Genomic DNA, 112,248 nt, shown 5'->3' with positions numbered 1-112,248 from the left:
CGCGACGCTTTACGAGGTTGGCGCCGGCAAGGTGCTGTCGGGCTTGGCGCGACGCATCAACCGCGATATCGCGACCGGCGCCATCGGCGCGGCCGCGGAAGTCGAGGCGGCGCTGGCAACTTTAGGATAAACGGGAAACTCTTGCTGGCAGGTGCGGCATTCCTACTTCCATCCGTCTTTCTCCCGAAGTCGAGCATCGCCTCGACGATCTCGTGGCGATGACTGATCGAAGCAAAGCCGAATACCTGCGTGACTTCGTTGAACGTGGACTCGAAGATCTCGAGGACTATTACTGGGCTGCGGAAGTGCTGGAGCGGATCCAGGCTTGGTGAAGAATCGGTCGTGAGCGCCGAGAACTTCTGATATGGCCTGGACAACATGACAAAATGCGGAACGAGGGTCGCTCGCGGGGCGTCCGGAAGAATGAGGTTGAAGCAATGTTCGAACTGACCGGCCGTAAGGCGCTCGTCACCGGTGCATCGGGAGGCATCGGCGAGGCGATCGCCAGGGTGCTGCACAGCCAGGGCGCGATCGTCGGCCTGCACGGCACCCGCGTCGAGAAGCTGGAAACGCTGGCTGGCGAGCTCGGCGACCGCGTAAAGCTCTTCCCGGCGGATCTGACCAACCGCGACGCGGTCAAGGCGCTCGGCCAGAAGGCGGAGGCCGATCTCGAAGGCGTCGACATCCTGGTCAACAATGCCGGCATCACCAAGGACGGCCTGTTCGTGCGCATGTCGGACGCCGACTGGGATTCCGTGCTCGAGGTGAACCTGACCGCCGTGTTCCGGCTCACTCGTGAACTCACCCATCCGATGATGCGCCGCCGCCATGGCCGCATCATCAACATCACCTCGGTGGTCGGCGTCACCGGCAATCCCGGCCAGACCAATTACTGCGCCTCCAAGGCCGGCATGATCGGCTTTTCCAAGTCGCTGGCGCAGGAGATCGCCACCCGCAACATCACCGTCAACTGCGTCGCCCCGGGCTTCATCGAATCGGCCATGACCGACAAGCTCAACGACAAGCAGAAAGAGACCATCATGGCGGCGATTCCGACGCGGCGGATGGGCACCAGCGCCGAAGTTGCCTCGGCCGTCGCCTATCTCGCTTCCAATGAGGCGGCTTATGTCACCGGCCAGACCATCCACGTGAATGGCGGCATGGCGATGATCTAGGGTATTTGAGATTCAGGTGATGCCGGCCTGCAAACGGCGGCTTCCTGCGCTTCCGCTCCGGCCCTCGAAAGCCGCCATTTTCGGCTCGGCTTGAGCTGAATCTCACACACCCGGGCGACCGAGCCCCGGGCGCCTGTGAAAACAGCCATTTCGGCTTGGACGCCCGCTGTTTTTCGTGTAATGCGGCCGGCAACCCGGCGGTTCGGGCAAAAACCGGTCCTGTGGCGTTGCGTTTCCCACAAGACCATCTTTCAGCTTGATTAGCGGCATTCCGCCCGCTAACGAAGACAACACAACGTAAGACGAGGCCCCAAATGAGTGACACCGCAGAGCGCGTCAAGAAGATCGTCATCGAGCATCTCGGCGTCGATGCCGACAAAGTGACGGAGCAGGCGAGCTTCATCGACGATCTGGGCGCGGACAGCCTCGATACGGTCGAACTCGTGATGGCGTTCGAAGAAGAGTTCGGCGTCGAGATTCCAGACGACGCCGCCGAGACCATCCTGACTGTCGGCGATGCCGTGAAGTATATCGATAAGGCCTCGGCCTGAGGCTTTCCGCGGGTATCGCCGGGGAGGACCTGCGATGAGGCGAGTCGTCGTCACGGGCCTTGGCCTGCTTTCGCCGTTCGGCATGGGTGTCGAGCACAGCTGGAAGGAACTGCTTTCCGGCCGCAGCGCCGCCTGCCGCATCACCGAATTCGAGGTGGACGACCTTGCCTGCAAGATCGCCCACGTCATTCCGCGCGGCGACGGCTCGAACGGCACCTTCAATCCCGAGGCCGTGCTCGAGCCGAAGGAACTGCGCAAGATCGGCGACTTCATCCTCTACGGCATCGCGGCGGCCGACGAGGCGCTGGCCGATTCCGGCTGGAAGCCCGAGACGCATGAGGACCAGTGCGCCACCGGCGTGCTGATCGGTTCGGGCATCGGCGGCATCGACGGCATCGCCGAGAACGCGATGATCCTGAAGGAGCGCGGCCCGCGCCGCATCAGCCCGTTCTTCATCCCCGGACAGATCATCAACCTGGTCTCCGGCCAGGTTTCCATCCGGCACGGGCTGAAAGGCCCGAACCATGCTGTCGTAACCGCCTGCTCGACGGGCGCGCACGCCATCGGCGATGCCGCGCGGCTGATTATCTGGGGCGATGCCGACGTCATGGTGGCCGGCGGCGCCGAAGCGCCGATCACCCGGCTTTCGATGGCAGGTTTCGCCGCGTGCCGCGCGCTCTCCACCGAGCGCAACGATGCGCCCGAGATCGCTTCGCGCCCCTATGACCGCGACCGCGATGGCTTCGTCATGGGCGAGGGCGCCGGCGTCGTCGTCCTGGAGGAGCTCGAGCACGCCAAGGCGCGCGGCGCCAAGATCTATGCCGAGGTCACCGGCTACGGCCTGACCGGCGATGCCTATCACATCACCGCCCCGGCCGAGGACGGCGACGGCGCCTTCCGCTGCATGGCGGCGGCGCTGAATCGGGCGAAGCTCTCGCCCGCCGACATCGACTACATCAATGCGCACGGCACCTCGACCATGGCCGACACGATCGAGCTCGGCGCCGTGGAGCGGCTGGTCGGCAATGCCGCTTCCAAGATCTCGATGTCGTCCACCAAGTCGTCGATCGGTCATCTGCTGGGCGCTGCGGGCGCCGCGGAAGCGATCTTCTCGATCCTCGCAATCCGCGACAACATTGCCCCCGCCACCATCAACCTCGACAATCCGGAACGCGAGACGGCGATCGATCTCGTGCCGAACAAGCCGCGCCAGCGCCAGATCGATGTGGCGCTGTCGAACTCCTTCGGCTTCGGCGGCACCAACGCCTCGCTCGTCTTCCAACGTTACGATGGCTGAACATTCAGCCTACCGGCAGGTCCGCCGCCTGCCGTCATTTTTGCCAAATTTGCCCCTACACTTCGGCTAGGGGATTCGTTGCAAGATCAGACGGTAGGGCGCCATGAATACAAATCCGGGCGGCGGTGGAGAATTCGGACAGCGTCAGGCGCAAGGACCGATCGTGCCCAAGACAGCCGCCGAGGCGCTGCGCCCCGAGGCTGGCACGCCGCCGCCGTCGAAACGCTCGCGCGCGTCGCGCAGCCAGGTCGTCGTATTCCTGAATTTCTTCCTTTCGTTGGTCATCCTGGTCGTGCTTGCCTCGGGTGCCGCACTCTATTTCGGCATGCAGGCCTTCATTGAGCCGGGTCCGTCGGCCAATGGCGACACCTTCATGGTCAAGCCGAACACCGGCGTTCAGGAGATCGCCGACCAGCTGGAGCGGCGCGGCCTGGTCAGCGATGCGCGCATCTTCAGGCTGGGGGTGCGTGCCACAGGCAACGATTCCGCGCTGAAGGCCGGCGAATACGCCATCAAGCCGCGCGCCTCGATGCGCGACATCATGGAGCTGTTCAAGAGCGGCAAGTCGGTAATGTATTCGCTGACCATCCCAGAGGGGCTCACGGTTGAGCAGGCGCTGCAGCGCGTGGCCGAGCAGGAGGCGCTGACCGGCGACATGCCGGCGGCCATGCCGCCCGAGGGCAGCATCGCGACCGACACGCTGCGCTTCACGCGGGGCGCCACTCGGCAGCAGATGGTCGACAAGCTGGTCGCGGACCAAAAGAAGCTGGTCGAGGACGTCTGGACGCATCGCGCGCCCGACCTGCCGATCGCCAATATGGAGGACTTCGTCATCCTGGCCTCGATCGTCGAGAAGGAGACGGGCAGGGGCGACGAGCGCTCGCGCGTGGCCGCGGTCTTCCTCAACCGGCTCGCCAAGGGCATGCGGCTGCAGTCGGATCCGACCATCATCTACGGCCTTTTCGGCGGCAAGGGCAAACCGGCCGACAGGCCGATCTATCAGTCCGACATCGAGAAGCAGACGCCGTATAACACCTATCTGATCAAGGGCCTGCCGCCGACGCCGATCGCCAATCCGGGCCGCGCCGCACTCGAGGCGGTGGCCAATCCGTCGAAGACCGACGACCTTTATTTCGTCGCCGACGGCAATGGCGGCCATGTCTTTGCCGCGACGTTGGAAGAGCACAACCAGAACGTCGCCCGCTATCGGGCGGTGCAGAAGAAGCAGGCCGATGCGGCGGCCAAGGCCTCCGGCCAGACGACGGCGCCGGCCACTCCCGACGACGGTGCCAGTGCAGGCGCCAGCGGCGAAAATGGCGACGCGGCCCAGTAGGCCGCGCTGATTGCCGGATCTGGCCCGCCTCCTTTGACGCCGGGCCGTATTCATGTTTTGAGGGGACATCCGACGCTGGCCAGAGGTCCGGCGTCTTGCTAGGGGCGCATGCTCGGGCAATCGCGCCGGGCCTGCGTCAAGGGGTGACACGCATCATGAACGTGCAGAGCATGACCGGTTTCGCGCGAGCCGTCGCTGAGCTCGACGGCACGTCGATCGCCTGGGAAGTCAAATCGGTCAACGGCAAGAGCGTCGAGGTCAGGCTGAGGCTGCCGCAGGGTTTTGACCGGCTGGAGCCCGCTGTAAGGCAGACCGTGCAGAAGCGCTTCGCGCGCGGCAATTTCCAGGCAACGCTGACTGTCGCGCGCGCCGCCGCCCAGCAGGCGCAGCCGGTGGTCAACGAGGCGTTCCTGAAGGACCTGGCGGGACTGGCCAAGCGCCTCCAGGAGCAGTTCGGCACCGCGCCGGCGACGGCTGACGGTCTGCTGGCGCTGCGCGGCGTGCTCGACATCCTGGAGACGGTCGAGACCGAGGAGGAGCGCGCCGCCCTCGACGCGACGATCCTGTCGGCGCTGGACATGGCGCTGGCCGGATTGGAGCAGGCAAGGCAGAGCGAAGGTGCCGCGCTGCGCAAGTTGTTGTCCGGCCATATCGACGCCATCGAGGCGCTGACGCTGAAGGCCGAGGCCGACCCGTCGCGCGAGCCGGCGGCGATCCGCGAGCGCATCACCGAACAGGTCCGCCTGCTGATGGATGCGTCGGCCAATCTCGACGCGGTCCGTCTGCATCAGGAAGCGGCCTTCCTCGCCACCAAGGCCGATATCCGCGAGGAGATCGACCGGCTGAAGACGCATGTCGCATCGGGCCGCGCGCTGCTTTCCAGCGGCGGCGCCGTCGGCCGCAAGCTCGATTTTCTGGCGCAGGAATTCAATCGCGAATCGAATACCTTGTGTTCCAAGTCGAATGCCGCCGCGGTCACCGCGATCGGGCTGGAGCTCAAGGCGGTGGTCGACCAGTTTCGCGAGCAGGTTCAGAATCTGGAGTGACGGGGATGGTTGCCAAGGAGCCTACGGCCGCCAGGGATCTGGGGTCCCGCATCCGCCGCCGCGGGCTGATGCTGGTGCTGTCGTCGCCGTCGGGCGCCGGCAAGTCGACGATTGCGCGCAATCTTCTGGAAAGCGATTCGAGCCTGGAGCTGTCGGTCTCCGTCACCACCAGGCCGCGTCGCGGCTCGGAGATCGAGGGCGTCCATTATCTTTTCCGCACCATGCGCGAGTTCGAACGGCTGCGCGATTCCGACGCGCTGCTCGAATGGGCCGAGGTGCACGGCAATTTCTATGCGACGCCGCGCGAGCCGGCCGAGGCAGCACTTGCCGAAGGCCGCGACATGCTGTTCGACATCGACTGGCAGGGCGCCCAGCAGCTCAAGGAGAAGATGCGCGCCGACATTGTCTCGATCTTCATCCTGCCGCCTTCGATGAAGGAGTTGAAGGCGCGCCTGAAGCGCCGCGCCGAGGACCAGGAGCAGGTCATCGAGACCAGGCTGAAGAATGCCCGCGTCGAGATCGAGCACTGGAAGGAATATGACTTCGTCATCGTCAATGACGATCTCGACCGCGCCTTTGCCGAGGTGCGTGCAATCGTTACAGCCGAGCGCCTGCGCCGCGACCGTCGGCCGGGCCTGTTCGATTTCATCTCGGGCTTGCTGGACGAGAAGACGGAGTGAGAGGCAGTGCCTCCCCTTCTCCCACAAGGGGAGCAGGAGGCCGGCAGGCTACACCGCGTTCGTCAACCTTACGAACTCTTCCACACTCAGCGTCTCGGCCCGGCGCGTCGGGTCGATGCCGGCGCGAGTGAGCAGGGCTTCTCCGCCCAAGCTCTTCACGCTTTGCCGCAGCATCTTGCGGCGCTGGCCGAAGGCGGCTTCGGTGATGCGGCCCAGCCTCTTGCCGTCGGTGGGCAGGGGAGATGCACGCGGCACCAGATGCACCACCGAGGACGTGACCTTCGGCGGCGGAGTGAAAGCCTGCGGCGGCACGTCGAAGACGATCTTTGCCTCGGTGCGCCAGCCGGCAAGCACGCCGAGCCGGCCATAGGCGCCGCTGCCCGGGCTTGCGGTGATGCGCTCGGCCACCTCGCGCTGGAACATCAGCGTCATCGATTGATAGAAGGGCGGCCAGTCTGCCGTCGTCAGCCAGCGGATCAGAAGCTCCGTGCCGATGTTGTAGGGCAGGTTGGCGGCGATCTTCACCGGGCTGCCGTCCGTCGTGCCGGCAAGCGCGGCAAAATCCGTCTTCAGCGCATCGCCGGGAATGACCTCGAGCCGGCCTGGATAATGGCCGGACACCTGCGCCAACGCTTCTAGACAGCGCTCGTCGCGCTCGATGGCGATCACCCGTTTGGCGCCGTTGAAGAGCAGCGCCCGGGTCAGCCCGCCTGGGCCGGGCCCGACCTCGATCACGGTCGTCTCGCTGAGGTCGCCGGCCGCGCGCGCGATCTTGCTCGTCAGATTGAGGTCGAGCAGGAAGTTCTGGCCGAGCGCTTTCTTCGCCTGCAAACCGTGGCGCTCGATCACCTCGCGCAGTGGCGGCAATCCGTCGATGGTCGTGCGCCCCCCGCTCAAATCGAGCCTCATGCCGCCGCAGTCCGGCGGCCGCTGTCGGCGAGGCGGCGCGCCAGCCTCAGCGCCGCGATCAGGCTGTCGGCGCGTGCAATGCCCCTGCCGGCGATGTCGAACGCCGTGCCGTGGTCCGGCGAGGTGCGGATGAAGGGCAGGCCGAGCGTCACATTGACGGCCTCGTCGAAGCCCAGCGTCTTGGCTGGGATCAGCGCCTGGTCGTGATACATGCAAAGGGCTGCGTCATAGCCGGCGCGTGCCTGCGGATGGAACATCGTGTCGGCCGGCAGCGGCCCGACGGCGTCGATGCCCTCGGCCTGAAGCGCCTCAACGGCAGGCAGGACGATCGACAGATCCTCCGCGCCCATCGCGCCGCCTTCGCCGGCATGCGGATTGAGCCCGGCGATGGCGAGCCTGGGCCGCGCGATGCCGAAGCGGCTCTCGAGGTCGGCCGCGGTGATGCGTCCTGTGGCCACGATCAGCTCGCTCGTCAGAACCTTCGGCACCTCGGCAAGCGCGATGTGGATGGTGACCGGAACGGTGCGCAATTCGGGCCCGGCAAGCAGCATCACCGGCGTCACCTCGGCGCCGGTGTGGCGCGAGGCCAGATGCGCCAGGTATTCGGTGTGGCCGGGAAAGCGAAAGCCGGCGTCGTAGAGCGGCTTCTTGGCGATGGGACAGGTGACCACCGCGGCGGCGCGGCCGGCGAGGCAGTCGGCGACGGCGCGGTCGATCGCTTCGATGGTGCCCGCGGCATTGGCCGAATTCGGCTTTCCGGGACTGTCCAGATGCCGGGCGTAGAGTGGCACGACAGGCAGTGCGCGGGGAAAGTGATGCGCCGCTTGCCCCGGCAGGGTCTCCATGATCGCCACGTTGGCCCCGATCTCGCGCGCCCGCGCCTTGATCATGGCAGGATCGGCGAGCAGGTAGAAGGGCGGCACGCCGGCGCTGTCGCCCGCCTGCCAGGCGGTGATGGCGATCTCGGGCCCGATGCCGGATGGATCGCCGACGCTGAGCGCCAGCGGCGCGTCGGTCCCACTGGCGCTCATGGCGTCACGTGGGGCGCCATATCTGCTTCGAAGCAGGGCGGGTGGCTCGAGCCTTGTTCTGTCATGCGCCGAAAACGGCCTATCGCTCGACGATGGTGGCCTTGTTGCGCAGTTCCTCGACATATTTCTTGCTGAGCTCGTCGGCGTCCTTGTCGTTGCTGCCGCCTTCGGCCTGGAACACCATCTGGGCGGCCTTGTCATCGGAAACCTCGCGCGAGGAACAGATACCGATGAACTCGACGCCGCGTTCGGTCTCGCGCGTCGGCGTCGCCCCTCCGACCTTGGTCGCCTTGATCTGTTCGGCCCAGTCCGACGGCAATTGCGGCGCCAGCACGCGGCCGAGATCGCGCACCGTGACGTCGATCAGCCCTTTGGCGAATTCGCGCGTGGTGTTGCAGCCGTTGAAGCGGGCACGCATGGCGTCGGCCTCGCGCTTGCGCTTGGCAAGCGTGGCCGAGCGCTCGGAAGCGGGCACCACGAAGATGACCTGCTGCAGCATATATTCCGTGGCGCTCGGCTTGGAGCCGCCCTTGTCGAGCATGCGGCGGACCGCATCCTGCTCAGTCACCGAGCCACCCTCGCCGGAGCGGTAGCGCGCGCCAAGCGCCTGGTTCCAGGCCATCTGCGCGCGGATGAACTCCTTGAAATGCTCCTTCGTGACGCCCGACTGCGCCATGACGGCGTCGAGCTTCGCGAGCGGCATCTTGTTGTTGGAGGCAAAACGCTGATAGGCGGCGTCGACCTGCTGGTCGGTGATGCGGATGCCGAGCCGCTTGGCCTCGGCAAGCCGCAGCGTCTGGTCGATCATTTCCTTGGCCGCGTCGCCTTTCTTGCGCTGCAGCTTGAAGAATGCGGCGCGATGGGCGATGTCGCCGGTGGTGATCGGTATGTTGTTGACGACATATTTGATCTGGCTGGCGAATGCCGGCGGCGTCATTGCCGCGATCGAAACCGAGGTCGCCGCCACCAGCAGCGCGAATCCTGCCGAAAACAGGTATTTCCTCATCTCACCTTCCCAATTCCTATCCGCCACGACGGCGCCGCACGTCCTCCGAACGCATGCGCTATGTGGTCGACCCCATGCCCGTCCTATGCGGCGAAACAATGTCGCCGGCGCATGACCCCGAGAATGGGCCCCACTTTCGAAGGATCACGCGCCAAACCAAGCTTCACGCCAGCGACGGCGCACGCCGTGACCGGCGCTGCCTCCGCTTACTGGATCGTGTCGACGCCGCTGGTCGACGAGCCGAAATCGCCGAGCGTGCGGAACGACAGGTTGAAGCCGATATTCTGCGACACCTCCTTGGTGACCGTATCGCGCGTCTGCGAGAACGTCATCACATAGGTGAAGCAGGAATCGTTATAGGCGAAGCCGACGCCGTCCTTAACCAGGACGCTTGTCTCCAGGTCGTAGGTGCCGGTGCCGAAGACCCGCCAGCTCTCGGCCAGGTGCGTAGAGGCTCCGAGCGTGACCTCGTGGCGGTCCGTGGCGAAGCCGTAGAGCGGCTGCGCCTGGATGAAGGCATATTTGGCGCTGAGCGAAACCGGCAGGCCGGAATAGGCCGCCTTGATCTCCGCGCGCCTGACCTCGAATGTCTGCTCGTCGAACCGGCCGCTGAGCGAGCCGGAGAAGCCGCTCGGGCTGTTGAAGCCGATGAGGCCGACATAGTCGGACTTGGCGGTCTGCAGGCCTGAATAGGCGCCGACATTGACGAGGTCCGGCGCGTCGAAGGAGTTCTCGCCGCCCAGTTGGTAGGATTGGCCGAAGATGGCGTTGGTGCCCCAGCCGTTTCCATAGGCGCCGGAGTAGCGGAAGCCGACATTGGCGCGCGTGCCGCCTTCGATGCGATCGTAGCCGGAGAACTTGTCGCGCTCGAACAGGGTCGTGGCGTCGAAGACGAAGCTCTGCGCGTCCTCGTTCGGAATGGCCAGCCCGCCGACATATTGCTCGTTCGGCCGCACGAAGATCTGCGCTGTCGGTTCCAGGACATGGCTGGAGTTCGACATCGAGAACAGGAGTGGCCAGCGCATCTCCAGGCCGAGCGTGGCCATGTAGCGGGCGAGCGAGGAGCGCATGTCGACATCCTCGCCGAGATTCGCCGCCATCTGGTTGACCGCCGCCAGCGATTCGGATGTGGTCGACACATAGCCGGCGTCGCCACGGAAGGCGAGCAGCGGCGTCAGCTGCAGTCCGTCATCGGTGGTGAAGGTGCGCTTCCATTCGGCCTCCGCCGTCAACCGGCTGGACTGGCCCTCGAGGCCGCGCACGTTGTTAATGGAAGTGTCGTCGAGCGGATTGGCCAGCACCGCGTCCAGCCGGTCCCGGCTGATGACGCGCGCATTGACATTGAGCGACAACTGCCCGCCCGCCACCGACATGTCGGGAATATAGGCGTAGTCGAACGACGGCAGCACCCAGGGCTGCTTGGCGGAGCGCGCCGTCGGGTCGCTGGACAGCGTGTCTTCCTGCACCTCGAATCGCATTGCCCTGACGTCGAAATAATTACGGTCGCTCAGGCCCGTCAGATAGATCGACGACTGGTGGACGAGGTCGTTGTAGCCGTCGATGTTATAGGTGCGCGAAAAATTCTTATCGGTCTGCAGCAGCACGTCCCAGCCGAAGTTCCAGCGCTCGTTGATGGCGAACTGGCCTTTGGTGCCCATCATGCCGCGGAACTTGTTGGGATCGTTTGGCTCTCCCGAATCGACGGTAAAGCGATTGCCCGTGCCGATGAAGGCGTCCGGATCCTGCTGATTGATGCCGGCGATTTTCAGGCTGTATTCGCCATTGTTGAAGCGCTGCCGCCATTCGGCCTCGCCGAGGAAGCCCTGCTTGGTGTAGCCGCTGCCGGTGACGGTCAGGTCATAGGTCGGCGAGAGCGCGAAATAGTAGGGTACTTTGAGGCCGACGCCGAGGTTGTTGTTGTAGACGATGCCGGGAATCAGGAAGCCGCTCTTGCGCTTGACCGTCGGGTCGGCGATCTCGAAGGCTGGCAAATAGGCAAGCGGATAGCCGAAGAACTCGAAATTCGCATTTTCGAAGCGAACCGTCTTCTTCTCGCCGTTCCAGATGATCTTCCTCGCCTTGACGCGCCATGTCGGTGCCGAGTCGGGCTTGTCCTCGCAGGGCTCGCAAGCGGTGTAGATGCCGTTGTGGAATGTGGTCAGCACGCCGCCCATGCGCTCGGCGCTTTCGGCGGCGAAATAGGCCTTCTCGACGGTCTCGACGCGCAGCGCGTTGACGAAGCCGTCGGCGAAATCGTCGGTGATGTCGATATGCTCGGAATTGATCTTGGTGCCGTCGCTGTTGATGAGCTCGACGGCGCCGCTGGCGACGAGGCGCTTGGTATCGCGGTTGTACACCACGCGCTGGGCGACGAGCTTGTTGCCGCCATAGTCGATCTGCACGCCGCCGACGGCCGTCACGGTGTGCTTGTCGTTGTCATAGACGAGCGTATCGGCGGCCAGCAGCATCTGTGTGCCGGAGGGAACAGGCTTCGCCGTGATGGTCTGCGCCAGCGCCGGCACCGTCGGTACCACGCAAGCGAACAAACATGCCAAGGCTGTCGCCCCATAAAGGCGTGCCAGGCCGGCCTGCCTATGGCTGCGCAAACCAGCCTCCCTCACTAGCCGTCTTCCTTGTATAGCAGAAAAGTCACCCCGAAGAACATAGCCACGACAACCGGAACCCATGCAGCCACCATTGTAGGCACGAATCCGGCGACCCCGAATGCCTTGACCAGTACCGAAACGACATAAAGCAGAAAGCCGGCCAGGACGCCACCCAGAATCATCGTCGCCGACTGCCCCATCCGCGCAAATCGCATTGAAACTGTTGCCGCAATCAGCGTCATGGCGACGAGGAGAAACGGCAACGCCACCAGCGAATCAAACTGCATGGCGAAGGCATTTGCCTTGAGGCCGAAGGAGCGGGCAACCTCGATCTTTGCCGGCAGCTCGTAGAACGGAATGGTTTCCGGGCGCGCCAGGCGTTCCTGCACGAATTCCGGCTTGAGGTTGGTGGCCACGCGGTCGGAAGCCTCGGCACGGATGTTGCCGTCCTTGAACAGCTTGACGTCCTGCAATTCCCAGTAGCCGTCGCGCAGGAAGGCGCGCGCGGCGTCCTTGCGCTCGACGATGTTGCCCTGCTGGTCGAGCACGAAGAATACCGCGTCCGCCATCTCCAGCCCCTGGTTGAGGATGGCGCGGGCGCCGATGATGGTGTCGCCGTAGTTGGTCTTTTGCCTCAGCCAGGGCGTCGTGTCCTCCGCGACGGCGTTCGACTTGCCGGCGCGCAGCTGGTTTTCCATCTGCTCCGACCAGGAAAATCCGTGCGCGGCGATCGGGTTGAGCACGCCGACCGACAGCAGCCCGAACATCAGCGCGCCGACGCAGCACGGGAACAGGAACTGCCAGGCCGAAACCCCCGCCGAGCGCGCGATGACAAGCTCGTAGCGGCGGTTGAGCGAGACCAGCGTCGCCATCGCCGAAAACAGCCCGACGAAAGGCACCGTCTGCAGCATGATCATCGGCATCCTCAGCGCCGAAATGGCGAAGGCGGTGCCGTAGGTGAAGCCCGGCAGTCCGGTCGTGCGCCCCGAAAGTTCGGTGAAATCGATCAGGAATACCAGCGCCAAAAGGCCGAGGAAGAACCAGATAGTGATCGACACGTAGCGGAAGAAGAAATAGCGGCCCAGCGTCCAGCCCATCGTCAGGCTCCCTGGCCGGAGGTGCCGCGCCGGGCGAGCCACAGCTTGAGCGCCGTCCAGCCCTCGCTCACGCGACCGGCGACATTCGTCATCCAGTCGGCCCAGGCGGCGGGCAGTTCCATGCTCCGCGACGAGACGATGAACCAGGCGGAGACCGCCGACGCCACGATCGGAACGGCGTAGACCATATAAGCGTAGTACCAGACCTTGTCGGCCTTGCCGGCGGCGAAGAAGCCAAGCCAGCGGACGAAAAGGGCGATTGCGATTGCGGTGATCAGCGGATGGATGCGCGCCTCGCGATGCGAGCGCGCGTCGCCTGCGACCGCAAGCGCGATCAACGCGAAGACCAGCGAATAGGACCATTCGGAGAAGCGCTGGTTGACCTCGGCCGTATAGCTGCCCGGATTGCGCTGGTACATCTTGTCGTTGGGATCCGGGTCGAGCAGGTATGGCGTCGTCCGGTCCTTGGGCAGCAGCGTGATCTCGTTCGCCGCCGACATGAAGGCCGACAGGTCGAAGGCGTAGGAGGTGAAACGGATGACGGAAAGGTCGCCGGTCACCGATTTGCGGTTGATGACGCCGTCATTCATCATCAGCACCTTCTCGTCGCCTTTTTCGACGATGCTGCCGGTTTTTGCGTAATAGGTGAGGTTGGCGCCTTCCTCGCGCGAATCGGCGACGAAGATGCCGCCGAGCTTGTTGTCGGGGAGCCGTTCTCCGATCTGGAGGAACAGGCCGTCGTCGATCTTACGGAAGGTGCCTTCCTGGATGATCAGTGACAGAAGGTCGGCGCGCGAGGCCGCCACCAACTGCCGGTTCTTCTGCCTGGCATAGGGATCGACGCCGTTATCGACGGCAACGGAAAAGACGCTGGCCGCCAGCGCCAGCAGAAGGATCGGCCGCGCGATCGCCCAACGCGAGGCGCCCGCGGCGTTGATCACCGCCAGCTCCGAATCCGTGTTCATGGCGCTCAGCGTCTGCGCCACCGCGACCACAAGCGCGAACGGCACCACGATCGGGACGATCGAGGGGATGATCAGGGCCGCGACTTCGAAGAAGGTCAACGCCGACTGGCCACTGTCGGTGACCAAGTCGATCTTGGCGAGCACCTGCGTCGTCCACACGATCGCCAGTGTCCACGCCAGCGCCGCCAGGAACATCGCCGTAGCGCGACGCATGATGTAGCGTTCAACGACCTTCATGAAGGCTTTTCTCGATTGTGCCGAACGGCATCATGCCCGCCGACAAGGTAGTCATCCGCCGACGCCTGCACAACCGGGTCCATAGGCGGCTCATCTGGTTTGTCCTCTCCACGCCACGCGCCCGGCGCGGCGGAGTCTCCGCGTCAATGAATAAGAAATGCGAAACATTGATGGTTAACAACAGGTTGCGGCATAAAGCTTGCGTTCCGCCGCGACGAATCCTTGGTTGGTTTCGGCGCCGATATAGACAGCGATTTCGGCCAAAGTCTTGCCAAATGGCCGAAAACGACCAAATGTCGCGCACGCTTGAAAGCCGGTTCGCGGCGCCTCACCCCGGAAGCAGGATCTGATGACTTCGAGACCTTCGATTGCCTTTGCCAAATTCGCCGCGCCCAAAAATGGCAGCGTCTTCGTGCTTGCGGCCGACGGCGGCGGCCTTAGCGATGCCGCGAAGGCCTGCGACCCGGCTGGCGCATTGGCGCGCGCGTTTCCGGTCGCCGATTTCTCCGGCAAGTTCGCGAGCTCGGTGGAAGTGCTGGCACCGGAGGGAACCTCTGTCGACCGGCTGGTGGCCGTCGGCGCCGGCAAGGTCGCAAGCCTCGACGACTACGCCTGGCTGAAGCTCGGCGGCGCGGTTGCCGCCGCGCTGCGCAAGGCTGTGGAAGTCGCTGTCATCCTCGATCTTCCGGACCTCCAGCCGGACGGCAGGCAGGCGGCGCACCTTGCCGCCGGCATCCTCCTGCGCAGCTACGGCTTCGACAAATACAAGACCAGGAAGGACAAGGAAGACGGCCAATCCGACGCCAAGGGGGCGGAGAGCAAAAAGGCCGAAACCGCAAAGCCGGCCAAGATAACCATCCACTGCGCCGACCCTTCCGCCGCCAAGAAGGCCTTCGCCGCGGAAGAGGCCGTTATCGAAGGCGTGCTGCTTGCGCGCGATCTCGTCAACGAGCCGGCCAATACGCTCGGTCCGGTCGAGTTCGCCGCTCGCGCGAAGGAACTGGAAGGGCTCGGCGTCGAGGTCGAGATCCTCACCGAGAAGGAGATGAAGAAGCTCGGCATGGGCTCGCTGCTTGGCGTCGCGCAGGGCTCGCCGCGCGGCGCCCGCATGGCCGTCATGCAATGGAAGGGCGGCAAGGCCAAGGACGCGCCGATCGCCTTCATCGGCAAGGGCGTCACCTTCGACACCGGCGGCAATTCAATGAAGCCGGCCTCCGGCATGGAGGACATGAAGGGCGACATGGGCGGTGCCGCCGCGGTCACCGGGCTGATCCGTGCGTTGGCCGCCCGCAAGGCCAAGGCCAATATCGTCGGCGTCATCGGCCTGGTCGAGAACGCTGTCGACGGCCATGCGCAACGCCCGGGCGACATCGTCACCTCGATGTCGGGCCAGACCATCGAGGTCTTGAACACCGACGCAGAAGGCCGCTTGGTGCTCGCCGATGCGCTCTGGTACACCAACGATCGCTTCAAGCCGAAATTCATGGTCAATCTGGCGACGCTGACCGGCGCCATCATGGTCGCGCTTGGCCAGCACTATGCCGGCCTGTTTTCCAACGATGACGAGCTGGCCGGCAGGCTTTTCGGCGCCGGCCAAGCGACGCAGGAGCGGCTGTGGCGCATGCCGCTTGGTGCCGAATACGACAAGCTGATCGAGTCCAAGAACGCCGACATGAAGAACATCGGCGGCCGCTATGGCGGCGCCATCATCGCCGCGCAGTTCCTGCAGCGTTTCGTCAAGGACACGCCCTGGGCGCATCTCGACATCGCCGGCACCGCGATGGGCGCGCCGGCGAGCGAGATCAACCAATCCTGGGGCTCCGGCTTTGGCGTGCGGCTGCTCGATAGGCTGGTACGCGACCATTACGAAGGGTAAGGCTGTCGTGGCCGACATCCTGTTCTACCACCTGACCGAATCGACGCTTGAGGAAGCCCTGCCGGGCCTGCTCGAGCGCAGTGTCGAGCGCGGCTGGCGCGCGGTCGTGCAGACCGGCACGGAGGAACGGCGGGACGCGCTCGACCAGCATTTGTGGACGTTTCGCGACGACTCCTTCCTCGCGCACGCCACCGACCGCGAAGCCTATCCGGCCGAGCAGCCGATCCTGCTCACCACGGGGGAGGGCAACCCCAACGCTGCCCAGATCCGCTTCCTAGTCGATGGTGCGCACCCGCCCGAGCTTTCGGGCTACGAGCGCGCCGTCTTCCTGTTCGACGGCCACGACGCAGCGCAGCTCGAAGGCGCGCGCAGCCACTGGAAGACGATGAAGGAAGCCGGCCACGCGGTGACCTACTGGCAGCAGACGCCCGACCGTCGCTGGGAGCGCAAGGCGTGAGAGTGATCAGCGGTCGCTGATCGTCGTCTTGTTGATTTTCGTGCTGGGCGGAAGGTCCTTCACCTGTCGGTGGATTTGGCCGGCGATATGCACTTTGACCCTGAAGAAGTCTTCTTGATTTGCTCGACGGACATTTCCCCACCGAGCACGGGTGGCGTTTCAAAGTCGTAACATTCGCCGGCGGCAGGCGCGCTACATCAGCGATGCGGTGGCCATGCGATTTTTGGCGGTATTCGGCTTCTTGTCGCCGACATACTCAACATTCGTATCGATGAGGCGGTCGCTGTCGATGCCAATCGCGGTCATGATGTCCATGATCGCCTTGATCCGTTGCTTGGCCAGGTCCTTGTTCGTCTTTGCCGCATTGGCGCCCGTGATCTCCTTGGCGGCCAATGCCGTCAGTTCCACGTTGCAACGCGTATCCTTGATGCTGTTGGCGAACTTCTCCAGTTCGCTTTTGACCTGCGGTGAAATCACGGACGACTTGCTGTCGAAGACGAGCTGTACCTGTACTGGACTGCGCTTCTCATACTGCCGGCACGAGATCCCTTGCTTGGGCAGAGTGTAAACGATGGCGCTCCGCGCCTGTTTCGTGTCGGCGGCGCCGTCGTCGACCCAGTGCTGGACCGGAAGCACCATTTCCGGTTTGACGCCCTGGGTCGTAAGGAAATCGCTGACTGCGTCGAGCCTGCGGCCGGCTATTTCGTACGCTTTCCGGCCTTCCTTGCTGGCGGTCGCATAAACCCTGTAGCCGCAGTCACGCCCTGCGTCCTTGACGAAGGCTGCCAAACTCTTCCCTGCTTCGTCGGTGACCCTGCCGTCGCCCTTCTTGAACAGGACGCGGTACGAATGCCACTGGATACATTTCGGCCCAATGTCGCGCTCCTGGGCAGTCGCTCCGAAAAAAATCGCGCTTACCGCAAGTGTGACAACGGCCAGAACAAGGCTGAGTGTATTTCTCATCTTCTTGGTGCCTCTCGAATTAGCCTATTCTATTAGCGAACTCGTCCCCGTGGCAAAGTAACGTTCGCGAGATCTGGCTGGTGTCGCCTTCATTCCCACAACAGCAGCAGCTTGCGAAAGAAAGCATTGGAGGGCATGGGCTTCGAGCCGCGGGGCAACCGGACGGCCAGATAGACTGTCAGCCATTTGCGATCGATCTCGCGGATCGAAACCTTCAGCTCATGCAGCTCGAAAGGATTCGAAACCCGCGTCCACCCGGAGAATGCGAGCACGCCCGTTGGGGTGTCGTGGTTCCACACCAGCTTTTCTTCCGGCCTGCCCAAAGCGATGGCGAACTCGAATGGCGACGCGTCCTCGTGTGCGATCTCCACTGTCGCCATGACGCTTCTGGCAAAGGCCGGGAAGGCGGAGTTGAGGGCGGCGGCGACAATGCCATGCGTGCTCGGTCGCAGGAATATGCCGCCATTATCCCCAGCAACGAGCAGCGTCGGCAATTCGGAAGGATAATCGGTCACGAGCGTTGCACGCTTGAGCTCATCGTCGCTCATGCGGCGGATGCGCTGGCGCTGTTGCGGCGCGCTGAGGCGAGGCCGCTTCGCGCCGGCCAGAACGGCATTGCGGATCTGGATTCCTGAAAATCCTCCAAGCACCCGCGCCGCCCGGCCGCTGCCGCTGCACCTTACCGCCAGCAGCAGATCGAGCCTGCCCGACGCAGGCAGCATGGCTGTCGTCCTTATCTCGCGTGCCTCGCGGGCTCGGCGCACATCGGCCCAGCCACTCCCGCTCCCACTCTCAAGTATTTTGGCGAGATCTCTGACGGTCCGGTTTTCGGCGTTTACGATCGCAATCTGGAACTGCGCAGGATCGGCGATTTCCTCATCGAGATAGACCCAGCAACCCGCACTGACCACGCCCGCCGGACAGACCCCCTTCAACACCGCCATCGCCGTATTGCCGCCCTTCGCTTCGACAAACAGTTGATCCGGCGACTGTTCGACGTAGGTCAGTTGATCCGGATCGGCATTCGGGTAAGAGCTGACAAGAGCAAGACGATACGCCTCAGCGGGCAAATACTGGTCGCGATAAAGCGATGAATTCAGTTCGGACATCGCATCGTTGGCCGCCGCATCGAGCATGTCCACGACGCCCAAGGTGAAATCAGAACGCCCCGCATAGGCGAGGAGTGATATCGCGGTGTCCGCCCTTCCTTCGCGCGCGGCAATTGCTGCCAGCAGCTGCAATGCGTCGGCGCCGCTTGCCGAACCCGTGCTCAGCTTGACGTAGCGCTCGTCGTTAACCAGCAACTCCAAATTTCGAAGGTTGAGATCCTTTTCATAGTATGCGGTGTTCGTGCTAATGCCCAACTGCACGAACAAGTCCGTCCGGGCGAATTTGTGCTTTCGAAACGCATCGATGATTGGCCTGCGATTCCTCACCCACTCGGCATTCAGGTTCATGCCTGTCGGATCCGATTTGTACCAGTAGATCGGCTCGGGAATGGGGACGATCTCCAGACCTGCCAGGTCCGCGCGCAGGAAAAATTCCCAATCGCTTGCGGAAAATCCTCGTTCTTCGTTCACATAGCCTATCTTGTCGAAGACCTCCCGCCGGAACATGGCATTGGCATCGCCGTAGGGATTGGTGATCAAGGCGATGTCGGCCGGTCCGCCTACGGGAAAGTAGCGCATGTAGCCGCTTTTCGTATCGAGCGGCGCAAAGGACTCGTTGAACCACTTGGCAAAAGTCGTGCAGATATCGGCGCCGGATTTTTGTATGCCGGAGACGAACGTGCTGACGGCATTCGGGAACAGCGCGTTGTCGTCGTCGAGGAATAGAATCAACGAGCCCTTGGCGGCACGGATCCCGGCGTTTCGCGCCTTGCCGAGGAAACCGTTCTTCTGCCGGATGATCCGCCAGCCACGCTGCTTGAACTCCGGCTCGAGCTCTGCCAGCAGCCGGATCGCGTCCGGATCGGTGCTGCCGTCATCGACGACGATCAATTCGATTTTTGGATAGTCTTGGCGTCGAACGGACGCGACCGCCTGCGGCAGCAGCCGCGCCCGATTGTAGAAGGCAGTGATGATCGACACGAGCGGTTGCTGGGTGCGGCCGCGGGTGGCTGTCTCGGCGGGACGCTTGCAGAATTTTGCATGCAGCGCGGCCCAGGCTTTCTCGCGCGCTTTCCTGTTTCGCAACGGCTTCGCCGGGCCAAATGATCGGCTTTCCAGGGCCGATGAGATTTTCGCCGCTATCGCAGGGGCAGACGCATTCATCAGCACAGTATCAGCCGAATTGGGATCAAGCGTTTCCCGTATGCTGCCGACATCAGTCGCGACGAATGGGATTTCCTCATCGAGGCAAGCCGCCACATCGAGTGGAAGCTGGGCGGCCGTGTGTGTGAGTGCGACCAGAGCGTGGCTCTGACGGAGATACTTGAAGATCTGCGGCCTGTCCTCGATAGGCAGTAGCTTCAGCTTGAACGGCCAGTGCCGCGCGCGCCGGACGACCATGCCCCCCGAGTGCTCACCCAGCACAGGACCAAATGCGCCGATAACCGTCACGGTCAGGTCGGCTGTGCCCTTATCGGCAAGGCGATCGAGCGCGTCACAAAACAGCATCAATCCGCTGCGTTCCTCGGTGCCGGAGAAATGGACCACTTCGGCAGCGGGACGCGTTCGCGGCCTGTAGTGATCCACGGCAAAGTTCGTGCGCCATTCCTCTGGTACCAGCGGTGAGGCGACATGATGGCTGGCGGGCAATCGCCATCCGGCCTCAACCATCCAGTCCAGCACGGACTGGCCGGTAGCGACGAGATGGTCGCAGTTTTCGGCAGACTTCTTTTCCATATGGCAGACGGTAATCTGCTCTTTTTTGTCGACCATTCTGGCGTTGGCATCCAGTTTCCATCTAAGGGGTTCATGCGCGAGCACGACTATCGTGGGAGGATTGGGAAACACGCCGGTGCGTTTGGCGACCGTGGGAAAATGCGCCAGTCCGCCCTCGAGCGAAAAGTAGACGACGTCAAAATCGTTCTGCTTCAGGTAGTGATAAACGGCCACCGAATTCTTGTCGCTCGATTCCAGGCCGCGCAGCAGCTCGGGCGACGGCGGCAACAATTCCAGCCGCACCAGGAAATTGTCCAAACACCATTTGCCTACCGTGACGATCTCGTGTTCATCGGGCTGGGTCCCGAGTGGCGCCGGCACCCAAAGCAGCGTAACGGTGTCACCGGTTCGCGCCAGATACTGGGCCAGTGCGTAGGTCGCCGAACCGGGATCTGTTGTCACGGTTGAGCCGAACTCAACTTCCGAAACGACACACACATTGCGGGGCTTGTGGCTTGCCTGTCGCCTGCGGGTCGACGTCGCCCGCGCCTTAGAACCAACGCTCAATGAGTTACCCCTCGATCATCAGCCGCCGCCGGTAGTCTTGCCAATAGTAAGATAACACTTTGATAATCGTCTCGCGGGGATAATCGATTTGCGGAGCCGCGATGCCGGATCCGTATTCGCGCAACCTGGATCGATGACGTTCAGATGCTTGGCCATCGGCTTCTAAGACACCTCGAAAGGCTGGACGACCTGCCGACCGAAGTGGGGAAACGCGAAGTCCTATGCTTTGTCGGGTTGCGCAACGAGGCAACGTTGCTGCCTTATTTTCTCGACCACTACCGCAAGCTCGGCGTCGACCGTTTCTTCTTCCTGGACAATGGCTCCACGGACGGGACGCGTGAGCTGATTCTGGAACAGCCCGACAGCCACTGCTTCCACACGGAAGGGTCGCATTTCGCCGAAAACGTCGATCCGCCCCGGTGGGTCAATACGCTGATGAATGTTTTCGGAACCGGCCACTGGTGCGTATCGGTCGATTCAGACGAGCTGCTTGTTTATCCCGACTGCGAGCAGGCAGGTCTGCGCCAACTTTGCGACTATCTCGACTCCACCGGCGCGGAAGCAGTAATAGGCAACTTGGTCGATATGTACGCAGACGGCCCGTTGGCTGAATGCAGCTATGACGGCTCAGTCCCGCCTGTCGAGGCTTCACCTTACTTCGATCCGAAGCCGGGATGGATGCGAGCCCGTGACGGCAGGCATCCGCCGGAGCAGATGTTCGGCGGTGTTAGGGAACGCGCCTTCTGGCACGGTAGGTTCAAGCAGACGCTTCCCCCATGTTTGACGAAGGTGCCGATCGTACGATGGGAGCGAGGCAGATCCTATCAGGTCGCGCAGCACGCGATCACTGAGGTCAATTTCAGCGAGTTGCGCAGCGCGCTCCTGCATTTCAAATTCGTGTCAGGTTTTCGCCAAAAATCGGCGTCCTCTTTGAGCGAAAATGCACAAGTCAAGGAAAAAGGGCTCGAGGAACGTGCAGCCTACATGGAAGCACTGGAGCGAAACCCGAAGCTAGCGCTCCGCGACCATCGTTCCGTGCGCTATCGCGATACCGCGCAGCTCGTGGAGCTCGGCTGGATGAAAACCTCGGATCGCTACGCTGAGTTCGTGTCAAAGCAAGCGACGCGCCGCCTTCGCGACGGCGCGTCCGCCTGACATTTTCGAGAAAATCGGCGCTTTATCCGCCGTAGCGGCCGCCACCATCTCCACCGTTGCCGTTTCCACCACCGGTTCCAAACTGCGACAGGCTGTTCAAAGCAAGCGCTTTGCAGGCCGTTGGCGCATTCGGATAACGATGCAGGTAGTCCTCTAGCGCCTCGATGGTGCCGATCTTGAGGGCCTGCTCGCAGGCGAGCTCGGCTTCCTTGATTGGAGCAACTTCGATTTGCGCTTGCGCCGCATTCGAAAACGCGACGCTCAACCCGAGCAGACTGAGTCCGCCCAGAAGTAGCGACTGTATCTTACGCATTACGCCCACCCTTGCCACTACATACCCCATAGGCTGTTGATACTATTGATTTGTTAGCAATTTGTCAACCATATCGGAAGAAATCGGCTTGAGAGATGGTTAACTTTGAGCGGCTGCTTGGGCCTGTGAAGGCTATTTCTCGCCGACGGGGCTGAATCGCGTCGTGGCCGCAGAAATGCGGCGCCGAAAAACAGGCGAACCGGCAGCATGTCGAGTTCAGATTTCGAACGTCCTGCTTTAGTCGCTGAACACCGTCAGCGTCCGAAAGAAGGCGTTGCTCGGAGCACCGTTCGGTCCTTCCACGAAGCGCACCGCGAGCACGATCGAAAGCGGCATCTTGCGCCTGACATTGACCGTCGCCGCCAAGGCGTGGCGCACGAATCTGTCGCGGACCGTCATCCAGCCGGAAAAGCCGATTGTCTGCGCGCCGACATCCTGCTGCCAGTCTATAGGCCGGTCCGGGCGGGCGAGCGCCAGGCCGAACGCGATTGCCGGAGCCTCGGCATGGGCGAGTTCGATGGCGGCCTCTATTCTGCGGAAGAAGGGCGGGAATTGATGATCGATCGATGCTGCGACCGCACCCTCCGCATGCGGGCGCAGGAACACGCCGCCGCCGTCGGGCGCCACCAGCAACAACGGCAGCGCGGCAGTGCGCGGCGTAAGCAGCCTTGCGCTCCTCAGCACGTCGTAAGCGAGCGCGCCTGAACCGCTGGCCGCCTCGGCTCTGCCTGATGCGTCTGGCTGCGGCCTAGCGAGACCGCCTCCAAGCAAGGCGACGGCAGTATCGTGGCGGCCGGCCGAAGCGGCGATGCCGGCCAGCGTCTCGATCGCTGCCTCGCCGTTCGGCTCGAGGTCGCTGAGAGCCAGATATTTGCGATCGGCAGGCGTATATTTCAGGTTCTCGCGCGCGCTGTCGACTTCGGAACGCGCCGTGTTCTGCGCGATGGCCATTTGGTGGAGCAGCCGGGTGTCATCGGATCGCAGCGTCCGGAACGCCTCCAGGACAGGCAAGCGGTTGTCGTACCAATTCGACGTGCGGAACATGCCGTCCGGCTTCGACCGGTACCAGTAGAGCGGCTTTGGAATGGGCCTGAGCTTGAGCCCGGCGAGTGAGGCCCGCGCGAAGAACTCCCAGTCGTGCATGGCATAGCCGGGATCCTCAAGCCAAAATCCGATCTGCGAGAAAACCGACCGGCGCACCATCGCATTGGCGTCGCCATAGACGTTGTGGATCAGGCCCAGCGCGTCGGGGCCGCCAAGCGGCAGATACTGGATCAGGCCGTCGGCCCGGTCCTCGGGCACGAAATCCTCATAGAAGATCAGTTGGAAGGCGGTGCAGATATCGGCGCCCGATGCCGCCATGCCACGGACGAAATGCTCGACGGCTTCCGGAAAAAGCGCATTGTCGTCGTCGACAAACAGGACCAACTCGCCGCGCGCGGCGCGCACTCCGGCATTGCGGGCGGCGCCAAGATGCTTGTGCGGCCGGCGCAGGATCCTCCATCCGCGCTTACGGAAGCTTGGTTCCAACGTATCCAGCAATTGCCTGGCTTCTTCCAGATCGCTTCCGTCGTCGACCAGCACCAGTTCAAGATTGCCGTAGGTTTGCGCCTCGACCGCTTCGATGGCCTGTTTGAGATAGAGCGGCCGGTTGCGATGCGCCATCACCACCGAAACCAGGGGCGCCGGTTGGGGCCGCTTGCGAATGCGCTTCCGGGCAGCGGGCAGAGGGCGCGTATCCAGCCATGCCTTGCGGCCGGGCCCCGTCATATCGATCCGCCGTGGCCGGGGCGGCTTCTCGAGCGCCGCCAGCATGGCGGCCGCCAATTGCGCCGCGTCGGGCTCGACCAGCGGCGGCTGGCCGGCTTCAGCCTTCCAGGCTTCGGCATTCGCGCCGGCATTGGTTGCGACGAAGGGCAGCCCTGCCGCGGTGCATGCGCCAACGGCCTCGCCGGTCGATGCGGCAAGGCTTGGGACAACGGCCAAGGCGCCGCTGCGTGCGAGGTAGTCGAGCCTCTCCTCGAAGGTCGCGCGCGGCAACAGCTTGAGCCGGAACGGCCAACGTTCGGCGCGCCGCAGAAGCAGTCCGCCGCTGTGCTCGCCCATGATCTTGCCGAATGGACCGAACGCGGTGAGGGTCAGCCCTTCGGGCGCCGATTGCGCGAGGATGTCGAGCGCGTCGCAGAGCAGCGTCAGCCCGTCACGAAAGCGCGATCCGGCCAGGGCGGCAAGCTCACGCGCCTTGCTCGCGATGGGTGGCTGCGGCGCTTCGGTCCGGACGGCCCGAAGCGGTGGCGGCAGCACCGTCGCCTTTCTCACCTTCCAGCCTCTCGACAGCATCCATTGGCGCAGGGCGGCGGATGCACAGACCGTCCTGTCGGCCATCTCGGCGCAGTACTTTTCCATGTAGGCCGTGGCGATCGCCTCGGTGCTGCCCATGAATGTTTTGTCGGCTTCATGCGCCCATTCTTGCGGAGCGCGGGCAAGGAGGACGATCGGCGGCGTGGCGAAGGCATCGGTCTCAGCCGCGAGCAGGGTGAAGTAGGGCAGGCCACCCTCCAGCGGCGCGTAGACCAGATCGTAACTGCACCGCTCGAGATAATGCAGCAGCGCAGCGGAGCGGCTTTCGGGCGTCGCCAGCGAGGGAAGCAGCTGGTCGGACCGGTCGAGAACCTCCAGTTTGACCGAGGCGGCCTCGAACTCCGCCCGGCGGGCCGCGACCTCGTCCGTGGATGGCACGTCCCGGCCGGCAACCCACAGCAGCGTGACGTCGTCTCCGTTTTCGGCGAAGAGCCTTGCAAGTTCGCCGGGCGCCGAGGCATCGTCTTTATCGGCGTCGCGCCGGATCGCAGGCATGACCACGCAGATGCGGCGACGACCGCCTTCCGGCTTCGGCTTGCTTCCAGCGGTCATTGAACGTTCCTCTGACCCAAATCGACCGGCAAGGCTTCCAGGCTTCTCTGGTCTTTGACCATGTCGGATTTACTTTTCAGTGATCATCCTTCTGCGCCGTTGATAAACCAATGCAATCAAGCGGCTCCTAAAAAGACTGTGCAATCAAGCGATTGTTACAAGTTTATCGACACGGCATAACCAATCTTTACGCGTCCGGGCTAACCGTTCACGGCATAGCAGGAGGCGCGAATGAAAACGATATTGAAGTTTCTCGCTGCGCTCGCCTTGACGGGCGCGATGATCTCGACGAGCTCGGCAGACCAATTGCTGCGTCCGCGCATGAATCTCGGGAAGGGCTACGTCAAGACGATCAGCGGCGACCGCGGCGGCTATGTAATCGACTATGCCATCCGCATGCTGAAGATGCGCCGCAGTGGCGGCTTCGTGCGCTTCAACGGTGCGTGCGATTCGGCCTGCACGCTTTACCTGGCGATGCCCAAGAGCAAGGTCTGCGTCACGCGCAACGCATCGTTCGGCTTCCACCTGCCGTATGGCGCCGGGGTGCGCGGCAACCAGGTCGCGGCCGACTTCATGATGAAGAACTACCCTGGCTGGGTTCGCGGCTGGATCGCCAAGCGCGGCGGCCTGAAGAACTCCGTCACCACCATGACTTATGCGGATGCGAGCCGGTTCCTGCCGACTTGTCCCGCCGAACAGCGTTCGACCATTGCGAGCCTCAGCCCAACGCGCCTGCGCGGCGGTTGAACCCCGCAGCAAGTGCTGGGACACCGACGACGGCGGGTGCTTCAGGGCGCCCGCCGTTGCCGTTTCAAGCGGCCGCGCACATTTGAACGGAGAGGTCGTTTGTGTATGTTCGGGCAAACTCCAGCGGGTGTGGGGTGAATGCAGTCTTGTCAGAAGTTCGTGCTGATCGCTTCGCCGCGAACCGGTTCTCAAGCGCTCAATCGCCATCTCAACCAATATGACGGGATGGTGCTGCACGGCGAAATCTTCAATCCGAGCTTCGTCGGCTTGCGCCATGACTATCACGAGAAAATCGATCTGCCGCGCGATCGGGTCGATTTGCGAGATGTCGAGCCGGAGCAGTTCATCGCGCGCATCTTCGACGATCCGTCGGCTCGCTTCGTCGGTTTTCACGTATTTCCCGACCAGACACGCGCGGCCATACTCCCCGTGTTGGAAGATGAAAGCGTCAAGAAGCTCTGGCTTGTCAGGAATCCGATCGCGTCCTTCGTCTCGTTGCTCGAAGCGGAAGCATCCGGAGTATGGACAGTCCATGCCACCGACCGGTTCGCAGCCGACAGCCCCAGAAAGAAGGTGCATTTCGACATAGAACGTTTCAACGCGTTTCTGCGCGAGCTGAATCTGTTTCGCGCAAAGATCAGATCGGTGCTGTTCGAGACCCGACAGCCGTATTTCCCGATCCACTATAGCGACATCGGCGATCCACTGGTTGGCAATGCAATCATTGCCTATCTCGGCGGTTCCCAGCGACTGGACCACTTCGAGACCGAGATCCTGAAGCCGCCGCAGCGGCCTTTCGTCGACCGCATCGAGAATTACTGGGAATTCGTGACCTATTTCAGGGCAGTCTCGACCGACGGTCTGTACGCGTTCGGCTGACGTCGGAATGAAGCCGGGCCGGCCCGCAACACGGTCTCAGCCTTCTTCGCTGCCGCAAGTTGGCCGCTTCCATGCTGATCGGCGCTTTGGCAAACCCATCGTCTTTCAATCTTTGCGGTTAACCAGTTCTGAAGAGACCTCGTTAACGCACACTTGATTTTGTTGACTCTTTCCTGCCCCGAACCGATTTTGCGCACGGGGTTTGAAAGCTGCCGGCCGTGGTTTCTGGCCGGAGCACAAACTGGCGGTGGGCAATCTCATGAGTATCGGCGGCGGTATGGGCTCGGCGAGCCGGTCCGAGGGCGGCCAGACGGGATCGAGGACGAAACCTGCATTGACGCAGGAACTTCGCTTCACGCGGACGTCCTTGCGCGTCATTTGCACCAGCCTGTGGTTATGGCTTCTGCTGGGCATCTACCGGGCCGCAATCGTCGATCCGCAAACGACATTCCAGGGAGGCCTGGCGTCCATTCCCATGGGATTGGCGGCAAGCTATTACGACCTGATACTCATCACATCGGTGACGGCGGCAACGCTGATCCTGCTCTTCCTTACAAAGTCAAGCCGGCTCGCATCCGCGGCCGTCGCCTCCCTTTTCTATCTCGTGGTCCTGGTGTCGCTCGGCTGGGGATTTGCCAACATCAATCTCGTCAAGATGCTGGGTGAGCCTTTCACCTTCCAGTGGCTGGTCTATGGCGACTTCCTGCAGAATGCCGACGCCAAGAGCGCGATGGGCGATGCCCTCAACGTGAGGGATGCCGCGATCCTTTTCGGGTCCATCGTTCTGGTGCTGGCCCTCGGCTACGCCGCGGGCAGTTTGTGCCAGCGGCTGAGTTCCGCAGGCCGCAAGAGGTTTCTCATCGCTTTGGTTCTGTGCGTTGGCGCGGCCCTGGTCGGCAGCGGCTATCATGTGCGCGCTCAGTCGCTGCCAGCATCCAAGGTCGACAATCCTATCGTGTATTTCGTTCAGTCGGCGTGGTTCAGTTCGACGCCGGTGACTTTTGCGATGAGCGCCGGCGGCGATGATCCCGATGTCGCCAGCGTCGGGGAGCGTCCGGCGGAAACCTCAAGCTTCAAGGCGCCGACGCCAAATCCGATCAAGAACGTGCTGATTTTCATGATGGAGTCGGTGCCGTCGAAATACATCGAGACGTTTGGCGGCCAGTATCCGATCACGCCGAACATAAAGAGCTATGCCGGAGATTCCATTCGGTTCGACAAGATCTATGCGCATGCTCCTTCCACGCACTATTCGATCTTCTCGCTGCTGACCTCGATGTACAACGACATCTCATTCTACGGGATGACTGCCAAATATCCGTACCTGCCGCTGGAGACGATCTCCAACACCCTGTCCAAGCACAATTTTCGCACCGGGTTCTTCTGGAGCGCCGATTCCCGTTTCCAGCGTGTGGACGAGTTCCTGCTCAACAAGGGACTGGACGCCATCCAGGACTATCGGGGGCAGAAATGCGCCACCCCGACCTTCAAGCTCAGTACCGAGCAGTGGAAGAACATGGACTACAACAGTGACCTCTGCACGGCCCAAACGATCATCGACTGGATGAAGAAGGATCCGCAGAAGCCCTTCTTCGGCATCATGTTCACGGCGATGACGCATTATCCGTACATCACCGGCAGCCCGATGTTCTCGAAGATTGGTGCCTTCCGCCAAAGACATCGGGCCGGTGCACTACGTCGATGACGAAAAATTCAATGCCTATCTCAACGCCCTGAAGGTCGGCGACGCAGCGTTCGGTGAAATCCTCGATTCACTGAAGCAGTCCGGCAAGCTCGATTCGACGCTAGTTGTCGTCCTTGGCGATCATGGCGAGGCGTTCGGAGAACATGGCGACTACGTCCATGCCACCGCAATCTACGACGAGAACGTCCACATTCCGCTGATAATGATCAACAAGCACCTTTTCCATGACGAAGTCGCGCATCCGGTCGGCGGCATCGTCGACATTGCTCCGACGATCATGGACATACTGGGACTGCCATTGCCCGAGCAGTGGCAGGGCCGCAGCCTGTTCAGCGAGCAACGGCCAAACAGGACCTTCTTCTTCAATCCGTGGGCCGGCTCCTTGCTCGGTTATCGCGATAATGATCGAAAGGTGATTTTCAACGCTACCACCGGCAAGGTCGAGGAATACGACCTTAAGGCCGATCCCGGCGAAAAGACGAACCTATTCGAAGAAGGCTTGAGCGATCGAACGGCGCTGCTGCAGCCGATTGCCGGCTGGGTGCAATCGCAAAAGCGGCGCATAGCCACACTTGTCGCCAACGCGGCCGGAGACGCGGGGCACTGCACAGCCACAAGCTTGGAGATCGACGCGGCCGGCACCGACTACCAGGGTCAGCCTCGCTTCGACGTCTTCGCCGACGGCAAGCGCCTTGGCGAGATCGCCGTCCAGGGCAAGGAGAGCAAGGCCTCGACAGGCGAGCAGCGCGTGGCGGAACTGACGGAGGCGGCCGTCGAGGCGCAACCGTTCCACATCGACCTTAGCGGCGTGCCCAATCCAAAGACGATCGAAATTCGTTATGTCAACGACGAGTGGGCCGGAGACGGCCGGCCCGGCGATCGCAACCTTTTCATCAAGAGCATAAAAGTGAACGGGCAGCTTGTGCCCAACAGCAAGCTGCACGTGGACGAGCAATCCCATGGCTACACCGACGACAGCGGAACCGCCATGTATACCAACGGCTCGCTATGGGTCAGCGGTCCGTTTATCGAAGGATGCATGTAGGGCAGGGCATCGGCGGCAGCGCTTCGCTTTACAGCTTGCCCTCCGGCCGCCATTCCCGCCGGTACCAGTCGACGAATTTCGCCAGTCCTTCCTCGATCGGCACTTTCGGCTTGAAGCCCATGTCGCGCTCTAGCGCGCTGGTGTCGGCAAAGGTCTTCTCGACATCGCCGGGCTGCATGGGCAGATCCTCACGGATGGCCTTCACGCCGAGCAGCCCTTCCAGCGTCTCGATGAAGCGGCCGAGATGCACCGGCTGGCTGTTGCCGATGTTGTAGATGCGGTGGCGCTCGCGGCCGGCCGCCGGCGGCTTGTCGAGAACCGCAATCACGCCCTCGACAACGTCGTCGACATAGGTGAAATCGCGCCACATCTCGCCATGGTTGAAGACGCGGATCGGCTTGCCGGAGAGCATCGCCTCGGTGAAGATCCAGGCCGCCATGTCCGGTCGACCCCAGGGGCCATAGACGGTGAAGAAGCGCAGGCCCGTCTGCGGCAGCCCAAAGAGATGCGAATAGGTCGAGCTGATCAGCTCGTCCGCCTTCTTGGTCGCCGCGTAGATCGACACCGGATTGTCGACGCGGTCGCTTTCCACGAACGGCACCTTGGTGTTGCCGCCATAGACCGAGCTCGACGAGGCATAGACCAGATGCTTGATCTCGGGCGATGCACGGCAGAGCTCCAGCACCTCCAGGTGGCCGGCGATGTTGGCGTGGATATAGGCGCGCGGATTTTCGAGCGAATAGCGCACGCCCGCCTGGGCGCCGAGATGCACGATGCCGCTCAGCAGCGTTCCCTCGAGGTTCGCCGCCAGCGCGCCCGGCTCGGCTATGTCGAGTTGGCGGAACGAAAATCCGTGCCGGCCGGAAAGCCTGGCGAGCCGTGCCGCCTTCAATGCCGGGTCGTAGTAGGCGTTCATGCTGTCGACGCCGACAACGGCGTCGCCGCGGGCGAGCAGGCGCTCGCAGACATGGCTGCCGATGAAGCCGGCGGCTCCGGTCACAAGGATGGTCATGCGCGGACCTCGGATGAGGGTAGGGGCGGGATCATTTCCGTCTCGGGGCTTTCTTGGCTTGCGCCGGCGGGCTCGGCCAACGCCAGCCATCACCTTCGCCAGGCGCGGGCTGCGGGCGCGCCACATAGGCGAGCGAAACATTGGCCTCGAGATAGACGCGCGACAGCATCTCGGCGAGTACGCCCGACGTTACCATCTGCAGGCCGGCGATGACCAGGAAGAAGCCGGTGAACAGCATCGGGCGCGTTCCAATGTCCTGTCCGAAAAACACCTTCAAGCTGAACAGGTAGGCAAGGATCAGCGAGCCGAGCACGCCGAACACGATGCCGATGCCGCCGAAGAAATGGCCGGGCCTGGTGCGGTAGCGCATGAAGAAGAACATGAAGACCAGGTCGAGCACCACGCGGAAGGTGCGCGAGATGCCGTATTTCGACTGGCCGTGGATGCGGGCGTGATGCGTCACCACCTCCTGGGCGATGCGGCGCGGCGTCGTCACCGTCGCCAGCCAGGCCGGGATGAAGCGGTGCATTTCGCCATAGAGCCTGACGCTGCGGATGACGCTGCCGCGGAACACTTTGAGGCTGCAGCCATAGTCCTTCAGCCGCACCCCGGTGACGCGCGCGATCAGCGAGTTGGCGATGCGTGACGGCAGCCGGCGCATCCAGAAACCCTCCTGACGGTTCTTGCGCCAGCCGGCGACGAGGTCGAGGTCCTCGGTCAGCAGTCGATAGACCATGCGCGGTATGTCGAACGGATCGTTCTGCAGGTCGCCGTCGAGCGTCGCTATGACATCGCCGCGGGCAGCGTCGAGGCCGGCCTGCATGGCCGCCGTCTGCTTGAAGTTGCGCACCAGCTCCACAGCGTGCACATGCGCACCGTATTCGGCCGCCAGGCGGCGAATTTCATTCGGCGTGGCGTCGGTGCTGCCGTCGTCCACCAGCACCACTTCCCAGGGCTGGCTGTAGTTCTCCATCGCCTGGTGGATACGCACGATCAGCGGCTCGACGTTGTCGGCCTCGTTATACATCGGGATGACGATGGAAAGCTGGTGCTCGGGCATGACGGCACCGGCAGGCAGCCCCGACTGAGGAATGGGAAGCATGTCCATGGCGGTCATTTCCTTGCGGGTCCCGTAGCCGGCGTCTCCGGCAGCGTCGATTTCGAGGGAAACAGCCAGGCGATCGCACCGGTGGCAACGGCCGAGCAGAGGATGAACAGATGCAGCGCCAGCGCCGCCTGCAGCCCGTCCTTCATGGCGATGCCGGAATAAAGCAGCGCCGCTGCCGCGCCCGCCTCATAGGTACCGAAACCGGCGACACCCTGCACCGGCAGGATGGCGGCGGCCTCGGCGCCGACGGCGCCGGGAAAGGCAGTCTGGAAGGAGGTGCCGAGCAGCATGGCGAGCAGCCATCCCTGCACGGCAAGCTTCAGCGTCCAGTTGGCGACCGTCCACCACCAGCCGTAGCGGGAGCGGCCCGTGGCCTCGGTGAAGATATCGCGCAGCTTGCCGAGCTTCGACACGATGCTGCCGCGCCCGGCCCAGTCATGCGGCGCGCGCGCCCAGCGCGGCAGATACCAGGCGGCGGCAATCAGCGCCGCGATGCCCGCGGCCCTGAGGGCCGGGTGAAGACCGGGCCACACCAGGCAGGCGAGCACACCGACGACGAAGGCGTCCTGCAGCCTGAACCACAGGAGCGAAGCGCCGGCGCGCACGATCGAGATGCCGAACACCTGCCGCAACAGCAGCGGGAAGGCGGTCTCGCCGCCGCGGAACGGCACCACGTTGATCATGGCGTTGTGAATCAGGATGACGCGCAGGCAGGCGCCGAAGCGGCCGTTCACCTCGTCGCGGAACTCGTCGCAGACCCGCAGCGCGCGCAGCACATAAGTGACGAACAGCGCCAGCGTCACCGCAGCGAAGGCGCCGGGCGTGATGCTGGCGAAGGCGTCGCCCACCATCTTCCAGCGCGAGTCTGCCGCAAGCCAGGCCAGCAGCGCCAGTGTGACGATTATCGAGAATGCTCTTTTCAACCAGTTCTCCGAATGGCGCCGACCGCCGCATTCCGGGTAATTGCTTCGATTTCGAAATCGGGCGCACGGAAGGGGACCGCTCCAGGCCGCCGGCTCCCTTGCCGGCTTCCAATGGCCTGGCGAGGCGCCAAGATTCCGAGCCCTTCCGTGGTCGCCGGCCCGTTCAACGTTTCTGCTCCATCATAAGCGGCCGATCCTATAAACCAGCGGCTTGCCCATCCACAAGCTTTGGCGCGGCCGCAATCACCGTCCGCGGGCGATCTTGGCTCGCTGCGACGGGAAGGTTGACACCATTCCTCGAGCGGCAGTTAATATCACGTGGGGGCGGTAGCTGCGCATTGGGATCGAATACCCAATCTGGGTAGTGACGCCAGATCGAAAGGCGTCGTCGAAATGTTATCGCTCATCATTCCTGCAGTTCGAAAAATATTGCCGTCCAGACCAGCGCGGAGCGTGAGGTGCCGTCGTTCTGCGCGGCGCGCGGACCTGATGCTTCTGCTCTTCTGCGGTGGAGTGGCGCTGTCCGGCGTTGCTCACGCAAGCGGCGCTGGGTCTCCGGCAGCGGCACAAGCAGGCACCACGCCGACGGCATTTGAGTTGCAGTTGTTCTATGCCGACCGCACCTGGAACTGGGAGGACGGAGCCGCCTATTTCGCCCAGGACAGGCGCATGCGTGCCTGGACGTCCAAGCCTGGTTCAACGTCCTTCGCCGAAGGCACATGGCATCTCAGCAATGATGGCAAGATGTGCATGGAGCTCGTCTGGCGGTCCACGGCCTATACGGCACAGCCGATCCGCACCTGTTTCAGCCATCGCGTCCTGAACGGGACCGTCCAGCAACGGAGGGATCCGGATGGCCGGTGGTACAGCTTCAGGCACGCTTCGGACAATTCGGCCGACGAGTTCAAGAAAATTCAGGCGGGCGATACCAGGAGCGTCGATTTCGAAAAGGCCCGCAAGTTGGTCGATCCCAAGAGTTAGTCGCTGCTGGCGCACGTCCAGGAAAATGCCTAGAGCGGCTGGCCGTTTCACGGAAACGCCGACCCGCTCTATCTCTTTGCTCACGCAATTTCCGGACGGAAAACCGCTGCACACGTCCTGGAATTGCTCTAGCAGTTTCCGCTCGGAATTGTCCCGGCGTATCAAATCTAAGAGGCTCGCTGAGACAAGCCGTCAACCCAGCTCAGCGAGCCCACGCCCCGACACAGTACTCACAGGGACGACTGCCAGCCGCGCAGGCTGGCGTTTTTCCGCGGCGTTCATGCCGCGCGGCGCGCGCTTCGCGCGCGAGACGCCGGCGGACGCTTTGAAAACCTTCGGCTTCAGGGCCGGTCGGAGCCCGAAGAAGGGCGCTGCCGTCCTGACGATGGTGTCTAGATCGGAAAGTTCCGCCACAAAGCCCAATTGCTCTTGTGCTAGGCTGGGATCGGCGAACAGCCCGGCCGGGTCGCCGGGCCGGCGCGGTTTATAGGCGACCGGGACCGTCCGGCCGGTGACGCGGCCGACGGCCTCGAGGATCTCCTTTATCGAGATGCCTCGGCCGGTGCCGAGATTGACGGACAGGCTGTCGCCGCCGGCCTCGAGATGCATCAATGCCATGAGATGCGCGCGCGCGAGGTCGCTGACGTGGATGTAGTCGCGCACGCATGTGCCGTCCGCCGTCTCGTAATCGGCGCCGAAGACCTCGATCGCCTCGATCATGCCGGACGCCGCCATCAGCACCCTTGGAATGAGGTGGGTTTCGGGTGTATGCCACTCGCCAAGCTCGCCTTCGGGATCGGCGCCGCAGGCGTTGAAGTAGCGAAGGATCGCGTATCTCGTTCCATAGGCAGCGGCATAGTCCCTGATGACTTCTTCGCCCATCAGCTTGCTGCGGCCATAGGGGCTGATCGGCTTCTGCGGCGAGGCCTCGCTCACCGGCAATGCTTCCGGCACGCCATAGGTCGCGCAACTCGAGGAAAAGATCACCTTGTCGATGCCGCTTGCCCGCGCGGCGTCCAGTACGGCGATGGTGCCGCCGACATTGGTCGCATAATAATCCGCCGGCGCGCTGACCGACTCGCCGACATAGGCAAGGGCGGCGAAATGGATGATCGCCTGTGGTCTGTGAGTCTCGATCGCCCGCCGCAACGCTTCGGGGTCGCGGATGTCGCCGACGACCAGCGGCCCCCAGGCGACGGCTTTCTCGTTGCCGCGGCTCAAATTGTCGTAGACCACCGGCAAGTAGCCCGCCGCCGACAGCAGCTTGCAGGCATGGCTACCGATGAAGCCGGCGCCACCCGTCACCAGAACGGCGCGGCGGGTCATCATGCCGTTGCCTCCCTGGCGGTTGATGCCTGGACCCTGCGCGGGGCGATGAACCGGCGTCCGCCCAGGACGGCGTCGAAATAGGCAGTGGTGTGGGCGAGGCCTTCGCTCAGCGCAACCTTCGGCTCCCAGCCGAGATGCTGCCTGGCAAACGAGATATCGGGCTTGCGCTGCCTGGGGTCGTCGACCGGCAGCGGCCGGTGCACGATGCGCGAGCGTGAATTCGTATAGTCGATGACCAGCTCGGCCAATTCCATGACGGTGAACTCGACGGGGTTGCCGAGATTGACCGGGTGCTGGGGGGCCACGGCGGCGTTCATCAGGCGCACGAAGCCTTCGATCAGGTCGTCGACGAAGCAGAAGGAGCGCGTCTGCGCGCCGCTGCCGTAGACGGTGATGTCGTCGCCGCGCAGCGCCTGGACGATGAAGTTCGACACCACGCGGCCGTCGTCGGGCCGCATGCGAGGGCCATAGGTGTTGAAGATGCGCGCGACGCGGACATCGATGCCGTATGTCCGTGAGTAATCGAAGAACAGCGTCTCGGCCGAGCGCTTGCCCTCGTCGTAGCAGGAGCGCGGACCGTGCGTGTTGACATTGCCGAAGTAACCTTCGGGCTGCGGATGCACCAGCGGATCGCCATAGACCTCCGAAGTCGACGCCTGGAAGATCTTGGCGTTGTGTCGCCGCGCGAGCTCCAGAAGGTTGATCGAGCCGAGCACGCTGGTCTTGAAGGTGTGGATCGGATCGGCCTGATAATGCGGCGGAGAAGCCGGGCAGGCGAGATTGTAGATCTCGTCGACAGCAAGGTCCGTCGGCAGTTCCTCGACGATGTCGTGCCTGATGCAGGTGAAAGTCGCGTCACGCGCTATCGCTGACAGGTTGTAGCGCTTGCCCGTGTGGAAATTGTCCAGCGCGATGACTTCATATCCATCGGCAAGCAGCCTTTGGCACAGATGAGAACCCAGAAATCCTGCTCCGCCGGCGACCAGCGCGCGTCCTTGATCGGCACGCCTCCGTCCCGGCTTGGTGTCCAGCTTCAGAACCTTGATGACCCTACCCATGGCGACCTCATACTCGCACACACCCACGCATCATCGTTCCGGGCCGGGGCAACAGCGTTGCCCGACCAGGTGAAATCATGGCGATCCCCCCGCATGCGCGGAGTCGCCAGAAACATGATGTGTTTTGTCTGAGTAAGCGGGGTCGTTGCCGTACGGCTTTATGTGCTGCCGCTCAGCGTCCCTTTGCCCCTAAGTCGCGATCCACGAACATGGTTGCCACCACCGCGGACTGCTCGCCCAAATTGCACACCCAACGTATAGAAAGATATACCTGTGCGCCGCATAGTCAACTAATTTAGGGATTCGTTAACGTTACTCTTTTGCTGTTGGTTAACTGTAGGCGTAGGCAGGCGCGCCTTTTGCGTCATAAAAGGGGCGGTTCCGTCCGGTTTTCCCGCGGTAACACCGCGTGCCGCGGTCTTCGCAAAACTCGTCGAGCGTTAGGGCGGAAGGCTTCAAGGTGAAGAATAAGGAACGCGTCTGGCGCCGTCTCTCGGGCTCTGGCATTTCTTGCGGCCGGTCTTTCGGGCTAGAAAATTGCGCAAGTATATCTTAGCTCGCCAACAGGTAGATCTGGCGAGCCCGCAGGCCCTGTCTGCGAAACGCGCTTTCCGAATTGATCGGCGCTAGGCGACCGCGGTGACGACGGCTCCGCAGCCGTGCTGTCCGGCACGCCGAGATGGCCTCCCGGCATCGCCACCACTCTGAGATGCATCAAAAAGGGGAGCACAAGGAGCAGCGCAGTTTGGACGGCTGGACGCCGTGCATTCCTGTTTCTACTCCTCATAGCCCCTCCCTATTCTCCGCCCATCTCCTTCTTGAACTGGGCGAAGTCGACCTGCATGCCGTTGAAGATGGTGCTCCAGTGGCGGGTCAAGGCGGCCAAGGCGACTGCCTCCTGGATCTCCTCGTCGGTGGCGCCGGCGCGTTTGGCGTTCTCGGTGTCCGACCAGACACAATAATTGCAGGGGATTTGCGCCGCGACCGCCAGCGAGATCAGCGACTTCACCTTCGGCGGCAGCGCTGTCTTGTCGCTGAGCTCGATGGCCTTGACCTCGGCCCACGCGCCGGGCAGACCGGCTTTCGGGAACTGCTTCATGAAGCCGGGTACGCCCCCGATGGTCGACTGGATGTCCTTGATGGCGGCGTCATAGTCGTCGGCGCCGGCAGGCATGGTCAAGGCCGCGGTGAACGCGATAGCGGCGAGCAGCGAGGCGGAGCGAAGGCAGGAGTGCGCGCTTGAGATGATGCGAATGACAGGCATGGTGTTCTCCTCTGGTTTTTGTTAGCCTTACGGTGTAAGGTGATTTGGAACATGAACCTTACAGTGTAAGTTGTCAAGCGGCGCCATGGACTCACCGAGCAAGAAAATCCGAACCCGCGGAAAATTGTCCCGCGAGATGATCGAGGACGCGGCCTTTGAGGTAATCGAGCGGGAAGGGCTCTCCGGCTTCTCGATGCGCAAGCTCGCCGCCAGGCTCGGCTGCGAGGCGATGAGCATCTACCATCACTTTCCCTCGCAGGCGCATCTCTACGAGGCGCTGGTCGATCGCCAGATGAGCGGGCTCGTGATCCCCGATGACAGCCTTCCTTGGCGTGAGCGGGCGCGCATCGGTATGCAGGAATTCCGGCGTGTGGCGACGGAGCATCCGGCCTTCGCGCCGTTCATCGTCGTCTATCGCATGAACTCGCCGCCCTGCCTCGCCAAGTTGAACGCCATCATCGGCCTGTTCGAGGATGGCGGCTTCGGACCTGAGCTCAGCGCCCGTCTGTTCCGCGCCGCCGGTTATTATCTGATGGGCGCGATCCTCGACGAGACCGCCGGCTACGCCAAGGGGCCGTCGGCGGTCACCACGGTCAGCGACGAAGAATTGGCGCGCGACTATCCCAGTGTCGTGACGGCCGCGGCTTATTTTGGCACAAGCGGTTTCGACAAGACTTTCGAGCTTGGCCTGGAGATGTTTCTGGACGAGATGGAGCGGATTCGCGACGCTGCCCGGGACGAGGCCGCCAAAAGTGGCGATCGCGCCCGCAAGAAACTCTAACCAGGGCTCTCAATGCGCTTCCTCTCGGTTCTTGTCCTCATCGCCGGCGCTGCCATCGGGATCTTCTATCCCTGGGCGATGAGCAATTTCTCCGGCCATGCGATCGGCACCTGGCGGGTCTACGAGGGCGGCCGCTTCCGGCCGGCGACCGTACGGCTCGCTGCGCGCGACGCGCCTGTCCGCGTGCTGGTCGACCTCACCGCGCGTGCCGAGCGCGTCGCCTCGCAGCAGCACACGGTGCTGACGCTGACCGCGGCAAGCGGCGGCCGCACGGCGCTCGCCTCGACGCTCTCCTTCAACCACACCGACAATCCACGCCAGGTGAGCCCGCAGCTGCCCGACAAGATCTTTCGCGACGAGGCCGGTGTGATAGAGACGGTCACGCCGGGCGCTTACGTCTTCACTGTCGGTCCGGGCGATGCGGACGGGATCGACATGCGCGCCGTCGACCTGATCTTGCGTGCGGGCACCGGCTCGGTCGACGAACGCGCGCAGCCGGCCGGTTACACGCTGATGGGAGTCGGCTTGGCTGGACTGGTGCTTTCGCTGGTCTTTGGGCGCGGCAACAAGCCGCCGCAGAATCCCAACTCGCAGCCCCCGCCGCCGCGCTGGGGCCGCGGCGGTTCGCAAAGGTGAAGGCGGCATGAATTATCGCCACGCCTACCACGCCGGCAATTTCGCCGATGTCGTCAAGCACGCGGTGCTCAGCCGGCTGGTCGAGTATCTGAAGCAGAAGGACAAGGCCTTTCGCGTTATCGACACTCACGCCGGCATCGGCCGCTACGATCTCGCGTCGGTGGAGGCCGGCAAGACGGGTGAATGGCAGGGCGGCATCGGCCGGGTGTCCGAGGCCGCGCTCGAGCCTCGGACGGCCGCGCTGCTTCAGCCCTATCTGGAAGCGGTGCGCTTGGAAAATCCCGACTGCGGTCTCCGCCGCTATCCCGGCTCACCGCTGATCGTGCGCCATCTCCTGCGCAAGCAGGATCGGCTTACGGCGATCGAGTTGCATTCCGAGGACGCTGCGCGGCTCAAAGCCGTCTTCGCCGGCGACTTCCAGACCAGGGTGATCGAGCTCGATGGCTGGATGGCGCTCGGCTCGCATCTGCCGCCGAAGGAAAAGCGCGGGCTCGTGCTTGTCGATCCGCCCTTCGAGGAGGAGGGCGAGTTCCAGCGTCTCGTCGAGAACCTGCGCCGAGCGCACCGGCGCTGGCCGGGCGGCATCTACGCGCTCTGGTATCCGATCAAGGATCGCAAGGCGGTCGCCGCCTTCCGCGCCGCGCTGAAGGAGACAGGCATTCCAAAACTGCTCGACATCGGCTTCGAGATCCGGCCTGCCTCGAGCGAACCGAGCCTCGACGGCAGCGGCCTTGTGGTGGTGAACCCGCCCTTCACGCTGGAGGCCGAATTGCGGGTGATGCTGCCGGCCTTGCATGGAGCGCTTGCCGTCGAACAGCCGTCGCGCTGGACGATCGAATGGCTGGCCGGTGAGTGAGACCGGGACCAGCCGAAGATTGAGCTACGCCAGCGCCGAGGGTGTCACGCCGGTCAGCCGCCGAGTTTCGCGGATCAGATGCGCCTGGTCGGCATAGCCGGCCTCGATGGCGAGCAGCGCGGTCGAGCCATCGCTATGCCGTCGCTGCAGGCGCCGGAAGCGGTGGAAGCGCAGGATGCGGTCGAGCGTCTTCGGACCATAGCCGAAAGCGTCCTCGAAACGCCGGCGCAGCGTCCGCTCGCTCATGTTGAGGCGGTTGAGCAGACAGGGAACCAGCGGCATCTCCGGCGACAGGCCTTCATCAATGAGGTCGAAGGCCCTGCCCATCAGCGCATCGAGCGCATCGCGCCCCTCTGTATGCGCGCCGACTTCATTTTCCAACTGCCGCACCATGCCGGCGAGGTCGGGCGCGCGCTTGACGCGATCCGACAGTTCGCGGGCACGCGTACCCCATAAGTCCTGGAGGCTCAGCCGCCCGCCGACGATTTCGCCGGCCGGCACGCCGAGCCACCCGGCGGCCGCGCCCGGCCGGAAGCGGAAGCCGATGATCACCGACCCGGGGGAAAGGCGCTCGATCTGCGGCTCCTTGTCCGGTCCGGCCACGCGGAAGCGACCTTCGATCCATTGCAGATCGATCGTCGCGTCCGGCGTGACGACGATTGGGGGGACGTCCTGCTTCGCCATGCGATGCACCCAGACGGCGGAGAAGGCGCCGGCCAGGCCTCCCGGGGCGGGCCGTTCCCGAAAGAAGCCGGTGGTCTGCGCCAGGACCGCTTCCATATCTTCTCCGATCTGCTTCGGCGTGCTCTGGCGGGTCCGCTTCGGCCATTTTGGCCGAAATCTTCAATGCGGGTCGCTTCCGCCGTGGCAAAACGGATGCAGCCTCTTGGCGCGTCCAGCGCCTTCACCGCGCCGCATCCGGTCGCGGATGTGGTGACGAATATAGAAGGGAGTGAGAGAAATGAAAGCTCGCATCACCGTCTTCACCCTTGGCGTCGACGATCTGGAGGCGTCGCTCAAATTCTACCGCGACGGCCTGGGCCTGCCGACCGAAGGCATCATCGGCCGCGAGTTCGAGCACGGCGCCGTCGCCTTCTTCGAGCTTGCCGGCGGCTTGAAATTCGCGATCTTCGAGCGCGCGAGCATCGCCCTCGACGCCACCGTGCCGCAGAGCAGCCGCAGTCCGACCGAGTTCACCATCGGCCACAACGTGTCGAGCGCGGCCGAGGTCGACGCCGCGATGGCCGAGGCCGTCAAGGCCGGCGCGCGCGTGGCCAAGCCGGCGCAAAAGGCCTTCTGGGGCGGCTATGCCGGCTATTTCCAGGATCCCGACGATCATCTCTGGGAAGTCGTCTACAACCCCGCTTTCATCCCGAAGGATTGACCCGGAAGCCTGGCAGGAGGTCGACATGTCGATCGATACCGTTCAGGCGATAGGCGCGCTTCTCATCGGCGGCGTGTTCGTCTTCGCCGGCATCGAGCACTTCCTGAAATTCAAGGCTATGTGCGACTATCTGGCGAGCCGGAAGTTTCCGGCTCCCGCTGTCATGCTGGCAGCCGGCTCAGCCCTCGAAGTCGTCGCCGGCCTGATGCTTGCGCTCGGCCGTGCCGTGCCTTTCGCCGCCGGCGCGCTTGTCCTGTTCACGCTGTCGACGAACGTCGCGCTGCTGCGCTTCTGGGAGTCCGAAGAGCCGGAGCGGCAGGTGCTGCGCAACGCCTTGCTGATCAACCTGGCCGTCGTCGGCGGACTGCTGGTGGCGGGAACCGTCTGACAGCCGGACCGCATCTGGAACGATGATTTGGGAAACCATTGTCTTCACAACCGCTTGACCGCCGCCAAGCGAATCCGCACAGTGCGCGCAACCGACCTTGAGAGGCTGTCATGACTCGCTTCGCCCGTTCCGCCCTTGCCGCGCTGATTTCGCTTCTGACGCCGCTTGGCACGTCGCTTGGTTTCACCCAGGCAGCGCAGGCTGCCGACCTTGCCGTTTTAACCGAGGATGACGGCAGCGTCTGCGCCGAGGCCTGGGTGCTGAGCAAGATCACCGATCGCTTCAGCTATCAGGTTCATCATGTGCCGCACCTGCCGGATGTCGCGATCACCGATTTCCATAACATCCGCCTGCATCGTTATCTGCCGTCGAGCGAGAGATGGCCGATCGGCCGGCACTATTGCCGCGCCACCGTCAGCCTGTCGGACGGCCGCGACCGCTCGATCTTCTACCTGATCGAGGAAGGCCAGGGCTTCGCCTCGATCGGCGACAATGTCGAGTTCTGCGTCTCCGGCTTCGACCGCTGGATGGTTTATAACGGCCGCTGCCGCGTGCTTCGATAAGAAGCCGCCGATCCATTCCCCGGTCTGCGGGCTTCAGGTCGCAGGCCACTCCGTTCGGCCCGTCGACGGAATCAGTCCCATCGCGAATATTGTGAGCTTGCCGGCCATCGCCGGAAAGCAAATCGGCTAATCGGCTGCCGATTGACAACTGTCGAACTGCCGCCTAAAAGAGACAGACCTGTCTCATCACCAGGCAGCAGAATGCCCTCATCGCCCTCCGCCAAACGCCAGCATGTCGTCGACACCGCGTATTCGCTGTTCAAGCGCGACGGCTTCCACGCCACCGGCATCGATCGCATTATCGCCGAGGCCGACATCGCCAAGATGACGATGTACCGCCACTTCCCGGCGAAGGACGACCTGATCGTCGCGGTGCTAGAGCACCGCGCGGCGCGTTTCGAACGCCAGCTCGACCGGCTGGCCGCGTCGTTGGACACGGCGGAAGCGAAGATCTTCACGATACTGGACTGGCACGAACGCTGGTTTCGCGATCCGGCTTTCCACGGCTGCCTGTTCGCGCACGCGCTCGCCGAGTTCGGCGATCCCGATCATCCGGTGTTCAAGGCAGCCAGCCGCCAGAAGAAGGGTTTGCGGGCGCGCCTGCGCGCTATCCTGGAAGAAGAGATGCCGCCGGAGCGGGCCGAGGGCGTCGCCACGGCGCTGCTGATGCTGATCGAGGGCGCGACGCTGATGGCCCAGTTGGGGGAGGCTGATGCCGCCATCGCCAATGCGCGCAAGGCGGCTTCCGCCATCCTCGCCGGCGCGCGGGGCCCCCAATGAACGCGACGGTCGTCGGGCTCGCGCTGTCCGCGGCCATTTTGCATGCCAGCTGGAACGCCTTCCTACGGACCGGGGCCGACAGGCTGTGGACGGTCACGGTCATGAGCTTCTCGAGCACTGCCGCTGCTATTGTCCTGGCGCTCTTCCATCCGCTGCCGGCTGCGGCTGCCTGGCCCTATGTCGTGCTGTCGGCCGTCCTTCAGGTCGGCTACAGCGTGTTCCTGGTTGCCGCCTACCGCTATGGCGAGCTCGGGCAGGTTTATCCGATCGTGCGCGGCAGCGTGCCGCTGCTGGTGGCGCTCGGCGGCTTCCTGCTGGCCGGCCAGCGGCTCGCCGCGCCGGAACTCATCGGCGTCGCGCTGGTCGCCTGCGGCATTATGGGTCTGTCAGTCGGGCGGGGCAGGGCCTCAGTGACATCGATCCTCTACGCGTTGGCCACCGGCGTCATCATCGCGGCCTATGCGACGGTCGACGCGATCGGCGTGCGCGTCGCCGGCGACAGCGCCGCCTACACCGCCTGGGTGCTGCTGATCTACGGTGCCCTGCTGCCGGCGGCTTTCGTCGGCCTGCGCGGCAGGCTCATTGTCGACCTGCGTGCGCCGGAAACACGCAAGGCCTTGAGCGGCGGCCTATTCGCGCTGCTGGCCTATGGCGCGGTGGTCGCCGCCTTCGCGCAGGGGCCAGCCGGGCCGATCACCGCCATCCGCGAGACCAGCGTCGTCTTCGCGGCCTTCATTGGCCGCTTCTTCCTCGGCGAGCAGTTGACGCCGCTCCGTATCGGAGCCTGTGTCGTCGTCGCGCTGGGCGCGATCTGCCTCGGCTATCGACCCTGACGGCGTCGGTATCGCGCTGGTCACGCTCGCGCGCCCTGGCCGGACAGATAGGCGCAGATCAGCTCGCCGAGCTGCTTCTGCAGCTCCGGCGCATCGAGCATGTTGCGGCGCGCCGCATTGTGGATCACGCCCTCGACGGCGGAGGAGAGCACGCGCGCCACGGTCTCGGTATTCTTCAGGCGCCGGCGGTATTGCGCGACGGCCGCCGCATAGTGCTCGAGATAGCGGGCTTGGAACGAGGCATGCGCGGCGCGCGAGCCGCGGTCGCCCGGCGTCTCGTCGAGTAGCACCTGATGCAGCGTCGGGTGAATGCTGTGCGCGGCGATCATGCCGCGCACCAGCTCGCGCGCGAATTGCCTGAGCGGCTTCTCCTCGGCCGCGGCTTCGCGAATGACGGACAGCACATGGTCGAAGTGGCGGCGTCGGATGGCGTCGACCAGCGCAAGCTTGTCGGGGAAATATTGATAGAGCGACCCGATGCTCACGCCCGCGGTCTCGGCCACCTTGTTGGTGCTGAAGCCCGCCCAGCCGATCTCGCTTAGAACGCGGGCACCTGCTTCGATTATCGCCTCGACGGTGGCGACCGAGCGCGCCTGGCGCGGCTCCTTGCGCATGCGCGGGGCTGGCTTTGCAATGCGAGTAGACATCCCCAACCTGCCTCCCGAGAATATAACCAGAATACTCACATTTGGCCTGAGAGCAATTCCAGGAAAAGTGCGAAGCGGTTTTCCGTCCGGAATTGCAACCAAGGAAGAACAGCAATTCCAGGAAAAGTGCGAAGCGGTTTCCGTCCGGAATTGCGACCAGGAAGAACAGCAATTCCAGGACTGTGCGCAACGGTTTTCTCCCCTCGGAACTTGCGAGGAGCATGGAACGGCGGAGTCCTCACGCCGTCTGCAGTGGAGCCTGAGCGGATCAAGCTCTCCAGCGGCAGTTTTTTGAATGTGAGCTGTAAGCTCGCTTTTTGCCGCGCAAGCTTTGCCCCTTCGCCGGTTCGGTTCTGCTCCGCCTTGACTTGTAAATCTTTCCGCTGGACAAGATGAGGTGCTTTGTTTGGTGTGCGTTGTCCATTATGAGCAACACGCTCACATTCTACGCTCTGCGCGGCATCAAGATGTCTGGATGATCCGGCGATAGAGAGCATCGGGAATTCTCGACGGCGCAATTTCACTTCGACGGGCAAAGATTCTCTGTCGTTTTTTTCGCCGATGCCCTTGTCAACGCGTCTTGCGTAACCAAAATTCAATAACTGAAATTCATTGTGTTGCTTCGCTGGCTAGATAGCCGCGAGTCAGATATGCATGAGCACGCCGGGTCACTCACGACCTTGGGCAAAACGCAAGGGGCATCGCATGGCAAAGACGACAACCAAGGCGCCGGCGGCGAAAGCGCCGGCAAAGAAAGCGGCACCGAAGGCTGCCGCGAAACCTGCAGCAGCGAAGAAGGCAGCGGCACCGAAGGCAGCAGCCAAGGCTCCGGCCAAGGCAGCGGCAAAGCCTGCGGCGAAGGCTGCGGCTAAGCCGGCCGCGAAGGCGGCAGCCAAGCCCGCCGCGAAGGCGGCAGCGAAGCCCGCCGCCAAGAAGCCGGCAGCGAAGGCAGCGGCCAAGCCCGCCGCCAAGGCGCCGATGAAAGCAGCAGCCGCCAAGTCGACGGCAGCCGTGAAGAAGGCAGCGCCTGCCAAGAAGGCGCCGGCCAAGAAGTAATCGCGTAACTTCGCTCGCGAGCCTGAACAGGCGAGGGTGGGTGCCGTCGAGGCGCCCCTCTCGCCAGTTCGGCGTGACAGCGGGCGAAGTGGATCGGCAATGGCCTGTCCTGAAAGCTCCTGGAAATTTGCCGCTGGGCAAACTTCCGGGAGCTTTTTTATTGCGCGGCCGGCTCGCATCGTCACGATCCGTTCTGGTCCGGGCGATGTCGGCTGCTGCCGCACGTCAATCAGGTAGAAAGGGCTGATCATGGCTTTGTGGCTTGGAATTCGACGGGCAGGCGAGGGCGATGCCGAAGCGGTAAGCCGGGTCATTGTTGCCGCTCTGCGGAAAAACAACGCCAGGGATTACGGGCCGGAAATCATCGCCCGCGTTGAGCAGAGCTTCAGCCCCTCTGCCGTGCTGCAACTTTTCAAGAAGCGCCAAGTCTTTGTCGCCGTTTGCGGCGACAAAATTGTCGGTACCGCGGGCCTGGACGGAACAACGGTTCGATCTGTGTTCGTCGATCCTGAATTTCAGGGACGCGGCGTCGGCAGCCGGCTGATGCTGGAGATCGAGGAAGCAGCGCGGGCAAACGGCGCGACGGTGCTGACGGTGCCGTCCTCGGTCACCGCGGAGCGATTTTATTTCAGACTTGGCTTCCGCGCGCTCCGGGACTGCTTCCACGACGACGAACGAACCATCATCATGGAGCGGTCCCTGAAGTAGCGGCGGCACGCGCCGCTCGAACAAGGTGCGGCCAACTGGCGGTAGGTTTTGGCGACGCTGGCCGTTGCTCTGGCAAGAGCATTCGGTCAACAGTGCGCGCGGACAATCAGGAACCGATCCATGCCGAAGCTGCTCTACGCCTCCACCTCTCCCTATAGTTCGAAGGTCCGCATGGCCGCCGCCTATGCCGGCATCGCCATCGACCTCGTGCCGGTCAAGACGGAGGACAAGCCGGCGGAGCTGATCTCGGCCAATCCGCTGGGCAAGATCCCGGTGCTGGTGCTGGAGGACGGCCGCACGATCCACGACAGCCGGGCGATCACCCAGCATCTCAACCGGCTGTCGAAGAACGTGCTGTTCCCGCGCAACCCCGACAAGCGGCTCGAGGCCGAGGTGCTGGAGGCGTTGGCCGACGGCATCTGCGACTGCGCGCTGTCGATGGTCTATGAGCGGCGCACGCGCCCCGACGCCATGGTCTATCAGCCCTGGCTCGACCGTCAGTGGGCGAAGATCACCGCCGCGCTCGACCTGCTCAACGCCAACCCGCCGAAACTGCCCAAGAAGATCACCGCCGGCCAGCTGGCGCTGCGTGCCACCCTCGGCTATCTCGCGCTGCGTTTCGGCGGCCAGTGGGAAAAGGGCCGCGGCCGGCTTACACGTTGGGCCGCGCGCTTCGACGAAAAGTTTCCGGAACTGAAGGGCTGCGTGCCGGGGTGAGGACTGCTGATCTCCCCAATGAGCGAGGAGACTGGCGGTTCGCGCGCCCATCTTGAACCTCGACCCACTTCCATGCTTGCCTGATGCCGCGCAAATCGCGGAGGGCTGAGCATGGCGAAGGCAGTCACCAAGAGCAGCACCACTCCCGATCCGATGGTCGAGCGCCTGCGCGCGGCCCTTGGCCGGCGCGCTTTCACGGAACAGAAAATGTTCGGCGGCACCTGCTTCATGATCAACGGCAATATGCTGATCGGCACATCGAAGCGCGGTTTGCTTGTGCGTGTCGGCAAGGACGGGCACGCGGCCGCAGCCGCACGGCCCCATGCGCGGCCGATGGAAATGGGCGGGCGTTCCATGGAAGGCTATGTCCATGTCGCGCCGGAAGGCACTGCAACCGAGGCAGATCTCGCCGAGTGGATCGATCGTGCGCTGGCTTTCGTCGAGACACTGCCGCCGAAGGGCAAACCGGCCAAGGTCGCAAAGCGGCCAGCCTGAACAGATCGCGCGGCCTATCCTTCACATCGGCGGTGTAGGCGAGGTCGGCCCGGGCACGCAGTCGGCGGAGGAAGCGATGGCATCTCTGGCGGGACGTTGCATGTGCGGCGCGGTCATCTGGATCTATTCCGGGGAGCTCACGCGAAACCTTGTCTGTCACTGCGCCGATTGCCAGCGCGCCACGTCCGCTCCCTTCACTGCTTTCCTGGGCATGAGGCCGGAGCAGCTGAACTGGGCCGGCGTCATCAGGCACTATGAAAGCAGCCCGAACACCTTTCGCGGGTTCTGCCCGTCCTGCGGCACCAGGCTCTACTTCCGCTCCGACAGATGGCCCGACGAGATCCACGTTCACGCCGCGACCATGACCGACCCGGCCGACTACCGTCCGGACGCCCAGGTCTTCACGCGCTCGCGCGCGAATTGGCTCGACCAACTGCAGTCGATTTCAGCCCATGAGGATTTCCAGCAGGCGCCATCCACCGGATTGCGCTGAAGGCGCGGCCAAACGTGTCGGCCTGCGGCAACGCGAGCCACAAAAAAAGCCGGGCGCGCGGCCCGGCTTTTTCCGTGTCGTGGCTTGGACGACTTAGAACTTCATACCGACGCCGAAAGTGACTCGGTTGTCCTTCGACTTGACGTTGCCGAGGGCGCCGAAGTCCTTGTCGCCGTAGTCGGTGTAGCGGTATTCAACGCGACCGAACACGTTGTCGGTGATCTTGATGTCGGTGCCGACACCGGCCGTCCAGCCCAGCATCGCCTTGCTCTCGTCGGTGGCGGTGACGCTATCAGTGATCTTCTGGTTCTTGGCGGCAAGACCGCCGGTGCCATAGAGCAGGATTTCCGGGGTCACGGAATAGCCGAGGCGAGCGCGCAGCGAGCCTTCGAGGCCGCCCTTCGCATTGATGCCCGCGCTGTCGCCCTTGACGCCATTGTAACCGAGATCGGCTTCAGCGCCGTAGACGAAGTTGTCCTGCTGCCACTGGTAGCCGCCGAAGACGCCGCCGATGAAGCCCTTGGTCTTCACATTGACGCCGGCGTCGCGGGCGTCGGCATGGCCGCTGAAGCCGTAGCCGAGGCTGATACCGGCATAGGGGCCGGCCCAGGAAGCGACGGGGAGTTCGGCGACCGGGGCCGGTGCCGGCGGCTCTTCGGTGACGGCGTCTGCGGCATAAGCGGTACCACCGAGGGCGAAGAGCCCGAGCGCAACCGCCAGCGGCCGCGCAAACTTGAGATTAGCTTGCATTGTTGTTTACTCCTTAAGCCACAAGACACGAGGCTTTTTATGTTCATGAATGCCCCCGGCCCGTCCGGGGGGATAAACGGGCCTGGCGTTCAACGGTTCCAAATGTCGTGCTGAAATACGGCTGAAGCGAACCTGAACTTGGGTAATTCCCTGGCGCGAATGAGGCCAAAAGGTGACGTTGCATCTTCGCAACAGCGAATGTCAGCACGCTAGTCATGTTGCGCTGCACACCGCTTGGTTCAAGGGGTTCGGGGACCTATATTGCATTATGAAACTTCCGCAATCCGGGTCGGCAGCGTGCGTACGGGCCGCTTCGCCACATTCCTGCCCCAGGTAGAAATGGCATTTAACGCTTGGCCCGTCATATTGTGCCGGCTTCCCGGAATCGTGAAGCCGATAGAGGATTGACGACATGAAAGAAGCCTTTGGCGTGGTGCTGGTGACGGGTGGAGCGAAAAGGATCGGCAAGGCGATCGTCGAGGACCTTGCCGCGCATGGCTTTGACGTGGCCATCCATGCCAATCGTTCCGGAGCCGAGGCCGAGGCGCTGGCCAGCCGCATCAGGAACCAGGGCGGCCGTGCCGCCGTGCTCGCCGCCGACCTCACCGATATGAAAGCCGTCGGCGATCTGGTCGGCCGCTCCGAAGCTGCCCTTGGCCCGGTCACGCTCCTCGTCAACAACGCCTCCTTGTTCGTCGACGACCGTGTCGAGGATTTCGACTGGCAGGCCTGGGACCGCCACTTCGCCATTCATCTGAAGACGCCGGCGCTGCTGGCGCAGAACTTTGCTCGGGCCTTGCCGGAAGGCGCGGAGGGACTGATCGTCAACGTCATCGACCAGCGTGTCTGGCGGCCGACGCCGCGCTATTTCTCTTACGCGCTGTCGAAATCGGCCCTGTGGACGCAGACCCAGATGCTGGCGCAGGCGCTGGGGCCGCGCATTCGCGTCAATGCCATCGGCCCCGGCCCGACACTGAAGAACAAGCGCCAGGACGACGAAGATTTCGGCAGGCAGGTCGAAGGGCTGATTCTGAAGCGCGGCCCACAATTACCGGAATTCGGCGCCACCATCCGCTATCTCTGGGAGGCGCGCTCCGTCACCGGCCAGATGATCGCGCTCGACGGCGGCCAGCATCTTGCATGGCAGACGCCCGATGTGACAGGCATGGTGGAATGAGTCCTGCCCATAAACACAGCCCCCTCGGCGCCGCCGATGATTTGCCGCCCGATCTCGACATCGAGGACGAGGCGTCGGAGGAAATCGTCGAGCCGGAGGCGGTTGCCGCCGGTCCCGACGTCGCTTTCACCGCGATCGACTGGACGCCGCATGCCGGCGACGCCGACGGCATGGTCGGCGCCGAGGTGATCCAGACTTTGGTCAAGCGGCTGCCCAACCAGCCGGGCGTCTACCGAATGATGAACGCCGCCGGCGACGTGCTCTATGTCGGCAAGGCGCGCAGCCTGAAGAAGCGCGTCACCAACTATGCGCAGGGGCGCTTCCACACCGCCCGCATCGGCCGCATGGTGCGCGAGACGGCGACGATGGAATTCGTCGTCACCCGCACCGAGATCGAGGCGCTGCTGCTCGAGGCCAACCTCATCAAGCGGCTGAGGCCCCGCTTCAACGTGCTGATGCGGGACGACAAGTCGTTCCCTTACATCCTGCTTACCGGCGACCATGTCTCGCCCGGTATCTATAAGCATCGCGGCGCGCGCTCGCGCAGGGGCGACTATTTTGGGCCCTTCGCTTCCGCCGGCGCGGTCGGGCGCACCATCAATTCGCTGCAGCGCGCCTTCCTGCTGCGAAGCTGCACGGATTCCTTCTACGAGAACCGCACGCGGCCCTGCCTGCTCTACCAGATCAAGCGTTGCGCCGGTCCCTGCACCGGCGAGATATCGCATCGGGGCTATGCCGAGCTGGTTGCCGAGGCGAAGGATTTTCTCTCCGGCCGCAGCCAGAAGGTGAAGACCGAGATCTCGGCCGCCATGCAACAAGCCTCCGAAGAGCTCGACTTCGAGCGGGCCGCTATCTACCGGGATCGCCTGGCGGCGCTGTCGCATGTGCAGGCGCATCAGGGCATCAACCCGCAGACTGTGGAAGAGGCGGATGTCTTTGCCATCCACCAGGAAGGCGGCCAGACCTGCATCCAGGTGTTCTTCTTCCGCACCGGCCAGAACTGGGGCAACCGCGCCTATTTTCCCAAGGCCGATCCGGCGCTGGAGCCGGCCGAGGTGCTGGGCTCGTTCCTGGCGCAGTTCTATGACGACAAGCTGCCGGCGCGTACGCTGCTTCTCTCCCAGCCGGTGCAGGAGCAGGAGCTGCTCGCCGAGGCGCTGTCAACCCGCGCCGGGCGCAGGATAGCGATCTCGGTGCCGCAGCGCGGCGAGAAGAAGGATCTCACCGATCACGCGCTGCAGAACGCGCGTGAGGCGCTCGGCCGCAGGCTGGCGGAAACGTCGACGCAGGCGCGGCTATTGCAAGGCTTTGCCGAGACCTTCGGCCTCGCAAGGCCGCCAGTGCGCATCGAGGTCTACGACAATTCGCACATCATGGGCACCAATGCGGTTGGCGCCATGGTCGTCGCCGGGCCGGAAGGTTTTGTGAAGAACCAGTACCGAAAGTTCAACATCCGCTCGACCGAGATCACGCCCGGTGACGATTTCGGCATGATGCGCGAGGTGATGGAGCGCCGCTTCTCGCGGCTGCTCAGGGAGCACGGCGACGTCCAGCCTTCAATCGGAGCGGGCGCGGAGGCCGAGGACGATGCGGCCGAGGATCTTGTCGAGGGAATCGGCAGCTTCCCGGCATGGCCGGACGTCATCCTGATCGACGGCGGCCAGGGGCAAATGACGGCGGTGCGCAAGATCCTGTCCGATCTCGGCATCGAGGACCGGGTCGTCGCCATCGGCATCGCCAAGGGCCAGGACCGCGACGCCGGGCGCGAGCGCTTCTTCGTCAAGGGCAGGGACTCTTTCACGCTGCCGGTGCGCGACCCGGTGCTCTATTTCGTCCAGCGCCTGCGCGACGAGGTGCATCGCTTCGCCATCGGCTCGCACCGCGCCCGCCGCAAGAAGGAGATGGTCAAGAGCCCGCTCGACGAGATCGTCGGCATCGGCCCAGGCCGCAAGCGGGCGCTGCTTCACCATTTCGGCACCGCCAAGGCGGTCAGCCGCGCCGCGGTCGAGGACCTAGTCAAGGTCGATGGCATTTCCGAGCACGTGGCGAAGCTGGTCTACAACCATTTTCATGACAGCTGACCATTCTTGCGCCTATTTTGGGTTGACCAATCGAATCTCGCCTGTTGACCCCCCACATTGGCTTCTGATTTGAGTAGGCAGGCGGAGAGAGATCCCGATCAGATATGGCCCAGCGCGCTTTCAACCTGCCGAACATCCTCACCTACGCCCGCATCATCGCGGTGCCGCTGGTGGTGCTGTGCTTTTTTCTCGAAGGCCATCTGAAGTCCTCCGACTTTGCCCGCTGGTCGGCGCTCGCCATCTTCCTGCTCGCCTCCATCACCGACTATTTCGACGGCTATTTCGCGCGCGCCTGGCAGCAGACCTCCAACATCGGCAAGATGCTGGACCCGATCGCCGACAAGCTCCTGGTCGCCACCTGCCTGCTCTTGCTCGCCGCCGACACCGACCGCCATGCCGGCATTGCCGGTTGGTCGCTATGGGCAGCGATCATCATCCTGTGCCGCGAGATTCTTGTCTCGGGCCTGCGCGAATATTTGGCCGCGCTGAAGGTCTCGGTTCCGGTGACCCAACTCGCCAAATGGAAGACGACCATCCAGATGGTCGCCATCGCCTTCCTGCTCGTCGGCCCGGCCGGCGACAAGATCTTCCCGCTGACCACCCAAATCGGCCTGGTGCTCTTGTGGATCGCGGCACTTGTCACCCTCTACACCGGCTACGACTATTTCCGGGCCGGCCTGAAACACATCATGGACGAGTGAGATGTCGACCAAGCTCATCTATTTCGCCTGGGTGCGCGAGCGGATCGGCAAGCCGGAAGAGCATGTCGAGCTGCCCGCCGGCGTCGAGACCGTCGCCGACCTGTTGCGCTGGCTGAAGTCGCGCGGCGAGGAATACGAAAACGCGCTGCAATATCCGGACGTCATCCGCGTCGCCATCAACCAGGAACATGTCGGCCACCGCGAGAAAATCGCGGGCGCGCGCGAGATCGCGCTGTTTCCGCCGATGACCGGGGGCTGAGATGGCGAGCACGGTCGTGCCGGCCGTCCGCGTCCAGCGGGAGGATTTCGACGTCGCCGCCGAGATTGCCGCGCTGACCGAAGGCCGTGCCGACATCGGCGCCGTGGTCACCTTCTCCGGCCTCTGCCGTGACGAGCAAGGCGCGCTCGCCGCCCTCGAGCTCGAGCACTATCCCGGCATGGCCGAGGCCGAGATCGGCCGCATCGCCACTGAGGCCATCGGGCGTTGGCCGCTGCAGGGGCTCACTGTCGTCCACCGCCATGGAAAAATCGCGCCGGGCGAAAACATCGTGCTGGTGGTCGCGGCCTCCGCGCATCGCCAGGCGGCCTTCGAGGCGGCGAATTTCCTGATGGATTACCTGAAGTCGCGCGCGCCCTTCTGGAAGAAGGAGCACCGTGCCGACGGCTCCGAAGGCGGCTGGGTCGAGGCCAAGGAAGCCGACGACGAAGCCGCGGATCGTTGGAAGACCCCGGACAAGTAAGCCAGGACGGCATTGCCTTGGCGATCGCCCCATCCGGCGCGCTTCGCGGCACCTTCTCCCCTTGGGGAGAAGAGGGTCGCCCCGAACTGCTCTTCGCAATTTCGGTTGGCAATCCGCCTGAGGGACAAGCCGGCGAATTTCCTCCCCAAGGCCATCGAACGACCGCAATCCTTCCCGACCTTGCAAATCGGTTTGATTTGCTGGGCGGGAGCAATCTTATGCTGGACAGGATCGCGGAATTTTTCATCTTCGGCCTTGTGCCGCTGGTGGTCGGCGTGCTTGCCGTGCCGGAGTTCACCAGTGCCGCCGAAAAGACGATTGCCGGCGAGGTGACCTATCGCGAGCGCATCGCGCTGCCGCCCAATGCCGTGCTTTCGGTCGAACTCGCCGACATCTCGCTGGCCGGCGCGCCGGCGACGCTCGTCGGCCAGCGCAAGATCGTCGTGGCCGGCCAGGTGCCGATCAAATTCGAGATCGGCTTCGATCCCAAGGCAATCCAGCCCGGCAGGGCCTACGCGCTGCAGGCCCGCATAACGGTCGATGACCGGCTGATCTTCCTCACCGACACTCGCCACCAGGTCGATCCGCTGGACGGCAAGCCGCAGACCATCGTGCTGAAGAAGGTCACGTCGTAGCCTGGTTCGCAAAATTTCCGACACGCCGGAAACGCATAGAGACGAGGGATCGCGGCCGCTTCTGCGTCAGCCCCGGGAGTTCCGGTCTCTCGTCCGCCACCGCGTCCGCCACCATAACGGATTCGGCAAATGTTAACGGGGCGCGAAGAAGCGCGTCGCAACCATAGTGGCCCCGATTGACCGCGACCCCGCGACCACCTAGTTTCCCTCGTCAAATGGGGATGGGGTTCCCCCGAAACCGCCCGAGCTTTTCGCATCTGGGCTGATGACTCCTGCCAGGCGTGCTTTCGCGCGGCAGGATTTCTTTTTCCGCTCGCACACGCCTGTCTTGATGGCGCGATTCCCGCGAGGAATCGCTTTGTGGAAAGGCAAAGAAGCGATGAGCCTTGCGGCCTGCGCCCTGGTCCTGATCGGCGGCTTCCTCGGCGGTGTTTCCCGCTTCTTCCTGTCGGGCCTTGTCGGCCGCAGCGTCGGCGAGACCTTTCCCTGGGGCACGCTGGTGGTCAACGTCTCCGGCGCGCTTGCCATCGGCGCCTTCGCCGGCGCGGCGCGGGCCGTCGGGGGCATCTTTTCCGCCGAGCTCGTGCGCGACCTGATCGTGGTTGGTCTGTTCGGCGGCTACACCACGGTTTCGTCCTTTTGCCTACAGACGCTCAACCTCGCGCTCGACGGCGAGCGGCGGCTCGCCGCCTTCAACATCGTGGCTTCGGCGGCGCTTTGCGTGCTTGCCGTCGCCTTCGGCTTTTGGACCGTCGTGCGGATGGCGGGGTAGGGCGCATGTTTGGAAACGATAGACAGACAGCCCTGCCGCTTTATCTGGCGGTCGGCTGCGGCGCGGCTATCGGTTCGCTGGCGCGCTTTTTATGCGGCTACGTCGTCGTCTCGCTGCTGGGCTGGAGCGCGCTGCTTGCAACGGCGTTCGTCAACGTCGTCGGCTCCTGGGTCATCATGTTCTTTTCCACGCTGACCCGGCCGGATGGACGCTTGATGGTCGGCCCGGCCGGCCGCCAGTTCGTGACCGGCGGCTTCTGCGGCGGTCTCACCACCTTTTCCTCGATGAGCCTCGACACCTTCATCCTGCTTCTCGAGGGCGACCTCGGCCTTGCGGCGACCTATCTTGTCAGTGTGGTGGTGCTGTCGCTTGCGTCGGCCTGGCTCGGCTATCTCATGGCGGCCAGGTTCAACCGCTTGCCGATCACCAGGTGATCAGGGAGGAGACCATGGCACTTCTCGCCGGCTCGGAGGCCTCGGCGCAGCCGCGGGCATCGCCCGTTCCTAAAGCCTGCACGGCCGGCCCGCTCAAACAAAAAGGCGGCCCGAGAGCCGCCTTCATTGCTGGGACCGAAGCGTCTCAGCCGACGATCTCGGTGTCGGAGAACCAGTACCTGATCTCCTGCGCGGCGGTCTCCGGCGCGTCCGAGCCGTGCACCGAATTTTCGCCGATCGACAGCGCATGCACCTTGCGGATGGTGCCCTCGGCGGCATTGGCCGGGTTGGTGGCGCCCATCACTTCGCGGTTCTTGGCGATGGCGTTCTCGCCCTCCAGCACCTGCACGACGGTCGGGCCCGACGACATGAATTCGACCAGCTCGCCGAAGAAAGGACGATCCTTGTGGACGGCGTAGAAGCCTTCGGCCTCGCGGCGGCTCATCCATACGCGACGCGACGCGACGACGCTGAGGCCCGCGTCTTCCAGCATCTTGGTGATGGCGCCGGTCAGATTGCGCTTGGTGGCATCCGGCTTGATCATGGAGAAGGTGCGTTCGATCGCCATTGGGTCGTCCTTGTTCTGGGAATGGAAATTGGAGTGGCGGGCTCTATACAAGCCGCTTGGCGGCTTGCCAAGGGGAGGCGGCTTCTGGTCAAGGCCGGCTGTTTGCGGGATAATTGGACGGCTGAGAGCGCGCTTCGCGTGCAGTCCGGAGCGCCGCGGCAGCGGAGCAGGAGGCGATGAACCGGCTCTACCTCAAACGCGACGATATCGCCGGCATTTTCTTGATGGCCGTGGTCCTTGCCGTGATCGTCTTCGTCCTGCTGTTCTTTCCACAAACCGGACAGCAGAATTTCGGCTTCGGCCCGGAATGGCAATGCGCCCGCATGGGAGAGGGCGATCCGATCTGCGTCAGGCTGGTCGAAAAGGATGAAGCCGGAAAATTCCCGCCTTGAGGGGGAGATGGCCGGCAGCACAGAGCGGGGCGCCGCGCGTGAAACGCCGACTTCTTCTTTCGCAAGTAGGCGCCGCAGCTGTTGAGGCGCCCACTCTGTCACCTTCGGCGACATCTTCCCACAAGAGGAAGATTAGCGCTTACGCCGCCGCGGCGACCTGCCGGCCGATTCCGCCATGCAGGTCGAGGCAGCGTTCGAACCATTCGGCAACGCCGTCGCCCGTCTCGAGCAGCTGGTAGGGCGAGGCGACGCGCGCCCATTGCAGCGCCCCGAACACGATGTAGTCGGCAAACAGCGGCGATGTCCCGCCGATGAAAGGCTGATAGCTGAGCATCGAGCGCAGCGGCTCGAGCGAGGCACGAAAGCCGGCAAGCCCCTCGTCGCGGCCGGCCACCACCTCTTCGAGCCGCTTGCCGAGCCGCTGCTCGCGGCTCTCGCGGAAATAGGCGCGGTTCGCCTCGTCCTGCATGCTGTGCAGATCGGTGAGCAGCACCGTCATGAGGTAAGGATGGATGGTGAGCTGCGACCAGCGTTCGATGAAGCGCGCCGTCGCCTTGCCGCCTTCGCCGCCGAACAACGTCGGCCGCTCGGGGTAGGCTTCGTCGAGATAAAGGGCGATGGCGAAGGAATCGGCCACCACGCGCTCGCCATCGCGGATCACCGGCACCGTCTTCGACGCGCCGCCTTCCACCTTGGGGACTTCCAGGAAGCGCGTCGGCACCTTGGTGGCGTCGAGCCCTTTGTGGGCCAGCGCCATCTTCGTCTTCCAGCAATGCGGACTGAAGGGGCGTTTTGCGTCGTGGCCGACGAGATCATAGAACAGAATGGTCATTACGGTTCCTGCGGGTTACGAAGAGCCGGGATTCGTTGCGAGCCGGGTGGAAGAATGAAACAGCATTTCATGATGTTTGCGGCCTACAATCAATGGGCCAACACGCGCATCTATGATGCCGCCGCCGATCTCAGCGAAGAGGAACTCGGCCGCGATGTCGGCGCCTTCTTCGGCTCGACGCTGGGCACGCTCAATCACCTGCTCGTCACCGACCGCGTCTGGATGAAGCGCTTTACGGGCGAGGGGGACGCGCCCTCAAACCTTGCGACGATCCTCTATCGCGCCTTCCCGGGCTTGCGCCTGGCACGCGAGGCCGAGGACAGGAGGATCGTCGACTGGATGGGCGGCATGACCGATAAGGCGCTCACCGGGCGATTTTCCTATATGACCACCGACATGCGCACCGTTTCGCAGCGGCTGGCGCCGGCGCTCAGCCATCTCTTCAATCACCAGACCCACCATCGCGGCCAGGCGCATATGTGCCTTACCGTCCTCGGCAGACCCTCGGTGTCGCTTGACCTGATGCAGTTCCAGCGCTCCGAAGAAGGCCGCGCCTACGCCTGAAGCTTACGGGATTCCGGTTGGCCAATTCAAAAAAATTAAGAAACACTTCAATTTCGTCTATATTTTTAAAGCAGAAGTATCGTTTTTGAAAACTACGATTCGTCACATGCGAAATAGCTAAAGAAACCGAAAGGGCACTCTCGGCGTATTTCTGTCTCAAAAGCTACGCGCTCTAGAAAAGCGCAACAAACGATGCAAGGCGGAAATACAAAATCACAGGGAGAGTGTCATGGTCAGTATCGTAAAAAGATTCGCCAGCACATTGGCGAGTGGTGCAATCGTCGTTGCTCTTGCCATGCCGGCGAACGCCCAGAGCGTCGGGGTCGGCGGCCTCGGCGGCGTATCCGTAGGCGGCAACAGCGCCGACGCCAATGCGGGCGGCCCAAATGGGGCTGACGGAAATGCATCCTTCGGCGGCAGCAACAACAGCGCCAGGGTTTCGATCGGCGGCGCAAGCGGAGGCAGCGGAACCGCCACCATCGGCGGCAGCAGTTCCACGGCCACGGCATCGATCGGCGGGACAAACGGGGCTGGAGCCGATGCGACTTTGGGCAACGGCACCAATAGCGCGCTCAACGTGACGACGGGCGGCGCGAACGGCGCTGGCGTCGCCCTCGGCGCTGGCGCCGCCGTTCCTGGAACCGTCGGCGCGACGCCGCCGGGAACGACGAACCTGTCTTCCGCCGTCGCTCAAATGTCGAGCAGCCAGTTGTCGCGGATGAAGAAGCGCTGCGTCGATGTGCTCAGCAGCGAAGGCACCTATGATCGTGATCTGAGGGCGCTCTGCCTGATGATTTCGCGTCGTTGACGGCGCGCAACGAGAGCCTCCGGCCAATTGCAAAGCCCGCCGCTGCGTCGGCGGGCCTTCTTCAGGCTGGCGGCGCGCTCGACGCCTGGTTAACCACATTCCCATTGAAGCCAATATATTAGGACTTCGTTTGCGCTCGCGCTCCACAATAGGCCAGTTGTAGTGGGAGCAATGCCATGCGCATCGATTTGTCCCCCACCAGTTGGGGCAGGGTCGCGCTGGTCACCGTTGCCGGCACGGCATTCTTCATTGCCGCGGCCTTCTTTGTCGATTCCTTCAACTTCGCCTCGCTGTCACCCGAAGCGCTGCTCTGGGCCAAGCTCACCGACCTGTTCCTGCCGCTCATCCTTGGCGGCTCCTTCCTTTTCTTCCTGATGTGGAAGATGCGCCAGCTGGCCATCGCCCAGAAGGAGCTCAGCATCATTGCCGCGACCGACAGCCTGACGGCGGTCTTCAACCGCGGCGCTTTCTCGATGCTGGTCGAGGCCTATCTCGACAAGGCTCGCAGCCATGCGGTGGCCGAAGCCGGCGCGCTGCTGATCGTCGATGCCGACCATTTCAAGTCGATCAACGACCGGCTCGGCCACGATTGCGGCGATCAGGCGCTGAAGCTGATCGCGAGCAAGATCCGGAGCCAGCTCCACGGCGCCGACATCGTTGGACGCATCGGCGGCGAGGAATTCGCGGTCTTCCTTCCGGGCGCCGACGCGACGCGCTCCTTCCTGGTCGCCGAGTCGATCAGACTGCGTATCCGCGAGGCCGAGTTCGCGCCGGGCGGGCAGCCGTGCCCGCTTTCGGTCAGCATCGGCGGCGTCGCGTTCAGCGGGCCCACCACCTATCACCACATGTTTCGGGTCGCGGACAGGCATCTTTACAAGGCGAAGTCGAACGGACGCGACCAGGTGAGCTTCGAAAGCCCGCGCAGCAGGCTATCCGGCGAGGCCGCCGGCACCTTCCACTGAACGAACCCGCGCAGCAGGGAACGGAGCGCCCTCACCAGCGGTGGGGCTGAGTAGGAGTGTCGTCCCGCCTTTGGGTAGGCGTTTATTTCCACATGCCGCGCATGCGCGCGCCGAGATCGACCTTGACGCCCGGCTTTTGGCGCGGGTCGTCCGTGATCGCCGCGCTCGCCCAGGATGACTGTTCGAAAGCCGAAAGCATCGAGGCCGGGATGAAGCGGGTGCGCGAGGCATAGACGTGACGATCGCCGCGCGCCGGCTGGTTGTGCGGATAAAAGCGCTGCGGCACCACCAGGTGCAGGCTGTCCTTGGCGCGCGTCATCGCCACATAGAGCAGCCGCCGCTCCTCCTCGATATCCTCCTTGGTACCGACGCCGAGATCGGCCGGGATGCAGCCGTCAACCGTGTTGAGCACGAAGACGTTCTTCCACTCCTGGCCCTTGGCCGAATGGATCGTGGACAGGATCAGGTAATCCTCGTCGCGATGCGGCGGGCCGGCCTGGTCGCTGGTGGCGTCGGGCGGGTCGAGCGTCAGCTCGGTCAGGAAACGCTCGCGCGAGGGATAGCCCGACGCGATCTGCTCGAGCTGCAACAGGTCGGCCCGGCGCGTGATCGCGTCCTCGTGGATACGCTCCAGATGCGGCTCGTACCAGAGCCTGATCCGCTCGAGGTCGGCCGGCCATTTGGCGCCGGCGCGCAGCCCGCTGTAGATGTCGAGGAAGACCGGCCAGTCTTCGGCCGCGCGCTGCGGCGGCCGGAAGCGGGCAAGGCCGAGCGTCTCGTCGAGCGACGTCGCCATCGCCTCGACGATCTGTGAGGCGGCCGAAGGCCCGATGCCGGGCATCAACTGCAGCACCCGGAAGCCGGCGACCCTGTCGCGCGGGTTCTCGGCAAAGCGCAGCATCGCCAGCATGTCTTTCACATGCGCGGCATCGAGGAATTTCAGCCCGCCGAATTTGACGAAGGGGATGTTGCGCCGCGTGAGCTCCACCTCCAGCGGCCCGCTGTGATGCGAGGCGCGGAAGAGCACGGCTTGCGCCTTGAGCGCCGTGCCGGCCTCGCGCTCGGCAAGGATCGCCTGGCAGACATAATTGGCCTGCTCAGCCTCGTCGCGCACGCTTACCAGTTGCGGCTTGTGCGACGACCGGCGTTCGGTCCAGAGATTCTTGGTGAAACGCTCGCTTGCCTCGCCGATCACTTTGTTGGCGGCGGCCAGGATCGGCTCGGTCGAGCGGTAATTGCGCTCCAGCATGACGATCTCGGCGCCCTGCGCGAACTGTTTTGGGAAATCGAGAATGTTGCGCACTTCCGCGGCCCGGAAGGAATATATCGACTGTGCGTCATCGCCCACCACGGTCAAGCCCGCGCCGTCCGGCTTCAGCGCCAACAGAATAGAGGCCTGCAGCCGGTTGGTGTCCTGGTATTCGTCGACCAGCACGTGGTCGAAGCGGGAGCCAAGGTGAGCGGCGATCTCCGGCTCGGCCGCCATCTGCGCCCAGTAGAGCAAAAGGTCGTCGTAATCGAGCACGTTCTGCGCCTGCTTGGCCTCGACATAAGCCGCGAACAGCTCCTTCAGCTGTTCCGCCCATCCTGAGCACCAGGGAAAGGCCGAGCCCAGCACCTCGCCGAGCGGCGCCTGGGCGTTCACCGCCCGCGAATAGATCTGCAGGCAGGTGGCTTTGGTCGGAAAACGGCTTTCGGTCTTGGAAAAACCGAGCTCGTGCCGGGCAAGGTTCATCAGGTCGGCCGAATCCTCGCGATCGTGGATGGTGAAAGCCGGATCGAGGCCGATCTGCTCGGCATAGTCGCGCAAGAGTCTGGCGCCGATACCGTGGAAAGTACCGGCCCAGGATAGCGCATCGGCGATGATCGCGGCATCGCGGCCCAGCACCTCGCCGGCGATGCGCTCGACGCGCTTCGCCATTTCAGCCGCGGCGCGGCGCGAAAAGGTCATCAAAAGGATGCGGCGCGGATCGGCGCCCTTGACGATGAGGTGCGCCACGCGATGCGCCAGCGTGCTGGTCTTGCCGGAGCCGGCCCCGGCGATCACCAGCAGCGGCGCGGCCACCTTGCCGTCGCCATGCACCACCGCCAGCCGCTGCTCGTCGTTCAGCCGGGCAAGATAGGCAGGAGTTTCGAAGGACGAATCACGGGCGGCGATGTTCATCGCCCATCAAGCATCGTTTCCGCTTTGTTCGCAATACAGCTAATCTCGCCCAAAGGCGGCCAAGTGGGGGGCGATGCCCGGCAGGGCAGAGGGGACGCTGTACGCGCCGGCATGTGCTGGATAGGCCGGCCATCTTCCCAACAAGCGCGAGAACGGCCGATCTACCTTTTCGGCTCGACGCCCATCGCCGCCGACTGGCGCCGCAGCGACCGCCGATCGTCCGGCGGCGCGAGATCGCCGGACGCCTCCTCGATGATCCTCATCGTGACGCGATAGGCCGTGTAGCCGAACAGGCCGACGAGCAGCAGACGGATCATGACATCTCCTCGTGGGTTAACGAGGTTCAACCGGAGACAGGCGCGTTGGTTCCCGCCGGACGGCGCAACCAAACCGCCGCCGCCTCGTTTGCTTCGAAGAAAGGGGCGAACGAGAGGAGGTCGTCATGAAGAAACTTCCTGTGCTGCTGGCTCTCGCGGCAGGGCTCGGGCTCGCCGCCTGCGACAACAGCGTGCAGCCCACCAAGGCGCCAAGCGACACCGTCGACAAAAACCCGCAGGTCGACAAGAACCCGGTGCCGCAATCGACCACCGGCGGCGACCAGCCCGGCACGCCGCCGAAGCAATGAGAGCGGACGATGTTGTCGGGAGACGAAGCGGCGGCGCCGCAGAAGAAGGCCGGCGCTGCTTGGGAGGAAGCTGGAAAGCGCCGGCCAAGCGGGAAAATCAGGCCCGCCGCAGGATCAAAGATAGCTGAGTCTCTCCGCCGCGTCATGGGGCGATCGCGCTAGCCGGCTACAGGTATCCGTCCAAACGCTTTGTCGGCCTTCAAAGATCGGAGAATCTCAGGGGTGTGTTTGCGTCGCTTGCGCCGCCGCGTCACGCCATCGCGGCGCGCGCCAGCGGCACGTTGGCGATCTCCAGGTCCAGCTGGCGCTGCGTCAGCGCCGCTTCGGCCATGATCCACTGCTTGAACAGCTCCACCTTGCAGGCGCCGAGCGCCTTGATGGGGCTGACGAAATACCAGCCGGCGGTGTTGGGATGGTGGACCGCGAAGGGGGCGACCAGCCGCTCGGCTCGGATGTCGCTTGCCATATAGGCGCGGTTGGCAACGGCAAAGCCCATGCCGGCATTGGCCGCCTCGTAGGACATCATGCAGGAATCGAAATAGATGCTCTTGGTCTCGCCAAGCACGAAACTCGCGCCGGCAAAAGCCAGCCACGACTGCCAGTTCTGGGTGCAGGTGTCGGAGTGGAGCAGGGTGAAGTGCCTGAGGTCCTCCGGCGTCACCTTGGACAGCGGCTTATCGCCCAGCACCTCGCGGAACAGCTTGCGGCTGCACACCGGCGTCAGGTCCTCCTTGAACAGCAGCGCGGAGTTGAGGCCGGGGAAATTGCCGTCGCCGTAGCGGATCTCGAGATCGTATTCGGAGGTCGCGAATTCATGCGTGGCATAGGAAGTCGAGACCCGCATTTCGATATCTGGATACTGCCGCTGGAAGGTGGCAAGCCGCGGAAACAGCCAGCGCGCCGCGAAGGTCGGCAAAACGCAGATCTTCAGCACATGCGCCTGGGATTGGCCGGTCGCCTCCATGCTGGCAGCCACGATCCGCTCCAGCGCCTCGCGCACGCGCGCCACGTAGGTCTCGCCTTCCGGCGTCAGCGACACCGCATTGCCGCCGCGCTGGAAGATCTTGAAGCGCAGCTGGTCCTCCAGGCTCTTCACCCGCTGGCTGACGGCGGAGGCGGTAATGAACTGCTCTTCGCCCGCACGCGTGAAGTTGCGGTGCCTGGCGGCGCTCTCCACGATTTTCAGCGAGTTTAAGTTGACCTGGCTGAGCAGACGCACGGGGTTCGACCTTTAGCTATGCTTAAAGTAGCACCAGCATTCCTAAATTTACAGGGGAGGGTGCTCAATCGACTGTTTACCAAGTGTTGCCCCGACCTTGGAGAAGTAGAATGAACGCCCATACAATCCCCGAACTGCGCTATGCGATGAGCCGTGAAGCCATCATCGGTCATGATACGGCGTGGAAAGTGTCGAGCTTCGGCGTCGCCCAGTATCTTCACGGCTACGACCCGCAACTGCTCGCCGCGATCGAGGAGGCGGCGCTCAAGCTCAAGGCCAGCCACGCCGTGCACAAGCATCTCGACCTCACCTTCATCACCGGCGCGGACCGCTACATTCCCGAGATCAAGGAACTGCTCAACGACAAGCTGCGGCTGGAACGGCTGTCCGACATGATGGGCACCAAGCTCGAACCCTATCCGCTGTCTATCGTAGGCTCGACCGTCACCTTCATGAACCCCAAGGACGGCGCCGTCGACTGGCACTGCGATGGCGTTCCGGTTACGGAACTCATTCCGCTCTCGATCAGCGATCCTCTGATCGGCGGCCATCTTGAAATCTATTGCGACGATTCCGAGACGGGGCGTGCCATCCTCGAATCCGGCAGCGACCTGCCGCGCAACAGGGTCATGCGCATCGACCACAAGATGAATTACGCCACGCTCGGCCAGTTCCTCGGCGTGCTCCATCGCACCGCGCCGATCCAGCTCGGCTCGCGGGTCACCCTGGTGCTCAACCAGCGTTCGGTGGCGAAGCCCTATGTCGACGACAACCGCATGTTCTACCTCGCCGCCGACAACGACCAGGACCGCGGCTGGGTGAACGAACTGGCCGAGGACGTCTGGACGAACCAGCTGCCGGCCTATCGCCGTCACGCCGAAGAACATCCCGTGCCGAAGCCGGCTGTCGATCCGGTCTCCGGCGGAGCCAGGGAATCGTGGTAGTGGCTGACGATCCGGCCGGTCGCCAGCCGCCTTCAGCATCGCTGAGCCTTGGCCCGCTCACCGCCGAAAGGCGCAGCGACCGTTCCAGCGCTGCTCCCCCGGTGGCGCTGGCCTTTGCCCTCGGCGCCGTGGCGCTCTGGGCGACTAACGCTTTCGTCGGCAAGACGCTGCTTGCCAATCACCCGGTATCGGAGGTGCAGTTCCTGCAGTTCTCAGGCGCCGCGCTGGTCTTTGCGCTGATCAGGTTCTTCCCTTCTCCCCTTGTGATCAAGGGGGCCGGACGGATCGCCGACGCAGGAGTTTCTTCCAACATCTCTCATCCGTCTCGGCGCTCCGTGCCGATCCACCTTGTTCCCCAAGGGGATAAGGGGAGAACCATGCGCGCCTGCGCCGTCGGCTTCATCGGCCTGGTCGGCACCATGGCGTTGCAATACATCGCCTTCGCCTCGATGCCGGTCATCGAGGCCAATCTCGTTGCCTACACCTGGCCGCTGATGGTCGCCGCCGCCGTCATCGTGCTCGGCCGCCCGCGACGGCCGCTGCTGCTTGGACTGACCGCCGCGCTGGGCTTCACCGGCGTCGCGCTGGTGATCTCCGGCGGAGGCGCGCATGCCTGGTTCGGAGGTAGCCCCGTCGGTTATTGCGCCGCCTTCGGCTCGGCACTTTGCATGGCCTTCTACTCGCTTGCCGTCGGCCGCCTTGCCGTGTCGCCGGATCGGCTTCTGCTGCCTTCGGCCCTGATCGGCGTGGCGCTGACCTTCGCATGGTGCCTGCATGACGGCGTCGCCGCCCTGGGCGGCTTGGACCTGCTGCTCGGACTCTATCTCGGCGCCGGGCCGATGGGGCTCGGCTATTATTTCTGGTCGCGCGCGCTCAGCCTCGATCAGGGTGGGCGGCTCGCGGTCGTGGCGTATCTCACGCCGATCGCTTCCACGCTTTTGCTGGCGCTGTCGGGCGAAAGCCTGTCGATGACGGCCATGGCTGGCGCCGTCCTTGTCATCGGCAGTTGCATTGCTGTCGGCATCGAACGTCCGGAGGGCTGAAGACCATGCCAGGGATCGTACCAGGAAACATGCCAGGGAGCGGGCTTGACGACGACGAACGCCGGGCCAGACAGGAGGCGCATTGGCTGGTCAAGGAATTCGGCGCCGAGGCGCAGCTCTATGCCGCCATGAAGGCTGAGAAGGCCATCGAGCAGAAGGATTTCGGCCGCTGCGCCCCGCTGGAAACGCGTGCTGGAGATTCTGGCCGACGGCCCGACCGATCTCCGGCGCGGCGTTGCCGCGAAATAAGCGACTTGCCCTAACGAATCGGGCATGATCGATTGATCAGAGAGCCAGCGCTGCTCGCAATTATTGGCTTTCCGTCCAGAATTCCAATTTTTGCAGGAATTACTCGTAGAAATTGAAGTGCTGTTGCGTCATTTCCTCGCCCGTGCAGAGCTTCGGTGCTGTAAAGTGTTTGTTGTAGGTATTAGAATTCCTAACTTGCGCGGTCGCGGCCCGCGGTGAAAACATACCTTCGGTATTGAGTCTCGCACGTTTACTGACTCTGGACGTCCGTTGGGGGACAGGTCCAATAAGATACCTAGACTAAAGTCTTAAAAACAGCTGGTCATTTGAGAGCCAGCAGAAGGTGAAAAAATTGTCCAATATCGACGACAAGACTGCAATCGAGCTGACCGCCGACATTGTTTCGGCCTATGTGGGCAACAACCCGCTTCCGGCATCCGGCCTGCCTGATCTGATCGCCAGCGTCAGCGCTTCCGTGCGCAAGCTCGCCGGGGGCGCCCCGGTGAAGGAAAGCGCGCCGCAGACGCCGGCCGTCAATCCGAAGCGTTCGGTATTCCCCGACTACATCGTCTGCCTCGAGGACGGCAAGAAGTTCAAGTCGCTGAAGCGGCACCTGTCGACCGACCATGGGCTGACGCCGGACGAATATCGCGCGAAATGGGGCCTGCCGGCGGACTATCCCATGGTGGCGCCCAGTTATTCGGCCACTCGCTCGGCGCTTGCCAAGTCTTCCGGCCTGGGCCGGAAGCCGGCCGCGGATTCCGGCAGGGGCAAGCGTAAAGCCAAGGCCTGAGCCGAAGGTCATGCTGCCCGCTACGGACGGCGCCACGCCGTCGGCCGACCGCTTTGCCGCGCTCGACGCGTTGCGTCGCAGGGTGGCCATCCAGTCTTGCGCCGATGCCGGCGAGGGGGTCAAGGCGCGGCGCGTCCTGTTTTCATTGGACCTGCCGGCCATCGATCTGCGTACCGCGCTCGACGCGCTCGACAATTTCGAGCGCGCCATCGTCGAGCATGACGACCGGCCGGTCGTCGCTGCGCGACGGCTGAGATGCCTCGCGGTCCTGGACGGCATCGTCGGCGGCTGAAAAGGCGCATGGTCAAGGCGGTTCCGGGATAACCGCGCAGCGGTTTTCCGGAATCCGGGAGGAGCGGTATTCAGCGTTAGTCCCTATCAAAGCCGGACCCGCTCGGGCCGCCTTCAATTGCGCGGCAGCTTGCGCGCCCCGGTGCCTCGATCCTGGTCGGCCGCGAGGCTGTCCGCCTCGACGGCGGTCATTTCCAGCAAATAGACAAGCATTTGATAGCGCGTTCTTGAAAGCATCTTCGCCAGCCTGCGCGTGATCTCCGCCACATATCTTAGCATGCGCAGATCGTTTGCCGCCCCGTCCATCGTGAGCTCCTAAACAAGCCAAGTTATTGTTGTTGTTCTTCTTGATCATTCTTGGCGCTTACGCGCGACTCACAGCGCAATTCCAAATTCGCAGGGTCACGACAAAAACTGAAGTCAATTTTCAGAAAGCATCAGGCCTGGGCCAAAAGCTTTCGACGCGCGGCAGCCCAGAGCGGCGCTGCGCCGCCGGCCTATCGGTCATTGCGTAGGCGACGTCTGGGATTGTTTTCCAGGATAAATTTGGATCAGCAGGTGTTTCGTCGCGTCCGCCTCTGGCCTGCCGGTCATCTCCTCCACTTGGGCGGAGACTGGCAGCGTCGGCGCCGCGCTTGCCGGGCCGGTTAAGGGGAGCACTGCAGCCGTCTCGCCCTCAAACAGCACCACTTGTGTCGCCAGCGCGGCGGTCGTGGCGACCTGGAAGAAGATGAAGGCGAGGGCGAAATAGCGGATCACGGGGCTCAGAACGCTTCGGCCGGCAACTGGTTCCCTGATTGGGCTCGGGACCGGCGCCCGGAACACGGCGAGCCGTCCTCCAGGCCTGGCTCTTGCGAAGCGCCGACGTCCGGTGCAAAAGCCCGCCCATGCTTATCATCAACGACTTCTCGCTGCGCATGGCGGGGCGCCTGCTTCTCGATCATGCCTCGCTGACCCTGCCGGCCGGCACCAAGGCCGGTCTCGTCGGCCGCAATGGCACCGGCAAGACGACACTGTTCAAGGCAATCACCGGCGATTTCCCCTCCGAGACCGGCTCGATCAGCCTGCCGAAAAACACCCGCATCGGCCAGGTCGCACAGGAGGCGCCGGGCACCGAGGAGCCGCTGATCGACATCGTGCTGAAAGCCGATGTCGAGCGGCAGGCCTTGCTGGAAGAGGAGAAGACCGCGACCGATCCGCACCGCATCGCGGAAATCCACACACGGCTCGCCGACATCGATGCGCATTCGGCCGAATCCCGCGCCGCCACCATCCTTGCCGGCCTCGGCTTCGACGATGCGGCGCAGAAGCGCCCGGCTTCGTCCTTCTCCGGCGGCTGGCGCATGCGCGTGGCCTTGGCCGCCGTGCTGTTCTCCGAACCCGATCTTCTGTTGCTCGACGAGCCGACCAACTATCTCGACCTCGAAGGCACGCTCTGGCTCGAGAACTATGTCGCAAAGTATCCGCACACGGTTTTGCTCATCTCGCACGATCGCGACCTGCTCAACCGCGCGGTCAATTCGATCGTCCATCTCGACCAGAAGAAGCTGACCTTCTGGCGCGGCGGCTACGACCAGTTCGAGCGCCAGCTCACCGAGCAGCGCGAGCTGCAGGAAAAGAGCCGCGTCAAGCAGGAAGCGCAGCGCAAGCATATGGAATCCTTCGTCGAGCGTTTTCGCGCCAAGGCCTCGAAGGCCAGGCAGGCGCAATCGCGGCTGAAGGCGCTGGAGAAGATGAAGCCGATCGCCGCGGTGGTGAACGACACGGTGCGGCCGTTCTCCTTCCCCGAGCCGGTGAAGACGGTGGCCTCGCCGATCGTGGCGCTCAACGGCGTCAATGTCGGCTACACCGAGGGCAATCCGGTGCTGAAGAAGATGACGCTGCGCATCGATGCCGACGATCGCATCGCGCTGCTCGGCGCCAACGGCAACGGCAAATCGACGTTCGCCAAGATGCTCGCCGGCCGCCTCAAAGCCGAGACCGGCACGATGACGGTGGCGCCGGGCCTGAAGGTGGCGATCTTCGCGCAGCACCAGCTCGACGATCTGCGTCCCGAGGAAAGCGCCTATGAGCATGTGCGCCGGCTGATGCCCGATGCGCCGGAAGCCAAGGTGCGCGCCCGCGTTGCGCAGTTCGGGCTCTCGACCGAGAAGATGAATACCGCGGCGAGAGATCTGTCCGGTGGCGAGAAGGCGCGTCTCCTGATGGGGCTCTCGGCCTTCGAGGGGCCGAACCTGTTCATCCTCGACGAGCCCACCAACCACCTCGACATCGACAGCCGTGAATCGCTGATCCATGCGCTCAACGATTTCCCTGGCGCGGTGATCCTCATCTCGCACGACCGGCATCTTCTGGAGGCGACGGCGGACCGGCTGTGGCTGGTCAAGGACGGCGCGGTCAATCCTTATGACGGCGACCTGGAGGACTACAAAACGCTGGTCACCGGCGTTTCCTCAAATCGTCGGGAACAGAAGGAGGCGGACAAGGCATCCAAGGCCGACCGTCGCCGCGAGGCCGCCGCCCGGCGCTCGGCGCTCGAGCCTCTAGCCAAGGAGATCCGCGCCACCGAGGCGCTGATGGACCGCATCCGCAAGCGCATCGACCTGATCGAGGACGAGCTCGCCAACCCGGCGATCTACGAGAAGGACCCCTCGACCGCGACGCGGCTGGCCAAGGAGCGCTCGCAGCTTGCCCACACACTTGCCCTCAACGAGGACAAGTGGCTGACGATGTCGGCGGAATATGAGGAGGGGATCGCGGAGTAGGGCGGTTCCCCTTCTCCCCTTGTGGGAGAAGGTGGATCGGCGCGAAGCGCCGAGACGGATGAGGGGTGTTGGATGGAGTGACGCGCCGAACAACAGGCGGCTTCGATCGCCCATTTCTTTGTCGTAGCGATCCTTCCAACACCCCTCATCCGACCGAGCTTCGCTCGGCCACCTTCTCCCACAAGGGGAGAAGGAGGAGCCCCATCTGGCCCTACACCTCTCCCGCAAAACCCGCTACACACCCTCGCATGAACCAGCACGCCAAGCTCGGGATCGGCCATTCGGCCTGTCCGCATGACTGTCCTTCCACCTGCGCGCTCGAGGTGGAGCTGCTCGACAATAACCGCATCGGCCGCGTCCACGGCGCGAAAGCGAACAGCTACACGGCAGGAGTCGTCTGCGCCAAGGTCGCGCGCTATGCGGACCGCGTCCATCACCCCGACCGGCTGCTGAAGCCGCTGGTGCGCGCGGGCGGCAAGGGGGAGGGCGCCTGGAAGGAAGCCAGTTGGGAAGCGGCGCTCGACCTCGTCGCCGAGAAGTTCATCGCGGCCGAAGAGAAATACGGCTCGGAGACGGTCTGGCCCTATTTTTACGCCGGTACGATGGGATTGGTGCAGCGCGACGGTATCGAGCGGCTGCGGCACGCGAAGAGATATTCGGGCTTCTTCGGCTCGATCTGCACCAATCTCGCCTGGACCGGCTGGATGATGGGAGCGGGCGCTCTGCGCGGCCCCGATCCGCGTGAGATGGCGAAGTCCGACTGCGTGGTGATCTGGGGCACCAATCCCGTGGTTACACAGGTCAATGTCATGACCCATGCGACGAGGGCGCGAAAAGAGCGCGGCGCCAAGATCGTCGCCATCGACATCTACGACAACGCCACCATGAAGCAGGCCGATCTCGGCCTGGTGCTCAAACCCGGCACCGACGGCGCGCTGGCTTGCGCGGTCATGCATGTCTTGTTTCGCGACGGCATGGCCGACCGCGCCTATCTGGAAAAATACACCGACGATCCGCGCGGGCTGGAAGAACATCTGAGGACGCGCACGCCCGAATGGGCGGCGGCAATCACGGGTCTGACAGTCACCGAGATCGAGACCTTCGCGCATCTGGTCGGCACAACGAAGAAGACCTACTTCCGCCTCGGCTACGGTTTTGCGCGCCAGCGCAACGGCTCGGTCAATATGCATGCCGCCTCATGCATCGCGGCGGTTACCGGCGCCTGGCAATATGAGGGCGGCGGCGCCTTTCACTCCAATTCCGGCATCTTCAAGCTGAATCAGGATGTGCTCGAAGGCACCGCGATGCGCGACCCGAAGGTGCGCTATCTCGATCATTCGCGCATCGGCCCGGTGCTGACCGGTGCCGAGGATGCGCTTTATGGCGGCCCGCCGGTGACGGCGATGCTGATCCAGAACACCAATCCCGCCAATGTCGCCCCCGAGCAGCGGCTGGTCAGAAAAGGTTTCCTGCGGGAGGACCTGTTCACCTGCGTGCACGAGCAGTTCATGACCGATACGGCCAAGCTCGCCGACGTCGTGCTGCCGGCGACGATGTTTCTGGAACATGACGACATCTACAAGGGCGGCGGCAACCAGCACATCACGCTCGGCCCCAAGCTGATCGAGCCGCCGGAAGGGCCGCGCACCAACCACTACGTCAACGAGGAGCTCGGCAAGCGGTTGGGCGTCGGCCACCGGCCGGGCTTCGGCCTGACCGAGCGCGAGCATATCGACATCATCCTCGGCAAGCGCGGGCTAGGCAGCTTCGACAGCCTGAAGGAACAGAAGTGGGTCGACCTGCAACCCGATTTCGACGACGCGCATTTCATCAACGGCTTCGGCCATGCCGACAAGAAATTCCACTTCCGGCCCAATTGGACCGGGCAGTCGGCGCCGAACCGGCCGCCGAAGAGCATGGGCTTGTTCGGACCGGTCGAGCGGCTGCCGGAATTCCCCGACCATGTCGAACTGATCGAGGTCGCGGACGAAGAGCATCCGTTCCGGCTGGCAACTTCGCCGGCGCGCAACTTCCTCAATTCCAGTTTTGCCGAGACGCCGGTGTCGAAAGCCAAGGAAGGCAGGCCGGAGCTTTTGCTGCACCCGGAAGATGCCGCGGCGCTCGGCATAGAGGACGGCGGCCGCGTTGAGATCGGCAACCGGCGCGGCGACGTGGTGCTGCATGCCAGGTTCTTTGACGGCGTGAAGCGCGGCGTGGTGATTGCGGAAGGCATCTGGCCGAACAGTGCGCATGAGCGCGGCGAAGGCATCAACGTGCTGACCGGTGCCGACGCCCCGGCGCCCTATGGCGGTGCTGCCCTCCACGACAACAAGGTCTGGCTCAGGGCGCTGTGATGGTCTGTGGCGCGAGCTCGGCAGGTCACATGCCCGGGAGATTAGCCGAAAACGCCCGTTGCTTCGTCATCCAAGGACGGAGCAAGGAGCGAAGCGACGGGCGAGGTGTCCCTTGCCGCAACAACCATTGAAAATAGCCATCGCCGGCGCGCTCGGCCGCATGGGCCGGGAGATGACGGAGGCGGTGCAGGTCGATCCGCGGCTGGAGCTTGTCGCCCGCTTCCATCGACCGGGCAGCACGGGCGCGGGGCTGGTCGCGCGCGACGAGGCGCTGGCGCTTGCCGACGTCGTCATCGACTTCACCACGCCGGCGGCGTCAGTCGAACTGGCAAAGGCATGCGCGGCGCGCGGCGGTCCGGCGCTGGTGATCGGCTCCACCGGCTTAGATGGTTCCGAGCTGGAGACGATCGCCGACGCGGCGAAGACGATCGCGATCGTGCGCTCCGGCAGTTACTCGCTGGGTCTCAACATGCTGACCGGGCTGGTGGAGCAGGCGGCGCGGGCGCTTGGGGCTGACGATTGCGACATCGACATCCTGGAAGCGCACCACCGTTTCAAGGTCGATGCGCCGTCCGGAACGGCGCTGATGTTGGGCGAGGCGGCGGCGCGCGGACGCGGCGTCAGGCTGGACGAAGTGGCGCGGCGCGCTCGAAATGGGATTGTCGGCACACGCCCTGCCGGCGAGATCGGCTTCGCCGTGCTGCGCGGCGGCAGCATCATCGGCGAGCATTCCGTCAGCTTCCTCGCCGAGGGCGAGGCGCTGACGCTCTCGCACTCGGCTGGCGACCGCTCGATGTTTGCTCGCGGCGCCATCGCGGCGGCACTCTGGGTGGCCGGACAGTGTCCAGGCGAATACGGCATGCACGATGTGCTTGGCTTCGCCGCTTCGTGACCAGCGATAGCTGCGGAATTCGCTCTTTCGGCCGCTAAAATGACTGAAAGCCAGCTGAAAGCTTGGGCATGCCATGACAGTTTTGCGGCGTTCGCCGCGGGATCGGTCCGGGAGCGGGCCGGCAAGGAGGAAATGCGGCGTGGCCTGGTGGCACGCCGCCCAGGTGGAGGAAGTTACGTGACCGGTTTCATCTCGAAGTGCGTCTTGCGTTCGGCGGTGCTTTCGTTTGCCATCGTCGCCGCGGGCGCCACGGCGGCATCGGCTGCCGACAAGATCACCATCATCGTCGGCGGCATGGAAAAGCAGATCTACCTGCCGGCCGTGCTCACCCAGCAGCTCGGCTACTTCAAGGACGAGGGGCTCGATGTCGAGCTGGTCAACTCCCGCGCCGGGGTCGAGGCCGAGAATGAATTGCTGGCCGGTGCCGTGCAGGGCGTCGTCGGCTTCTATGATCACACCGTCGACTTGCAGTCGAAGGGCAAATACATCCAGTCGATCGTCCAGTTCAGCCAGGCGCCGGGCGAGGTCGAGCTGGTTTCGGCCAAGCATCCGGAAATCAAGTCGCCGGCCGACTTCAAGGGCGCCACGCTCGGCGTCACCGGTCTTGGCTCCTCGACCGATTTCCTGACGCAGTATCTCGCCGTGCGCAACGGCCTAAAGCCGGGCGACTACACGCTGCTGCCGGTGGGCGCCGGCAACACGTTCATCGCCGCCGTCAAGCAGGACCAGATCCAGGCCGGCATGACCACCGAGCCGACCATCGCCAAGCTGCTTCAGACCGGCGAGGCCAAGGTGCTGGTCGATATGCGCACGCCCGAAAAGACCAGGGAAGCGCTGGGCGGCGACTATCCGGCGGCATCCTTCTATGTCCAGTCAGCCTGGATCGAGAGCCATAAGGAGGAGGCGCAGAAGCTCGCCAACGCTTTCGTCAAGACGATGAAGTATATCGCCAGCCATTCGGCCGAAGAGATCGCGGACCAGATGCCGAAGGATTATTACGCCGGCAACAAGGACCTCTATGTGCAAGGGTTGGCCGGCGGCAAGGCGATGTTCACGCCTGACGGCCGCATGCCCGCCGATGGCCCGGAGACGGTGCTGAAGGTGCTGTCGACCTTCTCGAAGAGCCTGCAGGGCAAGCAGATCGACCTGTCGAAGACCTATACCACGGCATTCGTCGACGCCGCCAAGTAGCGCCGACAGGGAGCCGGGCCTGCCGGCTCGGTCGTTGAAGAACAACAAGTTGCGCCGCTTGCCTGAATCAATTCGGCAGCGGCGCCTTTCCGGATACCGAGGCGCGGCGGGCCCATGGGCTCGAGCCCCAGTCATCCTCGCACCATCGCTACAGGAGTGTGCCATGCAGTTGCAAACCATGGCGGCCGAGAAATTGTCTCCGGCCGCGCCGCCGGCTGATGCCGCGATCGCCATCGACGATGTGACGCTGCGCTTCGTCACCCCCGACGGCCACATGATGACGGCCATCCGCGATTTCACCATGACGGTGGCGCGCGGCGAGTTCGCCTGCGTCGTCGGGCCGACCGGCTGCGGCAAGTCGACGACGCTTAACCTCGTCACCGGGCTGCTCAGGCCGACGACCGGCAATGTCCGCGTCATGAGCAATCCCGTAACCGAGATCAGCCGCGACATCGGTTTCGTCTTCCAGGCAGACGCGCTGTTTCCGTGGCGCAGCGTCATCGACAACGTCGCCGCCGGCCCGCTCTATCGCGGCACGCCGAAGGCTCAAGCCTATGACCGGGCGCGCGACTGGATCGCCCGCGTCGGCCTTGCGCGTTTCGAGAAACACTATCCGCACCAGCTCTCTGGCGGCATGCGCAAACGGGTCGCGCTAGCGCAAACCTTCATCAACCAGCCAAAGATTCTGCTGATGGACGAGCCGTTCAGCGCGCTCGACATGCAGACCCGCACCGCCATGCAGGACGAGCTGCTCGGCCTCTGGTCGGAACTCAAATCCTCCGTCGTCTTCGTCACTCACGATCTCGAGGAGGCGGTGGCGCTGGCCGACAAGGTCTATGTGCTCACCGCCGGGCCGGGCACGGTGAAGAGCGTCTACCGCATCGACCTGCCGCGCCCGCGTGTCATGGCCGACATCCGCTACGATCAGAAATTCATCGAGATCGCCAAGGTGATCTGGAACGACCTGCGCGAGGAAGTGCAGCTCGGCCAGAGCCGCGGCCTGCAGACCGGCCATTGAAAGGAGACTTGCCATGACCGCCATCTCTCCAGCCTCTCACCAAGCCGCCCGCGCGACCTCGATCGTCGCCGCAGAAGCCCGGGCGAGGGCGCGGCTGCGCCGCCGCCATGCCTTGGTCATCGGCCTGCGGCTCGCCATCCTGATCGTCTTCCTCGCTCTTTGGGAACTTGGCGCCGATCTCGGCGTCATCGATCCGTTCTTCTTCTCAAGCCCCTCCGGCATCTGGGAGCAGATCTGGTCCTGGGTCACCGAGGGCACCTCGCAGGGGCCGCTCTGGCTGCAGATCTATGTGACGCTCGAGGAAACTTTCCTCGGCTTCGCCATCGGCGCCGTCGGCGGCATCGCCGCCGGCATCATCCTTGGCCGCAACAAGCTCCTGGCGGATGTCTTCTCGATCTACATCAAGATCGCCAACTCGGTGCCGCGCGTCGTGCTGGGCTCGGTCTTCATCATAGCGCTCGGCCTCGGCATGGCCTCCAAGGTGGCGCTGGCCGTCGTCATGGTGTTCTTCGTGGTCTTCGCCAACGCCTTCCAGGGCGTGCGCGAGGCCGACAGGGCGATGATCGCCAACGCCCAGATCCTCGGCGCCTCACCCTATCAGATCACCACCACAGTCATCATTCCCTCGGCCATGAGCTGGATCCTGGCGAGCCTGCATGTCAGCTTTGGCTTCGCGCTGGTCGGCGCCGTGGTCGGCGAGTTCCTCGGCGCCAAGCAGGGCATGGGCTTGCTGATCTCGACCGCCCAGGGCGCGTTCAACGCCAATGGCGTCTTCGCCGCCATGATTATCCTGGCGGTGATGGCGCTGGTGGTGGAGTTCATCATCACCCGTTTCGAGAACTACGTCGTCAAATGGCGTCCGGCGCCGTTCAACGAGCAGGGGGCCTGACCGCTCCAGTCGGCCTGTCCTGGGGCGCGGCGAGCGGCAGCCGGACCTCGACTCTGAGCCCGCTGCCGGCGGCCCCGCCAAGCGCAACGCTGCCGCCGGCATTCTCGACCACCTCGCGTACGATCGCGAGTCCGAGCCCGCTGCCTTCCTCGGCAGCACCGGCAATGCGGTAGAAGCGCTCGAAGACCTGCTCGCGCTCTTCGGCCGGAATGCCGGGACCGGTGTCGGTGACCGTCAGGACGCCCTCGCGACCGATCGCGGCCAGCTTGACGGTCACCGTGCCGCTAGCTGGCGTGTAGCGCAGCGCGTTGTCGACCAGGTTGACGATCATCTCGCGCAGCATGGTGCCGTCGCCGATGACGGGAACAGGTCCGGCTTCCTCGAGCCCAAGGTCTATGTTGCGCTCGACGGCCTTCGGCGCATGTGTTTCCAGCACCTCGCGGGCGGCTTCGGTGAGGTCGATGCGGTCGGCACGCGGCCGGCGGCTGCCCGGCTCGGCGCGCGACAGCGTGAGCAGCTGTTCGGCCAGCCGCGCCAGCCGGCCGGAGCCTGCCTGTAGAGCCACCAGCGCCTCCTCGCGCCGGTCGGCGGCGCTTTCGCGCAGCACATAGCTCGCCTGTGTCGACATGAGCGCCAGCGGCGTACGCAGCTGGTGCGCGGCATTGGCGATGAAGCGGCGCTGCGCCGCCATCTGCGCCCGCACGCGCTCCATATAGGCGTTGAGCGCGTCGATCAGCGGCCGGATCTCGCTTTGCGCGCCCGGCACCTCGACCGGGTCGAGATCGCTGCGATCCGGCGAGCGCACCGTATCGCGCAGGCGCATCAGCGGCGCCAGCCCGCGGCGCAGGCCAAGCAGCACGAAGAGGCCGGCGATCGCCACCAGCGCCAGCTGCTGGGCAAAGGCGCTGAACCACAGCCGCTGCACCATCGCGTCATGGCCGGCGAGCGTGACGCCCACCGTGACCCTGATCGGCGAATCCGTGCCGGCGCCGATCACGGCATGGCTGAGCGTTGTCAGACGCAGCCGACGATCGCGATAGGAAGCCTCGATGCTGCCGCTCTGCGACGCCTGGGGGAGGTCGGGATATCCGGTCAGCAGCCGGCCGTTGGCGGTCTCGACCCGGTAGTAGACGCTGTCGCGGTCGCCGGTGTCGAACATCTCGATCGCCGCCGGCGGAATGGTGGCGTCGAGCACGCCTTCGGCCATCGCCACCCGCTCGGCGATCGCGCGCGCCGAGCCGACCAGCATCCGGTCGGTGACCAGATCTGCCGTCGCCAGCGCGTTGCGCTGGCTGGTCCACAGATTGACCGTCACCAGCGCGGTCAGCGGCAGCACCACCCAGGCCAGCAATTGCAGGCGGAGGCTGCTAATTTTCATGGCCCTAATCTTCATGGCGGAGCAGATAGCCAAGGCCGCGCAAGGTGGCGATCTGCACGCGCGAGCCTTCCAGCTTCTTGCGCAGCCGATGCACGTAGATCTCGATGGCGCTGGGATCGGCGTCGGTGTCGAAGTCGTAGATCGCCGTCGAGAGTGCCGCCTTGCTCACCGTGCGCCCCGCCTTGACTACCAGCTGTTCCAGAACCGCATGTTCGCGCGGCGTCAGCGAAAGCGCCGCGCCGCCGAGCGAGAACAGCCTGGTGTTGGTGTCGAAGACGAGGTCGCCGCAGGAGATGACGGGCGCTGTCCGGTCGTTGGCACGGCGCAGCTGCACGCGGATGCGCGCTTCCAGTTCCTCGATCTGGAAGGGTTTTGCCAGATAGTCGTCGGCGCCCTCGTTGAGGCCCTTCACCCGGCCGTCGAGACTGGCGTTGGCGGTGAGCACGATGACCGGCACCGGGTTGCCGCGTGCCCTCAGCCGCTTCAGCACCTCCATCCCGCCCATGCGCGGCAGGGCGAGGTCGAGGATGATCAGCGCATGGTCGCCGGCCGCCAGCGCATGCTCGACGTCCTCGCCGTCATGTACCACGTCGACGACGTAGCTCGCCTGGCGCAGCGTCTTGCTCAGCCAATCGGCCAGTTCGCGATTGTCTTCGACAAGCAGGAGCCGCATCGTCCATCGCTGTTCGGCAATGCCTCCATCCGGGTGGCGCCGGGCTTTCGCAAGCGCGGCCCGGCGGTCCGAACGGACAGTTTGAAAGCAATCGATAGTCTCGATCCGCGGACAAGGCAAACGCCGGCTGAAATCGGTTCCGTCGGTCAGCCTGGAGGCCCAATTCGCTCGCGCGATGGATAAAACCGAACGGTTCGGTTCAATTTATGTTGACGATTCGTGTAACTCAGGTGAACGCTGACTCGTTGTCCAGACCGTGAAACCTCGTCGGCTAACACTGCAAGTAGTTGATATTCAAACAAAAGAATGTGGCAGCCGCGCTGTTCACGCGATTTCAAGGTCGAACCGAACGGTTCGATTTGCACATCTTCGTGATTGGAAATGGCAACAGGACCGACCCATCTCGGGGTGGTCCGAGCGACGCGAATTTCCATTACGGCACGCCACTTGACGGACAGGATTTTGAAAATCTGGAGTACCTAAAATGAACAAGATTGCTCTTACCGCCGCGGTCCTTCTCGTTGCCACGGGCAGCGCCTTCGCCGGCAGCGACCATTACGGTTCCGACAACGTCAACCAGCCGGCCGTCACCCAGTCGGTTGCGCCGCGGTCGGGCGACAACATCGACCGCAGCATCACCGGTTCGATCCGCAAGTTCGAGCAGCGCGATCTCAGGATCACGCCCGATCAGAACCAGCCGGAATCCGGCCAGGGCATTTGGGGCCGCTAGGCCTCCGTCCCGAACCGATCAGAACCACAACTCTCAAATCTGGAGTAACTGAAATGACCAAGATCGCTCTTACCGCCGCTGCCCTTCTCGTTGCCACTGGTGCTGCTTTCGCCGGCTCCGACAACTACGGTTCGGCTAACGCCAACCAGCCGGCTGCTTCGGTCGACACCTCGTACACCGCTTCGGTCAAGAAGTCTGATGCGAATGTCCAGAAGCCCGTCACCCAGGGCAGCGACCGCGACCTGTTCGGCAACCACTAACCGGCCGCCAGCCCGACCTCTTCAAACTCACCCCTCAAATCTGGAGTAACTGAAATGACCAAGATCGCTCTTACCGCCGCTGCCCTTCTCGTTGCCACCGGTGCCGCTTTCGCCGGTTCCGACAACTACGGTTCGGCCAACGCCCACCAGCCGGCTGCTTCGGTCGATACCTCGTACACCGCTTCGGTCAAGAAGTCTGATGCGAACGTCCAGAAGCCGGTTACCCAGGGCGCCGACCGCGATCTGTTCGGCAACCACTAGACGGTCGATCGTCGATAGACCTGAAAGCGGCGGGTTTGTCCCGCCGCTCTGCTTTTATGGAGCCGGCTATCCGCAGGCCGGCTTGTGTCGTGACTATAGGCCCGGCTGCGCACAGAGGCGCTCTATTCCAAATCCTTCGGCCTGACGAAATGCGTCAGTCGCGCTCCGCCGAAGTCGAGGTTCGCCCAATCCTCCTTCACCGTGAACCGGGCCAGTGCCGCCGTCGGAAACTTCGCTTCGACTTTTTTGAACACGCCCTCATCCGATCCGGTGCCGGCGAGCCGCAGCACGAAATTCTGCAGGCCGGGATTGTGACCAATCACGATCAGGCTGGTGGCTTTCGCCTGCCGCACGCACGCCAGGATGGCGGCCGGCGCCGCCGCGTAGAGCTCCTCGGCGAATTCCGCTGGCCCATGCTTCGGCAATTCGGCGGCGACCAGTCGCCAGGTGTCGCGGGTGCGCAGCGCCGGCGAGACCAGTGCCAGATCCGGCAGCCAGCCGCGCCGCGAAAGCTCGCGCCCGATCAGCGGTGCCGTCTTCAGCCCGCGCGGGGCGAGCGGACGGTCGAAATCGGCGAGCTTGGGATCGTCCCGGCTCGACTTGGCATGGCGCAGCACAAGGAGTTGTCTGGGCGTCGCCATGGCAGTCCTACGGCGTGATGCGCGCCAGCTGTTCGAGGTCGGTTTCCTCGCGCAGCGGGTCGGGCGCCATCACCACTGAAGTGGCGTTGTCGGCGTCGTCGGCGAAATGGGCAAGCACGGTGTGGCCCTTTTCCATGCGCGCCTTGCCTTCGGCGACCAGCCCTAGCGCCAGCGGATAGAGCCGGTGCTCCACCTTCAGCACCCGCGCGGCTAAAGTGTCCTCGTTGTCGCCGACCATCACCGGCACGGCGGCCTGGGCGATGATAGGCCCGTCATCCATCTCGGGCGTGACGAAATGCACGGAGCAGCCATGGATGCGCACGCCCGCGCGGATGGCGCGCGCATGCGTGTCCAGCCCCTTGAATGCAGGCAGAAGGGCAGGGTGGATGTTGACCATGCGCCCCTGCCATTTTTCGACCAGGCCGCGGCCGAGGATGCGCATATAGCCGGCCAGAGCCACGATCTCGGCGCCGAAGCCGGTAAGCGCGGCATCGATCGCAGCGTCATGTGCGTCCTTGCTCGGATGGTCGGCGCGCTGAATCACCTTGGTGGCGATGCCGCGCGACTGCGCGAGGCCGAGGCCCGCGGCGTTCGCACGATCCGAGATGACGCCGACGATCTCGGTCGGATAGGTCGGGTCGCTGGCTGCCGCGATCAGCGCCGTCATGTTGGAGCCGCGGCCCGAGATCAGGACGACCGTGCGTTTCCTGCTCATAGTTCGATCGAGCCCCGGTAGATGACGCCGGCGTCGCGGCGCGGCACGATGCGACCGATCGGGGTCACCGTCTCGCCGGCTTCCTGCAGCACCGCTGCCACCTGCGCCGCCTGGCCGGAAGCAACGGCGAGGATCATGCCGATGCCGCAGTTGAAGGTGCGCATCATTTCTTGCGGCGCCACGCCGCCGGTCCTGGCGAGCCACGAGAATACAGGCGGTACGTCGATCGCTTCGAGGTCGAGCTCGGCGGAGAAATCCTTGGGCAGCACGCGCGGAATGTTTTCCGGAAAACCGCCGCCGGTGATGTGAGCCAGCGCCTTGATGCCATGCGTGTTGCGGATCGCCTTCAGGATCGACTTCACATAGATGCGCGTCGGCTCGAGCAGCGCTTCGGCGAGGCTGAGCTCATCGTTGAACGGCGCCGGATCGCTCCAGCCAAGCCCGCTGGCGTCGACGATGCGGCGCACCAGCGAAAAGCCGTTGGAGTGGAGGCCGGAGGAGGCGAGGCCAAGCAGCACGTCGCCCTCGACGATGTCGTCGGTGGGCAGCAACTGGCCGCGCTCGGCCGCGCCCACGGCAAAACCGGCAAGGTCGTAATCCTTGTCGTGATACATGCCGGGCATCTCGGCGGTCTCGCCGCCGATCAGCGCGCAGCCAGCCTGACGGCAGCCTTGCGCGATGCCGCCGACGATGGACGCGCCCTGGTCCGGATCGAGCTTGCCGGTGGCGAAATAGTCGAGAAAGAACAGCGGCTCGGCGCCCTGCACGACGATATCGTTGACGCACATGGCGACGAGGTCGATGCCGATCGTATCGTGCCTGCCGGAATCGATGGCGATCTTGAGCTTGGTGCCGACCCCGTCATTGGCCGCGACCAGCACCGGATCGGTGAAGCCGGCGGCTTTCAAATCGAACAGGCCGCCGAAGCCGCCGATCTCGCCGTCGGCGCCCGGCCGGCGCGTCGCGCGCACGAGCGGCTTGATCTTCTCGACCATGAGATTGCCGGCATCGATATCGACGCCCGACTCGGCATAGGTGAGCCCGTTCTTGCGCTTGGCCTTGTCGCCGTTGCTCATCTTCGGCTCATCCCTGTTTCCATTGCGGGCTCATCGCATGAATGGTTTCGAGGGGCAAGGCGCGTGAGAGCCAATCTCCCCCCTTGAGGGGGAGATGTCGCCGGAGGCGACAGAGGGGGGTCGCCTCGCGTGGAGCTCCAGCGCCTTGTGCGCCAGAGACCATCTTCCCCCTCGAGCTGGGAGATCCGCAACTCCTCCCTTGCGTGCGCCTCTCATCTCCATCAACTATCTTCCAACAAAACCCATGATGGGACATCACGTGACCATACCTAACATGATCACGATCATGCGGCTGTTGCTGGTGCCGGCCGTAGTGCTGGCCATGCTGCAGGCGCGCTGGGACTGGGCCTTTGCCGGCTTCCTCGTCGCCGGCATCTCCGACGGCGTCGACGGTTTCATCGCTCGCCGCTACCGGTTGTTCTCGCGGCTCGGCGCTTATCTCGATCCGGTCGCCGACAAGCTCCTCCTGGTCTCGGTCTTCGTCGTCATGGGTTATGCCGGGGAACTGCCGCTCTGGCTTGTCGTGACCATGGTCTCGCGCGACGCGCTGATCGTCTGCGCCGTGCTTTTGTCCAGCGTGATGGCGCAGCCGGTCGAGATGAAGCCGCTCTTGGTGTCGAAGGTGAACACCGCCGTGCAGATCGCGCTGGCGGCGCTTGTGCTGGGCGAGCTTGCCTTTTCCATGCATCTCTATCCGCTCCGGCCGGCCCTCATATTGCTCTCGGGGGTCTTGACCGTGGCTTCGGCCGCGGCCTATCTCGTGGCCTGGCTAAGGCATATGAGTGGCTATGGCGAAGGCTCCCGGACGAGCAACACCAAGTCGGGCAATTCCAGCACGGACACCTGACGGCGAAGCCTGGACGGCCGCGGCCTCGACCGCGTTGCGCCGGCAGATCGCGTTCTGGCTGATCGTCGCCGTGCTTCTGGCGCTGTTCCTCTATGTCTTCTCCGGCATCCTCTTGCCCTTCGTCGCCGGCATGGTGCTCGCTTATTTCCTCGATCCGGTGGCTGATCGGCTGCAGCGGCTCGGCCTCTCCCGGCTGATGGCGACGGTGGTGATCCTCATTGCCTTCGTCGTCGTCGTGGTGCTCGCCTTCGTTATTCTGGTCCCTGTGCTGGCCACGCAGATGGCCGATTTCGCGCGCAAGCTGCCGGAATATCTCACCCGCCTGCAGTCGCTCATCACCAGCTTCGACCCGAAGTGGCTGGAGCAGCGTTTTGGCGTCAACGCGGCCAGCCTGCGCGAAGGACTGAACTCGCTGCTCACCACCGGCTTCGGGCTGCTCACCACCGTCTTCACCTCGATCTGGAGCTCGGGCGTGGCGCTGGTTTCGGTGCTCAGCCTCTTCGTCGTCACCCCGGTCGTTGCCTTCTACATGCTGCTCGACTGGGACCGGATGGTGGCCGTGGTCGACAGCTGGGTGCCGCGAGATTATGTCGAGACGGTCAGGGCGCTTGCCCGCGACATCAACACCGCCACCGCCGGCTTCGTGCGCGGGCAGGGCACGCTCTGCCTTGTGCTGGGCGCCATGTACGCTACCGGCCTGACGCTGACGGGGCTGAACTTCGCCATCCTCATCGGCTTCTTCGCCGGGCTGATCTCCTTCATCCCCTATGTGGGCTCGCTGACCGGGCTGGTGCTTGCTGTCGGCGTCGCCTTCGTCCAGTTCTGGCCGGATTGGACGATGATCGTGGCGGTGGTCTGCGTGTTCTTCGTCGGCCAGTTCATCGAGGGCAATATCCTGCAGCCGAGGCTGGTCGGCAAAAGCGTCGGCCTGCACCCGGTTTGGCTGATGTTCGCGCTCTTTGCCTTCGGTGCGCTGTTCGGCTTCGTCGGCCTGCTGATTGCGGTGCCGGCTTCGGCGGCCATTGCCGTGCTGGTGCGCTTTGCGATTGCCCGCTACCTCGAATCGCCGCTTTACAACGGCCATGCCACAGAGCCAGCACCTCCTTTGCCGGCGGATCGCGGCGGCGGCCGCCGCTCACAGCCGCGTGGCTGAAATGGCTGGCGAACGAACCGGTCCACCGCGCCAGCTGCCGCTCGATCTCGGCCACGGTACCGGCTACTCGCGCGACGAGCTCGTCGTCTCAGGCGCCAACGCGCAGGCCGCAGCACTTGTCGACCGCTGGCCGGACTGGCCCGCGCCGGTGGTGGTGCTCGCCGGCCCTCCCGGGTCCGGCAAGACGCATCTTGCCCAGATCTGGCAAGCGCATGCGCACGCTGTCGCCATCGCTCCCGATCGCATCGGCGAGCACATTGGCGGGCTTGGCGCGAGCCCCGCGCTGATCGACGACATCGACAAGCTCCCGATCGACGAGCAAGGCCTGTTCCACCTGATCAACACCGTGCGCGGCGCCGGCTCCACGCTGCTTCTGACGGCGCGGCGCTTTCCCTCGGCCTGGCGCGTCGCGCTGCCGGATCTTATCTCGCGGCTGAAAGCGGCGGCGACCATCGAGATCCACGAGCCGGACGACCTGCTGCTCGCCGGCGTTATCACCAAGCTCTTCGCCGACCGCCAGGTCGAGGTGGAGCCGCATGTCGTGCAATATCTGGTGCGGCGCATCGAACGCTCGCTGGCGACTGCCATGCGGGTCGTGGAGCGCCTCGACCGCGCCGCTCTCGAGCGCAAGACGCCGATCACCCGAGCGCTCGCTGCCGAGACCGTCAGCGCCATGGACGAGGGCCAGGGCGAGTTCGATATTTAGGATGTCGAGGAAGGCTGTTCCGGGATTGTGCGCTCTCTACGCCCATAATCCGGCCAGATGCCGAGCCAGCAGATAGACCCCCGTATGCGTCGCCACGTAGCATGCGGCGACAAAGACGAAGAGCACCAGGCTGGCGATCCGCGACGGGGCGACGCTGCCATTCTGCCTCTTGCTCGGCCGGTTGTTCCAGACCCACAGAGTAGCGCACAGGATTGCCCAGGCGACCGCCACCGGAACCGCGAAGCCATAATAGGCCAAATAGGCCGGGCCGATCAGCGACAGCAGCGCCTCGAGAATAGGCATCCAGAGTCCCCCTTGCCCCGTTTGCCCGGAGTCTAGAGCAACTCCGGGAAAAGTGCGTAGCGGTTTTCCGTCCGGAGTTGCGGGACGATCGTGGCTGTCCCATTTCGAGCCATTTCCCTGGCATCCATCTTGCAGTGTGGAAGAGGCCGGTTGATCCCGGTCCCGGTCACATTGCAGATCGGGTTGTAGGCTCGCCGGGCTCGAGGTTATTGGGGACTCGCCCGGCGGGTTTACTCGGTTCCACGCCGACGGCTCCCTACAGAGATCAAGGCCTGTTGCTCGATGCTGGACACCTTCAGCCCGTCTTGCCATGGCTGGTGAGCAAGCGCAGCACTTGCACGCTCTTCGGCAGCTCGATCAGGAATTCCGCGTCGCGGTCGAGGTGGTGGACCTGGGTCGGCCCGCCGCCGGTGAAGCGCGCCATTGCCTCGATGCTCTCCCAATAGGAGATCGTCACGAACTCGGAATGGGTCGCCGTGTCCTCGCGAAATGTCTGGACGCCGACTGCCTTTTCGATGAGCGGCTTGATGCCGGTCTCGTAATTGTAAGCTTCATAATCGTCGGCTTTTTCCGGCAAGGTCCGGCCGCGCCAGATGCGGGCGATGGTGGGGGTCCTTGGAGTGTCGGCCATGGCAACAGAACTTCTGAAGGCCGACAGGGTTCCCGAAGCGCGGGCTCTAAGATGTTCAGGAAACTGGTCGGAGTGGCGTGATTCGAACACGCGACCCCCTGATCCCAAATCAGGTGCGCTACCAGGCTGCGCTACACTCCGAACGGCATCCCCATAGGGTTCCGAACCATTTTGAGCAAGCCCCAAAATGGAAGAGCGGAACGAACGGCGTACATTGGCAGAGTTCGGCACGCAAAGTCCCACGGAAAGTCCCACAGTGTTGCCCAGTCGTTCCCCCTCCTGCTTTCGAGCCGAAGGTCAAAAATGTAATAAGTCTCGATGTCGGCTGCGGGCGATGGGCAGGCGGAGACGCGGCGGCGTACGGATGCGCGCCCAGCAACATCTCTATCGACCGCGCCCGCCGTTGAGCTTCGATGCGCAAGGGACGGTAGAGGCCGGAGGATGCTGACTGAAAGCCACAGACAAACAGCAAGTTAGGACGCAAGGGACGCTAGAGTCGATTTTCCGTTTTCGCGTGCGCGCGAAGATACGCAAGAATAGCAAACGCAGCTTGATGTGTGGCGCGAAATTTGTCGTCTCTTCCTGCTGCTCGTTCCGAGGGCCAGCGACGTCGTTCATCGGAACGGCGGACCTGGATAGACTCGCGCCGTTCGCCCCCAACACCGATCAGATCCAACCCTTTGTTTCAAATCCGATAGCAGCATGTGCACGCACCAGAAGCGAATCTCCGGGTTGCGTCGCTATGGCTAGGCGTCCATCCGCTCCAGCTTCGAGACGCCTGCGTTTGCCGGCTCCAGTTTTATGTAGCACGGACTTACGTCCTCCTTCAGCTTTCGCAGCTGTAGACGGATTTTGGCGCGAAGCATTGGGTCGGCTTTGTCCTCGACGGCGCTCAGCACCCTGGTGGCCTCATCCAACTGGCTAAGCTGCGCGAGGCTGCGGCCAAGACCATATCGCGCCCCCGACAGGTCTGGATTGAGCTCAAGCAATTTGCGGAAGGCGTCGGCGGCGTCCGCGTGCCGGCTGAGCAGCTGAAGTTCGACGGCAAGCCTTGACCAAGCCTTGACCGATTTCGGTGCGATCTCCACGAGCGATCCGAAAGTATCGGCCGCCGACCAGTGGTCGCCTTTGGCGGCCAGCAGCTGGCCCAATCCGTAAAGCGTGCGCGGATGGCGAGGGTTGACCTCCAAGATCTGGCGGTAGCCATTTTCGGCGTTGGCAAGGTTGCCTGCCTCGTGGAATTTGGTCGCCTGCTCCAGCACGCTCCCGACGGACCTCTCGTCGATCCGGTCGCCGAGATTGCGACCGGTCCTGGTCTTGACCAGGACGCAATGGATGGTGGTCTCCTCCACGCCGTAGGAGTACTTGTACGGCTCGTTGCCGCGCAGGAAGTCGTAGCTGCGGAAGCCCTGTTCGATCGCATGACGAATGCAATAGCCATGCAGCACGAGCCCGGACGGGATGTCGTTCGCGGTCTCGTCGCGTCCCGCGAGATGGAACAGCATCGTTTTTTTGACCCGGTCGACCAGGAATGCCAGGCCCCCGAGCGGCTTGTCGCCCTGCCAAAGGATCGGCAGGAACAGCGTCCCGCTTTCGAAGGCGTCCTTGAACAGGATCCGGTTGGACCTGACTAGGCCGGGCAGGAGGTTGCCCTTCCGCGGCGCCCATTTGATCCGCCACATTTCGAGGATGATGCCGATGTCGCGGTCTATCGTGGTGGCGTCGGCATGGGTGATGCGGAACTCGCCGGATCCATCGAGCTTGCGCAGGAAGCGTCTGATCTTCTGGCGCGTGTTCGAGCTGGTCTTTTGTTCGAGATAGCTGTCCCAATCGCCTGGCAATGCGGCGGCCGGGCAGATGCAATTGTCGACATTGTCGGTTTTGTTGATGCGCGGCATCTTGTGGGCCGTTAGTCGCTTGTCGGCAAGGTTGTCGATGAGCAGGCGCCGTCGCTTCTCCGACATGCGCAGATTTTCGAGATGCAGCTTGGCCCAGTTCATCTTCAGAAGATGCCTGGCAAGAGCCGGGATCGCGCGCTCGGCAAAGCCCGGTGCGCACAGGATACCGGCATAGTCGGCCGCGTAGTTCCCGGCCATGTTGATCTCGTTGTGGCAGATACCGGTCTTCTTGTTCAGCCTGGTGCGCAGCCGCAGAGGCAAAAGGGCGATATAGGAAGATCCTGGCGGCCCCGAGCGTGCCGCCAGGACGGACCAGGCGTCTTCATAGCGTCGCATGTATGACGACAGGAACGTCCAGGAGAGGAAGAACTGCGCTTCGGGATCCTTTTGGTAGAGATCATCCCAGTTCTCCCTGAGCCGGTTCAGCTCCTCCCGTTTCGTGATGACGTCGATCTGCATGGTTCCCCCGAAATCGTTGCCTGTTCGTAGGTCTCACTGTTCCATGAAGGCTCTCGCCATGCTGTCGGCGATCGGCTTCGTCAGATAGCTGAAGAATGTGCGCGACTCCGTCGCGACGAGGATCTCGGCGGGCATACCCGGGGTCGGCGTAAAACCGTGCACCTTTGCCAGTTCGCTCGCCGGCACGCGCACGCGCGCCAGATATACCTCCTTGGGCGTGGGGCCGCTCATCTCCGGCAACGCATCTGCCGAGACATAGTAGACTTCGCCCTCCAGAACCGGCGTCGTGCGGCGATTGAGAGCGATCAGCCGGATCGAGGCTTTCTGCCCGACCTTGATGTTGTCGATGTCGGTGCGGGGCACCTGGGCCTCGATGACGAGAGGCACATCCGAGGGCAGGATCTCGAGGATCGCCTTGCCGCTCTCGATAACGCCGCCGGCGGTGTGATAGTACATGCGTATGATGGTGCCGGGCTCGGGAGCCTTGATGGTCACGCGGCGAAGCACGTTCTCCGCCTCGCGCGACTTTTCTCGCACGGCGTCCAGTTCGGCCTCCAGGCTTTGCAGTTCCTGGAGCGCCGCCTGGCGATACGTATCCTTGGTCTGCGTGATCTGCTGCTCGAACCTGACGATCTGTTCGCGGTTCTCGGCGACTTCCGCCACCATCTTGCCGATCTGGCCATCGGCGTCGGCCATCGCGCGCTGGATCGCCTTTACCTCGGTGCCGCGGATCAGGCCCTGCTCGAGGAGCCTTTGCTTGCCCTGATATTCCTCCTTGAGGAATTGCAGTTGCCGGCGCACCGACGAGATCTGCTCCTCGATGCCTTCGTTGCGGAATTCCATGGCCTTCTTGTTCTGGTCGAACAGCGCTATGTCGCTGTCGCGCTTTCGTTCCGCGGCCTCGAAGTTGGCCTGCTGGCTTTCCATGATCGGGGAGACCTCCGGATCGAACCGGTTGTCGAGGATGATCGCGGGAAATCGGATCTTGCCGCTGCCCTGCACCTCGGCATTCAGCCGGGCCGCGATCGCTTCGAGCCGCGCCTTGCGCAGGAACAATTGCCGTTCGTTGGTCTGCGCGGCGGTCTCGTCGAGCTTTATCAACGGCTGGTCGAGGCTGACATGGTCGCCTTCATTGACCAGGATTTCCTTGATGATGCCGCCTTCGAGATGCTGGACGATCTTGTTTTGCCCGGTTGCGACAAAGCTGCCCTGGGCGATGATGGCGGACGCGAGCGGCGCCGTGAAAGCCCAGGTGCCGAAGCCGCCGAAGGCCACCGTGATCAACAGCGCGCCAAATGCGGTCTGCTTCCAGATCGAGCGCGGCACCTCGGAATACCACTCTATGTCGTGAACTTTTGCGATGTCGGTCGTCATCTTTGCGGCCCCGCTACTGGATCTGATGGCCGAACGAGCCGCCTTCGATGCTCAAGCCCCGGTTTGCAAGGGCCTGCAGCACTTCCTGTCGCATGCCGAACAGGGCGACGGTGCCGTTGACGAGCAGCAGTATCTTGTCGACGCTCTTCAGCAGCGATGGCCGCTGGGTGATGGTGATCACCGTTATCTTGTTTTCCTTGGCGTGCTGGAGGGCTCGTTCCAGTGCCGCGTCTCCGGCCGAATCCAGATTCGAATTCGGCTCATCGAGCACCACCAGGCGGGGATTGCCGAAGAAGGCGCGCGCAAGCGCGACGCGCTGCTTCTGCCCGCCTGAAAGCGGCGCTCCGTCGGCGGCGACGAAGGTCTCGTAGCCGTGGGGCAAGGTCGAGATCATCTCATGAACGTCGGCCAGCGCCGCCGCTTGGTAGATCTCGGCGTCGGTCGCATCTTCACGCATACGGGCGATGTTGGCCTTGATCGACGCCGGGAACAGCTGAACATCCTGGGGCAGATAGCCGATATTCTCGCCGAACTGGCGTGGATCCCAGTTGCGAAGATCCATCAGATCCAGCCGTACGTTGCCTGACGTCGGCAGGATCGACCCGACCAGCATCTTGCCCAAGGTCGTCTTGCCGGCGCCCGAATTGCCGATGATGGCCAGCGAATCGCCCGGCGAGAGCGCGAACGAGATTCCGTTCAGCACAACCCGCTTCGTTCCCTGGGGCACGAACAGGAGCCGTTCGACGTCGAGACGGCCCTCTGGACGCGGCAGGTTCAGCCGCTCGAAATTGAGCGGCGACGATTGCAGAAGCGATGCGATCCGGCCATAGGCGGCGCGGGCATGCACGACGTGGTTCCAGCCCTCGATGGCGCCTTCGATCGGGCCGAGCGCCCGGCCGGCGATGATCGATGCGGCGATGACCATGCCGCCGGTGAGATGCCCTTCGATCGCCAAATGAGCGCCCCAGCCAAGCATCGTCACCTGGGTCAGCAGCCGAACGGCCTTCGACATGGAGGCAAAGACGATGTTGCGGTCTTGCGCGATCACCTGCGCCCTGAGCGAGTTTGCGGTGTCCTTGCCCCAGATCTTCACGGCCTCGGGGATCATGGCCAGCGCGTTGATGATCTGCGAGTTGCGCGACATCGAATCGAGATGGATGTTGGCCTTGCTCTGGTGCGCGTTCGCCTCGCCGAAGGTCGCGGCCGTCGCGCGCTGGTTGAGAAGCGTGATGATCAACAGCAGCACCGCCGAGGTCATGACGATGAAGCCCTGATGCGGGTGGATCAGAAACACCACCAGCACCATCAATGGAGCCATCGGCGCATCGAGGAACGACAGCAGCGTGCCGGAGGTCAGGAAGGTCCTCAGTTGCTGCAGGTCGCCCAGGACCTGGTACTCCTTGCCGTTGCTGTGAAGCGAGGCTCTGGCCGCCGCGCTGAGGATCGGCGCACCCAATTGGGCCGCCATCTCGACGGCCGTGCGCATCAGGATGAAGCGGCGAAGCGCATCGAACATCGCCTGCAGCATCACCGCGCCGACGATCACCACCGTCAGCATCACCAGCGTGTCGGGGGAACGGCTGGTGAGAACGCGATCCGAGATCTGGAACAGATAGATCGGGATCGCCAGGACCAGTATGTTGCAGGCGACCGTGAACAGCATGACGATCAGCAGGTTTTTCCTGACCGCGCTCAATCCGGCCCTGAGCGAAGCGCCGAAATCGACCGGGCCGAGGCGCTTGTGGAATGCGCCGCCACCCCCGCCGCCACCACCGCCGCGCCGGCCCTTGTCGTCCACACCTCCTGGGGGAGATCCGCCTTGCTGCGTCTTGATGGGACCAGTGTCGCCTTCGATGGTGATCATGCCGGGCGACTTTGCCGCGTCTTTCATCTCGGTTACCGACGGCTTGGCTGGTTCGTCGGGCGCGACCTTGGCCTGCGGTTCGGCCGGCCGCTGGGCCGCAGGCTGTGGCCTCGGCGGCGCTGCATTGGCCTGGATATTCTGCCTTTCGGCCGCTGGCATCGGCTTGAGCGTGGGTTCGGCCGGCCGTTGGGCCGCTGGCTGTGGCCTCGGCGGCGCTGCATTGGCCTGGATATTCTGCCTTTCGGCCGCTGGCATCGGCTTGGGCGTGGGTTCGGCTGGCCGTTGGGGCACAGGCTGTGGCCTCGGCGACGCCGCGTCCGCCGGGACATCCAGTTTGTCGATCGTCGGCGCTGTCGTCGCGGGAGGCTCGGTGGCCACCGGCTCACCTTTTGCAACGGCGGCTGAAGGCGGAGCAGCAGGTTTCTTGGCCGTCAAAGCTGGCCCCTGCCACTCGGCCGGTCGCGTCTGGAATGTTGGCGTTGGCGGCAGCGGCTCAGGTGCGACAGTCGAACGCGCCCGTGTGGTGCCGGGGATGGAACTTTGACTTGGCTGCGGAGCCGGCTCCGGCTTGCACAGTTGTCGCTGCGCCATGAAGTTCGGTATGTCAACGGCGGCTACGGGTGCTGGGGAAGAAGCCGGAGGATGCACTGCATTGGCGCGCATCTCGTTGGGCAGGTTCGGTGGCCCGCCTGTCGTTTGCAGAACTGGATTTGCTCTTTCCTCGGTTCGCCCCTCCTGCAAGGCGGGTGCGATTTTGATGGGGCCGGCCGCGGCCGCCTTCTCTTCGCTGACCTGTGGATTCGTCGTTGTGGGAGGCGTGACGATTTGCCTGACCACGCCGCCCCCGTCCGCCTGCCCAGCCGGGCTGGTCGATGCAGGGGTTCTCGCTGGCTGGTGCGCAGGCAGGGGCGCTGTGGCCTGCTCTGGTTTCGGCTGACTGGTTACTGCGCTCCGGCCGTCGACCTGCGGCAAAGGTCGGTCCTGACCGGCCTTTACCTCGCGATGGGGGACTGCATCGTAAAACTGGCCGACGGCATTGTCGATTGTCTTGATGGTCCGGTCGATCGCCTGCTCATGCTGCCGCAGGGCGTTCGAAAGCGTCTTGCGAGGCACCGCGGAACTCGACGATCCCTGGTCGTCCTCCTGCATCGCCGCCTCTAGGTCTTCGGCAAACGTGTCCCAAGGCAGGTCGCGATCATCGGTCATTGTATCCCCCGGTTCCCGGATCAGCCCAATATTGTTTGCACGCCGTCCGCCTGAACATGATCCGGCGTCGGGACTATCAAATGGTCCATCTGCGTGTCGTCGGCGCCCGCATCGTCGGCCAGGAACGCGATCGCTTCGTTGACCAGCGCGTCCGGATTCTGTCCGCCGAGTTCAGGATCGCTCGAGATGATGTCGGCCTGGATCAGGATCTCCTGCGAATAGTGCTCGCCGCCGACATAGGTCTTGTCGGTTCCGTCGACGTCGATGATCCCCGCGAAGTTCGCCACCTGATTACCGCCGGTGGTGACAGTCCATTCCGCCTCGGGATGGGCGACGAACTGGTTCATCGCCAAGGCAACCTGATCGCTGTCGCCCAGCACGTTCGTTTGCGACACATACTGCACGTTGAGCAGGTCGCCGGAGATGTAGAGAACCCGCAAGGCGCCGATACCGGCGAAGGCTGGGTCGTTCAGTATGTCGCCAGGGCCGGCGTCCTTGCCGGCCGCGAAGTCCTGGGCCGCTTGAAGATAGGACGTCGGCAAGGCCTCATAGTGGTTCTGGCCGCCGACATTGATGATCGTCGCATCGTTCCAGAGCAGGTTGCCGGCGGTCGAGTAGGAGCCTTCTCCGGAAGTCTGGAAACCATCGACCGCGCCGATGAGATCGTTGTCGATCAGGAAATTCATCTGCTGGATGATGTTGGCGTCGTAGATGTTTCCGCCGATGATGATCAGGTCGTAGTAGTGACCGAGCTCGTTCAGCGACACGTCGTTGATCGCCGTGTTGTCGCCGGTGCTCACGCTGGTCCTGACACCCGACGAGGACATAACCGTGGTGTCGTTGTCGGTCATGAAGCAGTACTGCTGGATCCAGTTCGTGATGATGAGGTCGCCGGTGACCTGCGTCACCACCCAGGCGGCGGGGAAACCGTCCGCTGCGGTTGGTGCCACGCTGCCGGACGACGGGTCGATGTGCTTGAACGCGGCGATGTTGAAGGCCTCGTCGGGGGCGTTGCCCAGCTTCCACCCATTCAGGGAGGAGCTTACGATATCCGCGTCGCAGCGTGCGTTGATCTGGATGATGGCATTGATTTCATAGCTGTTGCCGACAGTGGCGACGACCGATGTCGTCGTCCAGTTGTTGGTCAGCACGGCCGAATTGATCAGCGTGTTAGTGCCGGTGTCCAATTCAACGCATGGGCTGAGCAGGCCGTTGCCCCAGCCCGACATGAAGTCGGAGGAATCCGGCGGCGTGTTGTAGTCGTCCTTGTCGGGTCCAGCGCTGGCAACCTCGTCATCCTGGTGCTGTTCCTTGAGGAGATTGATGTAGTCCTCCGCCTTCGGCGCGTCGGCATCGTCGACCAGCTGGCCGTTGACATAGGTTCCCAAGATCGGGCCTGAAGTCGCGTCTGGGTGCAGGACGAAGACGTTCGCTTCGCCGCTCGGGTCCTCGGTGTAGGCCGCGATGCGTTCGCCCATGGTCACCACCGCGGCCGCCATGTCGTCGGGAGTGCCCAGCAACGTCACATCGTCGATCGGCGACACGTCCGCCGCCGCGTTCATCAGCGAGGCCAGATGGCTGCTGTCGTCGACCGCCGCGGGCGTGAAGATCAGCCCATGTCCGCCGGCGCCGACATAGTCGTTGTCGGACAGGCGGATTTCCTGGTTGATGTAGGCTGCGATCGCGCCTGGAGGTTCGATGTTTGGCAGGACCATGCCGCCACCGAAAGCCGGCAGATGCGGCAGATGGAAGTGATGATGGCCGGGGCTCAGATGGCCGTGCTGAACGATTTCGGGCGGCGTGTACCAGAAGCTCGAACTGACCGTGTTCAGCACCAGGTCCGGCTTGACCCCCATATACGGAACGTGTGGATCGAAGTCGTCGAGGGTATAAGGCGCCTTGACGTTGACATTCGTGTTTGGAAGGTCGGGAGTTTCTTCCTTGGTGGCCGCAGCAATTTTGAACTCGTCGTAGGTCTTTAGCTGCCGTGCCTCCTCGACCGAGATCTCGAACATGCCGATGAAATGCGAGATGACCTCGGTCATCTTGTCCAGCTGCATCGTGTACACGGTAGCCTCCGTATCTTGAGATCATTCGCGCTCGGTCGGGGCGGCATGTCTCCCGGATGGAAGGACTGCGCGGAAACTCCGCGCAGTCCCAAGCTGTCTGATTTCGTGACGAAATCAGTCGTGTGACATCGATCAGGTACCGGTATGGTCGCCGGCGTCCTCGCCAGTCAGCGTGTTGTGGTAGTCGCCGCCAACCACGGTCTGGTCGACCAGGTTTTCCTGAAGGTTGGCGCCCATCACGATCTGCTGATTGAAGGCGCTGACGTCGATCAGGCCGTCGGCCGAAGAGTGGCTCGTGCCGGTCACGTAGCCGTCATCGCCATTTTGCGAGCCCCACATCCCAGCGTCGCCGCCGGTGCCGCCGTCACCGTTGAAGGCTTGGCCGCCAGCGCCGCCGGCACCACCGTAGCCGGAAGCGGTGTATCCACCGGTGGCGTCGCCGCCGGTACCGTCAGCCCAGGCGCCGCACAGCGCATGGCCACCGTCACCACCAAAGGCCGCTGCGAAGCCGCCGAGGCTGTCGCCGCCGTAAGCGTCGCCACTGGTGGCCGCGCCGCCGGTTCCGTCACCGCTGGATCCGTCACCGCCCCTGCCAGCACCGCCCGTGCCGCCGGCGCCGCCGGTGCCGGAGCCCGAGCCCGAGCCCGAGCCCGTACCAGCGCCCCAGCCTGCGCCGAGGGCGTCACCGCCGTACGATTCGGAGTCGCCGCCGTTCGAATTGGCGGTGCCGCCATCCGAATTGGCATTGCCGCCATCAGCGTCGGCGGCGCCGCCGCCACCGCCGCCACCGCCGCCGCCACCACCACCGGTGGCGTCGCCGGCGAGGCTCTTGGCGTCGCCGCCTTCACCGTAGTTCAGCAGCGACAGCTTTCCGTCGACATCGAGGCCATCGCCGCCGTCCGACTTGGCATCGCCGCCGGTCACGTCGCCGCCATCACCGCCATTGCCGCCATTGCCGCCATCGGCCTTGGCATCGCCAGCATCCGCCTTGGCGTCGCCAGCATCCGACTTGGCGTCGCCGCCGTCGTCAGACTTGGCATCGCCGGCTTCCGCAGCGCCGACACCGAGGCCCAGTCCGAGGCCGAAACCGAGGCCGAGGCCATCGCCACCGTTGGCGTTGCCGCCGTCGCCGTAGCCGCCCTTGGCGTCGCCTGTGTCGACTTCGCCGCCCTTGGCGTCGCCGCTATCGCCGTCGCCGGCCTTGGCGTCGCCCGCGTCGGCCTTGTTGTCGCTCTTGGAGTCGCCGCCGATAGCCGCGCTGAGAGCCAGGCCACCCTTGCCGTCGCCGGCTTCGACGTCGTCGGACTTGGCGTCGCCGCCATTGCCGCCTTCGCCGCCATTGGCCTTGGCGTCGCTGCCGCCGTCCGCGGTCCCACCGCCTGCCGAGATGCCGTCACCGGCTTCGGAGTGGCCGCCCTTGGCGTTCAGATCAAGCTTGAAATCGGCGTCGTTCTTGACGGTCGCGTTGTCGAGCTTGTCGTTGTCATACATATTCAGGGCCTGGTTGATGATCGACGCGGTGTTGGTGCCGGCGCCGGTCATCGAATTGCTCAGGATGTCCTTGAAGGTGACGTCGTCGCCAGGATCATAAGTGACGTTGCCGTCCTTATTGTTGATCATGGTGTCGATCTTCATGTCGTCGTTGGCATAGATATCGGCGAAATCATCGTCGGAATTGCCGAGCTCACCTTCGAGCTTGACGCCAACGTCGACGTCGACGTCGACCTTGGTCTCGTTGACGTTCTTGTTCTCGTTCGAGTTTTCGTTCTTGGACTCGTTCGAGTTTTCGTTCTTGTTCTCGTTCGAGGCCTTGTTCTCGTTTTCGTTCTCGTTCGAGGACTTGTTCTCGTTCGAGTTGTCGTTGTCGCTCTTGTTTTCGTTCTCGTTCGAGGCCTTGTTCTCGTTTTCGTTCTCGTTCTTGGCGTCGTTGGTATTGTAGTTCTTGTTTTCGTTTTCGCCACCGCCGTCACCGATATCGAATTCGCTGTCGACGATCTGCAAACCGAATGCGTTGATGTTGTTCTTGTCGAGGTCGAGAGACATGGTCGTGTCCTCTGTTTGAAGGCCGCGACTGCCGAACCGCATTCTTCTCTTACGCGGCTATGGGCTGTACGCGGACGTTGCGTTTAATGCGGTGAATGGACTGCCGGACCGAGGGGACTGAGGTCCGCAATCCGAATTTCGTCATGACTTGCTTGAGTACCTCCCTTTGACTTCGGGAGAGGCGGCCGTCCCAAGGCAAAACCCGGGGGAGCGCCGGATCACCAAGGATCCGGTCGTTCAAACGGGAGAGTCCTGGATATGCCCCAATCCCACATGGAACCCGGGAAAGTCTGGAACCAGAGGGCGGTGATTGTAAGCTGACAGTTCGGGCTAGCCCGTTCGGCTGGACCGCTGCCCGGACGTGCTCCGGCCGCGCGAATGCCGATATTCCTGCCCGGATCAGGTGAAGGCGACTCTGTCGAACGTCTCCGGTCGGCAGCGACGACGGAGAAATTAGCTATAGCTCATCCGAACTATATCAGTCCGGTCTAATTTGGTGTATAAGTCGTTAAGGCTAGCTGTTTGCGGGGTGGCGGCCCCCGAAAATTTGAAGAAGGGAAAGAATTAAACCGACAGTATTCGTCTAGGGTGGGGTGGCAACCATGTCCAGAGTTAACGTGCGCAGCACCGTAGGTAGCGGTGCCGGAGAGAGTTGGGCGGCGCGTAGAATTATCCTGACTGTTTCCTCTACTGATAGCTTTCCAGAATGTCTAGTATACGCCATCGAGAGGGAATTTCCCTCGATAGTCGTCGAGCAGGCTACAAGCATCGAAGCGGCCTGCGCGCCGTTCGAGCATCCCGTCTGCCTGGTCCTTATCGACACCGAGCTCCTGCATAAGATCGACGGCTATGCCGCCGAACTGATGCGGCATCATCCGGCGGCGCCGATCGTCCTGGTGCAGCACGACAGCCGAGCTTCCGTCTCAATGCACGACGTTCTCGATCTAAAGATCGTGCGCAGCGTCCTGCCCATGGATTTGAAGCTGGACGTCTGGCTTTCGGTCATCCGGCTTATGCTTCGCGGCGGCGAATATTTCCCCTTGGCGATGTTCCAGTCATACGCACGCAGCCTCTCGCAAAAGGCGTCGGATCATTCGACGCCTGCCGAACAACCAAGGCCGGACCGGTCGGGTTTCGAGGAGATGGGCGAACTGACCGACCGTGAGTTCCAGATCCTGGAAATGGTCGCTCGCGGATTGCAGAACAAGATCATAGCCGCGACCCTTCGCTTGTCGGAGCACACGGTCAAGATCCATCTGCACAACATCATAACCAAGCTTGGGGCTCACAACCGGACCGAGGCGGCCGCGGTGTTTCATGCGCGCAAGGATAGCTTTCACGGCGGCTTGGAACGATCCGGTTCGCCACAGTCCGTCCAATCTTCGCCGTGAGCCGATGATGCCTCGGTTTCAGGAGATACTGCTCCTCGTTGGCCAACTGAATTACACATGGACCAACACCGAGAGTCTGCTGATCTATCTGATTGCCGGTCTTGCGAAGGTCGACAAGGAAACGGCGATCATCATCTTCCTGACGCTGAACACGACCCGCGCGCGCATCGAGCTGGTAGAGCGGCTGGCGAAAATCCCGAAGACGCCGGCCGCCTGCCGTCGGGCGGTGCTGACAGTCACCGGCAACCTCACCCGCCAGGCGAAGTTGCGAAACAAATACAGCCACTGCATCTATTCGTTCGACGAGGCCGGAACCCACGGAAGCACGCAGCTGATGCGCATCGTGGACGGCAAGGACGAGGTCAAATACGGAAAGATCGAAGCGCTCGATGACGAGGAGATGAGAAGAATCCACGGTTCCATCGAGGACATCAGGGAAATAAACAAGGATATCTGGTCGATCGTTATCGACAATTCGTTCCCGAGATAAGCCGCGGCCGCGGATCTCGTCCGGATTGGTTGCTCCCTGCTAATGCATGTCGCCCAGAAATGTGCGCAGTTCTAGGACGGTCATGCATCAAAACAAAGACTTTGAAGCAGTCGCCGGAATCCGTTTCAGCGCGACGCGCTTCAAGCAACCGAGGCAGGGATCCGCCCGATGGCTTTCAGCGCCTCGGTTCGAAGCGCCAGGGCCTGGCTGTGGCCCGGCTCCAGCGCGATGCATTCGTCAAGGCTTGTGAGCGCGTCCTTTATTCGGTCGAGCTTCATCAGCGCCAGGCCGCGATTGTAGTGCGCAGCAGCGATGTTCGGATTGATCTCGATCGCCTGGCCGACCTGCCGCTCCGCGTCGCCATAACGGTGCTGCTGCAGGCAAATCACGCCAAGGAGGTAGCGCACGTCAAAGCGCCCGGGTTCGACGTCCAAGATCTCGCGATAGATCTTTTCCGCCGCGGCCAGGTTTCCGGCCTAGTGCAAACGGGCGGCAACGCCGAGCTTTTGCGGCAGAAGAGCCTGTCGCGCGGCATCCAGTTGTCGAAGCAGCGATAGCGCCTCGGCATGGGCCGGATCGGCAGCCAGGATCTGCCGGCAACCACGCAGAGCCGCTTCAAGATCGCCGGCCTGATGAAGCGCTTTGGCGCGCGCGAGCACGACCGGCAGGCTCCGGCTCTCCAGGCGGTCGCGCAGATTGCGGCGGCTGGCCGTGCTGACGAGAAGGCATTCGACTCGGCGCTCGAGCCCGCCGAAATCATATTTGTAAGAGAAATCCCCGGTCTGCAGATCATAGACGGCAAAGCCGTTCTGAATGGCCCAGCGTATGCTGTAGAGATGAAGCGCGAAGCCGGGCGCGGGCTTCTTGACCGCGAGATCGCGCCCGTTGAGCATCCCGATTAGTGCCCGGTTCTTCCGGTCGATCAAGGTGGCCTGCACGCCGATCGGGTTGTCGTCCCGCCACAGGACTGGAAGATAGAGAGCATCGTCCTCGAAGGCACAGCGCAGCATGTTACGGAAGTTGTTGATCATCGCCTGCGGCAGGCCTGGGTGATATCGCGCCGCCAGTTTCGCGCCCCACTGGCTTTCCCAGAACCGGAGTAGCGTCTGCAGATCGCGCTCCAGCGTTGCGGCGGTCACGTTGGTGACGCGATACTCGGATGCGTCGTCGATTGCCCTTAGCGTCCGCCGCGCGGTCTTGCGGGTCGCCGCGCCAAGCCGGTCGTTGAGAAAGTCTTCCCAGTCGCCCGGCAGGTTCACATAGACATAGATGTCGTGGTCGATGCCGTCGCCGTCGTCGGGACGCCTCATCTTGCCGGTCAGGAATTCCGGCGCGGAAAATTGCTCGAGGAACGTATTCAGCCGCCGCGGCGATGCAAAGATGTTCTCAAGATGCAGCTTGGCCCAGTTCAGCCGCTTCGTATGATCGGCGAAGGCCCGGACAACGGCATCCTGAACCTCCGGTTTGCAAAGGAAGCCGGCATATCCGGCGAAGTAGCCGCCGCCCGTCCGCAATTCGTTTTGGAACGCACCGTCCCTGGCTCGTTCCGTTCGGAGCTGAAGCGGGAAGAAACCGACATAGCTGGCTGAATCGTCTTCCTTGGCGGCCAGGACGAGCCATTGGTAGCGAAGCCGCTTGAACCAGCCCGCCATCCATGGCCAGGACATGAAGTACTGAGCCTCCGGGTCAGCAGCGTAGACGGCATCCCAGTTGTCCCTCAGCTCAACGAGAGCATCGAAACTGTCGATGACATCCACACGCATGGCGTTGCCCTTTGCTCGTGGAGCGTCGGCAATAGTCGATGGTCCTTGTATCGGCCATTCCCCAATCCTTGGACCAAAGCCAAGGAATGCCCCCGATGATGGTTCCATGACGGAACCGGCCGTGCAAGCCGATCAAAGGATTGATGGATCTCTGCGCAGCGCGAAATTGCGCCGGCGGTCAAGGCGCGGCACTGCGCCGACGGGGACAATCGATCAGGAATCGATCCGCAGCCACTTGCCGTTTTCGGACTGGGATTGCCGCGCAAAATAGCGATAGGAAGTCTGCGCCCAGTTCCTGACGGCGTCGGTTCGGTTGTCGAGGATCAGGTCGCCCTTGTCGGTGCGAACGGTAAGCACGGTGTGGCCTGCGCCGCCCGTCGTAACGACCGTCAGCAGCAGGGCTGAAGCCGGCCAGCCGCGCTTCATGAGCTCGCTCTTCTTCAGGATCGCGATATCCTCGCAATCGCCGGCGTTTGTCGGTATCCGCCAATCGTCGCCGAGGCCGGTGGAACGGTCGTCACGTTCGATGATCCTGGCATTGACGGAACTGTTGACCGCCTTCAACTCGGCCATGCGCCTTTCGGTGAGCTTCACCTGCTTGACGTGTCCGCCTGGGCTGCAGAGCCTTGGCTGCCTGGCGCAGAAGCCGCGGGCGGCCGGCGGGGCAAAAGCGTAACCCTTGGTGACCATCATGGACGCAGTGCCGGAAGTCTGCATGGTTTCGCTGCAGCCGGCCATAGCCATGGCTGCGGCAACGAGCGCTGCCAAACGAATCACGTTCCATCCCCTCGGATCGATAGACCGAGATCATCTTCGCCGGTTTGGTAAATCAAGACTCGCTATTAGAAGTTTGCACAGATTCTAAAACAATGTATGCTTAACAAATTGTTTCCGATGGTCGGAAACTTTGACATAGCGCCCAGTTTGGGGACGGGAGCGCCTTTTTTCCCTTCTTAGGAGGAAGAAATGCACCTGTACCCAAGGTGCGCGAGCAGCGCTCGCGCAATTCTGCTTGTCTCATCCGCCCTTATGGCGGTGAATTCGACGCTTCCGGCATCGGCACAGAGCAATGTTCGACCGCGCATGACGGCCGCCCAATGCCAGCCGCTGACGGAATCCAACTACGCGCTTTGCTGCATCGCCAGCAACCGCGCAAGCATCCTCACGCGCGCACAAATCGCAATGTGCCCGCCAATCACGACGGCTCTCATCGCTTCCGTCCTTGCCAGCGACGGCGAGGGCGGCGGTTCCGGCGGCGGCAATGGTGGCTCCGGCGGCGGCAATGGTGGTTCCGGCGGCGGTGATGGTGGTTCCGGCGGCGGTGATGGTGGCGGTGACTCCGGTGGTGGCGATGGCGGCGGGAGCGGTGGCTCCGGCGGGGGCGGAGGCTCGGGTGGCGCCGGCGGCAGTGGCGGATCCGGTGGCGGCGGCGGATCAGGCGGTTCCGGCGGTGGCAGTGGCTCTGGCGGCGGCTCCGGTGGTTCCGGCGGCAGCGGCGGCTCGGGCGGTTCCGGCGGTTCCGGCGGTAGCGGGGGCTCGGGCGGTTCCGGCGGCTCGGGTGGTTCCGGCGGCAGTGGCGGATCGGGCGGCTCCGGTGGTGGCGGCTAAGTTACGCCCGCGTTCATGTCATGACGAGGTTGGATGGGCGTCCGCCCGGGCGCCCATCCACTTCAGCCCATTCGCCCGTCCATCTGCCCGGGACGTGGCGACATCGAGCCTCGGTCCATCTGTCCGTGCCTGGAGGAACTTGCAGCGGCGAGCATCCGGCACAAACAGTGCTGAAAGCGCCTCCCGGCATAGCAGAGCGATCCGTGACGTCGCAGGCCTACCTTGCCCGGCCGCCTTCTATTGCGATCACGACTTTCTGGTACAGTATTCCTCAGGAAAAACGTCATTTCCACGGGAGGGTGATTTACGAAGATTGTGGGATCCCCCGAAATGGGCTTCCCATTTCTGATCAATCGTGATTGATTCTCGGCCACTTGTGTTGCGCAGATCGCCGGAGGGGGCTTGTGCGACTCATATCGATGATGGTCGAACTCGGCGTGATTGTTGGCGGTCCCGGTTTGGAAACCGATGCCAGGTGCCGCGATCTGGCCGCTATGGCTACCATTTCCATCTCTGATCCGGATGAAGCCCGGCGTCTGCAGGATGAACTGGCGCAACAGTTCTCTCTGCTGTCCTACGGCGCTGGTCTCGGCCTCGACATTTCGCCCTACTGGGATGAACTTCTTAGCCTCGTAGAGTCGGTTCGCTGCGCATCTCGCCTGAATTGACCAGGCGATCAAGCCGCTCGCCGCAACGGAACACAGCTGCCAATCAACGGCGCTGGCTACGAGCGCTGCGGTCTGGCCATCGCAAGGCCCCGTTCCAGCGCCTCCTTGAGGCTCGTGGTATAGTGCGCGGTGTCCTCCAGGCCGCCGAAGAAGTTTATGCGGTGGACATCGCCTTTCTTGCTTATGACGATTCCAGCTGCACGGAGGGTTTCCTGAACCGACTTGTATGTCATCTCCGATTACCTTAGCCACCCAGAGATTAAGGTTGCATCTTAATGTAACAAAAACGTGTCGCTGGCTGTGAAAAAAACAACATAGGCTGCTGCCGGCTAGAGCGCATCGCGGCGAAATGGATCGAGAATTACGCTTTTAAGTCTTTGTTTTGTGCATGTCTTTTCCGAAAAACGGCTGCACAAGTTTGCGCGACATGCATCAAGTCCTTCTTTTGGTGCATGTCCTTCGCCCAACCCACTGCACTTTGGGGAGGCGACATGGTAATCTGATCGAGCTAAAGCCCATTGAGCTAATTGAGCGAGCGGCGAAAAAAGCGCACTGTTCTGTTTGCCGAGCCTCAGCATAAACGCCAGCTGAGATTGCCTCGGATAGTTTGTCGAACCCGGTATTCCCTGGTCCGCCTTTTTGCGTCCTTCTAATGGCGGGTTCGCGGGTAAGCCTTACGTCTTCGTTTCGGGGGAGAAAATGGAAAAGCGAAACGAACGGCGTACTGCGGCAGGAATCGGTGCAGAAAGGCCCACGCAAAAGTCCCCACATCTTCGTCAGTCGCTCACTCCCCGGCGGGTGTGTACGCGCTGGCGACCTTGTTTGATATCGCCACCCCGCCGGACATCCGCTCGCCTTCCAACTCGGAATTCTCCTAGGAACACGTCATCCTCCAAGCTTTCGACCTGACGTTCCAGCGTCTTCCGTTACCGTGCTGCTCGAATGAGAAACTCGGTGCTGCGTCGAAATTGGTACAGATGGCGATACTTGCTCGATTGCTAAAATAGTGAAATTTTCGCCTCGAGTGCCTGGAAGCAGGATTGGGGAGATGTACTTTCCTCAGTTTCTGGTCGGAATGCTTATCACGTCGAGCGTAGTCGGAACCTGGGCCTATGAGGTCACAGGGTCCGTCTGGATGAGCATTGCCTGGAGCCTCCTAGCCGCGCTTCTGTTGCAGGTCGGCTATCTCGCGATTGTGTTCAGGCTTGTATATGGTCGGCGACACTCCGAGCCGAAGGCGAAGGAGACCGATCCGGACGCTGCCAAGCAACAATCCCTTCCACATCAGCCACGACATACAGACGGCCGCTGACCAACTGCCGGCTTGGGCGTTCTCGTCCCTGCTTTTTTGGAGACCCGTAGCGTCCGCGCAGGCCCCCGTATGTGTCCGATCACAAGATTCCCGCCACATTGCCGAGCTTTGGTTAGCGTCGCTCCCGGGTAACATGCAACAATTGCTGGAGTCGGACCGGCAGGTGCGGCGAGGCGTCCAATTCGGTACAGCTCTTTTTCCATCGGCGGAGATATTCGGCGATTGGAACCCCGCTGCGGCCAGGCCAGCGGTTGAGCGCGCCCAGCGCCTCAACGCAATCGGGAACCTGTTCGTATTCTGCGAGAATGGTCGGGCACATTGCTTGCGCGAACGGATTGAGACCTGGAACTTCGATCTCGTTTCGGTGGTCGGCGAACCACGTCGCAGCATCTCGGGTAAGTCCCTGGCTGTCGGCGAGCGCGGTATAGCGTTTGATGACGTTCTCGCGATATTCGGCAATGGCATCGCCGAAAGCGTTGTCACCTGCGAAAGGCGGGTCCTGTTTCCAGTCTTTCGCCAGGCGTCCCAGGCCTCGCAGCGAGAAGGCCTCCACCATGGCTTCCTCCAGCCATTGGCAAGGCGGTGCCGGCTTCGCATCGGCCTGCCAGCTGTTGGCAAGCACATGGCCGAGTTCATGGCCGAACTGGTAGGCAAGCTTCGACCAGTCCCGTTCGCCGATGTCGACAATGATCCAGGCCATACTGCTGCCGTCGGGATGCAGCCAGATCGCCGGCTGTCCGGTGCCATGGCGGTCGACGCGGAGCCTTGCCGGCTGGCGATCAGACAGCAGTCGGACGCCGTCTAGGCAGGCGCGCCGCGCCTTTTCAACGACCTGTTCTGCCGCTTGCGGGAGCATGCGGCCCCAATTGCCCGCGAGTTCGAGCGGGGCGGACAGAAGCGTCGCGGGTGTCTTATTCCGGGGGGATGGCATAGCTGCATAGCCCGGGTCCAGGATGGCCGAAAACTTTGCCATTGCGGTAGCCGATGCTGCCGCAACGATGATGCCAACCGCCAAATCTCGGCGCCTCATAACCTCTCCAGTTGCCGGACGCAAATCCTCCAAAAGTTCGAATGCCTGGTCCAAGCCGTCTCGCCAGCTACCACCGATCCGGCTAGACTTGAAGTTCTCTCAAGTGGAGGCCGGGGCGCAAGCTGGTTCGCTCGATGCAAAGTGAGTGAATGGACGAACCATCGCCAAAATGGGGCTAAAAGCGTCATGTCGGAGATTTATGTAATCAATCTCGATCGAAGTGTCGGGCGGCTGGATAAATTTCGCAAGTTGAACTCGCACCTGCCGGAAGTCCGGAGGTTCTCCGGATTTGACGGAAAATCCATCGACCGCGACAAGCTGATAGAGCGTGGGGTTATCAGTTCGGATTTGGAGTATGCGCCTGGGAGTCTGGGCTGCGCCATCTCGCACGTGACGCTCTGGAGAGAGGCCGTCGGTCGGCACAAGGTGATAACGGTTGCCGAAGATGATGCGATCTTCTCTCGCGAGTTCGAACGACATACGAACGCGCTCTTGGCGAACATCCCGGCCGATTGGGATTTCATCCTGTGGAGTGCAAGTCTGCGATGCTATGCTTGGCTAGATGCCCTTCCTGGCGGAACCGGTGCCAGGCTGGAGTTCTTTCCGGGCGAAGTCATGACGCATATTGCTGACTTCCAGGAGGCGGCAATCGAACCTGCTCTGCTTCGAGCGCGCTATCTGCTCGGCACGGTTTGTTACTCCGTCTCGCCACGTGGCGCGCGCGCGCTGTTGGAGTGGTGCCTTCCGATACGGCCGATGATCGTGGATTTTGCAGGCTTCGGCCTAAGGCTGAACAATGCAGGCATCGATTGCATCATGGCGGGCGTGATGCCCTCGCTCAAAGCCTATGTGTGCTTGCCACCGCTTGTCATCAGTGACGAACGGCCGGAGGAATCGGTACGGATCAATACGTGAGCGACAGGCTGGCGTTGACCGCAGTCGGCCAGTCCGTCCCGTCAGGCAACCGATAGCCTTCACCGAACACCTTCTTCGCCGAGCGGCGCTGCTCGATCTTCGTGCCGGCGCCGAATGAAGAAATCGAGGTTGTTCCTGAGACGCTCATTGCCCGGGTCAAGCTCGAGCGCCATCTGCCCCCATTCCACAGCACGGTCCATCGCATTCAGGTGCCATGAGGCGATGGCGCCCAGATCAAACAGCCGAAAGCCCCAGCAGTTCGGGTCATCGAGATAGCTTCCGGTGCGACGGGTGTTTTCGATTCCGTTGCTGCACGCCCAGAACAGATTCAACCAGTCGGCCCTGCCGTGGAGTTCCTCCGCAAGGTCGGCCCAGATCTCGCGCCGATGCGGCGCTTCCATTCGCGCTTTGTCCAACCACACCAATCTCTGGTCCGGCATCATGCGTGCGATGTAGCGCATCGCTTCTGACCGTTCCTCGCCCCAGGTGCTTGTCGGCAAGCCAAGGTAGCGCTCAAGCAATTGAACGGCCTCGTCGGGCCGGTTGGCCCACATCAGGTCCCGCCCGAGCCAGAAACACATCTGTGCGTCGTCGGGATCTTCCTTGTAGGCAACCTCCATCAGAGGCAGGTAGCTGCTCCTGGTTGGCTTGGCCAGGTCCTGCACCTCGAACATGACCAGGTCGTTGCTGGTCGTGACCACCTCCCTTTCTCCGGTGAAGACGAGGGCCTCATGGACGGGGCGCTTGAAGCGATATCCCCAGCGATGGTGAAAATTCTTGGTGGCCCATTGCCGCAACGGTCTGGGGTCGTCGACACTCGCTCTATAGATCGTCTGGCAATAGAGGGCTGTCGTTTCGGGTCTCCAGGCCGCCTCCAGCTTGGGGCGCCAGCCGGGCTCGAGGAAACGGTCCATGTCCATCGTGCAGCACACGTCGACGTCGGCGGGGATGAGTGCCAGGGCGGCATTTCGGGCGTCATCGAAGCGCCATGGGCGGACCGCGATCCGGTGCACGGTGACGCCGGCGTTGATCAGTCGGGATACCGTGTCGTCGGTGCTGCCGGTGTCGGCGACTATCCGATAGTCGGCGCCGACGGCCGAATTTGCCCACCTCTCGACATGTGCGGCTTCGTTCAACGCGATGGTGTAGACCGCTATCTTCAAGGAAGGGGTCCGCGATTGGACGCAGTCGCTAAGCGACCTCCCGCTGAACGGCTGGACTCGCCCGAACCCGACCGCACCGCCCTGTGACGCTCATCGAACAAGGCCGACGCCTCCGCGCTTGCGGATCGCCACTAGCCCTCCGAGCAATTTTGCCTGGCTAAGCTCGAAATGGCTGTCGAAGAACCGGATTTCGGCGAACTGATCGGCAAGGTCGCTGATACCGACCGGGTCGATTGATCGGGCCGTGCCGTGCTGTTGGATTTCTCGCAAGAGATGCTTGGTGAGTGTGATTTCAACGGCATTTTCGCTTGTTGGCTGCCAGTCGAGGTCTTCGATGAAATACCATCCACCCTCTGCGAGCAGCGGGAAGAATTCGCGCAGCGTCAGTTGCTCGTCGAACGAGGCGTGGCTGCCGTCGTCGATAATCACGTCAAGCGAGCCCGGTTCCAGCTTCGCCGCGACCGAGCGCAGATCCTCCAGCTTGGATTGATCGCAGACGAAAGACTTGAACCTCTCATTGTTGAACTGAGAAAAATCCGTCAGGTCGACACCGATCACCTCGGCGTAAGGAAAATAGGATTGCCAGAGCGCGACCGAGGGCGTCTCGGACTGGTCGCCTTCCGCGGCGATGCGACAAAGGCCGATCTCCAATAGCCTCCGCATGCAAAGTCTCCGGCTGGACAGCAGCCGCTCGTAGACGCGTGCGTAAGCATGCCGGTTGCCGGTATGGCGGTTCTTGTCGGTGTTGAAGCGATCAGCAAGATCGATGAGTGTGGGAAAGCTCCGCAGCGGCTCGACCAGCAAGGAGATGAGCGGCGCTCCTTCCCTGCCCGAGCGAGCCTCATTTCGTGCCGTCCACAGGTGTGTTCCGAAGACACGCTCATCATTCAGATAGACAGCCAAATCGGCGAGCGGCTTTTCGAACTCGCCTATCTCGGTCCAATCGATCGCGTTAAAGAACATCGGCCCGAAGACCCAATCGCGCAGCTCGGCGCCTTGATCCGAAGCAATGTAGTCGGAGAGCAGTTTCGGGCCGATTTCGCCAAATCCCTTGCCGCTCTCACCGAAGAACCGCTCGATTGACATCTCGTAGAGCGCTCTCAAATGGGGGCTGAAGGCTTCGGCATAGATGACGTTGCCGCAGACGAAGTGGCCTTGGTGCCCGCCGCGCCATTGCAGATTGAAAAAGTAATCGCCGCGGAACGGAAACGGTCGCAGCATGACCACGTCGCAATCCATCCACAACCCGCCATGTTCGTAAAGCACGGCGTAGCGAAAGGCGTCGCTGAAATAGCGGATCTCGGAGCCGGCGACCATTCGCTCGAACAAGCTGCGCGGCATCACGTCATCCGCGGCGCGTACCTCGACGCCGAGCGGCACGAGGAATTGAAGCTTGTTCGGCGAGTAGCTCCAGACCCTCACGGGATGGCCTGCGGCGCGCATCGACGTGGTGGCGGCAATCAAGGTCAGATGCTTCGCAGTGTCGGAAAGCACCTCGTAAAAGCAGTGGATCTGAGGCAGCGCGGCATCTCCCCTGTCCAGGAAGGGGGCTATCCGGCTATCGAACGCCCAGGATTGATCGCGACGCTCATGCGGCGAGTCTGCGAAGCGAAGAAACGGCGCCAGCTCGAGCAGGACCTCCTCTGTGCCTTTCGCATTGCCGGAGAGGACAATCCTGCTCGCCTCCTTCGGGAGTCCGCTGTCAGGCCGGGTTTGTTGATGGAGGTCGCCGGGTTCTTTGCGCTGCTGAGCGGCCGCAATTTGTATGGTCGCACCGTCCGCCGACGTCGTCGCAAGTGAGCTCCAATATGCCTCGCTTGCGGACAAATAGTCGGTCCTCTCCAGCAGCGAGCTTACCTCCGAGGCATCGACGGCGGCGATCCACGCTTCGCTCTCGGCGACGCCGTACGAAATCAGCAGGCGCTCGTCTTTTGGGTGCCAGGCTAGGCCTGCGGCGAATTCAGCCCCCTTTTCATTGAAGAAGAACGGCCGGCTGATCTTTGCCAAGCAGCCTGTTTCGTCCAACCAGACGAAGCGGTGCTGGCAGTATGGCTGAGCCCCGTCCGGCCTTGCCCGCGTCTCGTGCGCGAGTGTCAGCCATCCGCCTTCGAAGGCAATCGCCTGGGTGCCTCCCTTGAGCTCGTCGGCAGCGACGGGAGACGGCTTTTCCGATATCGTCTGCCCTTGATCGCCGACAATGCGGATGGAATCACCCACAGAAAGGAACTGCAGCCGCTCCCGGTCGGTGCCGATGCCAGCCGGCTTGACGAGCGGGAGCCAGTTGTTGCCGTTCACCTTCGCACCGATCGGCCGGAGCACACGCCAGTCAGTCATCCGGTATGGTGCAGGCCCGCCATGGTCGATGCGCGCGATGACCGGTTCGCCTTCTGCGGCCGACGCGCGCATATAGGCGCTGCTCCACAATTGCCCCTCCCAGGCAAACGGACGCATGGCCTCGAGGCCGCAGCCGTAAGCAGGTCGCGGCAAGTCGGTCGGCTGTGAAATCTCGTCGGCCGACGCGATCCCGAATTCGCTGTCGATGCGCAGCAAGAAATTGCGTGTGTGCACCGCCGCTCGATCCGGCGCTCGAGCCCGGAGGTCCTCTTCCGCCGCCGCCAAGGTGATGGCCCCCTGCAACACTACGATCTGGTTGTCCCAGCGAGCCACGGACGGGTTTGAGAGCCGATAGCCCTCGGGCGGCACGAAGGCGACCGGTTGCGCAGTGAACGATGGCATCATCGTCTTGGCGGGCTCGATGTAGAAGAACAGGTTGGAGCGCGCCAGATCGCGGGAACCGTCGGCGATGCTGCGGCTCAGCGCCAGCCAATTGCACACTGCGAACCCGCGGTCCTTGCGCAATGGATCGCTGGCGTAGTTTGCCGCGATCGCGTATTCCTCGCGAAGGCCCGTCGTGTAGATGAAATCCTCGAGAAACAGGATGTCTTGCTCCGGTTTCCTGATCGCCAGACCGGCTTCCGAAAACAGCACGCTGGCGTCATTCATCCCCTTCTCGCGATGGAACCGCGCGAGGTCGTAGAGGGGTTCGGTACGTTGCGGGCGCTGATTGAAGGCAGCAAGCGCCTGGCGAATGAAGCCTGCGTCGTCCCCGAGCTTTCTTAGGCAGCGCGCCTCCTGCAGCCGGGCGTTCCATGCTTCCTCGTCCCAGCCGCCCATCGCCGCGCGTTTGGCGTAGGCCACCGCCGCCTCGGCCGTGCGTCCGGCGTCGCGGTAGGACTGCGCCAGGTAAAACCAGTATCGGTGGTTCTCCGGGTCTTTCTCCAGCGCCTCCAGCAGGAGCTTGATGTCGCGCTCGAACTTGTCGACGCGGTTCGATCCGGTGGCGTGGTCCTTGTACCAAAGGCCCTGCAGTTCCTTCACGTCCCCGGGAACGTCGAGATATTCATGCGTCACGCCACGGTAGCGGGCGCCGGCATCGCGCCTGACGATGCGGGTGTTCCAATAGGCGAGGTCGGAACCGGATCGCTGGAGCAGCCGATAGCCGGGACAGTCGAGCTGCGCTCGGAAGCCCGCGTCCTCGACGACCAACTCCATGTCGGCGTCGTCGAAAAGCAGATAATCATAGACGAGCGACGAAGCATATGCATGATCGAGCGCGGCGTTGCGGGCCTGCTCGAAATTTTCGAAGGGGAACTGATGCAACTCCCCGGGCAGGTCGCGATCGGCGAAGAAAGCCCTGATGTAATCCTGGGTCCCGTCGGTCGACCCGGTGTCGCCGATGACCCAGCAGTCGATGTGGTCGACAACCGCTCCCAGACAGCGCTGCAGGTTCGCCATCTCGTTCTTGACGATCATGTTCAGGCAAAGTCGCTTGCCCGTGGTCATCCGTGAAATTGCCATCTCTCGCTCTGACGTTGCGCGACGTTCAAGCAATGCCATTCTCTGCGTGCCGCGGATGAATTCGCGGAGCCGTCTCGAAGCTCCTATTGTCTACTTGTCCCGCCACTGGAGCGGTTAAGGTCCTCAGACGATCTCCGCCCACTTCACCGCCATTTGCCGAGCGACGTCAAGATCGACGAAGCGGTGGTTGGCGTCGACCCCATCGCCACGCCGAAACGGGATAGCGGGAGCTCGATCCCGATCACGTTTCTGGGTTTGACGCAAGTTGCCGGGTGAGGGGTAAGTTATGGATTTCCAAAATATTTTCTAGAGTTGCGGTCTGTAATATTTCCCGACCTAATACTTTAGAGGTAGGCCGGTTTAGTCGCTTCCATAGTTTACAGATCGCTAATTTTCAAATTTACTAATTTGCTGCTGTGAGGGGGGGCCCACAGGTCGTGGGTAGCTGGCATTCTGCGGAAGTCGTAGGGGAGTCAAGCCAGAGGGTTCCGGAGTAGCAAGGCCAAAGTCGCGGACGACTAAGGCACGTGCGTTAGTGAGCGCGCGGCCGAGTGAGCGTTTGTCTTTTTTGTTCGGGTCGAACAGGTTTTTCCACTCCGGAGCTCTCTCGCGAGTTTTCGCCAAGAGATCGGCGTCGGCTGTGACGGGAGTGGATCGTGTATCACGTGATATCACGTGCGTTTCCCAGGGAGTTTGAAGCCCGCCGCTTCGACAAACTTCAAACCTATCCGCAACTGAGCGCCGCAGGCCGTCCCCATCTATGCGACGGCGGGAAATTTGTTGCTGCAAGGTGCGGCGGATTGCTCCCGTGCCCCGCATCCAAACCAAATCTCAACAGAGCTGTTCAAACCGAGTGCCGTCGGAAAACGGCGCCGTCTGCGACTTCCTGCCCGCCGATCGGACCGGGAGTCGTCTGGAGCAAAGGCTGCAGCCCATCACGTCTTCGCGCGCGAGCTTTCGCGCGAGTTTGCGGCCAAGCCCGTCGGATCGAGGGCGGTACTGCGGTGATTGAAAATCAAGTGTCAAGCAGGAGAAGCCGCGGCACCAGCCGCCGCTAATCGGGGAGTGCATGATGACCTACGCAACTTTGTCTACTGGAATGGATGTGACCGTTAGGGGCGTTTTGCCCATCGGCGACGCGACCGAGCATATAACCTATTTCATTCTGGATGCCGCCAAGAACGCGATCGTCGGCCAGGTCATTCTTCCCGCTGCCGTCAAGCGAAGCCACGCTGTCGCAATAACCGTCAAGGTTCCAAGCACCGCCGGCTCTCTCGCGATCGGGACATTTGACGATGGCGGGAATTTCCAAGCCTCCGGTTTCCTCCGCGTGGAGGCCCCTGCCGTTGGCCGCCCAAGCGGCGCCATCGGGCCGTCCGGAAGATGACCGCGGCCAAGCGCCGTTTCCGCGCCGCTCGCCGACTAAGCCGGTGGGCGGTTTCCCTTTTGAAATGAATTGGAAGCGAACAGGAGCCAGTCATGGCCCGTGCCTCTGAAATTCTCTTTGTGGATCCTTCGATCTCCGATCTCGAGACTGTTCTGAGCAACGTCCGGCCGGGGGTCCAGGCCGTCCTGCTCGATGGCCGTCAAGCGCCGGCGGCGCAGATGGCTGCGGCGCTGAGAGGGCACGAAGAGCTCCGCGCGGTCCACATCATCGCGCATGGCGCGCCGGGTCGGGTTAATTTCGCTTCAGGAGAATGGTCGGTCGGGACGTTGAAGGGCGCGGCTGAGGAATTCGCCGCAATCGGCAGGGCGCTCGCTGCGGACGGCGAACTGCGGCTATGGAGCTGCGAGACGGCGCTGGGAAGGGCAGGCGATGCGTTCGTCGACGCTTTGGAAGCGGCCGTCGGCGTGGATGTCTGCGCGTCCAGTTCGCTTGTCGGTGCGGCAGTCCTGGGCGGTGCGTGGGAACTACCCGCACGTGCGGGCGCGTCGGCGCCCCTGCCGCCGCTGACCCCAGTTGGCGTAGCAAGTTACATCGGGCTCCTGGTGGCGGGTAATCTGACGCTTACCGGCACTGTAGCCGATGGCAACAGTAAAAGCATAAATACGTTTTATCTTATTGATACTACTGCCAATCCAGATACCATTGTTGGAAGTTTCGTTCTTCCTCAGTCGAACAATGGCGTGGCGTTCAATTTTGCAATAACTATTACAGTACCTGATACAACCCATACTTATCAAATTTACACCAGCGGCTTCGAGCTATACGGTACGCTAACGCCTGCCGCCGGTAATACTTACAATTTTGCGACCGACGCTGGTAACAATGGTGACAATGGCGATACATTCAATGGGGGCAGTCTCGCCGTCACGAGTCAAGTAGGCCCGACCGGCCCGGCTGGCGCGACCGGCCCCACGGGTGCGACCGGCGCCACGGGCGCGGGTGCAACGGGCGCGACCGGCGCCACCGGAGCAACAGGCGCGACGGGCGCCACCGGTGCGGGTGCGACGGGCGCCACAGGTTCGACTGGCGCGACGGGCGCCACAGGTGCGACCGGTGAAACGGGCGCCACCGGC

At 63.2% G+C, this 112,248-nt stretch carries 112 protein-coding genes, 1 tRNA gene, 2 pseudogenes and 1 riboswitch (1 of these 116 running past the window's edge); of the genes and pseudogenes, 66 read left to right on the top strand and 49 right to left on the bottom strand.

Translation table 11 applies throughout. The annotated features are described in order from the left end of the window. The 8 genes from fabD to gmk all read left to right on the top strand — a co-directional run. Positions 1-130, top strand: partial view of an ACP S-malonyltransferase gene (gene fabD, locus P9254_RS16830; protein WP_278056439.1) — the 3' end only. 812 nt of this gene lie to the left of the window's left edge; the window shows 130 of its 942 coding nt (coding positions 813-942); its start codon lies off the left edge, out of view; it ends in the stop codon at positions 128-130. A gap of 82 nt (positions 131-212) precedes the next feature. Then, positions 213-332: a hypothetical protein gene (locus tag P9254_RS29100; RefSeq protein ID WP_278056440.1), complete on the top strand. Its 120-nt coding sequence runs from the start codon at positions 213-215 to the stop codon at positions 330-332. Between the two features lie 105 nt (positions 333-437). Further along, positions 438-1,175, top strand: a complete 738-nt coding sequence (gene fabG / locus P9254_RS16825) for a 3-oxoacyl-[acyl-carrier-protein] reductase (RefSeq protein ID WP_095779178.1) — start codon at positions 438-440, stop codon at positions 1,173-1,175. A 314-nt stretch (positions 1,176-1,489) separates the two neighbouring features. Beyond that, positions 1,490-1,726, top strand: a complete 237-nt coding sequence (locus tag P9254_RS16820; protein ID WP_006203723.1) for an acyl carrier protein — start codon at positions 1,490-1,492, stop codon at positions 1,724-1,726. A gap of 34 nt (positions 1,727-1,760) precedes the next feature. Next, a complete protein-coding gene (gene fabF / locus P9254_RS16815; protein WP_067330280.1) occupies positions 1,761-3,023 on the top strand; it encodes a beta-ketoacyl-ACP synthase II in 1,263 nt (420 codons plus the stop codon). Between the two features lie 103 nt (positions 3,024-3,126). Next, positions 3,127-4,356 (top strand): endolytic transglycosylase MltG, encoded by a 1,230-nt coding sequence (gene mltG, locus P9254_RS16810; RefSeq protein ID WP_127216282.1) that lies wholly within the window; start codon positions 3,127-3,129, stop codon positions 4,354-4,356. A 155-nt stretch (positions 4,357-4,511) separates the two neighbouring features. Next, the gene (locus P9254_RS16805) at positions 4,512-5,402 is read left to right on the top strand and encodes a YicC/YloC family endoribonuclease (protein WP_127242093.1); all 891 of its coding nucleotides are present in this window, start codon (positions 4,512-4,514) and stop codon (positions 5,400-5,402) included. Positions 5,403-5,407: 5 nt separating this feature from the next. Continuing rightward, positions 5,408-6,082, top strand: a complete 675-nt coding sequence (gmk, locus tag P9254_RS16800; RefSeq protein WP_066995702.1) for a guanylate kinase — start codon at positions 5,408-5,410, stop codon at positions 6,080-6,082. Between the two features lie 48 nt (positions 6,083-6,130). On the opposite strand, the gene rsmA is transcribed toward gmk, so the two are convergent. The 6 genes from rsmA to lptF form a co-directional block, all read right to left on the bottom strand. Next, on the bottom strand, positions 6,131-6,991 hold the full coding sequence (rsmA, locus tag P9254_RS16795; protein WP_067330290.1) for a 16S rRNA (adenine(1518)-N(6)/adenine(1519)-N(6))-dimethyltransferase RsmA: 861 nt from the start codon (positions 6,989-6,991) through the stop codon (positions 6,131-6,133). Then, positions 6,988-8,022 (bottom strand): 4-hydroxythreonine-4-phosphate dehydrogenase PdxA, encoded by a 1,035-nt coding sequence (gene pdxA / locus P9254_RS16790; RefSeq protein ID WP_278056444.1) that lies wholly within the window; start codon positions 8,020-8,022, stop codon positions 6,988-6,990. The genes rsmA and pdxA overlap by 4 nt, the downstream gene beginning before the upstream one ends. Positions 8,023-8,101: 79 nt before the next feature. Next, positions 8,102-9,028: a peptidylprolyl isomerase gene (locus tag P9254_RS16785; protein ID WP_278056445.1), complete on the bottom strand. Its 927-nt coding sequence runs from the start codon at positions 9,026-9,028 to the stop codon at positions 8,102-8,104. A 206-nt stretch (positions 9,029-9,234) separates the two neighbouring features. After that, a complete protein-coding gene (locus P9254_RS16780) occupies positions 9,235-11,649 on the bottom strand; it encodes an LPS-assembly protein LptD (RefSeq protein WP_066995713.1) in 2,415 nt (804 codons plus the stop codon). Next, positions 11,649-12,731: an LPS export ABC transporter permease LptG gene (lptG, locus tag P9254_RS16775; protein WP_278056447.1), complete on the bottom strand. Its 1,083-nt coding sequence runs from the start codon at positions 12,729-12,731 to the stop codon at positions 11,649-11,651. The genes P9254_RS16780 and lptG overlap by 1 nt, the downstream gene beginning before the upstream one ends. A 2-nt stretch (positions 12,732-12,733) precedes the next feature. Next, complete coding sequence (lptF, locus tag P9254_RS16770) at positions 12,734-13,933, bottom strand: LPS export ABC transporter permease LptF (protein ID WP_278056449.1); 1,200 nt, start codon at positions 13,931-13,933, stop codon at positions 12,734-12,736. Between the two features lie 349 nt (positions 13,934-14,282). Between lptF and P9254_RS16765 the strand changes: the two genes are divergently transcribed. Continuing rightward, a complete protein-coding gene (locus tag P9254_RS16765; RefSeq protein ID WP_278056451.1) occupies positions 14,283-15,809 on the top strand; it encodes a leucyl aminopeptidase in 1,527 nt (508 codons plus the stop codon). 7 nt (positions 15,810-15,816) lie between these two features. Then, on the top strand, positions 15,817-16,266 hold the full coding sequence (locus P9254_RS16760) for a DNA polymerase III subunit chi (RefSeq protein WP_066995722.1): 450 nt from the start codon (positions 15,817-15,819) through the stop codon (positions 16,264-16,266). 59 nt (positions 16,267-16,325) lie between these two features. On the opposite strand, the pseudogene P9254_RS29095 reads toward P9254_RS16760, so the two are convergent. The 3 genes and pseudogenes from P9254_RS29095 to P9254_RS16750 form a co-directional block, all read right to left on the bottom strand. Further along, positions 16,326-16,418: pseudogene (locus P9254_RS29095) on the bottom strand (hypothetical protein); the annotation flags it as partial. 40 nt (positions 16,419-16,458) lie between these two features. Continuing rightward, the gene (locus P9254_RS16755) at positions 16,459-17,229 is read right to left on the bottom strand and encodes an OmpA family protein (RefSeq protein ID WP_278056454.1); all 771 of its coding nucleotides are present in this window, start codon (positions 17,227-17,229) and stop codon (positions 16,459-16,461) included. An 89-nt stretch (positions 17,230-17,318) separates the two neighbouring features. After that, positions 17,319-20,621, bottom strand: coding sequence for a DUF6212 domain-containing protein (locus P9254_RS16750; protein ID WP_278056457.1), 3,303 nt, complete (start codon positions 20,619-20,621; stop codon positions 17,319-17,321). A 144-nt stretch (positions 20,622-20,765) separates the two neighbouring features. Between P9254_RS16750 and P9254_RS16745 the strand changes: the two genes are divergently transcribed. Then, positions 20,766-21,776, top strand: coding sequence for a glycosyltransferase family 2 protein (locus P9254_RS16745; protein ID WP_278056459.1), 1,011 nt, complete (start codon positions 20,766-20,768; stop codon positions 21,774-21,776). Positions 21,777-21,798: 22 nt separating this feature from the next. On the opposite strand, the gene P9254_RS16740 is transcribed toward P9254_RS16745, so the two are convergent. Together P9254_RS16740 and P9254_RS16735 are read right to left on the bottom strand one after the other, a co-directional pair. Then, on the bottom strand, positions 21,799-22,089 hold the full coding sequence (locus P9254_RS16740; RefSeq protein WP_141247041.1) for a hypothetical protein: 291 nt from the start codon (positions 22,087-22,089) through the stop codon (positions 21,799-21,801). Between the two features lie 237 nt (positions 22,090-22,326). Further along, entirely contained in the window at positions 22,327-25,002 is a 2,676-nt protein-coding gene (locus P9254_RS16735) for a DUF6212 domain-containing protein (protein WP_278056463.1), read from the bottom strand. A 231-nt stretch (positions 25,003-25,233) separates the two neighbouring features. Here P9254_RS16735 and P9254_RS16730 point away from each other — a divergent pair, with 231 nt between their 5' ends. The 4 genes from P9254_RS16730 (at position 25,234) to P9254_RS16715 (ending at position 29,378) form a co-directional block, all read left to right on the top strand. Then, on the top strand, positions 25,234-25,749 hold the full coding sequence (locus P9254_RS16730) for a hypothetical protein (protein ID WP_245307730.1): 516 nt from the start codon (positions 25,234-25,236) through the stop codon (positions 25,747-25,749). Between the two features lie 138 nt (positions 25,750-25,887). After that, positions 25,888-26,628, top strand: coding sequence for a hypothetical protein (locus P9254_RS16725; protein WP_095830283.1), 741 nt, complete (start codon positions 25,888-25,890; stop codon positions 26,626-26,628). Between the two features lie 202 nt (positions 26,629-26,830). Continuing rightward, positions 26,831-28,333, top strand: coding sequence for an LTA synthase family protein (locus tag P9254_RS16720; protein WP_278056466.1), 1,503 nt, complete (start codon positions 26,831-26,833; stop codon positions 28,331-28,333). Continuing rightward, entirely contained in the window at positions 28,290-29,378 is a 1,089-nt protein-coding gene (locus P9254_RS16715) for a sulfatase-like hydrolase/transferase (RefSeq protein WP_278056468.1), read from the top strand. Before P9254_RS16720 ends, P9254_RS16715 begins: the two co-directional genes overlap by 44 nt. 28 nt (positions 29,379-29,406) lie before the next feature. Here the strand turns inward: P9254_RS16715 and P9254_RS16710 are convergent, their stop codons facing one another. The 3 genes from P9254_RS16710 to P9254_RS16700 are packed head-to-tail and all read right to left on the bottom strand — an operon-like array spanning position 29,407 to position 32,421. Next, positions 29,407-30,390, bottom strand: coding sequence for an NAD-dependent epimerase/dehydratase family protein (locus P9254_RS16710; RefSeq protein ID WP_278056470.1), 984 nt, complete (start codon positions 30,388-30,390; stop codon positions 29,407-29,409). Between the two features lie 31 nt (positions 30,391-30,421). Continuing rightward, positions 30,422-31,498 carry a glycosyltransferase family 2 protein gene (locus tag P9254_RS16705; protein WP_066995901.1) on the bottom strand — a complete coding sequence of 359 codons (1,077 nt, stop codon included), beginning with the start codon at positions 31,496-31,498 and terminating at the stop codon, positions 30,422-30,424. A gap of 5 nt (positions 31,499-31,503) precedes the next feature. Continuing rightward, positions 31,504-32,421, bottom strand: a complete 918-nt coding sequence (locus P9254_RS16700) for a lysylphosphatidylglycerol synthase domain-containing protein (RefSeq protein WP_278056471.1) — start codon at positions 32,419-32,421, stop codon at positions 31,504-31,506. A gap of 513 nt (positions 32,422-32,934) precedes the next feature. Here P9254_RS16700 and P9254_RS16695 point away from each other — a divergent pair. Beyond that, the gene (locus tag P9254_RS16695) at positions 32,935-33,402 is read left to right on the top strand and encodes a DUF995 domain-containing protein (RefSeq protein WP_278056752.1); all 468 of its coding nucleotides are present in this window, start codon (positions 32,935-32,937) and stop codon (positions 33,400-33,402) included. 192 nt (positions 33,403-33,594) lie between these two features. On the opposite strand, the gene galE is transcribed toward P9254_RS16695, so the two are convergent. From galE to P9254_RS16680, 3 genes are all read right to left on the bottom strand, one after another. Next, a complete protein-coding gene (galE, locus tag P9254_RS16690; protein WP_278103894.1) occupies positions 33,595-34,728 on the bottom strand; it encodes a UDP-glucose 4-epimerase GalE in 1,134 nt (377 codons plus the stop codon). Beyond that, positions 34,728-35,789, bottom strand: coding sequence for a UDP-glucuronic acid decarboxylase family protein (locus P9254_RS16685; RefSeq protein ID WP_127324484.1), 1,062 nt, complete (start codon positions 35,787-35,789; stop codon positions 34,728-34,730). Before P9254_RS16685 ends, galE begins: the two co-directional genes overlap by 1 nt. Before the next feature lie 796 nt (positions 35,790-36,585). After that, positions 36,586-37,053, bottom strand: coding sequence for a carboxymuconolactone decarboxylase family protein (locus tag P9254_RS16680; RefSeq protein ID WP_278056476.1), 468 nt, complete (start codon positions 37,051-37,053; stop codon positions 36,586-36,588). 136 nt (positions 37,054-37,189) lie between these two features. Between P9254_RS16680 and P9254_RS16675 the strand changes: the two genes are divergently transcribed. Genes P9254_RS16675 through P9254_RS16665 form a run of 3 tightly spaced genes read left to right on the top strand, consistent with a single transcriptional unit; the run spans position 37,190 to position 39,326 of the window. Beyond that, entirely contained in the window at positions 37,190-37,834 is a 645-nt protein-coding gene (locus P9254_RS16675; protein WP_245457309.1) for a TetR/AcrR family transcriptional regulator, read from the top strand. Positions 37,835-37,846: 12 nt separating this feature from the next. After that, positions 37,847-38,470: a hypothetical protein gene (locus P9254_RS16670; protein ID WP_127217365.1), complete on the top strand. Its 624-nt coding sequence runs from the start codon at positions 37,847-37,849 to the stop codon at positions 38,468-38,470. A 7-nt stretch (positions 38,471-38,477) separates the two neighbouring features. After that, positions 38,478-39,326 carry a 23S rRNA (adenine(2030)-N(6))-methyltransferase RlmJ gene (locus P9254_RS16665; RefSeq protein WP_095823630.1) on the top strand — a complete coding sequence of 283 codons (849 nt, stop codon included), beginning with the start codon at positions 38,478-38,480 and terminating at the stop codon, positions 39,324-39,326. Positions 39,327-39,350: 24 nt separating this feature from the next. Here the strand turns inward: P9254_RS16665 and P9254_RS16660 are convergent, their stop codons facing one another. Then, a complete protein-coding gene (locus P9254_RS16660) occupies positions 39,351-40,106 on the bottom strand; it encodes an AraC family transcriptional regulator (protein ID WP_127847261.1) in 756 nt (251 codons plus the stop codon). A 181-nt stretch (positions 40,107-40,287) separates the two neighbouring features. On the opposite strand from P9254_RS16660, the gene P9254_RS16655 reads away from it, so the two are divergent. The 5 genes from P9254_RS16655 to P9254_RS16635 all read left to right on the top strand — a co-directional run bounded on the left by P9254_RS16655 (position 40,288) and on the right by P9254_RS16635 (position 43,274). Continuing rightward, positions 40,288-40,710, top strand: a complete 423-nt coding sequence (locus tag P9254_RS16655) for a VOC family protein (protein ID WP_278056478.1) — start codon at positions 40,288-40,290, stop codon at positions 40,708-40,710. Between the two features lie 25 nt (positions 40,711-40,735). Then, on the top strand, positions 40,736-41,098 hold the full coding sequence (locus P9254_RS16650; RefSeq protein ID WP_278056479.1) for a DoxX family protein: 363 nt from the start codon (positions 40,736-40,738) through the stop codon (positions 41,096-41,098). Positions 41,099-41,208: 110 nt separating this feature from the next. Beyond that, positions 41,209-41,661: a hypothetical protein gene (locus P9254_RS16645; RefSeq protein ID WP_278056480.1), complete on the top strand. Its 453-nt coding sequence runs from the start codon at positions 41,209-41,211 to the stop codon at positions 41,659-41,661. 201 nt (positions 41,662-41,862) lie between these two features. After that, a complete protein-coding gene (locus tag P9254_RS16640) occupies positions 41,863-42,441 on the top strand; it encodes a TetR/AcrR family transcriptional regulator (protein WP_127847260.1) in 579 nt (192 codons plus the stop codon). Continuing rightward, positions 42,438-43,274 carry a DMT family transporter gene (locus P9254_RS16635; RefSeq protein WP_278056481.1) on the top strand — a complete coding sequence of 279 codons (837 nt, stop codon included), beginning with the start codon at positions 42,438-42,440 and terminating at the stop codon, positions 43,272-43,274. Before P9254_RS16640 ends, P9254_RS16635 begins: the two co-directional genes overlap by 4 nt. Before the next feature lie 20 nt (positions 43,275-43,294). On the opposite strand, the gene P9254_RS16630 is transcribed toward P9254_RS16635, so the two are convergent. Both P9254_RS16630 and P9254_RS16625 read right to left on the bottom strand, forming a co-directional pair. Next, positions 43,295-43,888, bottom strand: a complete 594-nt coding sequence (locus tag P9254_RS16630) for a TetR/AcrR family transcriptional regulator (RefSeq protein ID WP_067330364.1) — start codon at positions 43,886-43,888, stop codon at positions 43,295-43,297. 68 nt (positions 43,889-43,956) lie between these two features. Continuing rightward, positions 43,957-44,520 carry a hypothetical protein gene (locus P9254_RS16625; protein ID WP_278056482.1) on the bottom strand — a complete coding sequence of 188 codons (564 nt, stop codon included), beginning with the start codon at positions 44,518-44,520 and terminating at the stop codon, positions 43,957-43,959. A gap of 106 nt (positions 44,521-44,626) precedes the next feature. On the opposite strand from P9254_RS16625, the gene P9254_RS16620 reads away from it, so the two are divergent. From P9254_RS16620 to P9254_RS16600, 5 genes are all read left to right on the top strand, one after another. Continuing rightward, entirely contained in the window at positions 44,627-44,977 is a 351-nt protein-coding gene (locus tag P9254_RS16620; protein ID WP_066995775.1) for a hypothetical protein, read from the top strand. 249 nt (positions 44,978-45,226) lie between these two features. Continuing rightward, positions 45,227-45,685, top strand: coding sequence for a GNAT family N-acetyltransferase (locus P9254_RS16615; RefSeq protein ID WP_336619655.1), 459 nt, complete (start codon positions 45,227-45,229; stop codon positions 45,683-45,685). A 120-nt stretch (positions 45,686-45,805) separates the two neighbouring features. Further along, a complete protein-coding gene (locus tag P9254_RS16610) occupies positions 45,806-46,402 on the top strand; it encodes a glutathione S-transferase (protein WP_095800053.1) in 597 nt (198 codons plus the stop codon). A gap of 111 nt (positions 46,403-46,513) precedes the next feature. After that, positions 46,514-46,897 (top strand): TfoX/Sxy family protein, encoded by a 384-nt coding sequence (locus tag P9254_RS16605; protein WP_278056483.1) that lies wholly within the window; start codon positions 46,514-46,516, stop codon positions 46,895-46,897. Between the two features lie 76 nt (positions 46,898-46,973). After that, on the top strand, positions 46,974-47,390 hold the full coding sequence (locus P9254_RS16600) for a GFA family protein (RefSeq protein ID WP_278056484.1): 417 nt from the start codon (positions 46,974-46,976) through the stop codon (positions 47,388-47,390). 93 nt (positions 47,391-47,483) lie between these two features. On the opposite strand, the gene P9254_RS16595 is transcribed toward P9254_RS16600, so the two are convergent. Beyond that, a complete protein-coding gene (locus P9254_RS16595) occupies positions 47,484-48,140 on the bottom strand; it encodes an outer membrane protein (protein WP_067330375.1) in 657 nt (218 codons plus the stop codon). 412 nt (positions 48,141-48,552) lie between these two features. Between P9254_RS16595 and P9254_RS16590 the strand changes: the two genes are divergently transcribed. From P9254_RS16590 to crcB (P9254_RS16555), 8 genes are all read left to right on the top strand, one after another. After that, positions 48,553-49,317, top strand: a complete 765-nt coding sequence (locus tag P9254_RS16590; protein ID WP_095800049.1) for an SDR family oxidoreductase — start codon at positions 48,553-48,555, stop codon at positions 49,315-49,317. Next, positions 49,314-51,398, top strand: coding sequence for an excinuclease ABC subunit UvrC (uvrC, locus tag P9254_RS16585; RefSeq protein WP_278056485.1), 2,085 nt, complete (start codon positions 49,314-49,316; stop codon positions 51,396-51,398). Before P9254_RS16590 ends, uvrC begins: the two co-directional genes overlap by 4 nt. 104 nt (positions 51,399-51,502) lie before the next feature. Further along, the gene (pgsA, locus tag P9254_RS16580; protein ID WP_067330383.1) at positions 51,503-52,099 is read left to right on the top strand and encodes a CDP-diacylglycerol--glycerol-3-phosphate 3-phosphatidyltransferase; all 597 of its coding nucleotides are present in this window, start codon (positions 51,503-51,505) and stop codon (positions 52,097-52,099) included. Position 52,100: 1 nt separating this feature from the next. After that, complete coding sequence (moaD, locus tag P9254_RS16575; RefSeq protein ID WP_067330385.1) at positions 52,101-52,358, top strand: molybdopterin converting factor subunit 1; 258 nt, start codon at positions 52,101-52,103, stop codon at positions 52,356-52,358. A gap of 1 nt (position 52,359) precedes the next feature. Next, complete coding sequence (locus tag P9254_RS16570) at positions 52,360-52,839, top strand: molybdenum cofactor biosynthesis protein MoaE (protein WP_278056486.1); 480 nt, start codon at positions 52,360-52,362, stop codon at positions 52,837-52,839. A 218-nt stretch (positions 52,840-53,057) separates the two neighbouring features. Next, entirely contained in the window at positions 53,058-53,474 is a 417-nt protein-coding gene (locus P9254_RS16565; RefSeq protein WP_095800047.1) for a YbaY family lipoprotein, read from the top strand. A gap of 208 nt (positions 53,475-53,682) precedes the next feature. Continuing rightward, positions 53,683-53,756: riboswitch (Fluoride riboswitch) on the top strand. 97 nt (positions 53,757-53,853) lie between these two features. Beyond that, positions 53,854-54,246, top strand: a complete 393-nt coding sequence (gene crcB / locus P9254_RS16560) for a fluoride efflux transporter CrcB (RefSeq protein WP_095800321.1) — start codon at positions 53,854-53,856, stop codon at positions 54,244-54,246. Between the two features lie 5 nt (positions 54,247-54,251). Then, complete coding sequence (crcB, locus tag P9254_RS16555; RefSeq protein WP_095800046.1) at positions 54,252-54,680, top strand: fluoride efflux transporter CrcB; 429 nt, start codon at positions 54,252-54,254, stop codon at positions 54,678-54,680. A gap of 145 nt (positions 54,681-54,825) precedes the next feature. On the opposite strand, the gene ndk is transcribed toward crcB (P9254_RS16555), so the two are convergent. Further along, entirely contained in the window at positions 54,826-55,248 is a 423-nt protein-coding gene (ndk, locus tag P9254_RS16550; protein ID WP_095823617.1) for a nucleoside-diphosphate kinase, read from the bottom strand. 176 nt (positions 55,249-55,424) lie between these two features. On the opposite strand from ndk, the gene P9254_RS16545 reads away from it, so the two are divergent. Beyond that, entirely contained in the window at positions 55,425-55,640 is a 216-nt protein-coding gene (locus tag P9254_RS16545; protein WP_067330396.1) for a hypothetical protein, read from the top strand. Between the two features lie 139 nt (positions 55,641-55,779). Here P9254_RS16545 and P9254_RS16540 read toward each other — a convergent pair whose 3' ends face one another. Continuing rightward, a complete protein-coding gene (locus P9254_RS16540; protein WP_095800044.1) occupies positions 55,780-56,472 on the bottom strand; it encodes a glutathione S-transferase family protein in 693 nt (230 codons plus the stop codon). Positions 56,473-56,526: 54 nt separating this feature from the next. On the opposite strand from P9254_RS16540, the gene P9254_RS16535 reads away from it, so the two are divergent. The 3 genes from P9254_RS16535 to P9254_RS16525 all read left to right on the top strand — a co-directional run bounded on the left by P9254_RS16535 (position 56,527) and on the right by P9254_RS16525 (position 58,806). Further along, the gene (locus P9254_RS16535) at positions 56,527-57,036 is read left to right on the top strand and encodes a DinB family protein (protein ID WP_067330402.1); all 510 of its coding nucleotides are present in this window, start codon (positions 56,527-56,529) and stop codon (positions 57,034-57,036) included. 229 nt (positions 57,037-57,265) lie between these two features. Next, the gene (locus P9254_RS16530) at positions 57,266-57,844 is read left to right on the top strand and encodes a hypothetical protein (RefSeq protein WP_278056487.1); all 579 of its coding nucleotides are present in this window, start codon (positions 57,266-57,268) and stop codon (positions 57,842-57,844) included. Positions 57,845-58,020: 176 nt separating this feature from the next. Further along, the gene (locus P9254_RS16525) at positions 58,021-58,806 is read left to right on the top strand and encodes a GGDEF domain-containing protein (RefSeq protein WP_278056488.1); all 786 of its coding nucleotides are present in this window, start codon (positions 58,021-58,023) and stop codon (positions 58,804-58,806) included. Positions 58,807-58,888: 82 nt separating this feature from the next. Here the strand turns inward: P9254_RS16525 and P9254_RS16520 are convergent, their stop codons facing one another. Together P9254_RS16520 and P9254_RS16515 are read right to left on the bottom strand one after the other, a co-directional pair. Continuing rightward, a complete protein-coding gene (locus P9254_RS16520; protein WP_278056422.1) occupies positions 58,889-60,970 on the bottom strand; it encodes an ATP-dependent helicase in 2,082 nt (693 codons plus the stop codon). Between the two features lie 161 nt (positions 60,971-61,131). Next, a complete protein-coding gene (locus tag P9254_RS16515) occupies positions 61,132-61,287 on the bottom strand; it encodes a hypothetical protein (protein WP_082954124.1) in 156 nt (51 codons plus the stop codon). A gap of 125 nt (positions 61,288-61,412) precedes the next feature. Between P9254_RS16515 and P9254_RS16510 the strand changes: the two genes are divergently transcribed. Then, positions 61,413-61,595, top strand: a complete 183-nt coding sequence (locus tag P9254_RS16510; protein WP_067330410.1) for a hypothetical protein — start codon at positions 61,413-61,415, stop codon at positions 61,593-61,595. Between the two features lie 250 nt (positions 61,596-61,845). Here the strand turns inward: P9254_RS16510 and P9254_RS16505 are convergent, their stop codons facing one another. Next, on the bottom strand, positions 61,846-62,814 hold the full coding sequence (locus P9254_RS16505) for a LysR substrate-binding domain-containing protein (RefSeq protein WP_278056489.1): 969 nt from the start codon (positions 62,812-62,814) through the stop codon (positions 61,846-61,848). A 110-nt stretch (positions 62,815-62,924) separates the two neighbouring features. On the opposite strand from P9254_RS16505, the gene P9254_RS16500 reads away from it, so the two are divergent. The 5 genes from P9254_RS16500 to P9254_RS16480 all read left to right on the top strand — a co-directional run bounded on the left by P9254_RS16500 (position 62,925) and on the right by P9254_RS16480 (position 66,135). Further along, entirely contained in the window at positions 62,925-63,758 is an 834-nt protein-coding gene (locus tag P9254_RS16500; protein WP_066995820.1) for a hypothetical protein, read from the top strand. A gap of 101 nt (positions 63,759-63,859) precedes the next feature. After that, positions 63,860-64,801, top strand: coding sequence for a DMT family transporter (locus P9254_RS16495; RefSeq protein WP_405023126.1), 942 nt, complete (start codon positions 63,860-63,862; stop codon positions 64,799-64,801). 5 nt (positions 64,802-64,806) lie between these two features. Beyond that, positions 64,807-65,064, top strand: a complete 258-nt coding sequence (locus tag P9254_RS16490) for a hypothetical protein (protein ID WP_278056490.1) — start codon at positions 64,807-64,809, stop codon at positions 65,062-65,064. Positions 65,065-65,402: 338 nt separating this feature from the next. Continuing rightward, a complete protein-coding gene (locus tag P9254_RS16485) occupies positions 65,403-65,843 on the top strand; it encodes a MucR family transcriptional regulator (protein WP_066995912.1) in 441 nt (146 codons plus the stop codon). A 10-nt stretch (positions 65,844-65,853) separates the two neighbouring features. Then, positions 65,854-66,135: a hypothetical protein gene (locus P9254_RS16480; RefSeq protein WP_067330418.1), complete on the top strand. Its 282-nt coding sequence runs from the start codon at positions 65,854-65,856 to the stop codon at positions 66,133-66,135. A gap of 113 nt (positions 66,136-66,248) precedes the next feature. On the opposite strand, the gene P9254_RS16475 is transcribed toward P9254_RS16480, so the two are convergent. Together P9254_RS16475 and P9254_RS16470 are read right to left on the bottom strand one after the other, a co-directional pair. After that, a complete protein-coding gene (locus tag P9254_RS16475) occupies positions 66,249-66,440 on the bottom strand; it encodes a hypothetical protein (RefSeq protein WP_278056493.1) in 192 nt (63 codons plus the stop codon). Positions 66,441-66,638: 198 nt separating this feature from the next. Beyond that, positions 66,639-66,893: a hypothetical protein gene (locus P9254_RS16470; RefSeq protein ID WP_278056494.1), complete on the bottom strand. Its 255-nt coding sequence runs from the start codon at positions 66,891-66,893 to the stop codon at positions 66,639-66,641. A 128-nt stretch (positions 66,894-67,021) separates the two neighbouring features. Between P9254_RS16470 and P9254_RS16465 the strand changes: the two genes are divergently transcribed. The 6 genes from P9254_RS16465 to P9254_RS16440 all read left to right on the top strand — a co-directional run bounded on the left by P9254_RS16465 (position 67,022) and on the right by P9254_RS16440 (position 75,243). Further along, positions 67,022-68,899: an ABC-F family ATP-binding cassette domain-containing protein gene (locus tag P9254_RS16465; RefSeq protein WP_278056495.1), complete on the top strand. Its 1,878-nt coding sequence runs from the start codon at positions 67,022-67,024 to the stop codon at positions 68,897-68,899. 248 nt (positions 68,900-69,147) lie between these two features. Then, the gene (locus tag P9254_RS16460) at positions 69,148-71,253 is read left to right on the top strand and encodes a molybdopterin oxidoreductase family protein (RefSeq protein WP_278056497.1); all 2,106 of its coding nucleotides are present in this window, start codon (positions 69,148-69,150) and stop codon (positions 71,251-71,253) included. 112 nt (positions 71,254-71,365) lie between these two features. After that, positions 71,366-72,145, top strand: coding sequence for a 4-hydroxy-tetrahydrodipicolinate reductase (gene dapB, locus P9254_RS16455; protein WP_278056498.1), 780 nt, complete (start codon positions 71,366-71,368; stop codon positions 72,143-72,145). A gap of 177 nt (positions 72,146-72,322) precedes the next feature. Continuing rightward, positions 72,323-73,336, top strand: a complete 1,014-nt coding sequence (locus tag P9254_RS16450; RefSeq protein WP_278056500.1) for an ABC transporter substrate-binding protein — start codon at positions 72,323-72,325, stop codon at positions 73,334-73,336. Positions 73,337-73,499: 163 nt separating this feature from the next. Then, positions 73,500-74,354 (top strand): ABC transporter ATP-binding protein, encoded by an 855-nt coding sequence (locus tag P9254_RS16445; protein WP_067330438.1) that lies wholly within the window; start codon positions 73,500-73,502, stop codon positions 74,352-74,354. Positions 74,355-74,367: 13 nt separating this feature from the next. After that, entirely contained in the window at positions 74,368-75,243 is an 876-nt protein-coding gene (locus P9254_RS16440; protein WP_067330441.1) for an ABC transporter permease, read from the top strand. Here the strand turns inward: P9254_RS16440 and P9254_RS16435 are convergent. Then, on the bottom strand, positions 75,224-76,621 hold the full coding sequence (locus tag P9254_RS16435) for a sensor histidine kinase (RefSeq protein WP_278056502.1): 1,398 nt from the start codon (positions 76,619-76,621) through the stop codon (positions 75,224-75,226). The genes P9254_RS16440 and P9254_RS16435 overlap by 20 nt on opposite strands. Positions 76,622-76,625: 4 nt before the next feature. After that, a complete protein-coding gene (locus P9254_RS16430) occupies positions 76,626-77,294 on the bottom strand; it encodes a response regulator (protein ID WP_067330446.1) in 669 nt (222 codons plus the stop codon). Positions 77,295-77,778: 484 nt separating this feature from the next. Between P9254_RS16430 and P9254_RS16425 the strand changes: the two genes are divergently transcribed. Genes P9254_RS16425 through P9254_RS16415 form a run of 3 tightly spaced genes read left to right on the top strand, consistent with a single transcriptional unit; the run spans position 77,779 to position 78,545 of the window. Next, a complete protein-coding gene (locus P9254_RS16425; RefSeq protein WP_066995852.1) occupies positions 77,779-78,024 on the top strand; it encodes a DUF680 domain-containing protein in 246 nt (81 codons plus the stop codon). 53 nt (positions 78,025-78,077) lie between these two features. Next, a complete protein-coding gene (locus P9254_RS16420) occupies positions 78,078-78,284 on the top strand; it encodes a DUF680 domain-containing protein (protein WP_066995857.1) in 207 nt (68 codons plus the stop codon). 54 nt (positions 78,285-78,338) lie between these two features. Then, on the top strand, positions 78,339-78,545 hold the full coding sequence (locus P9254_RS16415; protein WP_067330449.1) for a DUF680 domain-containing protein: 207 nt from the start codon (positions 78,339-78,341) through the stop codon (positions 78,543-78,545). A gap of 122 nt (positions 78,546-78,667) precedes the next feature. Here P9254_RS16415 and P9254_RS16410 read toward each other — a convergent pair whose 3' ends face one another. From P9254_RS16410 to purM, 3 genes are read right to left on the bottom strand one after another with little or no spacing between them, the layout of a single operon-like run. Then, positions 78,668-79,186 (bottom strand): SixA phosphatase family protein, encoded by a 519-nt coding sequence (locus P9254_RS16410; RefSeq protein WP_067330453.1) that lies wholly within the window; start codon positions 79,184-79,186, stop codon positions 78,668-78,670. Positions 79,187-79,193: 7 nt separating this feature from the next. Then, on the bottom strand, positions 79,194-79,901 hold the full coding sequence (purN, locus tag P9254_RS16405) for a phosphoribosylglycinamide formyltransferase (RefSeq protein ID WP_066995863.1): 708 nt from the start codon (positions 79,899-79,901) through the stop codon (positions 79,194-79,196). Beyond that, positions 79,898-80,977 carry a phosphoribosylformylglycinamidine cyclo-ligase gene (purM, locus tag P9254_RS16400; RefSeq protein WP_278056503.1) on the bottom strand — a complete coding sequence of 360 codons (1,080 nt, stop codon included), beginning with the start codon at positions 80,975-80,977 and terminating at the stop codon, positions 79,898-79,900. Before purM ends, purN begins: the two co-directional genes overlap by 4 nt. Before the next feature lie 259 nt (positions 80,978-81,236). Between purM and P9254_RS16395 the strand changes: the two genes are divergently transcribed. The 3 genes from P9254_RS16395 to hdaA are packed head-to-tail and all read left to right on the top strand — an operon-like array spanning position 81,237 to position 83,683. Beyond that, entirely contained in the window at positions 81,237-81,824 is a 588-nt protein-coding gene (locus P9254_RS16395) for a CDP-alcohol phosphatidyltransferase family protein (RefSeq protein WP_067330741.1), read from the top strand. Further along, positions 81,766-82,977 (top strand): AI-2E family transporter, encoded by a 1,212-nt coding sequence (locus P9254_RS16390; RefSeq protein ID WP_278056506.1) that lies wholly within the window; start codon positions 81,766-81,768, stop codon positions 82,975-82,977. The genes P9254_RS16395 and P9254_RS16390 overlap by 59 nt, the downstream gene beginning before the upstream one ends. 1 nt (position 82,978) lies before the next feature. Then, positions 82,979-83,683 (top strand): DnaA regulatory inactivator HdaA, encoded by a 705-nt coding sequence (gene hdaA, locus P9254_RS16385; RefSeq protein WP_278056507.1) that lies wholly within the window; start codon positions 82,979-82,981, stop codon positions 83,681-83,683. A gap of 36 nt (positions 83,684-83,719) precedes the next feature. Here hdaA and P9254_RS16380 read toward each other — a convergent pair whose 3' ends face one another. The 8 genes from P9254_RS16380 to P9254_RS16345 form a co-directional block, all read right to left on the bottom strand. Then, positions 83,720-83,986 carry a hypothetical protein gene (locus P9254_RS16380; RefSeq protein WP_127215639.1) on the bottom strand — a complete coding sequence of 89 codons (267 nt, stop codon included), beginning with the start codon at positions 83,984-83,986 and terminating at the stop codon, positions 83,720-83,722. A gap of 295 nt (positions 83,987-84,281) precedes the next feature. After that, positions 84,282-84,617 (bottom strand): antibiotic biosynthesis monooxygenase family protein, encoded by a 336-nt coding sequence (locus P9254_RS16375; RefSeq protein ID WP_067330472.1) that lies wholly within the window; start codon positions 84,615-84,617, stop codon positions 84,282-84,284. A gap of 64 nt (positions 84,618-84,681) precedes the next feature. Next, positions 84,682-84,758, bottom strand: a tRNA-Pro gene (locus tag P9254_RS16370). A gap of 605 nt (positions 84,759-85,363) precedes the next feature. Continuing rightward, positions 85,364-86,974: a GNAT family N-acetyltransferase gene (locus P9254_RS16365; protein WP_278056509.1), complete on the bottom strand. Its 1,611-nt coding sequence runs from the start codon at positions 86,972-86,974 to the stop codon at positions 85,364-85,366. A gap of 33 nt (positions 86,975-87,007) precedes the next feature. Then, on the bottom strand, positions 87,008-88,348 hold the full coding sequence (locus P9254_RS16360; RefSeq protein WP_095802881.1) for an HlyD family type I secretion periplasmic adaptor subunit: 1,341 nt from the start codon (positions 88,346-88,348) through the stop codon (positions 87,008-87,010). A 13-nt stretch (positions 88,349-88,361) separates the two neighbouring features. Then, a complete protein-coding gene (locus P9254_RS16355) occupies positions 88,362-90,239 on the bottom strand; it encodes a type I secretion system permease/ATPase (RefSeq protein ID WP_442920322.1) in 1,878 nt (625 codons plus the stop codon). A gap of 1,199 nt (positions 90,240-91,438) precedes the next feature. Further along, on the bottom strand, positions 91,439-93,487 hold the full coding sequence (locus tag P9254_RS16350; RefSeq protein WP_278056511.1) for a type I secretion protein: 2,049 nt from the start codon (positions 93,485-93,487) through the stop codon (positions 91,439-91,441). A gap of 132 nt (positions 93,488-93,619) precedes the next feature. Continuing rightward, the gene (locus P9254_RS16345) at positions 93,620-95,530 is read right to left on the bottom strand and encodes a hypothetical protein (RefSeq protein WP_278056514.1); all 1,911 of its coding nucleotides are present in this window, start codon (positions 95,528-95,530) and stop codon (positions 93,620-93,622) included. 617 nt (positions 95,531-96,147) lie between these two features. Between P9254_RS16345 and P9254_RS16340 the strand changes: the two genes are divergently transcribed. Together P9254_RS16340 and P9254_RS16335 are read left to right on the top strand one after the other, a co-directional pair. After that, on the top strand, positions 96,148-96,921 hold the full coding sequence (locus P9254_RS16340; protein ID WP_245435126.1) for a helix-turn-helix transcriptional regulator: 774 nt from the start codon (positions 96,148-96,150) through the stop codon (positions 96,919-96,921). A 7-nt stretch (positions 96,922-96,928) separates the two neighbouring features. Next, positions 96,929-97,411, top strand: a complete 483-nt coding sequence (locus P9254_RS16335; RefSeq protein WP_278056515.1) for a hypothetical protein — start codon at positions 96,929-96,931, stop codon at positions 97,409-97,411. 140 nt (positions 97,412-97,551) lie between these two features. Here the strand turns inward: P9254_RS16335 and P9254_RS16330 are convergent, their stop codons facing one another. The 3 genes from P9254_RS16330 to P9254_RS16320 form a co-directional block, all read right to left on the bottom strand. Continuing rightward, a complete protein-coding gene (locus P9254_RS16330) occupies positions 97,552-97,878 on the bottom strand; it encodes a tetratricopeptide repeat protein (protein WP_278056565.1) in 327 nt (108 codons plus the stop codon). Between the two features lie 9 nt (positions 97,879-97,887). Further along, positions 97,888-99,174 (bottom strand): GNAT family N-acetyltransferase, encoded by a 1,287-nt coding sequence (locus P9254_RS16325; RefSeq protein WP_278056517.1) that lies wholly within the window; start codon positions 99,172-99,174, stop codon positions 97,888-97,890. A 213-nt stretch (positions 99,175-99,387) separates the two neighbouring features. Next, entirely contained in the window at positions 99,388-99,918 is a 531-nt protein-coding gene (locus P9254_RS16320; protein ID WP_442920324.1) for a transglutaminase-like cysteine peptidase, read from the bottom strand. A 438-nt stretch (positions 99,919-100,356) separates the two neighbouring features. Here P9254_RS16320 and P9254_RS16315 point away from each other — a divergent pair, with 438 nt between their 5' ends. Continuing rightward, the gene (locus P9254_RS16315; protein WP_278103892.1) at positions 100,357-100,782 is read left to right on the top strand and encodes a hypothetical protein; all 426 of its coding nucleotides are present in this window, start codon (positions 100,357-100,359) and stop codon (positions 100,780-100,782) included. A gap of 419 nt (positions 100,783-101,201) precedes the next feature. Beyond that, entirely contained in the window at positions 101,202-101,450 is a 249-nt protein-coding gene (locus P9254_RS16310) for a hypothetical protein (protein WP_095802876.1), read from the top strand. Between the two features lie 56 nt (positions 101,451-101,506). On the opposite strand, the gene P9254_RS16305 is transcribed toward P9254_RS16310, so the two are convergent. Together P9254_RS16305 and P9254_RS16300 are read right to left on the bottom strand one after the other, a co-directional pair. Next, positions 101,507-101,683, bottom strand: a complete 177-nt coding sequence (locus P9254_RS16305) for a hypothetical protein (RefSeq protein WP_170950440.1) — start codon at positions 101,681-101,683, stop codon at positions 101,507-101,509. A 1,191-nt stretch (positions 101,684-102,874) separates the two neighbouring features. Next, a complete protein-coding gene (locus P9254_RS16300; protein WP_278056521.1) occupies positions 102,875-103,846 on the bottom strand; it encodes a hypothetical protein in 972 nt (323 codons plus the stop codon). 132 nt (positions 103,847-103,978) lie between these two features. On the opposite strand from P9254_RS16300, the gene P9254_RS16295 reads away from it, so the two are divergent. Continuing rightward, positions 103,979-104,707, top strand: coding sequence for a glycosyltransferase family 25 protein (locus P9254_RS16295; RefSeq protein ID WP_067001318.1), 729 nt, complete (start codon positions 103,979-103,981; stop codon positions 104,705-104,707). 59 nt (positions 104,708-104,766) lie between these two features. Here P9254_RS16295 and P9254_RS16290 read toward each other — a convergent pair whose 3' ends face one another. The 3 genes and pseudogenes from P9254_RS16290 to P9254_RS29090 all read right to left on the bottom strand — a co-directional run. Beyond that, positions 104,767-105,870 carry a tetratricopeptide repeat-containing glycosyltransferase gene (locus tag P9254_RS16290; RefSeq protein ID WP_067330623.1) on the bottom strand — a complete coding sequence of 368 codons (1,104 nt, stop codon included), beginning with the start codon at positions 105,868-105,870 and terminating at the stop codon, positions 104,767-104,769. 90 nt (positions 105,871-105,960) lie between these two features. Next, positions 105,961-109,248: a glycosyltransferase gene (locus P9254_RS16285; protein WP_278056522.1), complete on the bottom strand. Its 3,288-nt coding sequence runs from the start codon at positions 109,246-109,248 to the stop codon at positions 105,961-105,963. A 228-nt stretch (positions 109,249-109,476) separates the two neighbouring features. Beyond that, positions 109,477-109,665: pseudogene (locus P9254_RS29090) on the bottom strand (glycosyl transferase); the annotation flags it as partial. A gap of 1,132 nt (positions 109,666-110,797) precedes the next feature. On the opposite strand from P9254_RS29090, the gene P9254_RS16275 reads away from it, so the two are divergent. Both P9254_RS16275 and P9254_RS16270 read left to right on the top strand, forming a co-directional pair. Continuing rightward, on the top strand, positions 110,798-111,115 hold the full coding sequence (locus tag P9254_RS16275; RefSeq protein WP_278103891.1) for a hypothetical protein: 318 nt from the start codon (positions 110,798-110,800) through the stop codon (positions 111,113-111,115). Between the two features lie 92 nt (positions 111,116-111,207). Continuing rightward, positions 111,208-112,248, top strand: a 1,041-nt coding sequence (locus P9254_RS16270) for a DUF4347 domain-containing protein (RefSeq protein ID WP_278056527.1), incomplete at its 3' end; no start/stop codon positions are given.

This window comes from Mesorhizobium sp. WSM4983, assembly GCF_029625765.1.
Classification (GTDB): domain Bacteria; phylum Pseudomonadota; class Alphaproteobacteria; order Rhizobiales; family Rhizobiaceae; genus Mesorhizobium.
The sequence above is the reverse complement of the archived record's forward strand: the minus strand, read 5'-3'. Positions and strand labels throughout refer to the sequence as shown.

Excerpts from the sequence above, each read along its gene's own strand:
- pgsA (WP_067330383.1), top strand. The coding sequence starts at position 51,503 with ATGGCCCAGCGCGCTTTCAACCTGCCGAACATCCTCACCTACGCCCGC.
- P9254_RS16525 (WP_278056488.1), top strand. The coding sequence starts at position 58,021 with ATGCGCATCGATTTGTCCCCCACCAGTTGGGGCAGGGTCGCGCTGGTC.
- P9254_RS16475 (WP_278056493.1), bottom strand. The coding sequence starts at position 66,440 with ATGGACGGGGCGGCAAACGATCTGCGCATGCTAAGATATGTGGCGGAG.
- uvrC (WP_278056485.1), top strand. The coding sequence starts at position 49,314 with ATGAGTCCTGCCCATAAACACAGCCCCCTCGGCGCCGCCGATGATTTG.
- P9254_RS16345 (WP_278056514.1), bottom strand. The coding sequence starts at position 95,530 with ATGTCTCTCGACCTCGACAAGAACAACATCAACGCATTCGGTTTGCAG.
- P9254_RS16615 (WP_336619655.1), top strand. The coding sequence starts at position 45,227 with ATGGCTTTGTGGCTTGGAATTCGACGGGCAGGCGAGGGCGATGCCGAA.
- P9254_RS16500 (WP_066995820.1), top strand. The coding sequence starts at position 62,925 with ATGAACGCCCATACAATCCCCGAACTGCGCTATGCGATGAGCCGTGAA.
- fabF (WP_067330280.1), top strand. The coding sequence starts at position 1,761 with ATGAGGCGAGTCGTCGTCACGGGCCTTGGCCTGCTTTCGCCGTTCGGC.
- P9254_RS16415 (WP_067330449.1), top strand. The coding sequence starts at position 78,339 with ATGACCAAGATCGCTCTTACCGCCGCTGCCCTTCTCGTTGCCACCGGT.
- P9254_RS16670 (WP_127217365.1), top strand. The coding sequence starts at position 37,847 with ATGCGCTTCCTCTCGGTTCTTGTCCTCATCGCCGGCGCTGCCATCGGG.
- P9254_RS16480 (WP_067330418.1), top strand. The coding sequence starts at position 65,854 with ATGCTGCCCGCTACGGACGGCGCCACGCCGTCGGCCGACCGCTTTGCC.
- purN (WP_066995863.1), bottom strand. The coding sequence starts at position 79,901 with ATGAGCAGGAAACGCACGGTCGTCCTGATCTCGGGCCGCGGCTCCAAC.
- P9254_RS16490 (WP_278056490.1), top strand. The coding sequence starts at position 64,807 with ATGCCAGGGATCGTACCAGGAAACATGCCAGGGAGCGGGCTTGACGAC.
- P9254_RS16565 (WP_095800047.1), top strand. The coding sequence starts at position 53,058 with ATGCTGGACAGGATCGCGGAATTTTTCATCTTCGGCCTTGTGCCGCTG.
- P9254_RS16660 (WP_127847261.1), bottom strand. The coding sequence starts at position 40,106 with ATGGAAGCGGTCCTGGCGCAGACCACCGGCTTCTTTCGGGAACGGCCC.
- P9254_RS16595 (WP_067330375.1), bottom strand. The coding sequence starts at position 48,140 with ATGCAAGCTAATCTCAAGTTTGCGCGGCCGCTGGCGGTTGCGCTCGGG.
- P9254_RS16430 (WP_067330446.1), bottom strand. The coding sequence starts at position 77,294 with ATGCGGCTCCTGCTTGTCGAAGACAATCGCGAACTGGCCGATTGGCTG.
- P9254_RS16310 (WP_095802876.1), top strand. The coding sequence starts at position 101,202 with ATGATGGTCGAACTCGGCGTGATTGTTGGCGGTCCCGGTTTGGAAACC.
- P9254_RS16785 (WP_278056445.1), bottom strand. The coding sequence starts at position 9,028 with ATGAGGAAATACCTGTTTTCGGCAGGATTCGCGCTGCTGGTGGCGGCG.
- P9254_RS16665 (WP_095823630.1), top strand. The coding sequence starts at position 38,478 with ATGAATTATCGCCACGCCTACCACGCCGGCAATTTCGCCGATGTCGTC.
- mltG (WP_127216282.1), top strand. The coding sequence starts at position 3,127 with ATGAATACAAATCCGGGCGGCGGTGGAGAATTCGGACAGCGTCAGGCG.
- P9254_RS16630 (WP_067330364.1), bottom strand. The coding sequence starts at position 43,888 with ATGCGCAAGGAGCCGCGCCAGGCGCGCTCGGTCGCCACCGTCGAGGCG.
- P9254_RS16390 (WP_278056506.1), top strand. The coding sequence starts at position 81,766 with ATGGCGAAGGCTCCCGGACGAGCAACACCAAGTCGGGCAATTCCAGCA.
- P9254_RS16605 (WP_278056483.1), top strand. The coding sequence starts at position 46,514 with ATGGCGAAGGCAGTCACCAAGAGCAGCACCACTCCCGATCCGATGGTC.
- P9254_RS16740 (WP_141247041.1), bottom strand. The coding sequence starts at position 22,089 with ATGCGTAAGATACAGTCGCTACTTCTGGGCGGACTCAGTCTGCTCGGG.
- galE (WP_278103894.1), bottom strand. The coding sequence starts at position 34,728 with ATGACCCGCCGCGCCGTTCTGGTGACGGGTGGCGCCGGCTTCATCGGT.
- P9254_RS16570 (WP_278056486.1), top strand. The coding sequence starts at position 52,360 with ATGGCGAGCACGGTCGTGCCGGCCGTCCGCGTCCAGCGGGAGGATTTC.
- P9254_RS16515 (WP_082954124.1), bottom strand. The coding sequence starts at position 61,287 with ATGATCCGTCTGCTGCTCGTCGGCCTGTTCGGCTACACGGCCTATCGC.
- P9254_RS16465 (WP_278056495.1), top strand. The coding sequence starts at position 67,022 with ATGCTTATCATCAACGACTTCTCGCTGCGCATGGCGGGGCGCCTGCTT.
- P9254_RS16445 (WP_067330438.1), top strand. The coding sequence starts at position 73,500 with ATGCAGTTGCAAACCATGGCGGCCGAGAAATTGTCTCCGGCCGCGCCG.
- rsmA (WP_067330290.1), bottom strand. The coding sequence starts at position 6,991 with ATGAGGCTCGATTTGAGCGGGGGGCGCACGACCATCGACGGATTGCCG.
- P9254_RS16635 (WP_278056481.1), top strand. The coding sequence starts at position 42,438 with ATGAACGCGACGGTCGTCGGGCTCGCGCTGTCCGCGGCCATTTTGCAT.
- P9254_RS16675 (WP_245457309.1), top strand. The coding sequence starts at position 37,190 with ATGATCGAGGACGCGGCCTTTGAGGTAATCGAGCGGGAAGGGCTCTCC.
- P9254_RS16355 (WP_442920322.1), bottom strand. The coding sequence starts at position 90,239 with ATGAAAGACGCGGCAAAGTCGCCCGGCATGATCACCATCGAAGGCGAC.
- P9254_RS16530 (WP_278056487.1), top strand. The coding sequence starts at position 57,266 with ATGGTCAGTATCGTAAAAAGATTCGCCAGCACATTGGCGAGTGGTGCA.
- P9254_RS16730 (WP_245307730.1), top strand. The coding sequence starts at position 25,234 with ATGAAAACGATATTGAAGTTTCTCGCTGCGCTCGCCTTGACGGGCGCG.
- P9254_RS16685 (WP_127324484.1), bottom strand. The coding sequence starts at position 35,789 with ATGGGTAGGGTCATCAAGGTTCTGAAGCTGGACACCAAGCCGGGACGG.
- P9254_RS16435 (WP_278056502.1), bottom strand. The coding sequence starts at position 76,621 with ATGAAAATTAGCAGCCTCCGCCTGCAATTGCTGGCCTGGGTGGTGCTG.
- P9254_RS16410 (WP_067330453.1), bottom strand. The coding sequence starts at position 79,186 with ATGGCGACGCCCAGACAACTCCTTGTGCTGCGCCATGCCAAGTCGAGC.
- P9254_RS16535 (WP_067330402.1), top strand. The coding sequence starts at position 56,527 with ATGAAACAGCATTTCATGATGTTTGCGGCCTACAATCAATGGGCCAAC.
- P9254_RS16680 (WP_278056476.1), bottom strand. The coding sequence starts at position 37,053 with ATGCCTGTCATTCGCATCATCTCAAGCGCGCACTCCTGCCTTCGCTCC.
- P9254_RS16380 (WP_127215639.1), bottom strand. The coding sequence starts at position 83,986 with ATGCCTATTCTCGAGGCGCTGCTGTCGCTGATCGGCCCGGCCTATTTG.
- P9254_RS16590 (WP_095800049.1), top strand. The coding sequence starts at position 48,553 with ATGAAAGAAGCCTTTGGCGTGGTGCTGGTGACGGGTGGAGCGAAAAGG.
- P9254_RS16745 (WP_278056459.1), top strand. The coding sequence starts at position 20,766 with ATGCTTGGCCATCGGCTTCTAAGACACCTCGAAAGGCTGGACGACCTG.
- P9254_RS16765 (WP_278056451.1), top strand. The coding sequence starts at position 14,283 with ATGACTTCGAGACCTTCGATTGCCTTTGCCAAATTCGCCGCGCCCAAA.
- moaD (WP_067330385.1), top strand. The coding sequence starts at position 52,101 with ATGTCGACCAAGCTCATCTATTTCGCCTGGGTGCGCGAGCGGATCGGC.
- fabG (WP_095779178.1), top strand. The coding sequence starts at position 438 with ATGTTCGAACTGACCGGCCGTAAGGCGCTCGTCACCGGTGCATCGGGA.
- P9254_RS16820 (WP_006203723.1), top strand. The coding sequence starts at position 1,490 with ATGAGTGACACCGCAGAGCGCGTCAAGAAGATCGTCATCGAGCATCTC.
- crcB (WP_095800046.1), top strand. The coding sequence starts at position 54,252 with ATGTTTGGAAACGATAGACAGACAGCCCTGCCGCTTTATCTGGCGGTC.
- P9254_RS16520 (WP_278056422.1), bottom strand. The coding sequence starts at position 60,970 with ATGAACATCGCCGCCCGTGATTCGTCCTTCGAAACTCCTGCCTATCTT.
- P9254_RS16320 (WP_442920324.1), bottom strand. The coding sequence starts at position 99,918 with ATGGCTATGGCCGGCTGCAGCGAAACCATGCAGACTTCCGGCACTGCG.
- P9254_RS16325 (WP_278056517.1), bottom strand. The coding sequence starts at position 99,174 with ATGCGTGTGGATGTCATCGACAGTTTCGATGCTCTCGTTGAGCTGAGG.
- P9254_RS16805 (WP_127242093.1), top strand. The coding sequence starts at position 4,512 with ATGAACGTGCAGAGCATGACCGGTTTCGCGCGAGCCGTCGCTGAGCTC.
- P9254_RS16755 (WP_278056454.1), bottom strand. The coding sequence starts at position 17,229 with ATGAGAAATACACTCAGCCTTGTTCTGGCCGTTGTCACACTTGCGGTA.
- lptG (WP_278056447.1), bottom strand. The coding sequence starts at position 12,731 with ATGGGCTGGACGCTGGGCCGCTATTTCTTCTTCCGCTACGTGTCGATC.
- ndk (WP_095823617.1), bottom strand. The coding sequence starts at position 55,248 with ATGGCGATCGAACGCACCTTCTCCATGATCAAGCCGGATGCCACCAAG.
- P9254_RS16425 (WP_066995852.1), top strand. The coding sequence starts at position 77,779 with ATGAACAAGATTGCTCTTACCGCCGCGGTCCTTCTCGTTGCCACGGGC.
- P9254_RS16510 (WP_067330410.1), top strand. The coding sequence starts at position 61,413 with ATGAAGAAACTTCCTGTGCTGCTGGCTCTCGCGGCAGGGCTCGGGCTC.
- P9254_RS16305 (WP_170950440.1), bottom strand. The coding sequence starts at position 101,683 with ATGACATACAAGTCGGTTCAGGAAACCCTCCGTGCAGCTGGAATCGTC.
- purM (WP_278056503.1), bottom strand. The coding sequence starts at position 80,977 with ATGAGCAACGGCGACAAGGCCAAGCGCAAGAACGGGCTCACCTATGCC.
- P9254_RS16540 (WP_095800044.1), bottom strand. The coding sequence starts at position 56,472 with ATGACCATTCTGTTCTATGATCTCGTCGGCCACGACGCAAAACGCCCC.
- P9254_RS16295 (WP_067001318.1), top strand. The coding sequence starts at position 103,979 with ATGTCGGAGATTTATGTAATCAATCTCGATCGAAGTGTCGGGCGGCTG.
- P9254_RS16420 (WP_066995857.1), top strand. The coding sequence starts at position 78,078 with ATGACCAAGATCGCTCTTACCGCCGCTGCCCTTCTCGTTGCCACTGGT.
- gmk (WP_066995702.1), top strand. The coding sequence starts at position 5,408 with ATGGTTGCCAAGGAGCCTACGGCCGCCAGGGATCTGGGGTCCCGCATC.
- P9254_RS16365 (WP_278056509.1), bottom strand. The coding sequence starts at position 86,974 with ATGCAGATCGACGTCATCACGAAACGGGAGGAGCTGAACCGGCTCAGG.
- P9254_RS16460 (WP_278056497.1), top strand. The coding sequence starts at position 69,148 with ATGAACCAGCACGCCAAGCTCGGGATCGGCCATTCGGCCTGTCCGCAT.
- P9254_RS16315 (WP_278103892.1), top strand. The coding sequence starts at position 100,357 with ATGTGCCCGCCAATCACGACGGCTCTCATCGCTTCCGTCCTTGCCAGC.
- P9254_RS16725 (WP_095830283.1), top strand. The coding sequence starts at position 25,888 with ATGCAGTCTTGTCAGAAGTTCGTGCTGATCGCTTCGCCGCGAACCGGT.
- P9254_RS16545 (WP_067330396.1), top strand. The coding sequence starts at position 55,425 with ATGAACCGGCTCTACCTCAAACGCGACGATATCGCCGGCATTTTCTTG.
- crcB (WP_095800321.1), top strand. The coding sequence starts at position 53,854 with ATGAGCCTTGCGGCCTGCGCCCTGGTCCTGATCGGCGGCTTCCTCGGC.
- P9254_RS16650 (WP_278056479.1), top strand. The coding sequence starts at position 40,736 with ATGTCGATCGATACCGTTCAGGCGATAGGCGCGCTTCTCATCGGCGGC.
- P9254_RS16640 (WP_127847260.1), top strand. The coding sequence starts at position 41,863 with ATGCCCTCATCGCCCTCCGCCAAACGCCAGCATGTCGTCGACACCGCG.
- P9254_RS16645 (WP_278056480.1), top strand. The coding sequence starts at position 41,209 with ATGACTCGCTTCGCCCGTTCCGCCCTTGCCGCGCTGATTTCGCTTCTG.
- P9254_RS16620 (WP_066995775.1), top strand. The coding sequence starts at position 44,627 with ATGGCAAAGACGACAACCAAGGCGCCGGCGGCGAAAGCGCCGGCAAAG.
- P9254_RS16705 (WP_066995901.1), bottom strand. The coding sequence starts at position 31,498 with ATGGACATGCTTCCCATTCCTCAGTCGGGGCTGCCTGCCGGTGCCGTC.
- P9254_RS16375 (WP_067330472.1), bottom strand. The coding sequence starts at position 84,617 with ATGGCCGACACTCCAAGGACCCCCACCATCGCCCGCATCTGGCGCGGC.
- lptF (WP_278056449.1), bottom strand. The coding sequence starts at position 13,933 with ATGAAGGTCGTTGAACGCTACATCATGCGTCGCGCTACGGCGATGTTC.
- P9254_RS16735 (WP_278056463.1), bottom strand. The coding sequence starts at position 25,002 with ATGACCGCTGGAAGCAAGCCGAAGCCGGAAGGCGGTCGTCGCCGCATC.
- P9254_RS16600 (WP_278056484.1), top strand. The coding sequence starts at position 46,974 with ATGGCATCTCTGGCGGGACGTTGCATGTGCGGCGCGGTCATCTGGATC.
- P9254_RS16275 (WP_278103891.1), top strand. The coding sequence starts at position 110,798 with ATGATGACCTACGCAACTTTGTCTACTGGAATGGATGTGACCGTTAGG.
- P9254_RS16710 (WP_278056470.1), bottom strand. The coding sequence starts at position 30,390 with ATGACCATCCTTGTGACCGGAGCCGCCGGCTTCATCGGCAGCCATGTC.
- P9254_RS16655 (WP_278056478.1), top strand. The coding sequence starts at position 40,288 with ATGAAAGCTCGCATCACCGTCTTCACCCTTGGCGTCGACGATCTGGAG.
- P9254_RS16335 (WP_278056515.1), top strand. The coding sequence starts at position 96,929 with ATGCCTCGGTTTCAGGAGATACTGCTCCTCGTTGGCCAACTGAATTAC.
- pdxA (WP_278056444.1), bottom strand. The coding sequence starts at position 8,022 with ATGAGCGCCAGTGGGACCGACGCGCCGCTGGCGCTCAGCGTCGGCGAT.
- P9254_RS16440 (WP_067330441.1), top strand. The coding sequence starts at position 74,368 with ATGACCGCCATCTCTCCAGCCTCTCACCAAGCCGCCCGCGCGACCTCG.
- P9254_RS16360 (WP_095802881.1), bottom strand. The coding sequence starts at position 88,348 with ATGACGACCGACATCGCAAAAGTTCACGACATAGAGTGGTATTCCGAG.
- hdaA (WP_278056507.1), top strand. The coding sequence starts at position 82,979 with ATGGCTGGCGAACGAACCGGTCCACCGCGCCAGCTGCCGCTCGATCTC.
- P9254_RS16610 (WP_095800053.1), top strand. The coding sequence starts at position 45,806 with ATGCCGAAGCTGCTCTACGCCTCCACCTCTCCCTATAGTTCGAAGGTC.